93 protein-coding genes (1 of these 93 running past the window's edge) are annotated in these 115,343 nt (G+C 59.9%); 49 read left to right on the top strand and 44 right to left on the bottom strand.

Translation table 11 applies throughout. The features are described 5' to 3' along the window. Both DES53_RS18205 and DES53_RS18200 read left to right on the top strand, forming a co-directional pair. On the top strand, window positions 1-149 hold the end of the coding sequence (locus DES53_RS18205) for an RDD family protein (protein ID WP_113959714.1). Its footprint begins 616 nt before the window's first position; 149 of the gene's 765 nt are visible here — the last part of the coding sequence; its start codon lies beyond the left edge, outside the window; the stop codon is at window positions 147-149. 115 nt (window positions 150-264) lie between these two features. Further along, on the top strand, window positions 265-2,877 hold the full coding sequence (locus DES53_RS18200) for a DUF7133 domain-containing protein (protein WP_170157205.1): 2,613 nt from the start codon (window positions 265-267) through the stop codon (window positions 2,875-2,877). A gap of 147 nt (window positions 2,878-3,024) precedes the next feature. Here DES53_RS18200 and DES53_RS18195 read toward each other — a convergent pair whose 3' ends face one another. From DES53_RS18195 to DES53_RS18170, 6 genes are all read right to left on the bottom strand, one after another. Continuing rightward, window positions 3,025-5,073, bottom strand: coding sequence for a prolyl oligopeptidase family serine peptidase (locus DES53_RS18195; RefSeq protein ID WP_113959712.1), 2,049 nt, complete (start codon window positions 5,071-5,073; stop codon window positions 3,025-3,027). An 82-nt stretch (window positions 5,074-5,155) separates the two neighbouring features. After that, window positions 5,156-6,355, bottom strand: coding sequence for a tetratricopeptide repeat protein (locus DES53_RS18190; RefSeq protein ID WP_113959711.1), 1,200 nt, complete (start codon window positions 6,353-6,355; stop codon window positions 5,156-5,158). A 62-nt stretch (window positions 6,356-6,417) separates the two neighbouring features. Further along, window positions 6,418-7,212, bottom strand: coding sequence for a tetratricopeptide repeat protein (locus DES53_RS18185; protein ID WP_170157204.1), 795 nt, complete (start codon window positions 7,210-7,212; stop codon window positions 6,418-6,420). Window positions 7,213-7,294: 82 nt separating this feature from the next. Further along, window positions 7,295-7,927, bottom strand: coding sequence for a tetratricopeptide repeat protein (locus DES53_RS18180; RefSeq protein WP_113959709.1), 633 nt, complete (start codon window positions 7,925-7,927; stop codon window positions 7,295-7,297). Window positions 7,928-7,931: 4 nt separating this feature from the next. Continuing rightward, window positions 7,932-8,663 carry a 3-keto-disaccharide hydrolase gene (locus DES53_RS18175; protein WP_113959708.1) on the bottom strand — a complete coding sequence of 244 codons (732 nt, stop codon included), beginning with the start codon at window positions 8,661-8,663 and terminating at the stop codon, window positions 7,932-7,934. A 52-nt stretch (window positions 8,664-8,715) separates the two neighbouring features. After that, complete coding sequence (locus tag DES53_RS18170) at window positions 8,716-9,216, bottom strand: dihydrofolate reductase (RefSeq protein WP_113959707.1); 501 nt, start codon at window positions 9,214-9,216, stop codon at window positions 8,716-8,718. 153 nt (window positions 9,217-9,369) lie between these two features. On the opposite strand from DES53_RS18170, the gene DES53_RS18165 reads away from it, so the two are divergent. Continuing rightward, window positions 9,370-10,698: an SGNH/GDSL hydrolase family protein gene (locus DES53_RS18165; RefSeq protein ID WP_113959706.1), complete on the top strand. Its 1,329-nt coding sequence runs from the start codon at window positions 9,370-9,372 to the stop codon at window positions 10,696-10,698. Between the two features lie 20 nt (window positions 10,699-10,718). Here the strand turns inward: DES53_RS18165 and DES53_RS18160 are convergent, their stop codons facing one another. Then, window positions 10,719-11,621, bottom strand: a complete 903-nt coding sequence (locus DES53_RS18160; protein ID WP_113959705.1) for an N-acetylglucosamine-6-phosphate deacetylase — start codon at window positions 11,619-11,621, stop codon at window positions 10,719-10,721. A 173-nt stretch (window positions 11,622-11,794) separates the two neighbouring features. Between DES53_RS18160 and DES53_RS18155 the strand changes: the two genes are divergently transcribed. Continuing rightward, complete coding sequence (locus tag DES53_RS18155; RefSeq protein WP_170157203.1) at window positions 11,795-12,316, top strand: protein-tyrosine phosphatase family protein; 522 nt, start codon at window positions 11,795-11,797, stop codon at window positions 12,314-12,316. Here DES53_RS18155 and DES53_RS18150 read toward each other — a convergent pair. Genes DES53_RS18150 through DES53_RS18135 form a run of 4 tightly spaced genes read right to left on the bottom strand, consistent with a single transcriptional unit; the run spans window position 12,313 to window position 18,734 of the window. Next, window positions 12,313-13,713 (bottom strand): DUF1501 domain-containing protein, encoded by a 1,401-nt coding sequence (locus DES53_RS18150; protein ID WP_245958201.1) that lies wholly within the window; start codon window positions 13,711-13,713, stop codon window positions 12,313-12,315. The genes DES53_RS18155 and DES53_RS18150 overlap by 4 nt on opposite strands. A 26-nt stretch (window positions 13,714-13,739) precedes the next feature. Continuing rightward, window positions 13,740-16,505, bottom strand: coding sequence for a PSD1 and planctomycete cytochrome C domain-containing protein (locus tag DES53_RS18145; protein ID WP_113959703.1), 2,766 nt, complete (start codon window positions 16,503-16,505; stop codon window positions 13,740-13,742). Window positions 16,506-16,548: 43 nt separating this feature from the next. Next, the gene (locus DES53_RS18140) at window positions 16,549-18,189 is read right to left on the bottom strand and encodes a LamG-like jellyroll fold domain-containing protein (protein WP_113959702.1); all 1,641 of its coding nucleotides are present in this window, start codon (window positions 18,187-18,189) and stop codon (window positions 16,549-16,551) included. Between the two features lie 2 nt (window positions 18,190-18,191). Then, window positions 18,192-18,734: a sigma-70 family RNA polymerase sigma factor gene (locus DES53_RS18135; protein WP_113959701.1), complete on the bottom strand. Its 543-nt coding sequence runs from the start codon at window positions 18,732-18,734 to the stop codon at window positions 18,192-18,194. A 159-nt stretch (window positions 18,735-18,893) separates the two neighbouring features. On the opposite strand from DES53_RS18135, the gene DES53_RS18130 reads away from it, so the two are divergent. Genes DES53_RS18130 through DES53_RS18120 form a run of 3 tightly spaced genes read left to right on the top strand, consistent with a single transcriptional unit; the run spans window position 18,894 to window position 22,254 of the window. Then, a complete protein-coding gene (locus DES53_RS18130) occupies window positions 18,894-20,117 on the top strand; it encodes an MFS transporter (protein WP_113959700.1) in 1,224 nt (407 codons plus the stop codon). Window positions 20,118-20,123: 6 nt separating this feature from the next. Beyond that, on the top strand, window positions 20,124-21,269 hold the full coding sequence (locus DES53_RS18125) for a M20 family metallopeptidase (protein ID WP_113959699.1): 1,146 nt from the start codon (window positions 20,124-20,126) through the stop codon (window positions 21,267-21,269). A gap of 43 nt (window positions 21,270-21,312) precedes the next feature. Next, window positions 21,313-22,254 (top strand): amidohydrolase family protein, encoded by a 942-nt coding sequence (locus DES53_RS18120; RefSeq protein WP_113959698.1) that lies wholly within the window; start codon window positions 21,313-21,315, stop codon window positions 22,252-22,254. Window positions 22,255-22,279: 25 nt separating this feature from the next. On the opposite strand, the gene DES53_RS18115 is transcribed toward DES53_RS18120, so the two are convergent. The 8 genes from DES53_RS18115 to DES53_RS18080 form a co-directional block, all read right to left on the bottom strand. Beyond that, the gene (locus DES53_RS18115) at window positions 22,280-22,696 is read right to left on the bottom strand and encodes a hypothetical protein (protein WP_113959697.1); all 417 of its coding nucleotides are present in this window, start codon (window positions 22,694-22,696) and stop codon (window positions 22,280-22,282) included. Window positions 22,697-22,716: 20 nt separating this feature from the next. Then, window positions 22,717-23,532: a hypothetical protein gene (locus DES53_RS18110; protein WP_113959696.1), complete on the bottom strand. Its 816-nt coding sequence runs from the start codon at window positions 23,530-23,532 to the stop codon at window positions 22,717-22,719. Window positions 23,533-23,551: 19 nt separating this feature from the next. Then, window positions 23,552-25,681 (bottom strand): serine/threonine-protein kinase, encoded by a 2,130-nt coding sequence (locus tag DES53_RS18105; protein WP_113959695.1) that lies wholly within the window; start codon window positions 25,679-25,681, stop codon window positions 23,552-23,554. A 147-nt stretch (window positions 25,682-25,828) separates the two neighbouring features. Then, the gene (secD, locus tag DES53_RS18100; RefSeq protein WP_113959694.1) at window positions 25,829-28,210 is read right to left on the bottom strand and encodes a protein translocase subunit SecD; all 2,382 of its coding nucleotides are present in this window, start codon (window positions 28,208-28,210) and stop codon (window positions 25,829-25,831) included. 70 nt (window positions 28,211-28,280) lie between these two features. Continuing rightward, complete coding sequence (gene yajC, locus DES53_RS18095) at window positions 28,281-28,634, bottom strand: preprotein translocase subunit YajC (protein WP_211325597.1); 354 nt, start codon at window positions 28,632-28,634, stop codon at window positions 28,281-28,283. Further along, window positions 28,631-29,764, bottom strand: coding sequence for a tRNA guanosine(34) transglycosylase Tgt (tgt, locus tag DES53_RS18090; protein WP_113959693.1), 1,134 nt, complete (start codon window positions 29,762-29,764; stop codon window positions 28,631-28,633). Before tgt ends, yajC begins: the two co-directional genes overlap by 4 nt. A 66-nt stretch (window positions 29,765-29,830) precedes the next feature. Next, window positions 29,831-30,304 carry a hypothetical protein gene (locus tag DES53_RS18085; protein WP_147263465.1) on the bottom strand — a complete coding sequence of 158 codons (474 nt, stop codon included), beginning with the start codon at window positions 30,302-30,304 and terminating at the stop codon, window positions 29,831-29,833. Window positions 30,305-30,347: 43 nt separating this feature from the next. Then, a complete protein-coding gene (locus DES53_RS18080) occupies window positions 30,348-31,949 on the bottom strand; it encodes a hypothetical protein (protein ID WP_113959691.1) in 1,602 nt (533 codons plus the stop codon). Between the two features lie 146 nt (window positions 31,950-32,095). Between DES53_RS18080 and DES53_RS18075 the strand changes: the two genes are divergently transcribed. Further along, complete coding sequence (locus DES53_RS18075) at window positions 32,096-33,259, top strand: lactonase family protein (protein WP_113959690.1); 1,164 nt, start codon at window positions 32,096-32,098, stop codon at window positions 33,257-33,259. A gap of 161 nt (window positions 33,260-33,420) precedes the next feature. On the opposite strand, the gene clpX is transcribed toward DES53_RS18075, so the two are convergent. Further along, window positions 33,421-34,701, bottom strand: coding sequence for an ATP-dependent Clp protease ATP-binding subunit ClpX (gene clpX, locus DES53_RS18070; RefSeq protein ID WP_113959689.1), 1,281 nt, complete (start codon window positions 34,699-34,701; stop codon window positions 33,421-33,423). Window positions 34,702-34,853: 152 nt separating this feature from the next. Between clpX and DES53_RS18065 the strand changes: the two genes are divergently transcribed. The 8 genes from DES53_RS18065 (at window position 34,854) to DES53_RS18030 (ending at window position 41,883) form a co-directional block, all read left to right on the top strand. Next, window positions 34,854-36,053 (top strand): hypothetical protein, encoded by a 1,200-nt coding sequence (locus DES53_RS18065; RefSeq protein WP_147263464.1) that lies wholly within the window; start codon window positions 34,854-34,856, stop codon window positions 36,051-36,053. A gap of 56 nt (window positions 36,054-36,109) precedes the next feature. Next, window positions 36,110-36,403 (top strand): hypothetical protein, encoded by a 294-nt coding sequence (locus DES53_RS18060; protein ID WP_113959687.1) that lies wholly within the window; start codon window positions 36,110-36,112, stop codon window positions 36,401-36,403. Window positions 36,404-36,432: 29 nt separating this feature from the next. Next, complete coding sequence (locus DES53_RS18055) at window positions 36,433-38,133, top strand: right-handed parallel beta-helix repeat-containing protein (protein WP_170157201.1); 1,701 nt, start codon at window positions 36,433-36,435, stop codon at window positions 38,131-38,133. A 64-nt stretch (window positions 38,134-38,197) separates the two neighbouring features. Beyond that, the gene (locus DES53_RS18050; protein ID WP_113959685.1) at window positions 38,198-39,583 is read left to right on the top strand and encodes a Gfo/Idh/MocA family protein; all 1,386 of its coding nucleotides are present in this window, start codon (window positions 38,198-38,200) and stop codon (window positions 39,581-39,583) included. Between the two features lie 150 nt (window positions 39,584-39,733). Next, window positions 39,734-39,973 (top strand): hypothetical protein, encoded by a 240-nt coding sequence (locus DES53_RS18045; protein WP_170157200.1) that lies wholly within the window; start codon window positions 39,734-39,736, stop codon window positions 39,971-39,973. 102 nt (window positions 39,974-40,075) lie between these two features. Next, window positions 40,076-40,864 (top strand): SDR family NAD(P)-dependent oxidoreductase, encoded by a 789-nt coding sequence (locus DES53_RS18040; RefSeq protein ID WP_113959683.1) that lies wholly within the window; start codon window positions 40,076-40,078, stop codon window positions 40,862-40,864. Window positions 40,865-40,878: 14 nt separating this feature from the next. Next, window positions 40,879-41,214 (top strand): DUF2314 domain-containing protein, encoded by a 336-nt coding sequence (locus tag DES53_RS18035; RefSeq protein ID WP_113959682.1) that lies wholly within the window; start codon window positions 40,879-40,881, stop codon window positions 41,212-41,214. 30 nt (window positions 41,215-41,244) lie between these two features. Continuing rightward, on the top strand, window positions 41,245-41,883 hold the full coding sequence (locus DES53_RS18030; RefSeq protein ID WP_113959681.1) for a 3-keto-disaccharide hydrolase: 639 nt from the start codon (window positions 41,245-41,247) through the stop codon (window positions 41,881-41,883). A 56-nt stretch (window positions 41,884-41,939) separates the two neighbouring features. On the opposite strand, the gene DES53_RS18025 is transcribed toward DES53_RS18030, so the two are convergent. From DES53_RS18025 to DES53_RS17980, 10 genes are all read right to left on the bottom strand, one after another. Then, window positions 41,940-42,344 (bottom strand): hypothetical protein, encoded by a 405-nt coding sequence (locus tag DES53_RS18025; protein WP_113959680.1) that lies wholly within the window; start codon window positions 42,342-42,344, stop codon window positions 41,940-41,942. Window positions 42,345-42,380: 36 nt separating this feature from the next. Next, on the bottom strand, window positions 42,381-42,728 hold the full coding sequence (locus DES53_RS18020) for a hypothetical protein (RefSeq protein WP_147263462.1): 348 nt from the start codon (window positions 42,726-42,728) through the stop codon (window positions 42,381-42,383). A 114-nt stretch (window positions 42,729-42,842) separates the two neighbouring features. Continuing rightward, on the bottom strand, window positions 42,843-44,243 hold the full coding sequence (locus DES53_RS18015; RefSeq protein ID WP_113959820.1) for a DUF1501 domain-containing protein: 1,401 nt from the start codon (window positions 44,241-44,243) through the stop codon (window positions 42,843-42,845). Window positions 44,244-44,288: 45 nt separating this feature from the next. After that, window positions 44,289-47,081 (bottom strand): PSD1 and planctomycete cytochrome C domain-containing protein, encoded by a 2,793-nt coding sequence (locus DES53_RS18010; RefSeq protein ID WP_113959678.1) that lies wholly within the window; start codon window positions 47,079-47,081, stop codon window positions 44,289-44,291. Between the two features lie 12 nt (window positions 47,082-47,093). After that, window positions 47,094-47,765 (bottom strand): GntR family transcriptional regulator, encoded by a 672-nt coding sequence (locus tag DES53_RS18005; protein ID WP_113959677.1) that lies wholly within the window; start codon window positions 47,763-47,765, stop codon window positions 47,094-47,096. Window positions 47,766-47,826: 61 nt separating this feature from the next. Continuing rightward, a complete protein-coding gene (locus DES53_RS18000) occupies window positions 47,827-48,930 on the bottom strand; it encodes a sialidase family protein (protein ID WP_211325596.1) in 1,104 nt (367 codons plus the stop codon). Window positions 48,931-48,974: 44 nt separating this feature from the next. Next, window positions 48,975-50,453 carry a DUF1501 domain-containing protein gene (locus DES53_RS17995; protein ID WP_113959675.1) on the bottom strand — a complete coding sequence of 493 codons (1,479 nt, stop codon included), beginning with the start codon at window positions 50,451-50,453 and terminating at the stop codon, window positions 48,975-48,977. An 8-nt stretch (window positions 50,454-50,461) separates the two neighbouring features. Then, window positions 50,462-53,491: a DUF1553 domain-containing protein gene (locus DES53_RS17990; protein WP_113959674.1), complete on the bottom strand. Its 3,030-nt coding sequence runs from the start codon at window positions 53,489-53,491 to the stop codon at window positions 50,462-50,464. Window positions 53,492-53,563: 72 nt separating this feature from the next. Further along, window positions 53,564-54,217, bottom strand: coding sequence for a response regulator transcription factor (locus DES53_RS17985; RefSeq protein WP_113959673.1), 654 nt, complete (start codon window positions 54,215-54,217; stop codon window positions 53,564-53,566). Between the two features lies 1 nt (window position 54,218). Further along, a complete protein-coding gene (locus DES53_RS17980) occupies window positions 54,219-56,198 on the bottom strand; it encodes a discoidin domain-containing protein (protein ID WP_113959672.1) in 1,980 nt (659 codons plus the stop codon). A 161-nt stretch (window positions 56,199-56,359) separates the two neighbouring features. Between DES53_RS17980 and DES53_RS17975 the strand changes: the two genes are divergently transcribed. From DES53_RS17975 to DES53_RS17940, 8 genes are all read left to right on the top strand, one after another. After that, complete coding sequence (locus DES53_RS17975) at window positions 56,360-56,773, top strand: BlaI/MecI/CopY family transcriptional regulator (protein WP_113959671.1); 414 nt, start codon at window positions 56,360-56,362, stop codon at window positions 56,771-56,773. Then, entirely contained in the window at window positions 56,770-58,521 is a 1,752-nt protein-coding gene (locus DES53_RS17970) for a M56 family metallopeptidase (protein ID WP_113959670.1), read from the top strand. The genes DES53_RS17975 and DES53_RS17970 overlap by 4 nt, the downstream gene beginning before the upstream one ends. Before the next feature lie 50 nt (window positions 58,522-58,571). Next, the gene (locus DES53_RS17965; protein WP_113959669.1) at window positions 58,572-60,119 is read left to right on the top strand and encodes a pectate lyase; all 1,548 of its coding nucleotides are present in this window, start codon (window positions 58,572-58,574) and stop codon (window positions 60,117-60,119) included. Window positions 60,120-60,124: 5 nt separating this feature from the next. Next, window positions 60,125-62,152, top strand: coding sequence for a DUF1549 and DUF1553 domain-containing protein (locus DES53_RS17960; protein WP_113959668.1), 2,028 nt, complete (start codon window positions 60,125-60,127; stop codon window positions 62,150-62,152). Window positions 62,153-62,194: 42 nt separating this feature from the next. Then, a complete protein-coding gene (locus DES53_RS17955; protein WP_113959667.1) occupies window positions 62,195-63,574 on the top strand; it encodes a DUF1501 domain-containing protein in 1,380 nt (459 codons plus the stop codon). A gap of 92 nt (window positions 63,575-63,666) precedes the next feature. Further along, on the top strand, window positions 63,667-64,575 hold the full coding sequence (xerA, locus tag DES53_RS17950; protein ID WP_113959666.1) for a site-specific tyrosine recombinase/integron integrase: 909 nt from the start codon (window positions 63,667-63,669) through the stop codon (window positions 64,573-64,575). A gap of 107 nt (window positions 64,576-64,682) precedes the next feature. Continuing rightward, complete coding sequence (locus tag DES53_RS17945; RefSeq protein ID WP_170157198.1) at window positions 64,683-65,849, top strand: efflux RND transporter periplasmic adaptor subunit; 1,167 nt, start codon at window positions 64,683-64,685, stop codon at window positions 65,847-65,849. Between the two features lie 15 nt (window positions 65,850-65,864). Then, window positions 65,865-69,023: an efflux RND transporter permease subunit gene (locus DES53_RS17940; RefSeq protein ID WP_113959664.1), complete on the top strand. Its 3,159-nt coding sequence runs from the start codon at window positions 65,865-65,867 to the stop codon at window positions 69,021-69,023. Between the two features lie 39 nt (window positions 69,024-69,062). Here DES53_RS17940 and DES53_RS17935 read toward each other — a convergent pair whose 3' ends face one another. Beyond that, window positions 69,063-69,659 carry a DUF4291 domain-containing protein gene (locus DES53_RS17935; RefSeq protein WP_113959663.1) on the bottom strand — a complete coding sequence of 199 codons (597 nt, stop codon included), beginning with the start codon at window positions 69,657-69,659 and terminating at the stop codon, window positions 69,063-69,065. A 129-nt stretch (window positions 69,660-69,788) separates the two neighbouring features. After that, window positions 69,789-70,802 (bottom strand): hypothetical protein, encoded by a 1,014-nt coding sequence (locus tag DES53_RS17930; RefSeq protein WP_113959662.1) that lies wholly within the window; start codon window positions 70,800-70,802, stop codon window positions 69,789-69,791. A gap of 178 nt (window positions 70,803-70,980) precedes the next feature. On the opposite strand from DES53_RS17930, the gene DES53_RS17925 reads away from it, so the two are divergent. After that, on the top strand, window positions 70,981-74,328 hold the full coding sequence (locus tag DES53_RS17925) for a PSD1 and planctomycete cytochrome C domain-containing protein (protein WP_113959661.1): 3,348 nt from the start codon (window positions 70,981-70,983) through the stop codon (window positions 74,326-74,328). A 13-nt stretch (window positions 74,329-74,341) separates the two neighbouring features. After that, window positions 74,342-75,802 carry a DUF1501 domain-containing protein gene (locus tag DES53_RS17920; protein WP_113959660.1) on the top strand — a complete coding sequence of 487 codons (1,461 nt, stop codon included), beginning with the start codon at window positions 74,342-74,344 and terminating at the stop codon, window positions 75,800-75,802. A 184-nt stretch (window positions 75,803-75,986) separates the two neighbouring features. Here the strand turns inward: DES53_RS17920 and DES53_RS17915 are convergent, their stop codons facing one another. Further along, complete coding sequence (locus tag DES53_RS17915) at window positions 75,987-76,580, bottom strand: pyridoxamine 5'-phosphate oxidase family protein (protein WP_245958199.1); 594 nt, start codon at window positions 76,578-76,580, stop codon at window positions 75,987-75,989. 118 nt (window positions 76,581-76,698) lie between these two features. On the opposite strand from DES53_RS17915, the gene DES53_RS17910 reads away from it, so the two are divergent. Beyond that, entirely contained in the window at window positions 76,699-77,586 is an 888-nt protein-coding gene (locus DES53_RS17910; protein WP_113959819.1) for a LysR family transcriptional regulator, read from the top strand. Window positions 77,587-77,627: 41 nt separating this feature from the next. On the opposite strand, the gene DES53_RS17905 is transcribed toward DES53_RS17910, so the two are convergent. After that, on the bottom strand, window positions 77,628-78,281 hold the full coding sequence (locus DES53_RS17905) for an SGNH/GDSL hydrolase family protein (RefSeq protein ID WP_113959658.1): 654 nt from the start codon (window positions 78,279-78,281) through the stop codon (window positions 77,628-77,630). Window positions 78,282-78,466: 185 nt separating this feature from the next. Here DES53_RS17905 and DES53_RS17900 point away from each other — a divergent pair, with 185 nt between their 5' ends. Further along, the gene (locus tag DES53_RS17900) at window positions 78,467-81,277 is read left to right on the top strand and encodes a DUF1549 and DUF1553 domain-containing protein (RefSeq protein ID WP_113959657.1); all 2,811 of its coding nucleotides are present in this window, start codon (window positions 78,467-78,469) and stop codon (window positions 81,275-81,277) included. Next, window positions 81,274-82,662 carry a DUF1501 domain-containing protein gene (locus DES53_RS17895; protein ID WP_113959656.1) on the top strand — a complete coding sequence of 463 codons (1,389 nt, stop codon included), beginning with the start codon at window positions 81,274-81,276 and terminating at the stop codon, window positions 82,660-82,662. Before DES53_RS17900 ends, DES53_RS17895 begins: the two co-directional genes overlap by 4 nt. Window positions 82,663-82,734: 72 nt before the next feature. Here DES53_RS17895 and DES53_RS17890 read toward each other — a convergent pair whose 3' ends face one another. Next, window positions 82,735-83,727, bottom strand: coding sequence for a hypothetical protein (locus tag DES53_RS17890; protein WP_147263461.1), 993 nt, complete (start codon window positions 83,725-83,727; stop codon window positions 82,735-82,737). A 143-nt stretch (window positions 83,728-83,870) separates the two neighbouring features. After that, entirely contained in the window at window positions 83,871-84,923 is a 1,053-nt protein-coding gene (locus tag DES53_RS17885; protein ID WP_211325595.1) for a BPSS1187 family protein, read from the bottom strand. 91 nt (window positions 84,924-85,014) lie between these two features. On the opposite strand from DES53_RS17885, the gene DES53_RS17880 reads away from it, so the two are divergent. The 6 genes from DES53_RS17880 to DES53_RS17855 all read left to right on the top strand — a co-directional run bounded on the left by DES53_RS17880 (window position 85,015) and on the right by DES53_RS17855 (window position 95,294). After that, a complete protein-coding gene (locus DES53_RS17880) occupies window positions 85,015-86,571 on the top strand; it encodes an outer membrane protein assembly factor BamB family protein (RefSeq protein WP_113959654.1) in 1,557 nt (518 codons plus the stop codon). Between the two features lie 176 nt (window positions 86,572-86,747). Next, window positions 86,748-87,152 (top strand): hypothetical protein, encoded by a 405-nt coding sequence (locus DES53_RS17875; protein ID WP_147263460.1) that lies wholly within the window; start codon window positions 86,748-86,750, stop codon window positions 87,150-87,152. 83 nt (window positions 87,153-87,235) lie between these two features. After that, complete coding sequence (locus DES53_RS17870) at window positions 87,236-87,490, top strand: hypothetical protein (protein WP_211325594.1); 255 nt, start codon at window positions 87,236-87,238, stop codon at window positions 87,488-87,490. A gap of 212 nt (window positions 87,491-87,702) precedes the next feature. Continuing rightward, window positions 87,703-89,880, top strand: a complete 2,178-nt coding sequence (locus tag DES53_RS17865; RefSeq protein ID WP_113959651.1) for a TonB-dependent siderophore receptor — start codon at window positions 87,703-87,705, stop codon at window positions 89,878-89,880. A 114-nt stretch (window positions 89,881-89,994) separates the two neighbouring features. Further along, window positions 89,995-92,208, top strand: a complete 2,214-nt coding sequence (locus DES53_RS17860; protein WP_113959650.1) for a TonB-dependent siderophore receptor — start codon at window positions 89,995-89,997, stop codon at window positions 92,206-92,208. Window positions 92,209-92,483: 275 nt separating this feature from the next. Next, window positions 92,484-95,294: a phosphoribosyltransferase-like protein gene (locus DES53_RS17855; RefSeq protein WP_113959649.1), complete on the top strand. Its 2,811-nt coding sequence runs from the start codon at window positions 92,484-92,486 to the stop codon at window positions 95,292-95,294. On the opposite strand, the gene DES53_RS17850 is transcribed toward DES53_RS17855, so the two are convergent. Beyond that, on the bottom strand, window positions 95,291-95,875 hold the full coding sequence (locus DES53_RS17850) for an endonuclease V (protein ID WP_113959648.1): 585 nt from the start codon (window positions 95,873-95,875) through the stop codon (window positions 95,291-95,293). The genes DES53_RS17855 and DES53_RS17850 overlap by 4 nt on opposite strands. Before the next feature lie 170 nt (window positions 95,876-96,045). On the opposite strand from DES53_RS17850, the gene DES53_RS17845 reads away from it, so the two are divergent. The 8 genes from DES53_RS17845 to rarD all read left to right on the top strand — a co-directional run bounded on the left by DES53_RS17845 (window position 96,046) and on the right by rarD (window position 103,869). Beyond that, window positions 96,046-96,483, top strand: a complete 438-nt coding sequence (locus tag DES53_RS17845; protein ID WP_113959647.1) for a Fur family transcriptional regulator — start codon at window positions 96,046-96,048, stop codon at window positions 96,481-96,483. Window positions 96,484-96,534: 51 nt separating this feature from the next. Further along, complete coding sequence (sufC, locus tag DES53_RS17840; RefSeq protein WP_113959646.1) at window positions 96,535-97,293, top strand: Fe-S cluster assembly ATPase SufC; 759 nt, start codon at window positions 96,535-96,537, stop codon at window positions 97,291-97,293. Between the two features lie 26 nt (window positions 97,294-97,319). Beyond that, window positions 97,320-98,735, top strand: a complete 1,416-nt coding sequence (sufB, locus tag DES53_RS17835) for a Fe-S cluster assembly protein SufB (protein WP_113959645.1) — start codon at window positions 97,320-97,322, stop codon at window positions 98,733-98,735. A 50-nt stretch (window positions 98,736-98,785) separates the two neighbouring features. Continuing rightward, window positions 98,786-100,063 (top strand): Fe-S cluster assembly protein SufD, encoded by a 1,278-nt coding sequence (gene sufD, locus DES53_RS17830; protein ID WP_113959644.1) that lies wholly within the window; start codon window positions 98,786-98,788, stop codon window positions 100,061-100,063. Window positions 100,064-100,149: 86 nt separating this feature from the next. Next, window positions 100,150-101,697 (top strand): 4-alpha-glucanotransferase, encoded by a 1,548-nt coding sequence (gene malQ, locus DES53_RS17825; protein ID WP_113959643.1) that lies wholly within the window; start codon window positions 100,150-100,152, stop codon window positions 101,695-101,697. A gap of 49 nt (window positions 101,698-101,746) precedes the next feature. Further along, the gene (locus tag DES53_RS17820) at window positions 101,747-102,169 is read left to right on the top strand and encodes a hypothetical protein (RefSeq protein WP_113959642.1); all 423 of its coding nucleotides are present in this window, start codon (window positions 101,747-101,749) and stop codon (window positions 102,167-102,169) included. Window positions 102,170-102,301: 132 nt separating this feature from the next. Continuing rightward, window positions 102,302-102,919, top strand: coding sequence for a peptide-methionine (S)-S-oxide reductase MsrA (gene msrA, locus DES53_RS17815; RefSeq protein WP_113959641.1), 618 nt, complete (start codon window positions 102,302-102,304; stop codon window positions 102,917-102,919). Between the two features lie 14 nt (window positions 102,920-102,933). Next, window positions 102,934-103,869, top strand: coding sequence for an EamA family transporter RarD (gene rarD / locus DES53_RS17810; RefSeq protein WP_113959640.1), 936 nt, complete (start codon window positions 102,934-102,936; stop codon window positions 103,867-103,869). A 185-nt stretch (window positions 103,870-104,054) separates the two neighbouring features. On the opposite strand, the gene DES53_RS17805 is transcribed toward rarD, so the two are convergent. Then, on the bottom strand, window positions 104,055-104,372 hold the full coding sequence (locus DES53_RS17805) for a Smr/MutS family protein (RefSeq protein WP_113959639.1): 318 nt from the start codon (window positions 104,370-104,372) through the stop codon (window positions 104,055-104,057). Window positions 104,373-104,472: 100 nt separating this feature from the next. Here DES53_RS17805 and DES53_RS17800 point away from each other — a divergent pair, with 100 nt between their 5' ends. Beyond that, the gene (locus DES53_RS17800) at window positions 104,473-105,300 is read left to right on the top strand and encodes a polysaccharide lyase (RefSeq protein ID WP_113959638.1); all 828 of its coding nucleotides are present in this window, start codon (window positions 104,473-104,475) and stop codon (window positions 105,298-105,300) included. A gap of 58 nt (window positions 105,301-105,358) precedes the next feature. Here DES53_RS17800 and acnA read toward each other — a convergent pair whose 3' ends face one another. The 3 genes from acnA to DES53_RS32530 form a co-directional block, all read right to left on the bottom strand. Beyond that, entirely contained in the window at window positions 105,359-108,058 is a 2,700-nt protein-coding gene (gene acnA / locus DES53_RS17795; protein WP_113959817.1) for an aconitate hydratase AcnA, read from the bottom strand. 420 nt (window positions 108,059-108,478) lie between these two features. Then, the gene (locus tag DES53_RS34060) at window positions 108,479-108,742 is read right to left on the bottom strand and encodes a PIN domain-containing protein (RefSeq protein WP_113959637.1); all 264 of its coding nucleotides are present in this window, start codon (window positions 108,740-108,742) and stop codon (window positions 108,479-108,481) included. After that, the gene (locus tag DES53_RS32530; RefSeq protein ID WP_147263459.1) at window positions 108,705-108,908 is read right to left on the bottom strand and encodes a PIN domain-containing protein; all 204 of its coding nucleotides are present in this window, start codon (window positions 108,906-108,908) and stop codon (window positions 108,705-108,707) included. The genes DES53_RS34060 and DES53_RS32530 overlap by 38 nt, the downstream gene beginning before the upstream one ends. Before the next feature lie 345 nt (window positions 108,909-109,253). On the opposite strand from DES53_RS32530, the gene DES53_RS17780 reads away from it, so the two are divergent. From DES53_RS17780 to DES53_RS17760, 5 genes are all read left to right on the top strand, one after another. Next, complete coding sequence (locus tag DES53_RS17780) at window positions 109,254-109,967, top strand: NAD-dependent deacylase (protein ID WP_113959816.1); 714 nt, start codon at window positions 109,254-109,256, stop codon at window positions 109,965-109,967. Window positions 109,968-110,036: 69 nt separating this feature from the next. Next, window positions 110,037-110,831 carry an MlaE family ABC transporter permease gene (locus tag DES53_RS17775; protein WP_113959635.1) on the top strand — a complete coding sequence of 265 codons (795 nt, stop codon included), beginning with the start codon at window positions 110,037-110,039 and terminating at the stop codon, window positions 110,829-110,831. Between the two features lie 13 nt (window positions 110,832-110,844). Then, the gene (locus DES53_RS17770; protein ID WP_113959634.1) at window positions 110,845-111,609 is read left to right on the top strand and encodes an ABC transporter ATP-binding protein; all 765 of its coding nucleotides are present in this window, start codon (window positions 110,845-110,847) and stop codon (window positions 111,607-111,609) included. 131 nt (window positions 111,610-111,740) lie between these two features. Beyond that, the gene (locus DES53_RS17765; RefSeq protein ID WP_113959633.1) at window positions 111,741-112,814 is read left to right on the top strand and encodes an MlaD family protein; all 1,074 of its coding nucleotides are present in this window, start codon (window positions 111,741-111,743) and stop codon (window positions 112,812-112,814) included. Window positions 112,815-112,897: 83 nt separating this feature from the next. After that, window positions 112,898-113,938 (top strand): PIN/TRAM domain-containing protein, encoded by a 1,041-nt coding sequence (locus DES53_RS17760; RefSeq protein WP_113959632.1) that lies wholly within the window; start codon window positions 112,898-112,900, stop codon window positions 113,936-113,938. Here the strand turns inward: DES53_RS17760 and DES53_RS17755 are convergent. From DES53_RS17755 to DES53_RS17745, 3 genes are read right to left on the bottom strand one after another with little or no spacing between them, the layout of a single operon-like run. Next, window positions 113,898-114,380 carry a hypothetical protein gene (locus tag DES53_RS17755; RefSeq protein ID WP_113959631.1) on the bottom strand — a complete coding sequence of 161 codons (483 nt, stop codon included), beginning with the start codon at window positions 114,378-114,380 and terminating at the stop codon, window positions 113,898-113,900. The genes DES53_RS17760 and DES53_RS17755 overlap by 41 nt on opposite strands. Further along, window positions 114,377-114,682, bottom strand: a complete 306-nt coding sequence (locus tag DES53_RS17750) for a hypothetical protein (protein ID WP_113959630.1) — start codon at window positions 114,680-114,682, stop codon at window positions 114,377-114,379. The genes DES53_RS17755 and DES53_RS17750 overlap by 4 nt, the downstream gene beginning before the upstream one ends. Next, complete coding sequence (locus DES53_RS17745) at window positions 114,679-115,296, bottom strand: RNA polymerase sigma factor (RefSeq protein WP_113959629.1); 618 nt, start codon at window positions 115,294-115,296, stop codon at window positions 114,679-114,681. Before DES53_RS17745 ends, DES53_RS17750 begins: the two co-directional genes overlap by 4 nt. Between the last annotated feature and the right edge of the window lie 47 nt (window positions 115,297-115,343).

The raw sequence follows: 115,343 nt of genomic DNA, 5'->3' as shown, positions 1-115,343 counted from the left end.
TGGATGAGGCCGCCCGGCACAAGCTCTACGAAGAGCTCGCGACGCATTTCCGGGAAAAGGTGAAGTTTCCGGACGATGTGGTCTTCGGCCTGAGCGACGAACAGTACATTCGCAACGTAGTGGAAACGGTTTTTCGCGGAAGAAAGTAAAGCGAAAGAGCAGGGGTTCTGGCAAGGCGGCGGTTTCCTCCGCGTTTGAATGAAGCCGTTGGCGCTTGGGCCGTCGCCTTCGGTCGCTCACCCCACAGGCCGCCCTGCTCCATCCATGCCAAATCAGTCCGTTCGATTCACGCGCGTCGCTGCCGCTGCCATTGCCACCACGCTTTGCCTCACGACGCAGTCTTCCCTGTTCTCACAAACACCGGCTCCTGCCCCGGCCCCCGCGCCGGCGAAGAAGTCCGACCGCACGAAGAACCGCGGTCCTGAGCAGGTGGAACTGAAGTTCAAGCTGCCCCCGCCGCCGGTGCGCACGCCTGAGGAGGCGCTCAAGACTTTCAAGGTGGAGAAGGGATTCAAGATCCAGCTTGTGGCCTCCGAGCCAATGATCGAGACGCCGGTAGCGATGAGCTGGGATCACAAGGGCCGCCTCTATGTGGTGGAGATGCGTGGCTACATGAATGATGTGGACGGCAAGGGCGAGGATCAGAAGATTGGCCGCATCAAGCGTCTGGAAGACGTGGATGGTGACGGCGTGATGGACCGCGCCACGATCTTCGTGGACAACCTTCTCATGCCGCGTGGCGTGATGGCGCTAGGTGATGGCGCCATTGTGGCGGAGCCTCCCACACTCAAGTGGTACCACGATACCAATGATGACGGTGTGGCGGACAAGAATGAGGAAATCGGTGGCGCCTATGGCAGCGCGGGAGGACAGCCCGAGCACATGGCGAACTCGCCCACCTGGTGTGTGGACAACTGGATCTGGAGCGCAGGTTACGGCACACGCTACAAATACTCGAAGGGTCAGTTCATCTCGGAGCCGACCCGCAGTGGCGGTCAGTGGGGTCTGACCCAGGACGATTGGGGTCGGCGCTACTTCAACTACAACAGCGACCTGCTGCGCACCGATTTGCTGCCGCCTGCCGTGTACGCGCGCAATCCGAATCTCGCGGATCGCACGGCGCTGAACTTCCGGGTGATGACGGATCAGAAGTGCTGGCCCAGTGTTCCCACGCCCGGTGTGAATCGTGGATACAATACAGGTCAACTTACTCCGGATGGAAAGCTCGCCACGGTCACCGGCACCTGCGGACCGTGCATCTATCGCGGTGACTTGTTTGGCAAAGCCTACGACGGCAATGCGTTCATTCCAGAGCCTTGCGGCAATCTGGTGAAGCGTCTCGTGCTCGCCGACAAAGAAGGCATCGTCAGTGCAAAGAACGCGTACACAGGTGTGGAGTTTCTCACCTCCACGGATGAGCGCTTCCGTCCTGTGAATGCCTACAATGGCCCTGACGGCGCGCTGTATGTGGTCGACATGTATCGCGGGATTGTGCAGCACAAGTACTTCCTCACGCACTACCTGATTGCGAATATCAAGGCACGGAACCTGGAGCAGCCAGTGAACATGGGGCGCATCTGGCGAATCGTTCCGGAGAAGGCGGAGACGAAGCGGACGCTGATTCCGGATGACACTGCTGGCATTGTGGCGCTGCTGGCCCACCCCAATGGTCATGTGCGTGATACCGCGCAGCGTGTGCTCGTGGAGCGCGGTGATGCCGCCGTGGCGCGTGACGTGGAGAAGATTGCCAGCACCGGTCCCACGCCACAGGTACGTGTGCAGGCGCTGTGGACGTTGGAAGGTCTCAAGGCCCTCACGCCGGAGTTCCTCACCACCATGCTCAAGGATGCGCATCCGAAGGTGCGTGCTACAGCGGTGAGCATGTCCAATCTAGCAGTCATGGGGGAACTGCTGAAGATGACTGGCGACGCCAGCGCGGAAGTGCGGGTGCAACTCGCCATCCAGCTCAGCGCGCTGCCGGGGCCAGATGCCCAAAAGGCGGTGCTGGGTCTGCTGAAAGCGGGCGGAAGTCCACTGCTGGTGGATGCCATTGCCAGTGGTGTACGTGGCCGTGAACTGGAGTATCTGGAAGCCCTGCTCGCCGAACCGGTGGGTGAAGGAGAGGACAAGCTGGTCACCAGTGGCCTGCTGCAGATGCTTTCCGCCTGCGTCATGAGCGAGCGTCGCGATGCCCGTGTGACGAAGCTTCTCGAAGTCACTGGCGCGCAGAAGGCGGATGGTCCCCGTCAGGTGGCCATGCTCAGCGGGATGGCCGCCATCCCGCTGGACAAGAAGGCCAAGCCTGTGCCGCGGAAGCTTCTCTACCTCGATGCGCAGCCCGCCGCGCTCACGAGCTTGAAGGACAAGGCGAAGCTGGGCTCTGTGAAGAAGCTGCTCACCACAGTGGATACTTCGCTCGCGTGGCCCGGCAAACCCGGCGTGCCGCCACCGCCTGTCGTCACGCCGCTGAATGCGGAACAGCAAGCACGCTATGAGAAGGGAAAGATGATCTACGCCGGGCTCTGCGCTGCGTGCCATCAACCGACCGGCCTTGGGCTGGAAGGTCTGGCTCCACCGCTCGTGGATTCAGAGTGGGTCACAGGTCCTTCGGATCGTCCCATCCGCATCATCCTTCACGGCATGAGCGGTCCCATCCAGGTGAGTGGTCGCACGTGGACCCTCGAGATGCCGCCTCTGCCACAGTTCACGGACGAAGACATCGCCAGTGTGCTCACCTACATCCGCCGTGAGTGGGAGCATACCGCTGGACCTGTCTCACCGAATGATGTGGCCAAGATCCGCCAGCAGTATCCCGGCCGCACCAAGGCTTGGACGGCGGCGGAGATGAACAAGAAGCCGGATACGAAAAAGAAGTAGTTGTTCCGGCCATCCGGCTCACGTGTGCATTCAATCACACGTGAGCCTTGGGAGCGCTGGCCTCTGGCCGGCGTATTTCATCCACAACGCAGCAGCCGGCCAGAGGCCAGCGCTCCCAGGGCTGCAATCGTGTAGCGATCCGTCGAGCTACTTCTTCACCTGCCACTGCTCGTCGAAGAAGTCCGCGGCCACCACGTTGCCAGGGTTCATGGCGTCAGGGGGCGTGCGCAGATCCACGATGGCCCAGTCGGGGAGCTTGGGTACCTGACGGGCGTTGTTGAGGTAGTCGTACTCGCGGTAGGTGAAGCTGCTGTTGATCACCACGTAGCGTTTCGGATTGAGAGGATTGGGGTAGATGAGGATGGGCACATGCTCGCCGGAGGCGAATTTCTTGCCGCCGACTTCGATGCCCTCCGCGGTCCACTTCACCGGCAGCTTGTCTGCGATCTTCTTGAGGATGGCATTGCTGCTCGGGTCACCCCAGAGAGCGAGATTCTTGTTCGCGATGTCCTCGTCCTTGATCTCTGTGTCCTTTTTCTGAGGAGCGTCGCCTCGGAACTGCTTCTGCCATTCACGCGTGGCGTGTTCCAGTTCGCTGGTCACCCACTTGCCAGTGGCTTCGTTCAGGGGGGCACCGGTAGGGGTGACAAACACAAACGCATCCAGGAAGGCATCGTCGATGGGCCCTTGCAGGCCGTGACGCTTGACGAGTCCTGCAGCGGCAGGAGCCTTGTCATCCACGAGTGTCCACTGGCCATCGCGCTTGGCGAAGCTGGAAGACCAGGAGAGATCCGTCTTGGGTTTGCCTGCGGTGATCTTGGCGCCATCGATGGTGACGGAGACTGGCTGGAAGAGATTCAGCGGTGCATGACCTGCATCGAAGTTCAGCGAGAGAGCGGTCACATTTTGAGTCTTCACTTCAAGCGAGGACGGGCCATTCACGGAGGCATCCACGCGTGCACGCTTCCAGTGTTCTCCCATGCCGTCGATGGTGACCCACTTCAGTTCATTGTACGCGAGGGTCCACGTGGTGAAATGCACCTCACGCGGAGCACGGTCGCGGCCCCTGGCAGTGATGGCGGCGAGACGTTTCTCGATTTCAACAAGGCTGTCCGGATGCAGCTTGTGTGCGGTCTGCGGCCCGATGATGTGCTCCAGCTCCAGGCCTTCCTTCTTCAGCTCGCGATCCATCACGTCGGCAGCCTGCTTTTGTTTGTCGATTTCACCGCTGTACGCAATGGTCGGCAGGTTGGCCAGATTCAGGGCGAAGTCCGTCGCGTTGTACATGTGCCACAGTGTCTTCTGCCACTCCGGGGCATTGCGCACGTCTTCGTTCTGGAAGGAGCCGAGGAACTCAGGCGTCTCGGCGAAACCTGCGCCCGGTGAGGCGGCACAGAAGAGGCCTGCATAGTGCGTGGCGAACTGCCACACAGCGGCGCCACCCATGCTGAAGCCGCGCACCACGAGACGATCGTCATCGATGGAGTAGAATTTCTTTGCATGAGCCAGCGCTTCGAAGAGATCCACTTCGCCGGCGAGCTTGTTCGCGCAGCAGTAGCGGCCGTAGAGATGCAGCACGAGCGTGTTGGGCGGATTGATCTGGCCGGTCTGATGCATGCGCTGATCCAGGAAGGACATTTCGCTCAGCGTCTCGCCGCGTCCATGGCACCAGAAGTCCAGGCGTGACGGTGCACCGCTGTAACTCTCCGGAATCACCATGCCATAGGGCTGTACGGAGCCGTCGATCTTGGAGCGATAGGCGCGCACCACGAGTCCCTTCTGCGTGAGCCAGGGTGTCTCGCCTTTCTTGAGCGCTTCAGCGCGCTTCTTGCCCTCCGCGATCTGTTCGTAGGCGGCTTTCGTATCGACAGGCTTTTTGTCGGCGGGCTTGTTGAAGTAATTGTAGCGCAGTGCCCAGTCCACGGACTTGTGGAAGATCTCCACGTCAGGAAGCAGATCCGCGAGGCGGGGATTCTTCGCCTGGGCCTTCTTTGCCTCCTCGATGAGTTGCTTCAGCTCTGCCGCACCCTTCGTGAGGGCATCGCGGTCCGTGGCGGGGATCTCCGCGCCGGGCGGCGGAATGGGGCGGACGTTTTGCGGGAGGTTGTCTTTGGGGCCGTCGGCGAGCGCAATGGCAAAGGGTGCCAGCAGCGCGGCCGCAGCCGGGAGCAGGGAGGCGGACTTGAATTTGATCATGAGAGCAACGTGGAACGCCCGGAAAGCATCCACTCTTGCCCGAACCTGCCGGGCACAGGAGTACGGGGACGCATCTTTGCGCTCACGGGGCCGCCGTGTCCAACACGTCCTTCAGCAGCTTTTCGTAGAGGGTGGTTTGTTGGTGCTTGGGCCCGAGGATCCGACGGGCATCCACCACCACATTACGCGCCAGTTTCGAGGCTTCCTCCTTCTTCCCCTGTTCGCGGAGGCTGATGACGAGCTGGTAACGGTAGATCAGGAAATCGGTATCATCCGGCTTCAGCACGGATGTTGCATCCCTCAGCAGCGCGCGCATCTCGGTCTCCGCCTCGGGATATTTTGCCTCCTCTTGGAGGATGCCTGCGAGGAGGTGGCGGGTTTCGCGGGCATCAGGAGCAGCACTGCTGCGATTGCGCGACTGCATCTGGAAGGTGGCGCGAGCCTCTGTCTCGGCCTCCGGATAACGCTTGAGCTGCATCAGCGACTTCGCGAGCAGGGACCGTATTTGAAGGGTGTCTGAGTCGGATTCGCCCTTCACCTTGGTGGAAAGGGCCAGCAGGACTCGGGCCTCCTTCTCCGCTTCCTCATAGCGCTTTGCCTGGAAGACGGCGGACAGGAGGTTCGCTCGTGTGGAGAGGGTGTCTGGATGCTCGGCCCCCAGTTGTTTTTCCTGCACCTTCAGGATGGCTTTGAATTCCACCTCCGCTTCCGCAGGTCTTTTCAGAAAGAGGAGGACTCCTGCGAGGTTGTTGCGGCTGTTCAGGGTGTCTGCATGCTCCGGGCCGGCGGTCTTTTCCCAAGCAGGCACCAGAGTCCGCAAGGCCTGTTCTGCATCAGCAAATCTTCCTTCGGCAATCATCACCAGCACCAAGGTGCCGCGTGTTGCCAGGGGATCCAGGCTGCCTGCGGGCAGGGTGCGCTTCTGCGCCTCCAGCACCGTGACCAGGAGCGCGCGCGCCTGGGAGTGGCGACCGGTGGCATTCAGCAAGTATCCGAGTTCCCGCTGCGCCTGCAGGGTGTACTGGTGCTCGATGCCCAAGTGGCGCGTGCTCTCCGTGACGAGACGCTTCAATTCTGTCTCCGCCTCTTCGGCCTTGCCCTCGTTCATCAGTTGCTCAGCACGGGCACGTCGATCTACCAGGGACTGCGTGATGGCCTTCACCCGGGCCTCAATCTCAGCATCTGTGGGTTTGGGTGCGTTTCCCTGGGCGAAGAGATGAAAATGTCCCATCGACAGGACACCTAACAGCACAAGAATGGAAAGGGATTTGTTCCAAGCCATGACGAGCCATCATCAGGTGACACGCGTCCCTCCGGCAAGCCAATTCGTGACGGTATAGAGTGCTAGATACCCTGCAGCTCCTTCCACAGGGAGTTGTACCGCTGGGTGAGTGGGTGCTGTGGTCCGAGTCCGGCTTCTGCGGATTCTGCCGCACGTCGGGCATAGATCCGGGCGTCAGAGTATTTTTTGCTGCTCTGCAGGCAGAGGGCGAGGTTGTAGCAGATATCCAGGGTCTGGGGATGATCGCTGCCGAGAGAGCGATCGGACTCGGCGAGGGCGGCGCGCAGTTCTTTCTCGGCGTCTTCGAAACGCTCTTGGCGGAAGAGACAAGTGGCGAGGTTGCTGCGGGTGCCCAGGGTGTCTGGATTGGCCGCACCCAGATTTTTCTCGCGAATGCGCAACACCAGACGCAGTTCCTGTTCAGCCTCCGTCGTGCGACCGAGGGCCATCAGCGTGTTGGCAATGTTGTGGCGTGTGCGGAGGATGTCCTCGTGCTCCGCGGGGAGGTTCTTGGTCTGCACCTTCAGCACGGTGCGCAGCACCTCTTCTGCTTCCTTGGGCCGGCCGGTCATGCTCAGCACATTGGCCACGCCGGTCCAATTCCTCAGTGTGAAGCTGTGCTCCGCACCCAAGGTCTTCTCCGAGTCGAGAATGATAGCGCAGAACTCCTGCTCGGCTTCTTTCAGCTTGCCCGACTGTGCCAGAGCCACCGCCTGCTCGCGACGCTGAAGCAGAGCCTCATCCGGTTTCTTTTCAGCCCCTGGTTTGGCTTGCTGTGCGGAAAGCGGACCCACCATGGACAGCAGCAGCAGGATGCTGCTGAGCAGGTTCAAGTGCGGATGCGTACGCCGGGCCATGGGGAGCCCATTCTGTAGCACGTGACGTCGCCCGCGCCAGTCCTGTTGCGCATGGCCTGAACGACTGAAGCTGGGGCTAAAGCTAGAGCTTGGCGTCGAGTTTCTCAAAGAGGACAGTGTAGTTGTGCGTCGGTCCCAAGGTTCGCTTTGCGATGGGCGTGATGACCCGGGTAATCGCGCGGGCATCATCCCGGCGGCGCAGTTGATACAGGCAGTTGGCCAGGTTGTATCCAGACACCAGCGTCTCGCGATTCTCCTTTCCGAGGGTGGTCTGCCGATCCACGTAGACCTCGCGATGCACCTTCTCCGCCTCCGCATATTTGCGCTGGGCAAAGAGGCACTCACCCAGGTTGTTTTTGCAAACCTGGATCGCGGTCTTGTCCGGCTTTGCCGCCTTCTCCAGCAGGACCAAGGTTGCGCGATGAGCGGCCTCTGCCTCTGAGATCTTTCCCTGAGATGAGAGAGCCACAGCCAGGTTGTTGCGGATGCGCATGTTGAGCGGACTCTCGGGAGGCAGATCCTTCTGCGCCTGTGGCAGCAGGACGCGGTAGGCTTTCTCCGCCTCGGCAAACTTCCTTTGCTGCAGCAGCGTGTCGGCCTCGGCAGTTTGGGCCGTCAGCGCTGCCTTGACATCCTGGGCCGGCATCATGGCGGCATGCCCGGCACTGAGCAGGGCAATCATGAGCACGCGGTGCAGACGGGAGAGATGAGTCATGGGATTAGAGCTCCTTGATTGAGATGTTGCGGAACTGAATGAGGCTGGATGCCGCGCTCATCTGGCCATCCTTGCCACGGCCGCCATGATGCTGGAGGGCAATCTTCCCTGAGGCGGGAATACCGGGGAGCTGGGCATTGTCGATGACCTTCTTGCCATTGAGCACCACCGTCAGGCGATCGCCCTTCATGGTGATTTCAAAGGTGTTCCATTCGCCTACAGGCTTGTCGGCATTCATTTTTGGAGTGACGCCCGCCCGCACTTCCGATGGCATCGACTTGTCCATGCGATAGCCATAGACCTCCCCGGAGCCGATGGGCCAGCACCAGATATTCACCTGGGCCTTGCCCACACCGCGAAGGTAGATGCCGGAATCTGCATTGGGCGTGGGATTGAGGATCTCCTTGCCATTCGCATCCAGCTTGTGAGTGCCATCCGGCAGTACCACGGGCATGGGATACAGGCCGGTGGTCTGCTTCAGCCGCCAGTCGAGGCGGAGGGTGAAGTCCTTGTATTCCTTCGCAGTCCAGAGGTTCTTGTCCTTGCCAGCCGCCTCACTCAGGGCGTCATAGTCCAGCACGCCATCGAGTGCCTTCCAGTGACCATTGTCCCCCTCAGGAGCTACCCAGCCGGTGAGATCTTTTCCATTGAAGAGCGAAACAAATCCATCTCCCGGTTCAGCGGCGGAGACTGAGGTGATGAACAGGGCGGTACATAGCAGGACGACGAGCTTCATGGATGAGGTGGGTGGCGTGTGAGCCGATAGCAACGCATCCAGCCCCCGCGACCTATCCCGCCTTCCTCACGTATCGTCGAAATTCAAATCCCTCGCCCTGGCCCAGCACTTCCTTCAGCTTGAACAGGTGCTCGAAGTCGGGGAAGTAGGCATCGCCTTCGTAGGGCTGCTCGATGTAGGTGAGAATGAGCTCGCTGCACTGCGGGAGAAGGGAGCCGTAGAGCTGCGCCCCACCGATGAGGTAAACGGGTGATTTCACCCCCGGCATGCTGGCAATGTCCGCCACATCACGAATGACGGTAACATCTTCACGCGGCTCCATGGTATGGCTGAGCACCAGATTCAGCCGGCCTGGCAGGGGCTTTCCCAGAGCCGTCAGGATGGATTCGAAAGTCCTGCGCCCCATCAGCACGGGGTGGCCCAAGGTGGTGCGTTTGAAGAACTTCAGATCCTCCGGCAGGTGCCAGGGCAGCTTCCCATCCCTGCCGATGACCCGGTTGGAGGCCATGGCCACGACGGCGATGAGTTCGGGCAGCGGGGGGGAGGGAGGCATCCATGCACGTTAGGCGGGATGGGCGGGACGGAAATGAGAAAGCCGATATGTCTGAAAAATCCGGACGTACCCCAGAGCCGTACGGTTTTTGTGGCGAACCGGGCCAACCATGGTTCCATGGCCGCGCCTGCTCCGGCACCCTCACCTCACCGAATGCGTCTTTCTGCATCACTGCTTTTCTGCTCCCTTGTCCTTCTGCTGATCCCCTCCTGCAATGAGCGGCAGCAGGCGCAAAAGCCCGAGATTCGGGTGGAGGTGGAGCGTGTGGCTGCTTCCAAGGCGAAGACTCCCGAAGATGTCAGACCCTACGACGAGGCACTGACCTGGCATGAGTACAAGGTGAAGCGAGTGCTCTCCGGTAAGCTGGAGGCCCCCGTCATCCGTGTGGCGCACTGGAGTGTGATCGCCGCCAAGTCTGTGCCAGTGAGTGACAAGCAAGGGGAAGAGGTCACGCTCCAGGTGGTGCCTTTCGACTCCGTGGAGGACATCAAAGACATTGCCGCCAGTGATGATCTGGAAATCACTGCGGAGGAACCGCCGCGGTTTCTCGACCTCTCCCAATCTCTCGCCCAGCAAAGCACGCCCAGTGTGGTGCGTCTGGACTACCGGGGGAATGTCTCTGACCAGATGCAGATCTACTGGAAAGTGCGGGGGCAACTCCAGGCGGTGGTGATGGGCAACTCCCATGCCACCAAAGGCGTGTGTCCCCGCGAATTCTTCGGCCAGGAGAACTGGAGCACACCCGTGATGCTGAACCTGGCGCCCGCCGGTGGGAACAACAAGCTGCAGTGCCTGATGATTCGCGAATACGTGGAGCCACTGCCGAAACTGAAGTGGGTCATGTGGGTGGTGAGCGCGCGCACCTTCAACAAGGAACGCACGGATGAGCGCAAGTACGAGGAATTCACTGCGAGTCCTGGATGGCAGTATGATCAAAAGCACAAGGCGACCCTCTGGCCGGTGCCTGCGTCGGACAAAGTCGTGTCGGCCACCGAACTGGAAGCACTGAACATCACGGGTTGTGACGAGTGGGGCTGGGAGGGGCGCAAGCAGACCAACCTCCCCAAGAGTCTGGAAGAGCAGCGCAAGCAGATCCTGCAGCTTTGCGACAGTGAACGTTTTGCATGGAGCGAGGATATCTTTGCCGAGTTCAAGGCAACCGCGCAACAGCTCGCCAAGAAGGGGGTGAAGGTGCTGCTCTTCACCACGCCTCTGCATCCCTACACCAAGGACGCGGCAGCCAGCGATCCGGATGGCACCACGCACGAGGGCTTTCGTGAAGTGGTGCAGCACATGCAGAAGCTCGATGCGGAGACACCCGGGCTGTGGTTCCAGGATTTCCACAAGGATGGGGTGCATGACTTCCCACCGGATGAGTTCTACGATGTGGATCACCTCAACCGCAAAGGCACCGCGAGATTGGCAGAAAAGATCCGGCCATGGATGGAGGAGTGCGAGAAGGAGGTTGCTGCTTCAAGGTAGAAGGCTTCTCCAGAAGCCTTCTACATTCCCAGAGCCTTCCGGGGGTTTGAAATCGAGACCTTGTTCAATTCTTCCTGCGTGAGCCCGATGTGCTTCTCGTTGTTCTCCTGAATGCGCGGCCACGTGACGGTGGAGCCCACGAAGTGTGAGCCATCCGGTGAGCGCGCGACCAGGTCTTCACCAATCACGATGTCCCATCCCGCGAGACTGAACTTGCCCGGCCCCAGGCGCGAGGCGCTGATGGCATCCGTCACGAAAATGCTGTGCTCCACCCCCGCACTGCGCAGGTAGTTCTGCAGCGCGAAGAATTCGATGTGCACTCCATCGGGAATAAAACAGAGCCAGAGGCGATCCTTCAGCGAGAGGGCTCGCTGGACGATGTTGTCATGGCGATGCATGAGCATGGGGCAGCCATTGCCCACATGGGTGAACATGCGCAGGCCATGATCGCAGGCGGCCGCAAGGACGTCGCGGGACGGATTGCAGTGTCCAGCGGAGACGCAGATGCCTTGTTCACTCAACCATTTCGTGGTGGCGTATCCGGCATCACATTCAGGCGCAAGCGTGACCAGCTTCGCCAGACCACCTGCTGCATCCACGAGTTGCTTCGCATGCTCCACGGTTCCGGGCTTCACGGCGTGAGGGGGGTGCGCGCCCACATAACCTTTCTCGCTGTTGATGAACGGTCCCTCGATATGGATGCCGGCGATCATTTCCTGGGCGAGAGGATCCTTCTCCCTCAATTCGGCAAGCGTCCGCATGCGACGGGACATCTTGTCCAGATCATCGGTGATGAACGTGGCGAGGATGGCCTGCACACCGTCCTCTTTCAAACACACACAGGCATGGTGGAGGGATTCCGCGGTGAGTCCCTCGCGGTTGAAGTCCGTGCCAGCGTAGCCATTGACCTGAAGATCGAACATGCATTGAGCAAAAAGGAATGCGCCCTTTTCTGCAAGCGGGCAGCATCTACGGAAAGGTGCCGGAAGTGATATTTTGCTCACGGTGCAAATGCATCATGGCTTGCGTGAGGCTGCGGGATCGTCGAGGTGCGGGGAACGGGCAGCCGTATCCCAGTGAGCCCGCAATTCTTCCCATGGATCCCTACAACGCCATCTTCCGTCAGGTACAGCTTCCGCCGACCTGCAAGGGTCGCCTGTTTCTGACTGGCATGCCCGGGAGGTACCATGACATCCAGGAGGCTCTGGAAGCCTGGAACGAACTGAAGGCGGAAGTGGGCAAGGAACGCATGCTCTTGTTGAGCCTCGTGGATGAAGCCGAAATCCGTCACAAGTCCCCGGAGTACGCCAAATCCATTCATGCCGGCCTCTGGGAGGGGGAGCGTATCTCCTGCCCCATTCCGGACTTTGGCACACCGGAGAATGAAAAGGCATTTCGTGAGCTCATCGTCGATGTGGCCACGGCACTGGGCAGTGGCGCCAACGTGGTGATTCACTGCGGCGCGGGCATTGGACGAACCGGCATGGCAGCGGTCTGCGTGCTGGCCGCCATGGGTGTGCCCATCAAGGATGCCACCCGCGTAGTGCGTGCGGCTGGCAGTGGACCCGAAACGCCCGAGCAGGCGGCGGTGGCGACACGCTTGTTTGGTCCGCGCTAGGCGAAGATCTCCTTCACCACGTGGCCGTGGACATCCGTGAGGCGGAAGTCGCGGCCGGCGTAGCGATGCGTGAGCTTCTCGTGATTCATGCCGAGCAGCGCGAGAATCGTGGCGTGCAGATCGTGGATGTGCACCTTGTTCTCCTGGGCGTAGTAGCCGTAGTCGTCGGTGCTGCCGTAGGCCAGGCCGCGCTTCACGCCGCCACCGGCCATCCACATGGTGAAGCCGTGGGGATTGTGATCGCGTCCGTCTTTTCCCTGCGCGGTCGGAGTGCGCCCGAATTCACCGCCCCACAAGACGAGCGTGTCCTCCAGCAGGCCGCGTGACTTCAGATCCTTGAGCAGGCCAGCGATGGGCTTGTCCACCTCGGCCGCATTTTTGGTATGGCCCTTGTAGAGGCTGCCGTGTTGGTCCCACTGCACCTCGCTGTCACTGTGTGTCACCTGGATGAAGCGCACTCCACGTTCCGCGAATCGCCGCGCCATGAGACACTGACGGCCGAAGTTCGCCGTTACCGGATTGTCCATGCCATAGAGCTTCTTCGTCGCTTCGCTCTCGCTGGAAACATCCTGCGCCTCGGGCATGGCCATCTGCATGCGGAAGGCAAGCTCGAAGGAATTGATGCGGCCCTCCAGCGCGAGATCAGGCCCGGACATCTGCAAGTGCTCGCGATTCATCTGCGCCAGCAGATCAAGCTGCTCGCGTTGCACGGCGGTGGTGAGGTGCGTGTTGCGAATGTGCTTCACCATTGCCTGGCTGGAAGGCACGGCGGCATTGCCAATCGGAGTGCCCTGACAGTACGCGGGAAGAAACGCAGCACCCCAGTTGTTCACGCCACCATGGGCAAGTGTGGGGCAGATGGTGATGAAGCCCGGTAGATTCTGATTCTCCGTGCCCAGTCCATAGATGACCCAGGAACCCATGCTGGGACGCACCTGCACATCGCTGCCCGTGTGCAGCTTCAGCAAGGCGCCGCCATGCGCGGGATTGGTGCCATGCATGGAGCGGATGATGCACAATTCATCCACACATTGTGCGACGTTGGGGAAGAGCTCGCTGACAGGCAGGCCACTCTGGCCATACTGCTTGAACTTCCACGGTGACTTCAGCAGTTTGCCGGTCTCGGCGAATTTGATGCGTGGCTCCTCATAGGGGTACTTCAGCCCGTCATCGCGCTGCAGTAGTGGCTTGGGATCGAAGGTGTCCACATGCGAAGGTCCACCCTTCATGAACAGGAAGATCACGCGGCGTGCGCGCGGCGTGAAGTGAGGATCCTTGGCGGCGAGCGCACTTGTTGCTGAAGGCGCAGCATTGGCCTGCTGTGCCAGCATGCCTGCGAGCGCGAGGTGGCCGAAGCCTGCCGCGCTGCGCTGCAGCATGGCACGACGGGAAAACATCTGGGGTGTGGTGTTCGTCGTCATCGTTATCGCAGGTACATGAATTCATTCGCGGCCATCAGCGTGTGGCAGAGCAGCGTCCAGGCGTCGCGTTCTCCAGACTTGCTCTTCACGAAGGCGAGCGCGCGTTGTTCTTCAGGTGGTGTGGCTGCGCGTGCGTACAGGATCTCATAAGCGCGCTGCACGCGTGCAGGGTCTGCCGATTCCTGGCCCAGCAACTTGGCCGCCAGCTTCTCAGCGGAGGTGGTGGCTAGTGGCGAATTCAACATGATGAGCGCCTGAGGCGCGACCACGGTGGAGTTACGGCTGCCGGTGGGCATGGTGGGATCCGGGAAGTCGAACTGCTCCAGCAAATCATAAAGGTTGTTCCGGATGATGGGCAGATAGAGCGCTCGTCGCGGCGACTCGTACGTGGTCGCGTCCTTGGAGGTGTGGTTGAAAACAAACTCGCGATTGCGCAGGGGTACCGTCTTGCCTCCGACTTTCAGTTCGAGTGAACCGCTTGCAGCCAGCAGGGCATCACGGATTTCCTCCGCTTCGAGGCGCTGAAGATTCGCACGCCACAGGAGTTTGTTCTCGGGATCCGCCAGCGCGGGATCTGGTGATGAGGAAGGCTGTCCCGCGGAAGGATGCAGTGAGGCCATCTGGTACACACTCGACTTCATCAGCAGGCGGTGCATGTCCTTCACACTCCAGCCGTTCTCCATGAAGTTGCGCGCGAGCCAGTCGAGCAGCGCAGGGTGGGAGGGTTTGTCTCCCAGGATCCCAAAGTTGTCCGTGGTGCCCACGATGCCGCGTCCGAAGTGCCAGCGCCAGATGCGGTTCGCCATCACGCGTGCAGTGAGGGGATGCTCCGTGCTCGCCATCCACCGGGCCAGTTCCAGGCGGCCGCTCTGTTTCACGGGAAACACCGGCTTGGTGAAGGAGACGCGCATCACGGTGGGAAACCCGCGCTCGATTTCCTTGCCGAGGGTGAGGTAGCTGCCGCGAATATGCACGGGTAGGGTGCGGCTGATGGTGCCGTCCGCCACGCCCATGAGTGCGGGCGGATCCGGTGTCTTGTCCTCCATTTCCATGAGCGCAGCCTGCATCTGCTCGACTTCGGCCAGCATGGTCTGGTCGAAGGCATCCGCGTCCTTGTCGGGCATCACGAGGAATCCACCGGCGTCATTGAGCGCATCATGCGCGGTAGCGAGTTCTGGTTCGACGGGCCTGGTGGCTTTCGGGTCCTTTTTCTTGGCGGCTACGAGACCTTCTGCGGCATCACCGAAAAGCCTGGCGTAGTGGTTTCTCACTCCCGCGACATCACCCGACTTCGCAAGCGTATGCCACTTGTCGAAGAATTCCTTCTCGGTCGCGCGGGCGAGGAACTGGCGGCAGGTAAGGAGATAGCGCGCGCGCAAGCCATGCTTGGCAGCGATGGCTTCCACTTCTTTGAAGTCAGGGTCATCGGGCAATTCCACCGAGGCTGCGAGGTAGTTGGCAGCGTTGCGTTGCAGATCCGCCTTCAATGAAGCGCGAGTGTCGGTGTTGTACTTGGTGATCTTTGCACGCTGAGCTTTGACATCCGCCTCGTACTTCTTCTTGGCTTCGAAGTCGGCCGGTGTGGCGAGGTTGTGTTCGTACCAGTACTTGATCGCGCCGGTGCGTTCGTCCGCCAGGCTCTTCGTGCTGCGGAAGATGGCGGCCATCGCATAGTAGTCTTCCTGCGAGAAGGGGTCGAACTTGTGGTCGTGGCACCGCGCGCAGCCGATGGTCATGCCCATGAAGGCCTTGCCCAGCGTGTCGAGCTGGTCGTCGATGATGTCCATCTCCAGCTTCCGCACATCGGGTTCCGCCAATACCTTGGCTCCGAGGGAAAGGAACGCGGTGGCCGTGAGTGCATCCAGCCGTGCGGTGGTATCTTGTGTGGGAAGAAGGTCGCCGGCGAGCTGCTCGATGAGGAACTGATCGTATGGCTTGTCTTCGTTGAAGGCGCGCACCACGTAGTCGCGATACCGCCACGCATGGCCCAGAGTCACGTTCTCGTCGAGACCATTGGAGTCGGCATAGCGCGCAACGTCCAACCAATGGCGGCCCCAGCGTTCGCCATACTGCGGTGAAGCAAGAAGGCGGTCGATGACGCGGTTGAAGGCTTCGGGTGAGTTGTCCGCGAGGAAGTCTGTGACCTCCTTCGGTGTGGGCGGTAGACCGGTGAGATCAAACGTGGCGCGGCGGATCAAGGTGCGCTTGTCCGCGGGAGGCGCAGGGCTCAGACCTGACTTTTCCAGTGAATCCAGGATGAACGCATCCACCGGGGTCTGCACCCACGCGGTGTTCTTCACGGTGGGAAGTGCAGGATTGCTTACTGGAGCGAAGGACCAGAATTTGCGACCTTCATCAAAGTTGATGCCCTGCTTCGCCGGGGCTGCAGCGCTTTTGGCTCCACGCGGATCCGGTGCACCCATGGACACCCATTTCTCCAAATCACGAATCTGCTCGGCGGTGAGCTGATTCTTCGGCGGCATCTGCAGGTCGCGATTCTTGTACCGGATGGCCTCGATGATCTTGCTCTTGTCCGGATCGCCAGGCACGAGGGAGGGGCCCGAATCACCGCCAATGAGCATGGCCTCCAGCGAGTCCATGATGAGGCCGCCCTTCACCTTCTTCCCTGCGCTGTGGCATTCGTAGCATTGCTCCACGAGCACGGGGCGGATGCGTTTCTCAAAGAAATCCACCTCCTCCGCGGAGGGCGCGGCAAGCATGCCGCAGGCGGGAATGACACAGGCAAGCGCTGTCAGACGGATCAACATGACGGGCAAGGCAGGCAGTGGTGGAGGTTGAGGTGAGGAAATCTCAGCGAGCGAGTTGGCGAATCTCGGCATCGCTCAGGGCACGTGAAATCAGGCTGAACTCATCCATGCATCCGTTGAAGTTGCGCACGGGCTGCTGGCGCTTATCCGGCGTGGGAGTCCAGTTGCCGAGCTCGACGAGACCCGGAGAAAGTTGCACCGGTTCCTTGATGGGATGCGTGGAGAAGCGTGCGCCATTCACATAGAAGCGGACTTCACGCGCCTCGAGGTCATATGCCATCGCCAGATGCACCCACTGGCCGAAGCGCTCGGGAGTGAAGAGCACGGGGCTGATGTAGTCCTGCCAGCGCACCGGTACTCCATGGCCGGGCCGCCCGGGGCCTTCACCCACACCGAGGCAGAGCGAGCCATCGTGCAGCACCTGCCAGTGCATGTAGCCAGCGCCGAGGCCCTGGGTCATGCAGATGGAGCTCTGGCGGATATTCAGGCCGTTCAGTTGCACACTCGTGATGGCGGTGAGCTGGCGGTACTGCCCGGGGATATTCAACCGCACGCGATCACTCAGGCTGCGGAATTGCAGGGCCTGCTTGCCTGTGCCCGGCCAGCGTCCTTGGGTCCAGGTGCAACCCACGATCGTGCCGGCAGCGATGTCGGGACCGTTCGGTGCGGCGTTCTTCAAGGAACGGGCGCCAGCTCCATCCTGGAAATCCAGACGCAGAAGCAGCGCAGGGTCACGCAGTTGCTGCGCTGAGGTCTGCTGCCATGCATCGAAGGACTGGCGTTGCGAAGCCTGCACACGCGAGTCCAGGTCCCTGCTGAACGCGAAGCCGGTGTCATCGGCGTTCATGGTGTCGGAGCCTTCCATGCGTGCGGCTTGTCCTGTGGTGAGGAGTTGCATGGCTGTTTTGGGGCGATGCAGTTCCACCTCGCCCTTGAAGACATGCAGCGCAGGTGTGTCGCTCGTCAGATCCAAGCCGAACTCGGTGCCGAGGTCGACCAGGTCTCCCTTGGGGGTGCCGATGCGGAAGCCTCGTGCATGGAAAGGCACATCCGCACTGAAGCGGCCGCTCTTACAATAGGCTTCACCGGCAGAGATGAGCTTGAGCTCCGCAGGCCCCTCGATGCACAGGCGGGCTCCCTGGAAGAACTCAATCTCCGCCACACCACTGCGCAGCTTCAGTTCACCGGGAGACAGAGGTTCATGGAGCGAAGGGGTTGCCCCATTGCCTTCCCACACGAGGTCCACGCCGCGGGTGAGCACGGCCACGGCGGAAGTGGTGGCTTCGTCTTTGATGACGACATTCGATCCGCTGGGGGAAACGGAAGGTGTGATGGCGCTGGGTTGTGGCCACAGAGTCCATGTGACGGCACCAATGACAATGCCAGCAGCCATGGAGGCGATGACGCGCCAGGTGACACCGCGTGGAGCTCGCGACTTTTGCGCATTTGCCGGAGTCGCTGGTGCCGCGGCAGATGCAGGCGCACTGCTCTGGATCACGCTCGCGCGTTGTGACCAGGCTTGCAGCGCATCTTCCGCATCTTGAAATGCAAACCATTCACGGCGGGTGTCAGGAGACTCGGTGAGGAGCAGGCAGAGTCTTTCGTGGTCTCCCGGCGAGATGGTGCCATCCGCCTTCATGGCGAAGAGCCGCAGGAGTTCGTGGTCAGTGGGGGAGGGGTTCATGGTCAGGCCTCCTGCGCCAGACGGCGCTTCATGCAATCGCCCAACAGCCGGCGCAGGGCGTTGAGCTTGTTGTAGACGGTTTGGGGAGCGCGGCCCTGCTGCTGTGCCAGCGTGGCGATGTCCGCGTTGTTCATGTAAAAATCACGCACGAGGTCGCGCGAGGGGGAGTCGAGCTCCTCGATGCAGCGATCCATGGCGGCCAGCCGGGCTTCGCGATGTTCCAGATCCGCAACGCGTTCCTCCGCGAGCCGGTTCATCAGGGCATCATCAAAGTGCAGCTTGGACCGGGCGGCGGTGCGTTGGAAGTTCTTCGCCTCGTAGAACGCGAAACTGCTCGCCCAGGAGAAGAAGTCCTGCGTTTGGTCAAACTCGCTGAACTTCCGCCACATGGTGATGCTGGCGCGTTGCAGCACGTCCTCTGCATCCGTGCCATTCCCCAGCATGACGCGCAGAAAGCCCAGCAGGCGTCCATGCACGGCATTGAGCCGCAGGATGAACTGCTCGCTGAGCTCGGACCGGTCCGGGGCTGGAGTGTCGTCTGGCATCTGCCGGGTATTGTCCGGTACTCCGCGAGTTTACCGATCTTATTTGCACTTTAAAAACTGGTGGCGGGCGGCGCTCCAGCAATAATCGCCGCCGGGCAGACAGGCCTTTCTGACTGGATTGTCCCATCCACTCCCGCGTCTCTACACCACCGCTGCTGCATGCGCTCCTCCAAGCCCGCCGTGATCCTTGTGCTGCTCGTTTTCGCGGTGACAATCAACTACATCGACCGGGGCAGCCTCTCCGTGGCAAAGACGAATGTGGGGGAGGAATTCAAGCTGGACGATGTGAAGATGGGCTGGCTCTTCTCGGCGTTTTCCGCCAGCTATGCCATCTGCCATCTCGCTGCCGGATGGCTGGTGGATCGGTACAGCGTGAAATGGGTCTACGCATTCGGGTTTCTCATCTGGTCCCTGGCGACCGTGGGTATGGGCCTGGCCAATGGCCTCGTCTCCCTCCTCATCCTGCGGGTGCTGCTGGGGGCAGGGGAGAGCGTGGCCTTCCCGGCGACATCACGAGTCATTGTGGACAACTTCAACGAGCAGCAACGCGGCCTGGCTAATGCGCTGATTGACGCAGGCACGAAGATAGGCCCGGCCCTCAGCACCTTGGTGGGAGGGCTCGTCCTGGCCCATTACGGGTGGCGCGCCTTGTTCATCGTTGTCGGTGTCGGCAGCTTGGTGTGGCTGGTTCCGTGGCTTCTCGCGGTACCTTCAGAGAAGCATGCTTCGCATCAGGCAAACGCAAAACGTGCGGATGCCACACCCATGAAGGACATTCTCAAGCGTCCGGAACTGTGGGGTACTTCCCTCGGATTTTTCTGCTTGGGCTATGCGTGGTACTTCGTGGTGTACTGGCTTCCCTCCTACCTGCGTGAGGGGCGTGGCTTTACCACGGAAGAAATGGCCGTGTATGGCTCGCTTCCTTTCTGGGCGATGGCGGCAACTTCGCTGACAGGTGGGTGGATGTCGGATCGCTGGATCTCGGCGGGTGCCACGCCCACAAAGGTACGCCGGACATTTCTTTTTGGCGGCCTGCTGCTCTGCGCGCTGTTCATGTGGTCCATCACCCTGGCAGCGGGGTCGGTGATGTGCATTGTACTCCTGATTGCTGCGTGTGCCTCACTGGGCCTGTACACTTCCAATGTTTGGGCCGTCACCCAGACGCTCGCCGGGCCCACCGCATCCGGCCAGTGGACGGGCGTGCAGAACTTTGTGGGGAACCTTGGAGGTGTGGTTTCGCCGCTGGTGACTGGATGGATCGTCAAGTCCACCGGTTCCTACACGAATGCATTCATCATTTCCTCGATCGTGCTGCTCGCAGGCGTGGGTGCTTATCTCACTCTTGTGCCCCGCGTGCAGCCCATCCAGTGGAGCAAATCCTGATCTCTCATGGCATCCCTTTCTCTTGTCGATACCCTCGCCTCTCTGGTGCGCATCAACAGCGTGAACTCGTCCTATGACGACGGACCGGGAGAGCGCGAAATCGCCACATGGGTGAGAACCTACTTCGAGCAGCGCGGCATCGAAGTGTGGGAACAGGAGGTGTTCCCAAATCGACCAAATGTCATCGCACGACTGCCGGGCAAGAATCCCCATCGACGCATCATTCTGGAAGCGCATACGGACACCGTCTCCGTGAAGGGCATGACCATCCCACCCTTCGAGCCTCGCATCGAAGATGGGAAAATGTATGGCCGTGGCTCGTGTGATACGAAGGCCGGGCTTGCGGGCATGATGCATGCGCTGGCGACGCTTCACGAAGAAGGCATCCAGCCACCATGCGAGGTCTGGCTGGCTGCAGCAGTGGATGAAGAATTCTCGTATCGTGGTGTGGTGAAGCTCTGCGAAGGGCTCGCGGGTCATGCAGCCCTGGTGGCAGAGCCCACCGGATTGCGTGCTGTGATTGCTACCAAGGGCGTGTTGAGATTTCGTATTTTGGTTCGTGGCAAGTCCGCACACAGCTCGAAACCGCATCTTGGTGTGAATGCCATCAACCACATGGCGCGCATCGTCCTCGCGCTGGAGCAGGACCATCTTCGATTGGCTGCCAACCCACACCCATTGTTGGGGCCGGCGACGTGCAACGTGGGCGTCATCCATGGGGGAGTGCAGATCAATTTTGTGCCCGACGCGTGTGCCATCGAGATCGATCGGCGGCTGCTTCCGGGAGAGCGCACGGGCGACGTGCTGGCGCACTACCAGGGGATACTGGATCAATTGAAGACGGAGCATCCTACCATGGAAGCCAGCATCGAAGAGCCACCGCTGCTCACGGATGAAGCCCTGGAGACACCGGCGGAATCCGCCGCCGCGCAGTGCGCCAGCGCCGTCCTGCGCGATATGGGCCTCAATGGGGAACTCTGCGGCGTGCCCTTCGGATGCGATGCCAGCAAGCTTTCACGGCAGGGCATTCCGAGTCTCGTCTTCGGTCCCGGCAGCATCGATCGTGCGCACGCGGCGGTGGAATATGTGGAGCTCGATCAGGTGCAGCAGGCTTTTGAGTTCTACCGGAATTTCATTCTTCGCTTCGAATGATTCATCCATCATCATTGCAGTTGTCGCCTCATCTACCATCATCATGAGCATCTCGCCCGCCCCCACCTCCCGCCGTTCGTTCCTGCGTTCCACCGCGCTTGCGGCTCTTGTTACACCTGCACTTCTGCCTGCTGCAGACGAGGATGTTTCCAAGAACTGCATTGATGCGCACGTGCACGTGTGGACACCGGATACGGAGCGTTATCCGTTGGGCGAGGGCGCGACCAAGAAAGGCATGGCTCCCTCGAGCTTCACTCCCGAGGAACTCTTTGCTCACACCAAGCCGAGCGGCGTGAGTCGCATCGTGCTCATCCAGATGAGCTTCTACCAATTCGACAACTCCTACATGCTCGATGCGATGAAACAGCATCCCGGCGTATTCGGCGGCGTCGCCATCGTAGATGAGTCCGAGCCCGATGTGGTGGATACCATGAAGCAACTGGCAAAGCAGGGTGTGCGAGGTTTCCGCATCTACACGGACAAGGAGAAGGCGGAAGCCTGGCAGAGCTCCGCCGGGATGAAGGCGATGTGGTCCCACGCCGCCGATGCCGGGCTTTCCATGTGCTTGCTGGCCAACCCAGATGCGCTGCCCGCAGTGCAGAAGATGTGTGCGCAATTTCCGAAGACACGCGTGGTGATTGATCACTTCGCACGCATCGGCATGAAGGGCGCGGTGGACCAGAAAGATCTCGATAGCCTCTGCCGTCTTGCGGAATCGGAGCACACCTTCGTGAAGACCTCCGCGTTCTATGCTCTGGGAGTGAAGAAAGCGCCGTACACCGACCTCGGTGCCATGGTGCGCCGCCTGCGCGATACTTACGGAGCTTCACGCCTCATGTGGGCCAGCGACTGTCCCTTCCAGGTGGAAGATGGCCACACGTACAAGGATTCCATCGCACTTATCCGTGAACGCCTCGACTTCCTCACGGCAGAGGACAAGGCATGGATGCTGCGCAAGACGGCGGAGAAGGTGTTCTTTTCCTGAGGAAGGACACGGGCCTTACAGCTGACTATTCATCATCGCCCACTGCAACACGCAGCGCCTCCTCGAAGGCGTCTGCTTCCGTGTAGATGCGCATACGCGATCCGAATTGCGTGAACTTCTGCACGAAGCTGGCGGTCAACTCGACGAACCGTGAACCACAGAGAATGCTCAGTCGCTGGATGTGTTCGCGATGAGTCGTCATCCAGCGTGCCCAGTCCGCGCTCACTTCGAGCGATGCTGCAGGAACGCCGCGGGCATCAATGAAAATTTCGAAGGGCGCTCCATGCTCGACATCAGAGTCCAGTTCACGAAAGGGCGCATCGCCGAATTCCCCAACATCATGACCTTCAATGATGGCGTGTACGACTCCGGTGGCGGGCCGCTGCAGAGTGAAGGTGCAGTGGGCGCCCTTGAAGATGCGTGGAGGAGCTTGTGTGCTCATGAGGCAGGGGAAATGATCAATCAGGATTCGGGCCTCGCTGTGCCCACGGTGAGATCATCAATCCACAGCGTCTGCGCATGAGGGAGCAGCCCGGGCCCGAAGTAGGGAGTGAGCAGATACTGATTGAACTTCATGTTGGGGAAGTCCGTGGATCGCAGAATCACATCATTCCGATCCACCACCAGCTTTCCGTCGAACCAGGCCCGCACGATGCCGTCCGCGTTCGGCTTGTCCGCTTTCATGTCGAGCGAGTTGAGTTGGAAGAGCGCCTCCACACAGTGCCATTGATCATCCTCGAAGAGCACCTCTTCGCTGTCGAACATCCTTCCATTGTAGCCACCTCGCAGCGGCCCTTGGGTAAGGCCGTGAGGTGCATCCTTGTTCTGGATGTCTTGCGCAGCGAGCCGCAGCTTGCCGTTCCACGGTTCGATGTACACGGTGAGATGGCTGGCTGCCGGACCGTGGAACTTTTGATTTTCCGTGGTCATGAAATGCATGAGATGCGGGTGATAGCCACGCTCCGTCCAGCCCCAGCCTTTGGAGAGCCGGACGTGTACTTTCAGATACACCGAGTCCGAGGGCGCAAACAGGCGTCGCATCCCTCCGGAGGTGGAGGGCACAGTGCCGCCCTGCTGCCAACCGTATTCAATGCAGGCACTTCCTGCCTTTGGCTGGCTCGACGAGAGCTGGATCTTGCTGAGATCATACCATCCGCGCTCCTGCAGCTTCGAGTTTTCAAAACCTTCGGTGAAGGGGAGGTGAGGAGGGCTGGCATTCTGTGCCGAAGCAACGCAACCGATGAAAGTGGCAGCCAGTATCAGGAGCAAGCTGCGCATCGGATGCGGATGTTGCTGCTTATTTGATGGCATCCGCGGCAGTTCTGGCCAGCTTCATCTTTTGCAGGACCACTGGTGCTGAACCCGCCTCGGTGGTCTTTGCGGTGAATGTCAGTGTGGTGGGTAGCTTGTAGCTTGTCAGATTCTTTTTGGTCTTGGGAGAATTTGTGACCGAGGTGCCTTGCTTGGGATTCACATAGACCTCCACCACCACATCAGCTGTGCTGTCCGCTTTCTTCGTGAAGGTCCATTTCAAGACAAGCTTGAGCGGTACTCCTGCGTTGGCCGGCAATTCCTCAGTTTCGCCCTTGATGGAAATCTTCAATCGATTCTCATGGGGAGTGACGATGATGGCACTGCCGGAGGGAGCGTTTGCCGTTCCGAGGAGGTCAAATTCCAAGGGTGAGGCTCCGGCACCAGGGTGCCAGAGGTCGAGTGACACGGCAACGCTGTTGTTGTGGAAGGTGCCCCCGGGATCGAGTTCGCGACTGATGGAGGAATCTGGTGTCGAGGCGAGCAATACACCCTGATATTTTCCATCTGCCGACTTGCCTTTGGTGGCCTGGCTCGCTTTCCACGGCGTCTTCCAGCCCGTGCCTCCATTCGCCCCTTCAAGAGTCATGCCGTCCGCGTAGTTGAAGGGTTCCACTGCGGAAATGAGCTTGGAGTTGTTTGGAGGCGGAGTCTGGGGCTTGGTCGGTTTGGAGCCTGACTTGGCGGAGAGCGATTTTGGCGGAGGCTTCTGTGCTGATGCGTTCGCTGTCACCGCGACTGCGGCACCCGATGATTTGGAGGGCGATTTGGTGGCAGTGGTGGAGGATTTCGTGTTCGCCTGATCGGCACTTTCAGAAGGTGCAGCCGCTGCTGCCAGGTCGGATTCCTTGGGGGATGCGGTGCGCAGCCGGCTCTTTAGAGATGCCACCATTTCCTTGCGCCAGTCAGGTCCCCATTCCTCCTCTGCCCACCAGACGAAAAGCACCCCTACGGCGGCCAGTACACAGCAGGTCAGCACTCCGGCCATCAGCTTGCTCGCCATGGAACCACGCTCTTGAGCGGAAACTGAATCTGCCCCGGACGGTCTCGTCAGAAGCGCAGTTGGCGCGGATGGCGAAGCTGCTGAAGGTGGGCCGGAGTCTCCGGGTGTTTGTCTGAGCTTCTCCGTCCTTGCTGCTGAAGGACGGGTTGCTATCGGCTTGGCAGGCAGCGTGGGCGCATTTGGATTCGCTGTCGATGTCGACGTCGGAGCAGGCGGAGCAGGAGCCGCCGCTGATGAGCCACTGCCAGAGGACGCCTTCGTTTCCGAGGCATCTACAAAGGCAATCACCTGATTCAGCACTTCCAGTGCCTTGGTCATCGTCGGTGGACGATCACGCGGCTGCCAGCGGAGCAGCCAACCCAGCCATTGGCTGAAATGCTTGTCCACCTCCGGCTGCAAGCCTGCCAGCGTACTGGGGTCAAAAGCGCCCCATTCCACCAACAGCTCCTCGCGCGTGTGCGATTCCACCGGCAGGCGGCCGGTGATGAGGAACCAGAGCGAGGCTCCGAGCGAGAACAGATCCCCCTGCACGGAAGTAGGGTGACCATGGTGCCTCTCCGGCGCCATGAATTGCATGGTCTCCGGTGGCTGTAGCGTGCGGCATGAAGAAAGACCCCAGTCCTGCAGCTGTACGGACAGACGACCGTCCGTGTCGGTGCCAATGACGATGTTGCTGGGCTTCACGTCGCCGTGGGGGAAGGCTGCCCGCTCGCCCACCAGCAGGGCTTCGCAGAGCTGTTTGGCGACTTGGCGTGCCTCGGCCGGTGTGAGCAGCCGTTCCTTGATGGGGAACTCGCTCCCAGCCATGCCTGGCATCATCGGGTATACCAGCACGGTGCCCTCAGGATCGTCATAGGCATCCATCAACTCGGCAATGCGAGGATGCCTGAGCCGCATGATGGCGGGAGCAACGGCCAGAACCTGTGCGCTGTTCAGCGGATGGGAGGCCTGCTCCATCAGCACCTTGAAGAGCACCTCGCGATGGGAGCTTCGTTGCACCGCCCGATACACGACCCCCGCGGTGCCAATCGACACGCGCTCCTTCACCGAGTATGCGTCAGGCGCATGCGAGGTGTCGGAAGATGGGGGGGTTGCAACCTGTTCCGTGGTCATGGACTGACTGCGCCAGAACCAAAGGGTACCGGTCCGCCCGAGCAAAGTCACGCCTGAATCTCTATTCGGGGTCTGGAAAAGCAAAATCGGCCATGCCCACCAGGGAGCATGGCCGATAAAGGGTTGCGAGTACGGTGACTGCGGAGCTTAGGACGCGACGACGGGTGGCTTGTTGGCCGCTTCGCGGGAGGCTTCCGTGTCCAGCACCTGGCGACGCAGGCTGGTGCCGGTCTTCTTCGCGTACCAGAGCACGATCGGGGAGGCGATGTAGATGGAGGAGTAGGTACCCACCAGCACACCGATGATGATCGGCAGTGAGAGGTCCTTCATGGCCTGGCCGCCAAAGAAGTAGAGCGCCGCCATCGGGCCGAGGGTTGTCACACCGGTGAGCAGTGTACGGCTCAGGGTCATGGAGATGGCCTCGTTCATGATGTCGCGAATGTCACCGGTACGCGCCTTGATGATTTCGCGGATACGGTCGAACACCACGATGGTGTCGTTGATGGAGTAGCCTGCCACCGTGAGCAGCGCGCCGATGTGAATCACCGAGAGCTGTTGCCCCAGAAGGACTGCCAGGCCGATGGTGATCACGCAGTCATGGAGAAGCGCGATGATGGCTCCCATGGCGAAGGACATCTCGTAGAAGATCACGAGGTACAGGAAGATACCCAACATCGCGCAGCCGAAGGCGATGATGCTCTTCACGGCGAGGTCCTTGCCGATGGAGGCACCCACGCGGTCGCTCTGGCCACCCGTAAGCTTGCCTGCAAACTTTTGTTCCAGCAGGTCCTTCACCTTCGGGCCGTCATCCATGTCACTACGCACACTGATTTGCTGGCCGGTACCGGTGCTGTTTTGCTGAACGTAGGTGCCGTCGATCTTGGCATCCAGGAGGGTCTTCTCCACAGTGTGGGCGTCGATGCCGGCATTGGGAGCGACCTGGAAGCGGGTGATGGCCCCGCCACGGAAGTCGATGCCGATGGCGTCTTCACCCTTGATGACAAAGGCGAGAGCGGAAATGGCGGCCAGCGAGAAGGAGCCGATGATGAACGGACGTGCCTTGCTCAGCATGTCAAAGATACCTTCCGGGATGATCTGGGTGACGGTGATCTTCTTCAAGATGCCGGCATCCGTGAACCAGTTGAACACCACGCGGGTTACCACCAGGCCGCCCAGCAGGGTGCCGATGATACCGACCGTGAGGGTGATGGCGAAGCCCTTGATGAGGCCGCTTCCCAGGGTGAAGAGAATGACGGCGGAAATCAGCGTCGTGAAGTTCGCGTCGAAAATCGCGGAGAAGGCCTTGTGGAAGGCGGCATCGAGCGCCGCTGCCAGGGTCTTGCCCGTCTTCATTTCCTCTCGCAAGCGTTCGTAGATGAGCACGTTCGCGTCCACCGCCATACCGACCGTGAGCACGATGCCGGCGATGCCGGGCATGGTCATGGTGAAGTTGAAGAGGGACATGGCTCCGAAGACCATCAGCATGTTCACCACCAGACCCACGAGGGCAATGAGGCCCGCTGTGCGGTAGTAGATGAGCAGGAAGGCGGCCGTCATGATGAGACCGGCAATACCCGTGTAGATGGCCTGCTTGATGGTTTCCTGACCGAACTGGGCGGACACCGTGTTGTCTGCCAGAATCTCCATGGGGTTCTTCAGCGGATTCTGCAGCGCGGTGGCCAGGTTGCGGGCTTCCTTCTCTTCAAAGTCGCCGGTGATGACGCAGTGACCACCCGTGATGGCAGTCTGGATGACCGGGGCAGAAAGCACTTCACCGTCCACGATGATGGCGAAACGCTGGCCCACGTTGGCCGTGGTGAGTTCTCCGAACAGCGTCGAGCCGGGGCCGTCGAAGTTCATCAGAATTTCAAGCCCTGTGGGCGGGTAGGCAACCCAGGCCTCGTTCACGTGCGTGCCGTCCATGTCCGGGCGGTTCTTCACGAGATAAGCTTCCGGAGCATCCGGCTTGTTCTTCCGCTCGCGCGAGGGCATGGCCACAAAACCAGGCTCGATGCCGCCTCCCTGTGCTTTGTGTGTCGCGAGGACCTGCTCACTCTGAGGATGCACGAGGCGGAACTCAAGGTGCGCCGTCTGCTGGATTTGCTGACGCACGGTGGCAATCTCAGAGGGCTCCACCCCAGGCATCTGGATGACGATCTGCTTGTCCCCTTGGGGAGTCATCGTCAGGCCCAGCGAACCGTTCGGGTCGAGACGCTTTTGCAGCGTGGCGATGGCCTGCTGCACGGAGTCGGGGTTCACCTGTTTTTCTTCACCCTTCTCGTTCAAGCCGGGTTTGAGCTGGACGATGAATTCGCTGCCACCAATGAGGTCCATCCCCATCTTGAGATTGAGCGGCTTGTTGGTGAAAACATTCCATCCGTCGACCGCCCAGATGCAGAACAGGCTGACCGCGACTGTGAGAATCGTACCGACTAGTTTTTTCTTCCGATGCTCCGTGGTGCCCATATAGAACATCAGGAGAAAAATCAGGGCAGCGCCCCAGAAAAAGGTCAGTGGCAGGGACTTCATACTAACGGTGAGGAGGGAAAAGGGGTAGGGGTGGCAAAGTGCGGATGCACCAAACGCGCGGGGGAGGAGATTATTTCTTAACCTCGGCGGGTGTGGCGTCCTTCGGAGTGATCTTGCGGGCGATCGCGCTGCGATCGAACTCGACCTTGCCTTCGATCATTCTCACCACAACGGTGTTTTCCTTCACGGTGGTGACGGTGCCGTGGGCTCCGCCAATGGTCACGACTTCATCTCCGGGTGCGATGGCCTTCTGCAGGTCTTCAGATTCCTTCTGCTTTTTGCGCTGGGGACGGATGAGGAGGAAATACATCATCACCATCATCAGGATCATCATGACCGCGAAATTGCCGCCGCCGCCACCGGGCGGAGGTGGTGCCCCTTGGGCGAGCAAAGCAGCGTGAGCTGTGATGACGGAATGGATCATGCTTCTGAGGTGTGGTTTTTATACTTGGAGGTGAATTCCCTGCGGAACTCGCTGAAGTAACCGCCTTCAATGGCAGTCCGGGCACGGGACAGGAGGGACAGGTAGAAATGCAGATTGTGAAGGGAAATCAACCGCAATCCCAGGATTTCACCCGCCTTGATGAGGTGGCGGATGTAGGCGCGCGTGAAGCCCTGACAAAGGGGATGCGTGTCCTCACTGATGGGGCGGAAGTCCCGTGCGAAGCAGTTGTTTTTCAGGTTCATCGACCCTTCATCCGTGAACGCGGTGCTGTGCCGTGCGAGGCGGGTGGGGAGCACGCAGTCGAACATGTCGATGCCGCGCGCCACCATTTCAATCATCTGCGGCGGAGTGCCCAAGCCCATGGCGTAGCGCGGCTTGTCCATGGGCAGGTGGGGGACGCTGTTTTCGACGCCAGCCATCATCTCAGGCTCCGGCTCACCTACACTGACGCCACCCACGGCGTAGCCGTCGAACCCCATCGCCACCAGCTCTCTGGCCGAGCGCGCACGCAGTTCCGCGTAGGATGATCCCTGGACAATGCCGAAGTGCAACTGCCTGCCACCGCCGGTCATCGGTTGGTTCTTATCTACCCATTCCCGACAGCGCCGGGCCCAGCGCAGGGTGAGGTCCAGGCTCTTGCTCGCGTAGGACGCCTCGCAGGGGTGGGGCGGGCATTCGTCGAAGAGCATGGCAATATCCGAGCCGAGACCAGCTTGGATTTCCATGGCAGTTTCAGGGCCGAGGAACATCGGTGAACCATCCACATGATTCTGGAAATGAACGCCTTCCTCCTTGATTTTGCGGAGCTTGCCCAAGGAAAACACCTGGAATCCCCCGGAGTCGGTCAGGATGGGTTTGGACCAGTTCGCAAAGGCATGCAGACCACCCGCTTCTTTGACGATGTCCACCCCCGGTCGCACGGCGAGGTGGTAGGTATTTCCCAGGATAATCTGCGCGCCGATAGCCTCAAGTTCAACGGGATGCACCGTTTTGACAGACCCCTGAGTGCCCACCGGCATGAACACGGGGGTTTCGATGGCGCCATGGGGTGTCACGAGGCGGCCGCGACGCGCGAGCGTCTGGGAGTCCGTGGCGAGGAGGGTGAACATGGGGCGCGCAGAGTGCCAAGTTTGCGCGTCTGTGCAAATGAGAACTCTGCGCCAGTCTCCCGCGGATTATGTTTGCGTCGGCAGCCAGTCCCCGATCTCGATGTGGATGTGCGGCGCCGCTGTTTGCAGAGCTTGGAAAAATGCCTTCTGATCTGGGATCAGCGCGGATGGAAGTTCCATCCTGATTCCCGATTTGAGGACAAGATACTCACTCGTGACCTCGGTCCCTCCCTCGACAACCGATGTGATGGAGGCGAGTGGGAATACCCACCTCCGCATGCCGAGTCCCTGCATGTCGTTCCAGACCAGCTCTGTTTCGCTGATCTCGATGAACGCCACCTTCGGGTGGGAAAGGTGCCAAAGGTACGCGGCCAGCGAGGCCACGCCACCCGCGCCAATCAAGGCACACAGCCCCTTCCCGAAAGGGTGATCAAAGATGGCCCAGCCGTAGATGGCCATGGCCACAATGGGAGTGACAAACAGCAGTCCCGCCAGACCCTGTCTTGAGGTTTTGCAAGCGTGGAAATAGTGCCGGATCACGGGATTGAGTCACCCGCACTAAGTGGGATGTTCACAGGAAAGGTCACTGCTTCGCGGTGCGGTTGTATCCCACGAACTCGATCTCTCCCGCCTTGTTCTTCACGAAGCGCAGCACTTCGTGGACCGTGGCATTCGCGTACTCCGAGTCCGCATGAAGGTAGAAGTTCACCAGACCGTCTTTCATTTCGAAGGTGGTGGACTTTTTGTCCGGCTTGAAGCTCTTCAACTCACCGAAGACACCATTGGACTTGGCAAGCTGGGCGGCAAACGCATCACGCGAAGTCCCCGTAAAAGCGCTGTCGTTCATCAGTGCCACCGCCTTGTCGGTGGCTCCACCCTTGAGATGGCCCATGAACTCCATCGCGATCTTGCCGCACTTGTCCATGTCCCCCTTGATGGCCTTTACGAGTTCGGGAGAAATCTCTTCGGACGATGATTTCGCGGGCGTAGCGGGAGCCGTGGGCGCGGCCACGGTGGCGCCGGCGCTCGCCGTCACCAAGTCGTAGGCCTGGCCTCCCAGCCTGGAGATCTCCTCCAACCACTGGTCGAAGTTCTTGTCCTGCTCCGCCTTGAACTTCTTCTGCGTTTCGTAGGGAGCCTTGTTGCGCAGCACGAATTGCGCGCTCGCAAGACCGTTCTCTGCCTTCTGATAACGCCAGAGATTCAACTCGGCGTCATTGCCCACCACCAGGATGAAAAAGATGGTGGCCGCCTCGGGCTGCATCACGATCTCTTTCACATAGCTGTTGGGGTGTTCCTTCTGCACCTGGGCCAGCACAGCCTTCGCCATGGTGGCAGCATCCGCTTTGGTCACATGGGTCCGCAGGCCGACCATCTTGCGATAGTCCTCGAAGGTTTCACCATCGCGCAGGTACTCGCGCAGTTCCGCCGTGGGTTGGCCGGGCGCGCTCTTTTTGTCCTTCAGGGTGTAGGTGTCCCCGCTGAAGGTGACTTTCGTGCCGTCTCCCACGGGTGCTGCGGAAGCACCGGTGGATCCTCCGGGGAGGCTCCAGACCTCCGTACCTGCGGCAGTGGCGCCGTTCACCGCCCAGCTGCCATCAATGATGTCCCCCTTGGGCACATAGCCTGCGACACCGAAGGAGCCATCCTTCGCGCCGCTAGCCGCGGCCAGGACATCACCCTTCCGCACACCCACGCCTTCGAAGCGTCCGCTCGTCAGCTGCCACACCACCTTGTACACATTCTCACCGGTCGCGGTGAAGGTGACCGTCCCCGGCGTGCCATCGGCAAAGCTCAGCGCGCCCTGGAAATCGGAACCCTTCAGTGCGTACGTGCTGCTTTCCTTCGGAGCGGCCGCCGTGGTCCAGACGGCCTCGATGGAGTTTCCTTTGATGCTATAAAGTGCCAGCGCGTAGAGATCCTTACCACCGTAGGCTGCGCCAATGGCCTTGTCCGTCTTGATGGCGATGCCTTCGGTGACTTCCTTGTTGGCGCCCGTGGTCCAGCGCGCCTTAGCCGTGGCGGAGCTCAGCTTGGTCAGTTCCACCTCACCCTTGTAGCTGCCTTTGCCTCCAGGGTTCGCTCCTTCCACCTGGAATTTCATTGCGTCCTGAGCAGGGGCGGCTGCTCCAAACATGGCCACACCGAGGGCCACCATCGCCACGCTAAGCAAATTCTTCAGCATGGAGTAGCATGGTGGAAGGACAAACTGGGGCGTCAACGCGAAAATCGGAAGTGCGGCAGAAACGTTTTGCTGGGGGTTGCCCGGACTTGCCACCGCAGAGGAGAATCGAAAGAATCGGCGCGCAAGTTCCTTTCCCCTTCTTCCTCATGAAACATCGATTCCTTTCCAGCATCCTCACGGCGGGCCTGATGGCGTCTTCTTCTCTTCTGGTCCAGGCCGCGAGCGATCAGTTCGTGTATGTCGGCACCTACACAAACAACAAGAATGCCCGTGTGGAGAGCAAGGGTATCTATGTCTTCGGCCTGGATTCAAAATCGGGCAAGCTGGAGCCCCTGGGACTGGCGGCAGAAGTGAAGAGCCCAAGTTTCCTTGCCATCTCGCCGGATAAAAAATTTGTGTATTCCGTATCCGAGCTTGCCGGCGCCTCTGGCGGAGCCATCAGCGCCTTCACCATTGATGCAGCCACGGGGAAACTTACCCAGCTCAACCAGCAGCCCACGGTGGGCGGCGGCCCGTGCCATGTGAGTGTGGACCCTTCCGGCAAGGCTGTGATGGCCGCGAACTACGGCGGCGGCAGTGTGGTGTCCTACCCAGTGAAAGCGGATGGTTCTCTTGGCGAACACGGTTCGTTCATCCAGCACACGGGCGCTTCCAACGCGAATCCCAAGCGCCAGAAGGATCCTCATGCTCACAGCATCAATGTGGATAAAACGGGCAAGTTCGCCTTCGCGGCTGACCTCGGCTGCGACAAGGTTTTCATCTACAAGCTGGATGCGGCCGCAGGCAAGCTCACGCCGAATGATCCTGCTTTCGCCGAAGTGCCGCCGGCCGGTGGTCCGAGGCACTTTGCCTTCCACCCGAGTGGGAAATACGGCTATGTCTGCAATGAGATGACCTGCACGGTCACCTCCTTCAGCTATGACGCGGACAAGGGCGCGTTGACCGCGCTGGAAACGATTTCCACGCTGCCTGCCGGTGTGGCGGTGGATCCGAAGTTCTCCACGGCGGAGACGGCGGTGCACCCCAGCGGAAAATTTGTCTATGTGTCCAACCGCGGCCATGACACCATCGCCATCTTCAAAGTGGATCCGGCGACCGGCAAGCTCACCTATGTGGAGAATGCTCCTGCCGGTGTGAACATCCCGCGCAACTTCGGCATCGACCCCACGGGCAAGTGGCTCATCACCGCCGGTCAGAACTCGAGCACCATCGCCGTGTTCAGCATCGACCAGGAAACCGGGAAGCTGAAGCCCACCGGCCAGACCTTCGATGTGGGCGCCCCGGTGTGCGTGCGCTTCCTGCAGAAGTGAGATCTCAAAATGGAAGGCTTCTCCAGAAGCCTTCCATTTTGTGGAGAGATTGAACTACAATTCGCGGAGGGAGGGGACGATGCGTTCCCTCTCTTTTTTTGAGGTCACGCGAAAACGCGTGGCAGCGTGTTCGTGAAAGGCTTCTGGAGAAGCCTTCTACGTTATGCCGCACTCTTTGCAGCGCTCTTCTTCACCAGCGGTGGGCGGTCGCCCTTTACCACGGCTTCCGTGATGGTCACGGCGCGCACGTCGCGGCGGCTGGGGATGTCATACATCACATCGAGCATGATGCGCTCGAGGATGCTGCGGAGACCACGGGCGCCTGTTCCGCGCTTCAGCGCTTCACGCGCCATGGCGCCGAGTGCATCGCGGTTCACCTGGAGATCCACGCCGTCCATGCCCAGCAGCTTGGCATACTGCTTGATGAGGGCGTTCTTCGGCTCGGTGAGCACGCGCACGAGTTCGTCCTCGGTGAGCTGCTCCATGGCGACGACCACGGGGAGACGACCGATGAACTCGGGGATGAGGCCGAAGCCGAGCAGATCCTCGGGTTCCACGTCCTTGCGGAGTGTTTCTTCCGTCATTTCACGGTTGAGCAGCTCGGCGCTGAAGCCAAGACCCTTGCCACCGCGGCGGCGCTTCATGATCTGCTCCAGCCCGACAAAGGCACCACCGCAGATGAAGAGGATGTTCTCCGTATTCACCTGGATGTACTCCTGTTGAGGATGCTTGCGGCCACCTTGCGGGGGCACGTTGCAGACGGTGCCTTCCAGAATCTTGAGCAGCGCCTGCTGCACGCCTTCACCACTCACGTCGCGGGTGATGCTGACGTTTTCCGTCTTGCGTCCGATCTTGTCGATCTCGTCCACGTAGATGATGCCGATCTCGGCGCGGGCCACATCGTAGTCTGCAGCCTGAAGGAGGCGCAGGATGATGTTCTCGACGTCTTCACCCACATAGCCGGCCTCGGTCAGCGTGGTGGCGTCCGCGATGCTGAAGGGCACGTTGAGTACTCGGGCAAGGGTCTTCGCGAGGAGGGTCTTGCCGCAACCGGTGGGGCCCACCAGCATCACGTTGCTCTTCTCAATTTCCACGCCTTCGAAGTCCGCCACAGCGGCGGGCTTGGCGCCAGCACTGGCGGCACCCGCCTGGGTGCTGAGGATGCGCTTGTAGTGATTGTGCACCGCCACGCTGAGCACCTTCTTCGCGTGGGCCTGGCCGATCACATGCTGATCCAGCGCAGCCATGATGTCCGAGGGACGCGGCACCACCAGCGGCGGATGGGTGTCCACCTCCTGTTGGGCTTCCTTGTCCAGGATCGACTTGCAGACGCCGATGCAGTTGTCGCAGATGTACACGCCGGGCCCGGCGATCAGCTTCTTTACTTCCGCGTGGCTTTTGCCGCAGAAGGAGCAGATGGTGAGATTGGAGGCACGGGCCATACTTGCTGGCTGGGATGAGGGTTGCGGAACTGTCGCATGGAGCGCGTATCAGGCGCAAGCGTTTTGTGGAGAACGAGGGAGGAGGTCTGGGAAGAATGAAATGGATGGTAAAACGCGTAGGAAGGGAGGCAGAATGGGCCCCACCACCGCGCATGAATTACGTCCGTCGAGCAGCCTCAGTCACCATTTGCATCGCAGCATTGAGTGTGCCCACGCTTCTTGAGGCCAAGAATTATCCCGCCGCCAAGGCGCTGGCGGCGCAGCTCAAGCCGCTGGGCCTGACCCCAAAGGCCGACCCCGGCGGCCTGGGCCGGGTGTCTGCGCAGATCCGCACCATCCTTGGGCACATGGAGAAATCCCAGGTCGAGGGAGGCCCGGGTGCGGAGGACCTGGTGGATACGGCCTATGATATGTTCCGGCCGGACGTGGGTCCGGTCCATCGGACCGCTGCCACCGGCGCCCTGGTGGAAATGTGGCGTACAGCCCGGGTTCTTGGGGCTTTCGATGGGGACCAGAAGTTCACCGGGAAAATCACCACCGGACCCGAACAAGGACAGCCGCTGGTCTTTGAATACATTGTTCCTGTGACCGAGGCGCCAGCCTTTTCCCGGGACGTGGCCAATGTGCGACTCGTGAGTCCCTCAAAGAAGCGCGTGGATGCCGCCGCCCTGACACCTCGGGAGCAGGCCTATCAAGCCACGCTCAAGGCCATCGACAGAGAAGTGTCGGGTATGAAAACGCTGGCAAAAATCGAAGATGGCGGGCCGCGAAACAGCGTGGGGCAGACCAAGGAGGAGGAAGCGAGGCTGTGGAAGGAGGCAATGGAGAAGAGTGGCGACGCGGCGAAGGAACTGCCCGACATCCACATCACCTGCCGCATGCTGGCCACGCCTTCGAACCGTACGGAAGACAAATGGAAGATCGGCGCGGAAATCACGAACCTCTCCCACCATCCGACTGAAGTGGAGGTGGAGTGTGTGATCATCGGCACCACGGACAAGTACCGGATCAACTATGTGATGGGGGAGAAGAAGGTGAAGCTCCAACTGCGTGGCGGCCAAGTGTCGGACATGGAGTTTCTCTCGACTCTGCGCGAAGGTGACTACAGGAATCGCACCGCTGACTTTGAGAAGCTGGACAAGAAGGAGCGTCCGAAGAATCGTGTGTTCTACCGGGGTACGATCTTCCGGGTACATCATGCCAAGGGTATCGCCGGGATGGCTGCTACGGATCCCTCGCTGCTCAGCCTCTTCGAAGAGGAAGGGGATCCCACGCTGGCGGACCTGCCCAAGCTCTACACTGACCCGAAGACCTGGCCGAAGCTCGCCATAGAGTCGGACTCGGCAAAATAGGTTGAGGTCTTGCGTGAAGGGGCGATCCGGCCGATGTGGTTGGACTCACCGCACACATGACCTTGGATTCACAACACCGCCTCTGCCGAGCTGGTATCATCATCGGTGTGCTCTTTTGCGTTGCAGCGGTGCTGGAGGTGGGGATTGGCGTGGTTGGGTACATTCGCAATCTCACTGATGCGACGGGAGAATTCCTGCAGGAGCCTGCTGATGTCGGTCGCTTCGCAGGCGAGTTCATCGTCACCACCATCACTCGGCTCTGGCCCCTGCCTTTCGCGGTTCTCTTCCTTGTACCTTCACTCATCTGGCGGCATCGACTGAATCGCAAAATGCGTGCTCTTCCCCGGTGAAAGTTACGATGGCTCTGTCTTCTCCATCAATGCTTCTGATGCTGTGCCTGACGTCTGTCCTCGCGGCATCGGCTCAGGAGGACTTCCGACCCCAGGTCAATGAGGCGCTGAAGCGCGGTGAGAAACGCATCGTCATCGCGCCTGGCACGTATCGTCTCGCGCCATTGACCGGTGGCGGCGGCGAGTTGTGGAATCTATCTGGTCTCAAGGATGTGGAGATCATTGCGGAGGGCGTAACGCTGGTGGGCACGAAGCTGATGCGAGCCATCAGCCTGCACCGGTGCTCTGGTGTGACACTGCAAGGTCTCACGGTGGACTACGATCCGCTGCCTTTCACACAAGGGGAGGTCATTGCAGCAGCGGAGGACGCGAGTTCCATCGACATCAAGATTCACGCGGGCTATCCACGAAGGCCATACTCACGCGTCGATGTGATTGATGCGAAGACACGTTATCGCAAGAAGGGCATGCCTTTCCTCTGGGGCACCAAGGCAGAAATGGTGGGTGAAGATGTGGTGCGCGTCCGTCTTGCAGGCATCGGAAAAGCAGCGCGCCCCGGGGATCTCGCCTCGCTGAGCACAGGTCAGGAAGCCGGAGCACCGCATGCCATTTCCGTGGACAGTTGCGAGCGCATCACCTTCCGCAATGTCACCGTGCACAGCGCCCCCGGCATGGGCATTCTGGAGGCAGACGGGGAAGGCGGGTCGTCATTCGTGCATTGCAAAATCGTGCCGGGTCCAAAGCCTCCGGGAGCAGCGGAGGAACGGCTGCTCAGCACTTCGTGGGATGCCTTCCAGAGCAAGACGATCCGCAAAGGACCACTCGTGGAGCATTGCGAAATCTTCCATGCCGGTGACGACTCCTGGAGTGTGCAATCATCCGACCATCTCGTGTTGAAGAACGAAGGCGGTGTGGTGGTGCTGGCCAGCCGGGATGAGTTCACCGAGGGTGTGCAGCTTGGCGACCGCCTGCGTACCAGCGTATCCTCACCGGAGTATCGCATCGCCTCGCGCAAGGTGGTGCCACGAAAAGAGGCTGCCCTGTCTGAAGAAGTGCTCGCGAAGCTCGCAGGTGCGGAAGCGTGGTCTGCGTGGAAGGTCAGTCCGAAGTGCATTGTGGTCACTTTGGATCGTGCCGCTGACCTCAAGAGCGGTGATAGCGTCTACTCGCCGGATCGCATGGGGAATGGATTCGTGTTTCGACATAATCATGTTCACAGCCCCGGACGCATTCTCTTGAAGGCAGGTGGTCTCATGGAGGGAAATGTGCTCGATACGCCGCATGCTCTCATCGCGTGTCCGGAACTGCCCGGCACGGCAGCCGTAGGTATTGAGGACATGGTGATTAAAGGGAACACCATTCGCAATGGAGGGTGGTTCTGCGCTGCTCCATGGTCGAGTCAGGCGGGCGTCATCTCCATCACGGCGACGCTTGATAACTCCAAGCTTCGCGCGGAACCTGTGTACAAGCACGTGTGTATCGAAGGCAATACCGTGGAAGGGGGCGCCGGTCCCTCGATCGTCATTTCATCCACGGATGGCGCAACGATCCGGAACAACCAGATAGTGTCACCCCAGCAGGACGCACCACCGGATACCGGTGCCAGCTACGGTATTCCCAAGGATGCCGTCATCTGGATTCACGAAAGTAAGGACGTGACGGTCGAGGGGAATGTCATCGAGAACGCCGGATCTTTTGCTGCCGGGCAGCAAGTGCAAATTCAGAAGTAGCCGCTTCAATGGCGGGCACCTACGCGGCGAAAGAGGGCAGCGCGTGCTCCCGTAGTTTCACGCCATGTCCTCTCCAGAGAACTCCTCCACGAATCCGCCGCTGACGAGCCGCCGCCGTTTCCTCTCTACTACGACAGCCACCGCGGCTGCGGCCTTCGGGTTCCAGATCGTACCCCGCCATGTGCTGGGCGGACCCGGGTACACCGCGCCGAGCGAGAAGCTCAATCTCGGCTGCATCGGCGTGGGTGGCCAGGGCGGTGGCGACATTGCGGATTTGTTCAGCACCGGGCTGGTGAACATCGCCGCGCTGTGCGATGTGGATCTGAAGCAGGGCGGCGGCACCATCAAGAAACATCCTGATGCCAAGCTGTACCGCGACTACCGCAAGCTCATTGAGGAGCAGAAGGACATCGATGCCGTGGTGGTGGCCACACCGGATCACGTACATGCGCCTGCCAGCATCCTGGCCCTGCGCGCCGGGAAGCATGTGTATGTGGAAAAACCTCTGGCGCACTCCATCGGGGAAGCCCGGCAGATGGCGAAGGTGGCAAAGGAAACTGGCCTGGTGACGCAGATGGGCAACCAGGGCCACGCTGGTGAAGGACTCCGCCTTACTCGTGAGTGGATTCAGGCAGGCGTGATTGGCAAGGTGACCGAAGTGCATGTGTGGTCCGACCGGCCCGGCAAGTTCTGGGACTCACAAGGCAAACCATTTCCGAAGGACACGCCCCCCGTGCCAGCGGATCTCGACTGGGACCTCTGGTTGGGGCCCGTAGCGACAAACAGGTCCTACCATTCTGAATATTGTCCGCGCAAGTGGCGTGGGTGGTGGGAGTTTGGTTGCGGCGCGCTGGGAGACATGGCGGTGCACAATGCAGACCCAGCCTTTTATGCACTCGATCTGGGTCAGCCGGACTGGGTGGAGAGCGAGCACGCGCCGAACAACAATGAATCCTTCCCCGAGTGGAGCATCATCACGTATCACTTCCCTGCGCGCGGCGAGCAGCCGGCAGTGAAGATGGTGTGGTACGATGGCGGCAAGCTTCCTCCCAAGCCACCTGGCATGGAGGCTGAGCGCAATCTTGGTGACAACGGCATCTACTTCGTGGGTGACAAGGGTGTCATCCTCGCCGGTGGATGGTCGGGGACACCTCGCCTGGTGCCAGAGGCTCGCATGAAGGAATTTGTCATGCCAGCGAAGACCATTGCGCGCTGCACCGTGGGACACCGCCGCGAGTGGGTTGAGGCGTGCAAAGCAGGCAAGCCCGAGGCCGCGCATTCAGGTTTCCACTATTCCGCACCCTTCACGGAAGCGCTCCTCGTGGGTCTGCTCGCGGTGCGCTTTGGAAAGCGTATCGAGTGGGATGCGGCCAATCTCAAGGCCACCAACTGCCCCGAGGCGGAATCAATTGTGCACAAGGTGTATCGCCAGGGATACGGAATCGCCTAATTCAGAGGTCTCCTTGCTGTGTTGTACGCCTTCCTGCTGATTGCCGTCTCAGTCGGGACGGTCATTGCGTATCTGACATTTCGTAGCTGCCTGAAGCCACATGGTTCGGCTGCACCCTTGTGGATGCAGCCGGCCGGCAATCAATTCTCCATGGTGGAAGTGACCACGCGCGCTTTCCTCACGGAGTTCGGCGTGTATGAAGATGCGGACGGGAAGCCGCTTTCCGTCAGCAAGGAACTGCGGATCCCGCCGGGAACCTACGCGCGATTTCTAGATGACCTTCGAGTCGACCATGGGTTCTCCATCTCGGGCTCTGATGCCGAGGACGTGGACAGCTTGCAGGATTTGATTGCGTTGCTTACCAAGCGCCACTTCCCACAAGGAGCTTGAAATGAGTGCGTGACGGCTTCCAGAGGCGAGCCCACCCAAGAAAGGGAACCGTCCTTCGCTGGCGACCGCGCGTACCCATCGGAACAACCCAACTTCCGATCCATGAATCTCGACCTCAGCAACTCCACCGCACTTGTCACCGCCTCTTCGGGAGGCATTGGCCTGGAAATCGCCCGCTCTCTTGCCCGCGAAGGTGCGACGGTGATTGTAAATGGGCGCTCCCAGTCTTCCGTGGATTCCGCGATCGCCGAGATCAAGGGAACGGTGCCTGATGCGAAGCTGAAGGGGCTGGTGGCGGACAATGCGACGGCGGAGGGTTGTGCCGAGACCATCCGGCAGTTCCCCAAGGTGGACATCCTGGTGAACAACCTGGGCATCTATGAAGCCGTGGGTTTTTTTGAGGAAACGGATGAGGCATGGTTGAAGCTCTTCGAGGTGAACATCATGAGCGGCGTGCGCTTGGCGCGGCATTACCTGAAGGAGATGCTCAACTCCAATCACGGCAGGGTCATCTTTATCTCCAGCGAGTCCGCCGTAAATCCGGCGCCTGAAATGGCCCACTACAGCGCGACGAAGACCATGCAGCTCTCCATCTCACGGAGCCTCGCGGAACTCACCAAGGGAACGAAGGTCACTGTGAATACCGTCATGCCCGGCTCCACGAAGACGGAGGGGGTGATCAAGTTTGTGCAGGATGTGTTTCCCGGGCTGCCGTATGAGGAGGCGGAGAGGAAATTCGTGTCGGAGAACCGTCCCACTTCCCTCATTCAGCGGCTCATCTCGCCGGAGGAGATTGCCGATTTTGTCACCTTCGTCTGTAGCTCGAAGGCTTCGGCCATCAATGGCGCGGCGTTGCGTGTGGATGGTGGCATTGTGCGGAGTGTGGTGTAGAGGTGGAGCACACGATGCGCCCCGAAGACTATCCCTTTCCCCTCTGGGACGAAGACGGGTTTGAGCTCCGACTTCTGGAGGAATCAGAGCCCGGTGTCGCCTCGGACGAGGAGCGGTTTGGTGCGGAGCCGGGGGACATGGTAAAGCTGATTTTTCGCTACAAGGACCCGGTGAGAAACTCCGGCAGCTTTAACGCGGAACGCATGTGGGTTGAGATCGTGTCTTTCGGCGAAGGCTGTCTCGTCGGCCGACTGGACAACAATCCGCAATACACGGACCTGCTGAAGTCCGATGACACCATCTCGTTTCACCCCAAACACATTTTATGTTTTTGGGACCCGTCAGCATGATGTTTCATCGGAGAGCGTTTTGTCTCTCCCATGAAATTCAAGACTACCCTCTGTGCTCTCCTCCTGTGCTCCTCTGTCGCAGTCGCTGAGGAGGGCTTTGTCGATCTTTTCAACGGCAAGAACCTCGATGGCTGGTTCGTCGAGCCTGCCAATCCTGCGGTGTGGACCGTGAAAAAGGGCGAGCTGGCCCGGTCACCGCAATCCAGCTATCTGTGGACGAAGGAGACGTATGGCGACTTCATTCTGGAGATGGAATTCAAGGTCACACCTGGCTGCAACAGCGGCCTCTTCTTCCGCACGGATCCCAAGAACCCGGTGCAGGGCGGCTTTGAAATCCAGATCATGGACTCCTTCGGCAAGGAAGCGGGCAAACATGATTGCGGCGCCCTGTATGATGCCAAAGCTCCGGCGGTGAATGCGGTGAAGAAGGCTGGCGAATGGAACACATTCCGACTGGAGCTGAAAGGCCCAAAGCTGGTGTGCCTCATCAATGGCCAGAAGGTGCAGGACCTGAGCCTCGAGGACTGGACCACTGCGGAGAAGAACCCCGATGGATCGCCGAACAAGTTCAAGACGGCACTGAAGGATCAGCCGCGTACAGGTCATCTTGGCTTCCAGGACCACGGTCACGACGTGTGGTATCGGAACATCAAGATCAAGAAGCAGTAGTCGTTGCCAGGGAACACCGTGAGCCGTCCATGGATCGAAGGGGTCCGGGGCGGCTCTTACTTTTTCCAGATCACGACCTCGTTGTCCGCAAGCTTCCCGAGTTTATCGGAGCGGCTGAGTTCCAGCCAAAATTCCTTGCCATCAAACTGGAAGATCGCCGGGCCGATGTCGCCTGTACCCGAGGACCACGAAACGGTCTTTGAGGCGCTGCTGCGTGACACCTCGAAATCGTGATACAGGAAGCCTCGTGGGTAGGTGGAGGATGATACTTTGCGTGTGCCGACGTATTTCAACTCGAAATCGGGGAAGGTGATGGGAGATCCTTTGCTGAACTTCACCTTCGTGCCGTAACTGGCACTCCCACCCTTGCCCGCGGCACATGCAGGCATCGCGAAGGTCGCCATGCCGAGGGTCAGGAAATGCCGCCGGGTGCAACCGAAGTGGGAGAGGAGAGTCTTCATGTGGAAAGAGTGCGGACTGCTTGCAAGGATCGCGGTTCACATCTTGACCACGATCAGTTCATCGGACTTCAGCTTACCGGCCGTGCCCCCGTGATACAGCATGAGCTGGAAGGTGTTTCCACGAAACTTGAACTGGCGTGGCACAATGAGCCCGGTGCCCGAGGTCCACGATACGGTGTCGGAACGTGCGCCTTGCGAAACTCGAAAGTCCTCAAAGGTGAAGCCAGGCTTGAATACCTCGGACGACTCCTTTCTCCTGCCGATATAGGTGAGATCAAAATCCGGGAAATGGAGAGTGGCCCCTTTGGAGTACTTAACCTTGGAACCATATGATTGGGCAGACGGTTTCACGGCGGCGTACGCAGGCATTCCGAGAGCAGCCATGCAAGCCTGAATCCAGACCCGGCGGGTCAAGATTCGGGATAGGGATGGCTGCTTGAAATGCATACCATCTTTATGTGCATGCAAAGCACGATGTGACGGAAGCCTCGAGAGAAGCTACGTCAGCAGCGCCTTCACCACCTCGCCGTGTACATCTGTCAGTCGGAAGTCACGGCCTGAATGCCGGTACACCAACCGGGTGTGATCGATTCCCAGCAAGTGCAGCACGGTCGCCTGGAGATCATGCACATGCACACGATCCTTCACCGCCTTGAATCCGAAGTCGTCCGTAGCGCCATACACCGTGCCGCCTTTCACGCCGCCACCTGCGAGCCACATGGTGAAGCCATGGTTGTTGTGGTCGCGTCCCGCCGTGGGTTTCACGGCGGCATCCTGGGTGAGTTCAACCGTGGGCGTGCGACCGAATTCGCCGCCCCAGATGATGAGCGTCTCGTCAAACAATCCGCGCTGCTTCAAATCCGTGAGGAGGGCCGTGATGCCCTGGCAGCTCTCCGCCGCGAGCTTGCGATGCTCCGTCTCGATGTTGTTGTGACTGTCCCAGGGTTGCAGCGTACCATGCCACACCTGGACGAAACGCACGCCACGCTCGATGAGCCGGCGCGCAATAAGCATCTGTTTTGCCTGTGGTGTATCACCATACATCTCCCGCACATGGGCGGGCTCCCGGTCGATGTCGAAGGCATCCGTGGCAGCCGTCTGCATGCGGAAGGCGGTCTCGAAGCTGTGGATGCGTGCCTCCAGCACCGGTTCATGCCGTGTGGAGAGGTGACGGCGATTGATGCGCTCCACGAAAGAGAGCTGCGCGCGTTGCTCGTCTGGATTGAGCACGGGGTTACGCAGGTTTTCGATGAGATCCTGCGGCTTGCGATCCTGGGTCTCGATGTAGGTTCCTTGGTAGGATCCGGGCAGGAAGGAGGATTGCCAGTTGTCCGCACCAGCTACCGGCATGCCTTTGGGCACGAGCACCACGAAACCGGGCAGGTTTTGGTTTTCCGTGCCGAGGCCGTAGGTGACCCAGGCGCCAATGCTCGGTCGCGCCATGATGCTGGCGCCACAATTCATGAGACGCAGTGAACTCTCGTGAATGGGCACGTCCGTATGCATGGAGCGAATGACACACAGGTCATCCGCATGCCGCTCCGCGAGGGGAGCGAAAAGTTCACTCACCTCCATGCCGCTTTGGCCGTAGCGTTGGAACTTGAAGGGCGAAGCCAGTGCGGCGCCAGTGGGTCGCTCGGTGGCAAAGTGAAGCGGCAGCCGCTGGCCATGGTACTTCGTCAGTTCCGGCTTCGGGTCGAAGGTATCCATCTGTCCCGGGCCGCCGTTTGCGAGGATCTGGATGACGTATTTCGCCTTTCCCGGGAAGTGGGGTTGCTTCGCCGCGAGTGGATGCGGTTCCGCCGTCCCAGCGAATGCGTTCTGCTGATGCAGCAGCGAGGCGAGCCCAAGCATGCCAAAGCCGGCTCCGCAGCGATGCAGCATCTCGCGGCGGGTCATCATGGAAGCTGGAGGGGGCGTGCTCATTTTGAAGGGAAGGGTGTATCAATCCACGAAAACGAACTCATTCGAGAGCAGCAGCCCTTGCGCGAAGCTCTCCCACTTCCGGCGGCCTGCAGGTTCGCTGAGCCGTGCGCCATTGAGGAACTGCATCGAAGCCTCCAGCTCCACGTTGTCGGGGTTCCTGCTCAGGATGATCTTGAAGACGGTGCGGATACGATCTGTATCCGTGGCTGCAGCCAATACATCTTTGCGTTTCACCAGTGCCACCGTGCGCTCACGTACAAAGGGGTTGTTCATCATGTACAGCGCCTGCAGCGGCACGAGTGTTTCGCTGCGTCGTGAGATGGAAGTGTCAGGATTGGCGACGTCGAAGTTTCTCAGCAACGCGGGAATGCGGAAGCGATCCGTGTATCCGTACAATGCACGGCGGAGGTTTCCGTTGTTGAGTGCCTGACTGCGCCCGCCGTGGCGTGTGTCGAGCTGGCCGGAAGCCTGTAGCAAGGCATCGCGCATGGGCTCGAATTCCAGCCTGCGCGGAGACACGCGCCACAGGAGACGGTTGGAGGGATCCTTGGCGAGTCCATCTGTATTTGCGATACTGCTCTGCTGCCAGGTTGCCGATGTGAGGATGTAGCGATGCAACGCCTTCATCGACCAGCCATGGGTGATGAACCATGAAGCGAGATGATCGAGAAGCTCCGGATGCACGGGCTTTTCACCCATGACGCCGAAGTCATCCGTGGATGCTACCAGGCCATTGCCGAAGTGGTGTTGCCAGACGCGGTTCACAATCACACGGGCCGTCAGCGGATTGCGGGGATTCGCTATGGCTTCGGCCAGTTGCAGGCGTCCGTCATCGGCATATGAGCGCGAGTCCACTTCAGAGAGCACACTGAGGAAGCGTCGGGGAACAGGAGTGCCGGGGCGCTTCATGTCGCCCCGCACCAGCACGCGTGGATCCATGGGTTTTACGGAAGCCCGCACCGACATGGCGCGCTCCACGGGTGCCGTGGCTTCGAGCGCGCTCAACTTCGTCAGAATGGCGGTGCCAGCTTCCGCTTCACGTCGATGTACGAGGCGCTTCTCGGTGAGGAAACGTGGAATATCCTCCGCGATTTCTTCACGATTGGCAGGCGGCACTGGAGAGTCCGGCCCATAGACCAGGTCGACAATAATTTTGGCCTCGGCTGTTTCTGACTTCAGCGCTTCTTGAATGAGCTGACCGTAAACATCCGCCACAGCCAGCATGTCTGTGGGTGTGGCACCTGAAAAGTAGCGCACAATCCATGGATGGTAGGCGGCGGGAGTACTCCGCATGTTTTCAAAGAGGCTTTGCACCTTCTCTGCAAATCCTTCGCGAGGCAGCGTCATGCACTGATGCCAGAGCTTGAAGAAAGGCTCGCCAGAAGCCTTGCTCTTTTCCAGCAGTGCTTCCCAGCGCGGAGGCGCCTGGTAGAAAAGCAGGCCGGAGGGGGTGTCGAGCGGGATGTAGCCCTCCGTGGTGCGGTGATTCGAAGAAGAACGCACGATGTACCGGAGGTACTCCGTGGCCATGGTGCGGAAATGTGCCTTGGAGTTGGCGAAGCACTGGTCGACATGCGCTTCCCAGTCGCGAAGAAGCTGCTGCCGCTTTTCCAGATAGGGCTTCATCGCTTCGTCGCTGACGTTACCATGTCCAACCTGTGGCAGATCGATGGGTTGCTCCACACTGCCGAGGATGCCCGCGAGGGAATAGTAGTCCGCCGTGGGCACCGGATCGAATTTGTGATCATGGCATCGGGCGCAGGCCAGGGTCATGCCCATGAATCCACGACCCACGACATCGATGCGATCGTCGATCACCAGCATGGGACCATCAGCATTGGAGCGGAATTGCCGGCCCACGGTGAGAAAACCCAGGGCGCGCAAGTCCCCATTGGGAATGCGGTCCGCCGCAAGCTGCTCCAGAATCATGCGATCGAATGGGACATCCGCGTTGAGTGCATCCACCACGTAGTCACGGTAGGTGTGGGCAAAGGGAATGCGGCGCTCGCCGTCGACGGACTGCTCGATGGTGTCCGCGTAGCGCGTGACATCGAGCCAGTGCCTCCCCCAGCGCTGGCCATATTCTGGACGGGCGAGCAATTCATCTACCAGTCGCGTGTATGACTGGGGATCTTGATTTGCGGCAAAGGTTTCTACTTCTTCGAAGGAGGGAGGGACGCCCAGGAGGTCGAAGTACAAACGACGAATCAAGACGCGTGCATCAGCACGAGATGAGGCGCCCAGCCCTTCCTTCTGCAGCCGGGCATGGATGAACGCGTCGATGCTGTTGGAGGCCGCAGAGGCGTTTGCCATGGCAGGAACGGCCGGTGTCTGCATGGGTTGGTAGGCCCAGTGCTTGCGTCCTGCTTCCACGTCGATGCCCTTCTTCGCATGAGTGCTGACGACGCTGCTCACACGGGGATCCGGCGCTCCCATGGACACCCATTTCTCCAGTACAGCGATATCTGCCGCGGGGAGCTTCTCGCGAGGTGGCATCTTCAGGGCATCATCCACGTGGCGCACCGCGCGAATGAGCATGCTTTTCTCAAGGCTTCCCGGCACCAAGGCAGGCCCGCCTTCACCACCCGTTTGCCATCCACTTCTGGAGTCGAGCACCAGACCGCCCTTTGCCTTGCCACCGGTGTGCGAGTGACATTCAAAGCACCGGCGTTCCAGCACGGGCCGCACCTCCTTTTCGAAGAAGGCATCGCCGGAGGCTTGCTCATCTGCCGCGGCAGCCAGAGGTGCGAGGCATGCTCCCACGCCTGCACTCACGCTCCACAACAGCCAGTGATGGATGGTCCTGCGCATGATGCTGCGAAATTATGCCGACGGCAGCTCTCCCGGTGAGGGCAGCCATTCCCTCCAGCCAACGATGTGCTGTCGCGTAATCTTTTCTGCCGCGGCGGGTGTTTCTCCGCGGAAACATTCCAGCATGCGAGTGTGTGCCTCGACCGTCGTCTGGCGCGTGGCATGGGTCTGCGTCTGGTGATTGCGGTGCAGTCGGGAGAGCCAGAGCTCCAACTCAGGCCGCAGCGACTTCCACAGACGCACCAGCCGGGGCTGGAGCGAGGCTTCAAGAATGATCTGGTGAAAGTCGAGGTCCAGCGAGGTCACATCCCGAAGAGTCTTCGCGTGGGATGTTTCCCGGATGTTCTGCTCCAGCAAGCTTGCGTCTCCCTTCAGCTGGGCGGCGGCGAACCTGGCAGAGAGCGGTTCCAGGGCGAGGCGCAGGAGAAAAAGCTCCTCAAAGTCCTGCGGCGTGAGGTCCTTTACATAGGCGCGGCCCGTGGTGCTGAACCCAATGAGCCCTTCACGCTCCAGCATGACCAACGCCTCACGCACTGGCACCCGGCTCACCCCGAGTTGCTTCGCCACCGCCGCCTCTGCGAGTCGTGTGCCGGCAGGCGTGATGCCGTGGATGATGTCCTGCCGCAGGCGCTGGGCAGTTTCATCGGTGAGGGTGCGTGGGGACGTGGGGACGTCGTGAAACATGGGCCGGAGAGGATGGTTGAAACGGTATACCGTTTGGATTGCCCCTCTCTTTCACAACCCGCTATTTTTTCTCCGCAGGGGGCGCCCAGATGGCCACGCCCATGTGGTAACCATCGTGTTCTGGCGCTTTGCGCGAGTAGTAGGCAGTCACGATCTTTCCATCAGCACGCTGCACGCTGGCAGGGTAGCCACAGTCGCCTTCGTCACTGCGCATCACACGAATGGGGGCGCTCCAGGTCTTGCCTTCATCGCTGCTGAACTTGGCGCGTACCCCACGCTGTCCTTGCACACGGACGCCGTAGCTCAGTACGAGACGGCCATCCTTGAGCCGCATGAGGTGGCCATTGATCTCATTGCGAGCGGTCACGCGTTGCGGCGAGCTCCAGGTAACGCCATTGTCCTCGGAGATGAACAGCTCCATGGCATCGATGCGCGCGGCTGCCATCCAGCGCTTGCCGCCGAGTGGGAAGATGTCGGTCTCGTTGTGCTTCGGTCCGATGATGGATACCGCTTTCCAGGTGCGACAGTCGTCCTCACTGCGAAAGTACCAGGACTCGTAGCTGGCGATCTTGAAACTCTTCTCCGGGCTCGCGAGCTTGCCCCGATAGCATGAGGTGTGCAGTGCGCCGTCTTCGCCGACCCAGATATCGCCAAAGGGAATATGGTGGGACCAGCCTGCATCTGTCCCGGGGAATGCGACGCTCTTCGTCCATGTCCTGCCGCCGTCACTGGAGCGCATCACCCAGTTGCTGAGCACGGCGTCGCGAAACGGATCCTGCTTAGGGCGCTCGGGTTGCTTCACATTCGTCCAGCCCGAGCACAGCACGATCAGATCTCCATTCTTGGCGAGACCTGCCGCGTGATTCATGCGGATGGTGTCTGGTTCGTGCTGGGTGATCACGCTGCGTTTCTCCCACCCGGTGCCGTCCTTGCTGGCCCAGCATTCCACATCACCCTCCATCTGTCCGTGGGAGGGTTTGTTGTGCAGCACTGCCACGATGCTTCCGTCCTTCATCAACGTGAGGTTGGGCCAGGCGCATACATCCTTCACTGCGACCACGCGCTGGATGTCAGAGGGCTCTTGCTCCGCGGGCACCGAAGTTTCTTGGGCCATGGACCACACTGAGATATCGAGGCACGACAGGAGGAGGAGGCAGCGCTTCATGTGGGCAATACGCCGCCGGACCTCCATGTTTTCCCGCAAAGATTTCAGGCGAGCAGCTCACGAATCACATGCCCGTGTACATCCGTGAGACGTCGGTCGATGCCATTGTGTCGCACGGTGAGTTTCTCGTGGTCGATGCCCAGGAGATGCAACATCGTCGCATGGATGTCATAGACCAGCGTGGGGTTGGCGCGATCGAGCGGCTTGTAGCCCCACGGATCGCTCTCACCATGGGTGATCCCGCCCTTGATGCCGCCACCGCAAAGCCAGTTCGTGAAGACGTAGGGATTGTGGTCGCGTCCTCTGCCACCTTGAGTGCTGGGCATGCGGCCGAATTCGGTGGTCCAAAGAATGAGGGTGTCCTCCAGCAGGCCGCGTTGCTTCAGGTCGCGGATGAGTGCGCTTACCGCCTTGGCCATGCCCCAGGCGAGAGGTCCGTGATCGCGCTCAATGTCTTCATGCGAGTCCCAGTTGCGCCGGGGGAAGCCATTGTCATTGCCACTCCAGATCTGCACAAAGCGCACCCCGCGCTCGACCAATCTCCGCGCCGCGAGACACTTGCGTCCCATGATGTCCGCCTCTTCCTCGGGATTGATCTCGGATGGCCACGCACTTCCGCCATCGCGAATGCCATACATTTCGCGGATGTACGCGGGCTCGCGGGAGATATCGAGCGCCTCGGGAGCGGCGAGCTGCATCTTGGCAGCCAGTTCATAACTGCGGATGCGCGATTCCAGGCGGGCATCGTCTTCGCGGAGCACGGCGTGCTTCTTGTTCAGCTTCGCGAGCAGGGACAACCCCTCCGCATCGGAGCTCGGGGTGATGTAGCGGCCAGACTTGTGTGGAAAGAGGTCCGAGATGGGAGTCTCCGCGCCGGGGTAGATCACCGTGCCTGCGTGCTGTGAGGGGAGGAAGGCAGCGTCCCAGTTCTTCGGGCCATTGGAAGCAAAGCCGCGATGATCCGGAAGCACGACAAAGGCAGGCAGATTTTCGCTCAGCGACCCAAGGCCATAGCTTACCCACGCGCCCATGCCGGGGAAGCCGGGGAGATTGAATCCCGTGGCCTGGAGTAGGGTGCCTTGCGAATGCACCCCGGTCTTGCCCACCAGATTGTGCACAAAGGCGATGTCATCGATGCAGTCTCCCAGCGGCGCCACAGCATCGCTGATCATCTTTCCGCTGCGTCCATAAGGGCGGAAGTCCCACACTGGTTTCTTCCACGGACCAAGCCCGTTTTGAAATGCCTCGACTTGCTCCCCAAAATCCGACGCTTCTCCGTGGCGCTTCACCAGTTCGGGCTTGTAATCAAAGAGATCGATGTGGCTCGCGGCGCCGGCCATGAAGAGCTGGATGACACGACGCGCCTTGGGCGGGCGAGTGGCTGCGGCTCGAGGTGACGCGGCGAAGAGTCCTTCACTGCCCATCAAGGACGCGAGGGCGATGCCACCGAATCCCTGGGCACAGGTCGAAAGAAGCTCACGGCGTGTGAGGTGTCGTCTGGGATGGGATTGGGGGGCAGTCATGGTGTGAGTCAGTCCACGAAGTTGAACTCATTCAGATTCATGAGAAGGCGGCAGAGGTTGGCAAACCCGTGCTGCCGGACATAGGCAGAGAGTGCCTGCATTTCCTCAGAAGTGGCAGGCCGTCCCAGCGCCAGGGAAACGGCTCGCCGAATCTGTGCTTCAAGAGTGGTCGCTTCGTGCTGGACCCGATTCGCAAAGTGGTCCGCCATGGCCACGGTGAGACCGTTGTTCAGAAGGGCCAGCGCTTGCAGGGGACTGATGGACTCATTGCGCTTGTCCACTCGCATGGAAGGATCCGCACAATCCAGCGTGGTCATGAAGGGCTGCTGCTGGGAGCGCACGATGAAGCGGTAGATGCTTCGCCGATGCGACTTGGGATCGTTGGGGTCGTGCAGGTTGTATTCGTAGTGTGGCGAGTGTTGCGGCTTCTCGATAACAAAGTCCTGGAAACTGGGGCCACCCATGGTGAGGTCGAGCTCTCCAGAGATGGAGAGCACCGTGTCTCTTACACACTCCGCATCCAGCTTGCGCCGGTTCTGTCTCCAGAGGAGTTGATTGTCGCCGTCACGAGACGCCATGATGTGCGAAAAGGGGGACTCCGAAGCCTGGCGATACGTGTGGCTCATGACGATGAGCTTGTGCAGTTGCTTGAGCGAGCCCTGCATATCATCGCGAAAGGAAACGGCCAGCCAGTCCAGAAGCTCCGGGTGGGTCGGCTTCGCTCCCATGCGCCCGAAGTCATTCGGTGTATCCACCAACGCGCGCCCGAAGTGATGCTGCCAGACACGATTCACGATGCTGCGCCAGGTGAGGGGATTGTCGCGAGCGGTGATCCAGTCTGCCAGCGCAGCACGACGTGCGCCTTCAGTGGAGGCATCCGGAAATTGAAAGCGGGCTGCGAGGTGAAATTGGTTCGAGATGGCCGTGATGGATCCTGGCCCCACTTCCTGGGCAGGCGTTTTTACATCTCCACGTTTTAGAAGATAAATGGGTCGCGGCTTGCCACCGCTGGAGCCCGTGCCTGCAAAGGCGCCGGTGCCGTGATGGATGGTCCCTGCGTACACCACATCTGGCTTGGGGAATGTTGCGAGTGCCTTGGTCGTTTCAGTGCGCTTTTGCTTTGTCTCTGCCAGTTCTTCGTGAAGCGCCGTGTCACCAAGTGTCGCCAGCAGTTCCTCTCTTTCTTTTTGAAGGATGGCCAATGCACCGGAGTCATCCACCACTGGCGAAATGGCATCGACCAGATTGGCTTTTCTCCATCGTGGTGGCGCTTCGATGGAATCCAGTGCAGTGACCGAAGCACCTTCCGCCACGTTCTTGCCCGCGGTGTCATGTGCTTGCACCTCTGCGAGCGCGAAGATGTAGTCGTCCTTGCGCGGTGCGAGCTTTGTGGCGGTGACGCGCACATAGCGAGCGGTCGTTCCATTGGCTGGAATGGTGATGGGAGTGGTGCCAGGTGAGGCTGCGTCCTTGTCCTCGTACGAGGCGAGCCGGATCACACTCTTCTGAAAGGCCGGATCATCGGAGGCTTCGACGCGGTAACGCAGCGGAAAACCGAAGCCGGCTCCAATACCATTGAAGTCATCGTAGCAGGGTCGCATTGCAATCCTATCCAGCACGGCACTGTGGCCCAGATCCACCTGCACCCATTTCGTCGCCTCTTGAGCGGATGAGATGGCACTGTGATAGCCGAACTCGGTGCGCAGGTTCCCTTTCCCGAGTTGCCTCGAGGCTTCCATGCGTCTGTCAAGGTTGACCAGTGCCTCCCCTCCCAGACTCTTCAGCTTGTCCTCCAGCCGCTTTTGTTTCTCCGCCAGGGTTTGCTGAGCTGCTTCGAGGTCATTGAACTGCTTTGTCAGCCGATCATCCGCGAAGTATTTCCGGTCCGCGCGATCCAGGGCCGAAAAGACTGCCTGCAGTGCATAGTAGTCTTCCTGGGTGATGGGGTCGAACTTGTGATGGTGGCACTGGGCACACCCGACCGTGAGCGAGGTGAAGGCGCCCATCGCATTCTGCACCATGTCATCGCGGTCGAGGTGACGGGCAATCTTGCCATCGATTTTCGACTCCGGGACCTCGGCGTGACCAATGAGATCCCACGGACCCGCCGCGATGAAACCCAGCGCCACGATGCCATCAACCGTGCCGGGATACAGCACGTCCCCTGCAATCTGTTCCTGCACGAATCGTGCATAGGCGCGGTCTTCATTGAAGGCGCGGATCACATAGTCGCGATAGGGCCACGCGTTAAGGCGGAGCTTGTCCTTGTCATACCCGTGTGTCTCTCCGTAGTGTGCCAGATCCAGCCAGTGTCGTGCCCAGCGTTCACCATAACGCGGGGATGCCAGGAGGCGATCCACGAGTGCTAGGTAGCTTCTTTCCCGCTCGGCAGGGTCTGCGGAAGATTGCTCCCGTGTGAATGCAGCCACTTCCTCAGGCGTGGGCGGCAGGCCGATGAGATCGTAGTTCAAGCGGCGAATCAAGGTGTGCGCGTTCGCTTCGGGCGCAGGCGTGGCGTCGTATTCACGAAGCCTCGTCTGGATGAAGGCATCGATTGCGTTCCTGCTTATGCCGGGTGCGCCCGCTGTGCTCTGCTTTGGCACATCTGGTAGTGTCAGCGGTTTGAACGCCCACCAATCCATCCGGTCCTCCACCTTGGCGGTATCGATACCATCCGGCCACACAGCACCTTCATCCAGCCATCGCTTGATGGTGGCAACCTCCGCCTGGCTCAGTGCGTTTCCCTTCCCCTTGGGAGGCATTTGGACCTTGTCATCCATGCCGCTGATGAAGCGGTAAAGCGGGCTCTCCGTGCTCTTGCCCGTCAGCAGGTTGGGCGCGTGGCCATCGCCACTGGTGAAGGCCTCCTGCCTCACATCCAGCCGGAAGCCGCTCTTCTGTTTGTCTGCGCCGTGACACTCGTAGCAGTGCTTCTCGAAGATAGGCCGCACGTCCCGCACGAATTCCACCGGTGTCGCCGGGAGACTGGTGGACAGGAGTACGAGCAGGCTCGGAATGGCAGGGACGGCACGAAGCATCACCGTCCATTAACGGACTTTCTGCTGCGTTTTCATGCCACGCGTCCGCGTGACAGGTTGCTACCCCCTCCCTTAAACCAACCCTTCCTTCAGCGCCTTCGCGACGGCGCCGGTGCGGGTGTTCACCTCCAGCTTCTCGTAGATGCGGCGCAAGTAGGTATCCACCGTGTGCACGCTGAGTTGCAGGCGATCGGCGATTTCCTTCTTGATGAGACCTTTCACCATGTGCTGGAGGATTTCCTTTTCGCGCTCGCTCAGACCATAGTCCGCCTTCTTGGGCGCCAGCCGCGAAAACATCTCAAGCACGCGCCGCGCGATGCGTGGATTCATCGGAGAACCTCCAGCCAGCGCATCATGGATGGCCTGCACGATGGCATCCGCACCGGCAGTTTTCAGAAGATATCCGGACGCTCCCGCGCAGATGGCTTGGAAGATTTTCTCGTCGTCCTCGAAGACGGTGAGAATAATCACCAGCGTATGCGGACTGCGTTCGCGGAACAGGCGAATGCCCTCCAGCCCGCTCATGCCTGGCAGTCCTACATCCAGCAGGATGACATCGGGCTGTTCCGCTTTGGAATCTGCCAGAGCTTCGAGCGCCCGCTCGCAAGAGTCAAACGCTGCGGAGCAATGCAGCGCAGCCTCCGCATTGAGCACCTTTGCCAACGTTCGCCGGAAGGGAACGTGATCTTCCACAACCCAGATGTGCTTCGTTTCCGTGGACTCCATGTCAGGCAAGCTGTGCGTTGAGGGTGATGGTGGTGCCGCTTCCAGGCACGGTGGCAAGTTCCATGCGTCCGTGCAATGCCTCCGCGCGATGTTTCATGTTCGCCAGTCCGCTGCCATCAGACTTGCGTGCTGCATCAAAGCCGTGGCCGTTGTCGTGAATGCTCAAGTCAAAGGCATGGTCATGCCATGCCACGTTCACGCGCACTTCCGTGGCGTGCGCGTGACGCGCAATGTTGTGCATGGCCTCCTTGAAGAAGAGGAACACATGCCGGTGAAACTCCAGAGGTGCTGCTCGATCCAGGGCGGGCTCTTTCACCTGCACGTCCCAGTCGATGCCGTGAAGTTGGGCGGTGGCACTCTCTCGCAGGGCCTGCATAAGCCGCAGCAGGGAGGGCTCACCCTCCTCTCGCACAAGCCACAAGATGCCACGCATGGACTCCGCTGCCTGCTTCGCGGCGCGTTGCATCTCGTCCAGTGCAGCACGCGTGTCTTCATCGAGATCCTTCTGACGTAGCGCCAGTTCACCGGCGAGGGAGATGCTCCCGAGGTGGCTGCCCACTTCATCATGCAGGTCGCGCGCGATGCGCTCGCGCAAGGCTTCCAGTTCGCGACGCCTTGCCTGACGTCCGCGTTGCATCAGTGCCAGTCCCGTGACCGCGGCAGACATCACCAACGTACCTCCGACCCACAAGGCGCGTTCGTGGGCCAGGGCCAGAGCGGCCGTGCGCCCGGAGTCCAGCTTGATGAGTTCTTCTTCAAGCTTCACCCGCCCGGCGAGTTCCCGGTACCATGAGAGTGGATCCACCAGGCCTCCTTGCGCCACTTCACCATCGACCAGCCGGGTGCGATTCCATGAGCCGGTACTGGTCTCATCGAGGAATGTGACGGGCGCGCCCATCGCGACATTCCTTCCCGAAGACATCACTTCCAATTCCGCCAGGGCGAAGACGAAGTCCTCGTTGCGCTGCCAAAGTTGAGTGGCGGTGAGTCGCACATACCGCCCTTTCAGTTGACTCGTGCGGAAGGTGACCACGTTATCCGCAGGGTTGGCAAAATCCGCGTCCGTGTGATCCGCGATCACCTGCGCGTTGGTGAAGGTGGCATCGTTCGAGGACTCCAGTCGAAAGCGACGCGGAAACCCAAACCCCGGCCGATCTGGAAAATCAGGCGGATGCGCCGGATACAGGCGCACCTCTTCAATCGGTGTGCTGCTGCCCAGATCCACCTGCACCCATTTGGCTGTGTCCGCCAGGGGCGAGATGCCGCTGTGCCAGCCATTACCTGGGGGTCGACTCGGATTGAGTATCGCCGGAATGCCAAGCGCCGTCCAACCATCCACGAGGTGAGTGGCCGACCATGTCGGTGGAGTGTCGAGGGATCTTGTGGAGGTCACGGCCGCGTGCAGCGCGACGTTCACACCTTGAGAGAAGACCATCAGCTCTCCGAGGCAGAACATGTAGCGGTTCTGGCTGCGAAGCTGGCGCGCGAGCCGGTTGGCACTGAAACGCACGTATCTCGCGGTGATGCCTTTGCCATCCGCGACGCATGGCGCCACGCGTGAAGGCTGCTCCTGTCCCGTGCCATCGAAGAGAGTCACGGATTCGGTGAACTCGGCATCCCGCGAAGCATCGATGCGGAAACGTGCAGGCCATCCGTACGGGCCGGCGCCCTCGCTGGTCGCGCCGAAGTATGCCGGAATCACTACCACCTGATCCACGGGCACCTCTTTGCCAAGGTCCACTTGCACCCAGCGGACCGCATCTTCCGTGGAGGAAAAGCTGCTGTGAAATCCCGCATGCTCATGCGCCTGCGGCGGGGGCAGGGGAGGCAATGATGCCAGGCGAGCGTGTGTGAGGCTGCGCCAGTGATCGATGGAGGCGAGGTGCTTGTTGAGCAGGGTCCACACCTCAGCGACCGCTGATGAGGGGGACATCAACAGGAAGAGAATCAGCCAGGGAAACGTGGTGCGGAGGCTCGCCATCTGCAGAGTCACAATACAACCTGCCGGAGAAAGTCTTGCCAAGCGGCCACGTACCACCCGCCGTGCCTCTTTTTGTCGAAAGTGCAAAAAAGCCCTTGCCCACCGATTACACTTGTGATTTCATCCCTAATATTACGAGCGTAATCAAAACGTCCTCACGCATGCCCTCGCCCCGTTCCAAGTCTGCCACGACGAAATCCGCCCCCACCATTCCTTCCATCTCCGATGCAGAGTGGGTGGTCATGACGGAATTCTGGCGCCTCGCTGAAGCTACTGCGAAGCAGATCGTCGCGGCCCTGGAGGGGAAGCAGCACTGGAAGCCGCGCACGGTGCAGTCGCTGATCAATCGCTTGGTGCAGAAGCAGGCGCTCGGCTTCCGGCAGGAGGGACGTGAGTACATCTACCGGCCACTCGTGGGGGAAGCACAGTGCGTGCATGAGGCGAGCAAGACTTTTGTAGACCGTGTATTTGGAGGCCGGCTCGCCCCGTTGCTGGCCTGCTTCCTCGAGCGTGAGGAGGTCACGCCGAAGGAAATCGAGGAGATGCGTCGCTTGTTGAAAGGAGATCAGAAATGAACCTGCCAGACTCGCTCACCTCAGGCCTTGTGACCGCAGCCACCTGGGCGTGGAATACCTCGCTCATCATCCTGCTGCCTGCTCTGGTTGTTTTGCTTCTTGGACGTTGGCAGAGTTTTCCGGCGCGCTGGCGCAGTTGGCTCGCTGCCATTGTGGTGGTGCGTTTGCTGTTGCCGTGGGTGCCGGAGGTTTCGTGGAGACCCTCGTTGGAAGTGCCGCTGCAGCATGCGCAGGTGGCCCCATTGACGCAGCGTAGTGAGGTGTCGCTGCCGGTGGAGATGGTCCCCATTCACCAGGGATTGCCTGACGAGGGAGTCGCGGCTGAGCGCGGACATGCGTTAAGTGAAACAACTGCGGTTCATGAAAGGGCCTTCGCCATGCCTTCACTGTGGTCGATGGCGGTGTGGCTCTGGCTCGCAGGCTTGGTGAGCGTCGCTGCATGGATCGTGTATTCGCATGTAGTCTTGCACCATTTGATTTCCCGTCATCGCACACGCACGGACACAGGTCTTTTTCGTGAACTGGAGTGGTGCCAGCAACGCATGGGCGTGGCAAAGGGCTGCGGTCTCTGGACGGTGCGCGGCCTGCCTACCATGGCTGTGCATGGGTGGCTGCGCCCGGTCATTCTGGTGCCGGAGGGCTTGAGCGAGCGATTCAGCGCCGAGGAGATTCGCGGGATGTTCCTGCATGAGCTTGCCCATGTACGCCGTGGCGACCTGATCTGGGGCCGTGTGCTGCTGGCGGTGTGCGCACTGCATTGGTTCAATCCACTTGTGTGGTTGCTGGCCCGCCGCATGCGGGCAGATGCGGAGCTGGAGTGCGACCGCATCGCGCTGGAGAAGCTCAGCCACACGCAGCGTTCGCATTATGGCGAGGCGCTGTTGAAGACTTTGGAAAACAGCCTCGCAAGCGTGCCTGTGCCTGCGGTGCCGTTCTTCCGTCACACCAAGGAAATCCAAACTCGCATCCAAATGATCGCACTGCCCCGCTCCTCTGCTGTGGCCCGCTATGCGGCCCTCTTGATTGTGCCTGCACTGGCCTGCCTCACTTTCACCACTGCCAGCGCAGATCCTGATGGCCAGCCAAGGAGCACGGAAGAAAAGTCCAAGGGTGATGGCGAGCAGGCAAAAACCGGACCTCGTGATGGCGAGGCGAAAAAGGATGGACCTCGGGATGGCGAGGCAAAGTCGACCGGCCCCCGGGATGGCGAGGTCAAAAAAACGGGCCCACGAGACGGTGAAGAGAAAAAATCCGGACCTCGCGATGGGGAGGAAAGGAAGACCGGCGCCCGCGACGGCGAAGGCAAGCGAGAAGGTGTGCGCGACGGGGAAGCCAAGAAGACCGGCCTTCGCGACGGAGAAGGGCAAAAGAAAGGACCCCGCGATGGTGAGGGAAGGAAGGAGGGCATGCGCGACGGGGAAGGCTCCACCAAGCGTGGCGCCCGAGATGGAGAAGCTGCCAAAAGTGGTCGCGATGGGGCTGAAGGTCAGGCCGTGGTGCTGCTCGTGACTGACAAGGGTGAACAGGTGAAGATTGGCAATGAAACCATTCCGGTGGGCAGGCTGCGTGGTTATCTCAGTGAGCATGGCGCCGGGATGACGCTCCAGGTGCAGGCTGATGCGGACGTGCCTGACAAGGCAGTGGCTGAGGTGATTGATGCGGCGCGTGACAACAAGGTGAAGGTGGTGTCGTCCAGAGACGGCAGGGAAGGTCGCGGCACGAAGAGTGCGAGCTCCGAAGAGCGTTAAGGGAGCTGACGCTGCGGCAATGCCGACCGATTTCTTCTCCTCGCACTTCCATGCGCCAAGGATCACCAGCGTTTGCATTGCCGCTGCTTCTTGCAGCGCTTTTCTATGGGAGCGCCGCAGCTTGCGCGGCGCCTCCCACGCGCGACAGCGTCACGCAGGCGCTGAAACGCGCGGTGGCTTTCTATCACCAGAAGGCGGCATCGCACGGTGGTTATGTGTACCGGTATAGTGCGGACTTCACGCTGCGTGAGGCGGAGGGCATTCCTGCTCCGGACACCATCTGGATTCAGCCTCCGGGCACACCGGCGGTGGGAGACGCGTTCCTTGAAGTGTACTTGGCGACGGGCGATGCCACCTGCCTCAAGGCGGCGACGGATGCCGCGCATGCGCTGACACGCACACAGCTTGCCTCCGGAGGCTGGGATTACTCCGGGCACTTTGCCGAAGGCACCCGTACCAAGGTGCTCTACCGCCGTGATGCGAGTGGAAAACTGCTGGACCGTGGCAATTCGCCGAGCGGTGAGTCTGGCTGGCACATCTGGCGTGAGCGCAAGTACAAGGACACGAACTACTCCACACTGGATGATGATGTGACGCAGAGCGCCGTGCGTCTGCTGGTGCGCGTGGATCAGGCGCTCGAGTTCAAGGATGCGGAAATTCACGAGGCCGCCCTCTATGCCCTGGATGCATTGGTGAAGGCGCAGTATCCATGCGGTGCGTGGTCGGCGAGTTTTGACGTCTATCCGGCCACATCTCCAGACGCCACACGCTATCCCGTGAAGCAGGCGTCCTATCCAGCCACGTGGTCGCGCACCTGGACGAAGGACTTCACCGGTTGCTATGTCACGAATGACAACATGCATGCCACGTTGATCCGCACCCTGCTGCTTGCGGGACAGACGTACAAAGAGCAGCGCTACCTCGAGGCGGCGAAGCGTGCCGGTGATTTCCTGCTGCTGGCTCGCATGCCCGAGCCACAGCCGGCCTGGGCGCAGCAGTATGATGCAAATATGCAGCCCGTGTGGAGCCGTGCCTTTGAGCCGCCGGCCATCAGTGGACGCGAGTCTCAAGCCGTGATGTGGTCACTGCTCACGCTGACGGCGGCCACAGGAGAAAAGAAGTATCTGGAGCCCCTGCCCGCCGCCATCAGCTACTTGGGCAAGTCGAAGTTACCGGAGGGCAAGCTGGCACGCTTCTACGAACTTCAGACGAACAAACCGCTGTACTTCAAACGTGGCCCTGGAGGCAAGGGGCACGAGCTCACCTACGACGATGATCGCACCGCCTCGAACTATGGCTGGAAGTGGGAGCCGGAACTCGACGCGATTCAGCGTACCATGCAGCGGCTGCAGGCTGGCGGCGTGGCGCCGGGGTTGTATCAGCTTCCACCGCTCACCACGCCCACGGATGCGGAGGCCGGCGAAATTCTTGCGAGCATGAATGCCGAAGGCGCCTGGGCAGAGGCGAAGGATGATCGGGGCATCATGAGAAATGCAGAAGGGAAGAAGACCAGCCCTCCCGGTGGCGTGCTGCATAGCGAGACTTTTGTGAAGAATGTCCAGCAGCTCTGCCTCTGGCTGAAATCCAAACCACGCTGATATCCATGCATGCGTCCTTGTTTCTGAAGGTGACCAGAGTGGTGACCGTGATCCTTCTGCTGGCGTCATCGTCCACCGTGGCTCGTGATAAAGAAGCGGTGTCGTGGGCCTTCCGCCCGTTGTATCGTCCGGCGACGCCGACGGTGGAGCATGAAACCTGGGTGCGTGATGACTTGGATCGCTTCATCCTCGCGAAGCTCACGGAGAAGAAGATTTTGCCGAATCTGGATGCGGACCGCACGGTCCTGCTGCGGCGTGCCACGTTTGATCTCACGGGTTTGCCACCCACGGAGAAAGAGCTGGAAGATTTCCTGCGGGATCCGGCCAACGATGATCAAGCTTTCGCGAAAGCGGTGGATCGCCTGCTGCAATCGCCGCGTTTTGGCGAGCGCTGGGGCCGCCACTGGCTGGATGTGGTGCGCTATGCGGACAGCGTGGGTCGCACCATGAATGCCGCATTTCCCTTCGCGCGACGGTACCGCGACTATGTGATCGACGCTTTCAACAAGGATAAGCCATACAATCGTTTCATTGCGGAGCAGATTGCAGGAGACCTGCTGCCTGCAGCCACACCGCAGGAGAAGTCGGAGAACACCATCGCCACCGGCATGCTCACCATGGCCTCGCTGGATCTCTCGGATGGCGGCGAGCTCTTCCGCATGGATCAGGTGGACGATCAGATTGATGTCACCACGCGAGCGTTCTTCGGTCTCACCGTGGCTTGCGCACGTTGCCACGATCACAAGACGGATGCCATCACCCAGCACGACTACTACGCGCTCGCGGGCATCTTCTACAGCAGCGAGACCTGGCAGGGTCAACGGCCCAAAGGCGACCTCGGTGCGAATGGCTATGTAGATGTGGATGCCCTGGTGCGCGTGCCCGCAGCGGGACCGATGGTGGCATCAAATAGCAGCAAGGGAAGCGTCGCATCGTCATCCAGTGGTGGCAGCTCTGCGGGAGGTGCTGACGACAGCGGCATGATGGACATGCAGATGAACAACGGGCGGTACCCCGTGTTCTTCCGCTATGATGCCACGCGTGCCATGGGGCTGGCCGAGGGTGAGCCGACGGATTGCCCCATCGCCATCAAAGGTGATGCCTATGATCGGGGGGAAGCGCCCAAGCGAGGTGACTTGCAGATTCCCATGCTGCCAGCGCTGCCGGTCATTTCAGGGAAAGCCAGCGGACGACTGGAACTCGCGAAATGGATTGCCACACCCAATCATCCGCTGACCTCACGCGTCATGGTGAATCGCATCTGGCAGCATCTCTTTGGCCGGGGCATCGTGCGCAGTGTGGATGACTTTGGACGCACCGGGGAGGAGCCCACGCATCCGGAACTGCTGGATCATCTCGCGGTGCGCTTCGTGGAGAATGGCTGGTCCGTGAAGCAGATGATCCGCAGCATCATGCTCAGTCGCACCTATCGCCTCAGCAGCAAGGGTGATGCTGCCAGGGAAGAGCTCGATGGCGCCAACGACTACTTCTGGCGGATGAACCTGAGGCGGCTGGAGATGGAAGCCATTCGTGATTCCATGTTCTTCATGGCAGGTGAACTGAACCTGGAGAGACCGGAGGGAACGCAAGTAGCTGGCTACGGAGGAAAGGGGAAAGAGGCGCGGTTGCGCAGTCTCACCCCGGATGATGAACCCTGCCGCGCCGTGTATCTGCCGGTTTTGCGGTCACTGCTCACTCCGATGCATGAGACATTTGATTTCCCGGATCCCAGCCAGATCAAGGGATTGCGTGAGGTCACTACCGTGGCACCGCAGGCCTTGTTCTTCCTGAATGGGGAACTCTCCGCCTCACTGGCGCGGGCTGCGGCGGAGCGTCTGCTGGAAGAAGAGCACAAGGACGATGCCGCACGTGTGCAAGCCGCCTACGTCCGCATTCTTGGACGCAAGCCGGATGCCTCGGAGATCACAGCGGCCCGCGATATGATGAAGGCACTTGATGCCACAGGCACCGCCCGGTGGAGCATCTTCATCCAGGCGCTCATGAGCAGCGCCGAGTTCCGCTATCTCCTGTAGCACGCTCTGAAATTTCAAATCTCAAATTTGAAATCCACGCCCATGAACACCTGCTCAAACATCTCCCTGGCGACCACGCGTCGTGGCTTCCTGCAGAGCACCAGTGCCGGATTTGGCTGGCTGGCATTTTCTGCGCTCAATGGCTGGCAGCTTCAGGCAGCGGAGCAGAAGGCCGGTTATGTCAATCCCCTCGCACCGAAGAAGCCACATCATGCTCCCAAGGCGAAACGTGTGATCTTCCTCTACATGCAGGGAGGCCCCAGCCATCTCGACACCTTCGACTGGAAGCCGGAGATCGCGGATCGTGAAGGCGGGCCCAGTGGTGCGATTCTGGGCTCTCGCTTCAAGTTCGAGCCCCGCGGCAAGAGTGGCCTCATGATCTCCGAGGCGTTCCCGGAACTCTCGAAGCATGCCGATGAGCTGTGCTTGTTGAATGGTTGCACCACCCGCACGCCTTCGCACCAGCAGGCCACCGTCGCGCTGCATACTGGGAATGAGATGTTCGTGCGTCCTTCGCTGGGCGCGTGGTCGGTCTATGGCCTCGGTACAGAGGCACAGGATCTGCCGGGCTTCATCACCATTGACCCTCCGCATGATCAAGGTGGCGCCATGAACTATGGTTCCGCCTTCCTTCCAGCCACCTACCAGGGCACACGCATCAGCGGAGGCCAGCGCGGCCTGCCCAATCTGGACCCGCTGCTCACCTATGAAAATCAGCGCACTCAGGTGGACTTCATGCAGAAGCTGAATCGTCGCCTGCTCACTCAGCACGATCCTTCCAACCCGGAATTGGAAGGCGTGATCCAATCCATGGAGATGGCCTGCCAGATGCAGACTTCCGTACCGGGCGTGCTCGACCTCTCCAAGGAACCGGATTCCATGAGTGCTCTGTACGGTCTCGACAATGCAGCCACCGAACGCTTTGGCACACAGTGCCTGACGGCGCGACGTCTTGCCGAGAAAGGCGTACGCTTCATTCAGATCACCCACACCGGGTGGGATCATCACAACAACCTGCGGCAGAACCTTGGTAGCCGGGCCGAGTCCATCGACAAGCCCATCTCCGGCCTCATCGCGGATCTGAAGCAGCGGGATATGCTAAAGGACACCCTCATCCTGTGGGGTGGCGAGTTCGGCCGTACGCCCAACGATGACAAGGGTGATGGCAACGGTCGCGGTCACAACGCCACCGGCTTCACCATGTGGATGGCCGGCGGCGGTGTAAAAGGCGGCATGCGCCATGGTGCCACGGATGAGACTGGAAAGGCAGCCGTGGAAGGCAAGATGGACACCCACGATGTCCACGCCACCATCCTGCACCTCCTGGGGCTTGATCACGAAATCCTCACTTACAAGTACGCGGGCCGCGACTTCCGCCTCACGGATGTGCACGGGCGTGTGGCCATGGAGATTGTTTCCTAGAACATGCCGTACCACGCGAAGTCTCCATTCTCTTTGCTGCTTCGCTGCTTTGCGTTAATCCTTCCCGTGGCATTCACGCGAGTGCCACGCGCATGCCCCTCGAGCCCGACTCCCTTACGGAACGCTTCCTCACTTTCATGGAGGTGGAGCGGAATGCGTCACCGCGCACACTGGAGAACTACCGGCACGCGCTGGATACCTTCCGCAAGGATCATCGCGGATTCACCTCATGGGAGGCCCTCGCCGCAGATGATTTCCGGCGCTACCTGTTCGAGCAGATGAAGGCTGAACTGGGCCGCGCCACCATCCGGCTGCACTTCGCGGCCCTTCGTTCCTTCTTCAAGTTTCTCTCACGCCGTTGCGGGCTGGCCAAGAATCCGTTGCTGGAGGTGCAGCTTCCCAAGCAGGAGAAGAAGCTGCCGGTCACGCTCACGGTGAACCAGGTGACCTCCATGCTCGATCTGCCCATGGTCACTCCGAAGGAAAAGCAGGCTCCTGCATGGGCACCCGAGCGCGATGCGGCCATTCTTGAGATGTTCTACAGCACCGGCGTCCGCATCAGTGAACTCGCCGGTATGAACGTGGAGGACGTGGATGTGTACACCGAGACGGTGAAGGTGCTGGGAAAGGGGAGGAAGCAACGTTTCTGTCCCATGGGTGCGCCTGCAGTGACCGCAGTGCAGCGTTACCGCAGCAAGGCGGGGGTGCACGACGGTGCACTCTTCCGCAGCAAGGTGGGGAAACGCATGACGACCCAGGCCATCACCGACATCGTTAAAAAATACTGCCGTCTCGCCGGCGTGCCGGTGAAGGTGACGCCTCACAAGTTTCGTCACAGTTTTGCCACGCACCTGCTAGATAATGGCGCCGACCTCCGGAGTGTTCAGGAACTCCTGGGACATGCCAGCCTGAGCACTACGCAAATCTACACTCATGTGACCACGGAGCGCATGAAGAAGGTCTATGAAGGGGCGCATCCCCGAGCTAACAAAATTTCCTAGGTACAGCTAGGGGTCCCATTTTGGCTGCGTAGCGCATCCAATGGACCGGACGCTGCAACCTTGCACAGGGTATGTGCGTACGTTTTGGTCCCCCCAACCCCTTCCTGATGACACGATTCCCCAAACTCCTCGCGCTCGCAGGGGTGGCCGGTTTGCTCGCCTCTTGCGAGAAGCCAGCCCCTCCGGCATCCGCCCAGACAATTCCCAATGTCACCGTGGCTGTGCCGGTGCAGAAAAGACTCAAGGAATGGGATGAATATGTGGGACGCCTCGCTTCACCCCAGACGGTGCAGCTGCGCGCGCGCGTCTCCGGCTATCTGGACAAAGTCCACGCCAAGGACGGCGCCCAAGTGAAGGCAGGCGATGTCCTCTACACCATCGATCCCCGTTCCTACCGTGCCACCGTGGAGCGTGCCGAGGCGGAACTGGAGAGGGCCCGTACGCGGCAGGAGCTGGCTGCCAGTGAGGCGAGACGCGCTGAGGGGCTCGTGGCTGCAAAGGCAATCTCTGCGGAAGACTTCGAGCAGCGCGTGAACACCCGCCGGGGCGCCGATGCTGAGGTGCGTGCTGCGGCTGCGGCTGTGGAGCTGGCGAAGATTGATCTGGCTCACACCGAAGTACGTGCGCCCATCGCCGGTCGCATCAGTGATGCCCGTGTGCGTGAGGGGAACCTCGTCATAGGTGACGACTCGAACAACTCGACCCTGCTCACCACCATCGTGGCCGTGGACCCCATCTACTGTTACATTGAGGTGGATGAGCGTTCCTCGCTGAAATACCGTGAGCTCTACAAGCAGGGCAAGCGGGCCAGCGCGCTCTTCGGCGAAGTGGAGGCGGAGATGGCGCTCGCGAATGAAGAAGGCTTCCCGCACCGGGGGGTGGTTGACTTCGTGGACAACGAAATCTCCCCGGACACGGGCACCATCCGGTCTCGCTGCGTGTTTCCGAACAAGGACTCACTGATGTCCCCAGGGTACTTCGCTCGTGTGCGTGTACCTGGCAGTGGGGAATACGATGCTTTGCTGGTACGCGACAGCTCCATCGGGAGCGATCAGGGAAGGCCTTTCGTGTTTGTGGTGGATGCGGAGAATGTGGCGCACTACCGCACCATCGAAACCGGCGCGCTGGAGGATGGTCTGCGGATTGTCCGGAACGGTTTGAAGCCCGGGGAGAAAATCGTGATCAACGGCCTCATGGCCGTGCGCAACAGTGGCAAGGTGAATCCCCAGGAGTCGCCCATGCCATGGCCCTTGGAAGGAACTGCCGCGAAGTAACGGACTGCGCCGATCATGAATCTCCCCCGCTTCTTTGTCGACCGTCCCATCTTCGCCGCGGTACTGAGCATCATCATCACCCTGTTGGGTGGTCTTGCGTACTTCGCGTTGCCGGTATCGCAGTATCCAGAGGTGGCTCCGCCCACCGTGGTGGTGGCCGCCACCTATCCCGGCGCCAATGCGCAGACCCTGGCTGAGACTGTGGCTGCCCCACTTGAGCAGGAAATCAACGGGGTGGAGAACATGCTCTACCTCTCCTCCTCCAGCACGAGTGACGGCAGGCTGCAGATCACCATCACCTTCAAACTGGGCACGAACCTGGATCAGGCCCAGGTGCTGGTGCAGAACCGGGTGAATGCGGCCCTGCCACGTCTGCCTGAGGATGTGCGCCGGCTCGGCGTGACCGCGCAGAAGCGCTCGCCGGATCTCACCATGTCCGTGCAGTTCTACTCGCCGGATGAATCGCGCGACACCTTCTACCTGGCGAACTACGTCGCGTTGCAAGTGCAGAACCGTATCGCGAGGCTCCCCGGTGTGGCGGAGGCTTCGACGCTCGGTGGCCTGGACTTCAACATGCGTCTGTGGCTGGACCCGGCCAAGCTCGCCGCGCGCAATCTCACCGCAGGCGACCTCGTGCGTGCGGTACGTGAGCAGAACGTGCAGGTGGCGGCGGGCCAGCTCGGCCAGCAGCCCGCGCCTGCCGGCACGGAGTTCCAGTACACGCTGACGACACGTGGCCGCTTGCTCACTGCAGATGAGTTCGGCGACATCGTGCTGCGCACCGGAGACAATGGTGACGTGATTCGCGTGAGGGACGTGGCACGGGTGGAACTGGGCGCACGTGACTACTCGGTGAAAAGTTATATGGACGGGAAGAACGCCATCTCCCTCCGTGTGTTCCAGCTTCCAGGTAGCAATGCATTGTCCACGGCAGATGCGGTGTATGCCGAGATGAAGAAGATCAAGGAGCGCTTCCCGCCGGGTGTGGACTACCGCATCAACTATGACCCGACGAAGTTCGTGCGGGACTCCATGAAGTCCGTGCTGCACACGCTCCTGGAGGCGGTGCTGCTGGTGGTGCTGGTGGTGATTGTGTTCCTGCAGAACTGGCGCGCCAGTATCATTCCGCTGCTTGCGGTCCCGGTGTCACTCATCGGCACACTGGCCGTGATGCTGGTCTTCGGCTTCTCGCTGAACAACCTCTCGCTCTTCGGACTGGTGCTGGCCATCGGCATCGTGGTGGATGACGCCATCGTGGTGGTGGAGAATGTGGAGCGCTATCTGGCCAAGGGATTCCATGCCCGTGAGGCCACCCTGCGGGCCATGAAGGAAGTGACCGGCCCGGTCGTTGCTGTGGCGCTGGTACTCTGTGCGGTGTTCGTGCCCACGGCATTCCTTGGTGGCATCACCGGCCAGTTCTACCAGCAGTTCGCGCTGACCATTGCCGTATCCACGGTGATCTCCGCGCTGAATTCGCTCACCCTTTCTCCCGCGCTCTGTGCGCTGCTCCTGAAGCATGAGGAGCTCGATGCAAATGGAAAGCCACCGCGGAAAAACTGGTTTTTCCGCGGCTTCAACTATGTCTTCGACAAGCTTTCCGTCTTCTACGGCGGCGCCGTGGCACGGATCATCCGCATGGCGTTCATCATGCTGTTCCTCTACGGGGGACTGATCTACTCCGCGGGATGGCTCTTCAAAAAAGTGCCCACGGGGTTCATTCCCGTGCAGGACATGGGCTACTTCCTCGTGGTTATCCAGCTTCCCGATGGAGCTTCCTTTGACCGCACCGATGCGGTGACGAAACGAATCGACGCCATCGCACGGGAAATTCCCGGTGTAGACCATACCTTCGCCATTGTGGGCTACTCCTCTGTGCTCCAGGCCAACCAGTCGAACGTGGGTGCGGCCTTCATCATTCCCAAGCCCTTCGCCGAGCGAGACGCATCCCAGCACGTGAATGCCCTGATGGCGGAGCTGAAGAAGCGCACCGCAGGCATCCAGGAGGCGCGCGTGCTGATTCTGCCGCCACCACCGCTGCGTGGTCTGGGGAATGCCGGGGGCTTCAAGCTGCAAGTGCAGGACCTCGACAATGCCGGTTTCACGGCTCTCCAGGGCGCGACTCAGAAGCTGGTGGATGCCATCAGCAAGGAGCCGGGCTTCACCTCCATCATCACCGGCTTCCGCTCGAATGCACCCCAGTACTATGTGGACATCGATCGCCAGGCGGCGAAGAACATGGGGGTCTCTCTCAATGATCTGAATGAGACGTTGCAGGTCTACTTGGGGTCCATGTATGTGAATGACTTCAACCTCTTCGGCCGCACGTGGCAGGTTACCGCCCAGGCGGAGCCGCAATACCGTGTGAAGCCCGAAGATGTCACAGCCCTGAAGACGAGAAACCGTGATGGAAACCTCGTGCCTCTAGGAGCGATGGTGAAGGTGACCAAGATTGGCGGCGTCGACCGCGTGCAGCGCTACAACATGTTCACCAGTTCCGACATCAACGGGAACACCGGGCTAGAGGTGAGTTCCGGTGAGATGATTGAGACGGTGAGCCGCCTTGCCAAAGAAAACCTGCCATCCGGATTCGACTTCGAATGGACGGACCTGACGTACCAGCAGATCCTCGCGGGGAACACGATCGTATTCGTCTTCCCGCTGTGCGTGCTCTTCGTCTTCCTGGTGCTCTCTGCCCAGTATGAGAGCTGGCTGCTGCCGCTTGCAGTGATCCTCATCGTGCCCATGTGTCTGCTCAGTGCCATCGGCGGCGTATGGCTGCGCGGGCAGGACAACAACCTCTTCACCCAGATCGGTCTGGTGGTGTTGATTGGTCTGGCGGCGAAGAATGCGATCCTCATCGTGGAGTTTGCGCGACAGAGACAGGATGCCGGCGAGGATCGGTTCAAGGCAGCGGTGGAAGCCTGCCGTCTGCGTTTGCGTCCGATTCTGATGACCAGCTTCGCCTTCATCCTCGGCGTGCTCCCGCTTGTGCTGGCACGTGGTGCCGGTGCGGAGATGCGCCAGGCGCTCGGTACCGCGGTATTCTACGGGATGATCGGGGTGACGTTCTTCGGCCTGATCTTCACACCGGTGTTCTACGTGATCATCGCGAAGTTCATGAAGCGCCGCAATGCGCACGCGGACGCGCATGAGATTGCCGGGGAGATTTCGTGAGCTGGCGACGGGCTTCACCAGTCCGTCAGGCTCTTCTGATCACGAGTGGATCAGCAGCCGTCTTGCGATGGCTGCTGGTGGCGTATAGACTCGCTCGACTGGCAGATGGCGCTTTGCTTCATCTGCCTTTCCGCTGCGCAGCAAGGTGTGAATCTTCGCGACACGTGGGGTGAAGTCCTCGATTTTTTGAATCCAGTCGTCGACGAACTCCCGAATGACATGACGGCTGATGCCCACCTGGATGCTGTACCAGTTGAGTGAAGCCCCACGAAGGTTGCGCTCCGGATCCCACTGCACGTGAACTTCGGAGTTTTGGAATCGCTCATCCCAGTCGGTCTTGGACTTGAACACAGAAGGCTCGTACACGGTGAGGACGGCCTTGCTCAGAGCCTCTTCCCACCCGCTGCGAGATATCGTGACTGCAAGGGTCCGCTCCTGACCGTTTTTACTCCCCCAGTTGCTACGGTGCATGAGCCAGAGAAATGATGGTTTGATCCAGGTCATCCGCTCCATGGAGAATGGCGGTACGAATGTCTGAGCTTTCAATGCCGCATCCGCGATGGCCGGGGAATAGGCCTGGTACATCACGATGTTGTCGCGATCATACGTGGCACGGATTTCATGGGGTGCTGGCATGGTGGTGCGGAATAAGGTCCGTTCTCTGGAGAATGGACTGACTGCCCCAATCGTCACTCTGAAGGGGGAAAGCAAAAGAGCAAGAGTCCGACGGCCTTGCGGATGTAGGTCGCAGGCTGGGCTCGATTGTCAGTGATCGACACGCGGGCTCCTGACGACCTGCCGCTTCTTGTCGAGGTCGGTGCCAGTGAAGGAAGTCAGGCCCCCGTCAAAGACGAGGGTTGCCGTGAGGTCCCGAAACTTGGGGCTGATGACGGTCACCGTGACTTCCCTTGGGCCGGTCGCCTGCCACACGGCGGAAATGCCTTGCTGGTTCCAGTCGCCCAGCTCGAAGTGTCCGTCCTTGCGCAGTTTCATCACGCGGTCCTTTTTTCCGTGCCAGAGCCACCGGGTGCCGCCCAAGTTCTGGGCCAGCAAGGCTCCGTCATCCACGCGTGGGCTCACGGCGATGATGCGATTCTTGTCGAGATCCGTGCCTGTGAAGAGGCTGAGATTCTCGGTGAAAATGAGCGTGGCCGTCAGGTTCTTGAATTTCGCGCTGGTGACCGTGACGGTGACCTCGCGTTCCCCGGAGGCTTGCCAGACGGCACTGATCCCCTGTTGAGCCCAGTCTGCGAGTTGGAAGTTCCCATCCTTGCGGAATTCGAGCACCCTGTCCTTTTTCCCGTGCCAGTACCATTGGGTGCCGCCAAGCAATTTGGTGAGTGCGGGGTGTCCGCCTCCCGGTCCCGGACTGACAGCTATGCGAGGGCTGGGTGCGATGGCTCGCTTCTGGTCCAAATCCTTGCCGGTGAACGAGTTCAGGGAGGTGTCGAAGTCGAGGGTGGCGGTCAGGTTCCTGAACTTTTGACTGACCACGGTCACCGTCACCTGCTTTGGTCCGGTGGCTTTCCAGATGGCGGAGATGCCCTGCTGCTTCCAGTCCTCGAGGTCAAAAGTGCCGTCCTTGCGGAGTTCCAGAACGCGGTCCTCCCGCCCGTGCCAGAACCACCTGGTCCCGCCCAAATCCCTCGCGAGGATTTCGGTGTCATTTCCGGTGCCCGTGGCGGCCGCTACCTGATGCAAGAAGCCTGTGGCGAGTGTGAAACCCGTCACGAGACTGAGGCCTGCCCAAAGTCGTACACAAGTAGGGGGCGCACGCATGAGACCATAATTCACAATCGAAGAAAAACTGCAAGTCTGGGATGTGGGGCCTTCCGGCTCAAATCACTGGGCAAATTGGTTTCGGGCGAACGACTCACCGTTGAAAAATCAGGCCCATAAAGCACGTTTATTGCTTCCGTGGTGTTGATTGAAAACCCAGCCGCGGACGACTTCAAAAATGGCCTTCTCCTTGACCTTCCGGTTGATGCTGACAGGCGGCGTCACGGCCGCCTGCACTGCGTCTTTGTACTCAGCATCCACGAAGCCTGAAGCCGAACCGGTCTTCACAGCGGAGCAGATCACCTTCTTCGAGAAGAACGTGCGCCCGGTGCTGGCGGAGAATTGCTACTCCTGCCACGAAGGACACAAGGCCAAGAGCGGCCTCATGCTCAACTCACGCGCGGGGGTCATGCGCGGCACAGACTACAAGAAGGTCATCATCCCCGGCGACCCTGAGAACAGCGTGCTCATCAAGGCCATCCGCCACGCGGCGGGTGCGGAGCCCATGCCCGCGAAGAAGCCCCAACTCGCGGCGAATCAGATCGAAGCACTCGTGCAGTGGGTGAAGATGGGAGCTCCCTGGCCGAAGGAAGCGGCGGGTGATCATCAGCATGCCTCTTGGGAGGACCACTGGGCCTTCCAGAAGGTCGCGAAGCCGGCCGTCCCGGTGGTCGCCAATCCCAAGCTGAAACCCGCCAACCCGCTGGATGCGTTTGTGGCTGCGAAGCTGGAGAAGGCTGGTCTTGATTTTGCTCCTCAGACCGATCGTGCCATCCTCGGTCGTCGCCTCTACGTGACGCTTACTGGTCTGCCGCCTTCGTTTGAAGAACTGCAGGCATTTGTGAAAGATCCGTCGCCCGATGCGCCGGCGAAGCTCATTGATGACCTTCTCAACTCGCCGCACTATGGCGAGCGCTGGGGCCGCTACTGGCTGGACGTGGCGCGCTACTCCGACACGGAAGGTTATCAGGTCGGTGGCAAGGACTACCGCTTCCCCTACGCCTTCACCTATCGTGACTGGGTGGTGGATTCCTTGAATGCGGACATGCCGTATGATGAGTTCCTGAAGCACCAGATTGCTGCGGATCGCATCGCCGGAGCGGACGCGGGTTCCAAGAATCTCGCTGCCCTCGGGTTCCTGACGGTAGGTGACACTTTCATCTCCAACAAGGACCTGCAGACAGACGACCGCATCGACGTGCTCACGCGTGGCACGCTTGGCCTTACTGTCACGTGCGCGCGTTGCCACGATCACAAGTTCGACCCGATTCCCACGAAGGATTACTATGCGATCTACGGTGTCTTCTCCAGCAGCGAGATCCCGGAGGAATTCCCTGTGATCGGCAAGGCTTCCAGTGAAGTGGAATATGCCGCCTATCGTGGTGAGGTATCGAAGGTGGAGGAGAAGATGACCGTCTTCCGCAAGGAGGTTTTCGATGACATGCGCAAGGCAGATCGCATGCGTGAGTATCTGGCCTTTGCCCAGCAGGCGGTGAAGGAGGACATCAATGGTGAGGCATTCCGCGGCAAGGCAGGTCAGCTCAAGCTGCGTGACCGCGTGGCCTCGCGCTGGCGTGAATTTGTGAAGCGTCACACAGCAACCTCCAAGCCGCACCCGGTGATGATGGCGTGGAAGGAGTTCTCGACGCTGCCGAAGGAAGGCTTTGAGCAGGCTTCCGCAGGGGTGAAGGACAAGCTTACCAAGGAAGGCAGCGCCACGAATGCGGTGATTCGCAACGAACTTGCCAAGCGGCCGGCGCCGAAGTCGATGGACGAGGTGCTGGGCTTGTATGCCGATGTGTTTGTGACCTGCCTTACGGGCAAGGAACCGGACAATGCGGACTGGCAGGCGGTACGCAGCGTGTTGCTGGAGCCGCAGTCCCCCATGGCTGTGCCGGTGGATCAGGTGGATCAGTTCTTCACCCGGAAGGACACGGAGACGATGACCCGCTTCCGCAATGAGATTAAGAAGATCGAGCTGAGTTCCCCCGGAGCGCCTCCTCGCGCGATGGTGATGAATGACAAGGAGAAGCCCAATGACGTGCGCATCTTCATCCGTGGCAACCAGGGTCGCCCCGGAGAGGTGGCGCCGCGTGGGTTCCTGACCTTCCTTGGAGGACAGAAGTTCAGCAAGGGGAGTGGCCGTGAAGAACTGGCGAATGCCATTGCCAGCCGCGACAATCCGCTGACGGCCCGCGTCATGGTGAATCGCGTGTGGTTGCAGCATTTTGGCTCGCCGCTTGTGAGCCAGACCAGCGACTTCGGCGTGCAGACGCCTGCGCCGGTGCAGCTGGATCTGTTGAACTGGCTTTCCGCCAGTTTCATGGAGCAGGGCTGGAGTCTGAAGAACCTGCACCGCGTGATTCTGAACTCGCGCACCTGGCAGCAGAGCGCTGTTTCCACTCCTGACAAGGACCTGAAGGATGCGGATAACACGCTTCTAAGCCGCCAGAGCCGCCAGCGCCTGGACTACGAATCCATGCGAGACGCGATGATCGATGTCACTGGAACGCTCAATCCGGCGAAGATGGGTGGACGTCCCGTGGCACTGAATGCTGCCGATGTGAACTCCCGTCGCAGCCTGTACCTCATCGTGGACCGCTACAATCAGGCGACGGTGCCGGCGATGTTCGACTTCGCGAATCCGGACACGCACAGCCCACAGCGCTACAACACGACCGTGCCGCAGCAGGCGCTCTTCCTCATGAACTCGCCCTTCATGCGGGATCAGTCTGGCAAGCTCGCCGCGAAGCTGCCGCAGGAGGGTAGCACCATCGACTCGCAAACCATCACCGCACTGTATCGCAAGGTCCTCCAGCGTGAGCCGAAGCTGGAGGAGGTGGAGCTGGCCCAGCGCTTCGTGAACGATGCGATGGATCTGCAGGACAAGCCACCCTTCCTCTGGAAGTATGGTGCCGGCAAACCGCAGCGCGATGCCAGCGGGAAGATCACCGGCTACGAGTTCATTCCCTTTGCCACGTACAACGGCACCAAGAGCCGGAAGTGGTGGAGCATGAGCAAGGACATGCCGGATAAGCAGTGGAGCTACACGCAATGGGCGGAAGGCGGCGGCCACCCCGGTAGCCAGCACGCGACCGTGCTCCGCTGGACCTCGCCTTTCGATGGCACCATCCGCATCTCTGGCAGACTGGATCGCGACAACCCGAACGGCAATGGCATCCGTGGCCTCATCATTTCCAACAAGCAGGGCATCCTGGTCAATGATCTGATCGCTCCCAAGTCAGAAAAGAACATGGAAGTTGCCAGCCTTGCAGTGACCCGCGGCGAGGTCATCGACTTCGTGGTCGACTCTGAAAACGGCGACACGAACAGCGACAGCTTCGACTGGCGCCCGGCGATCTACGGCGTGGATGAGGTGAATGGAAAGACCACGTTGCTCACCAAGTCTGACGAAGACTTCAACGATGCCAGCCATTGGCCCATCAAGCGTCCGCGCCCGCAGAACCCTCTTTCCCAGCTCGTCCAAGTTTTGCTGATGAGCAATGAGTTCCAGTTCGTAGACTAAGATAGAATCCCCCATGTCCCATCACGCCCCCAATCTTGAACATCATTTCCTGACCCGCCGCGGATTGCTCTCACGCATCGGCATGGGGTTTGGATCCATGGCGCTGGGCAAGCTCATGCATGAGACTGGTGCCCAGGCCGCGCCGTCCACGGTACAAGATCCGTTTGGTGTGCGTGTTCCGCATTTCGCACCGAAAGCGAAGCGCGTGGTGCATCTCTTCATGAATGGTGGTCCCTCCCATGTGGACACCTTCGACCCGAAGCCGATGCTCACAAAGATGGACGGCAAGACGCTGCCGAACACTCTCAAGACGGAGCGTCCCACGGGAGCAGGTTTCAAGTCACCCTTCACCTTCCAGAAGTATGGGAAGTGCGGTCTTGAGGTCAGCGAGCTCTTTGCAAACACCGCGCAGCATGCTGATGACATGTGCGTCATCCGCTCCATGCACGCGGATGTGCCCAATCACGAGCCGTCGCTCGGCCTGCTGAACTGCGGCGAAAGCCGCCTCAACCGCCCGAGCATGGGCTCGTGGATCACCTACGGCCTGGGTTCAGAAAATCAGAACCTGCCAGGCTACATTGTGATGTGCCCTAATGGCATGCCAGTGCGCCGCTCAAAGAACTGGCAGGCTGCGTTCCTTCCCAGCGTGTATCAAGGCACGTATGTGGACTCGGAAAATCTCGAGGTGGATAAACTCGTGGAGTTCGTGCGCAACACGTCGCTCGACCTGAAGCAGCAGCGTCGCCAGCTCGACCTGCTTCTTGAGTTGAACCAGCGTCACATGATCGAGCGCCAGCGCGACGGTCAACTGGATGCCCGCATCCAGAGCTACGAGCTTGGCTATCGCATGCAGATGGAGGCCAGCGACGCCTTCGACATCATGAAGGAGCCGGAGTCGGTGCGCCAGATGTACGGCATCTTTGGCAAGGGCCGCGAAGCCTTCGCGCGCCAGTGTCTCATCACGCGCCGTCTGCTGGAGCGTGGGGTGCGTTTCCTCCAGCTCTGGACGGGTGAAGGCCAGCCGTGGGATAACCACGATGAGATCCTCGATCACAAGCGCCTTGCGGAACAGACAGACCGCCCGATTGCAGCACTGATGACCGACCTCAAGCAGCGTGGTCTTTTCGATGAAACTCTGATCATCTGGGGTGGAGAATTCGGCCGTACGCCATCCGTTGAGCTGCCGACTCCGGGATCCAATGCCGGCAAGCAGCGTGGTCGCGACCACAACCACTGGGGCTTCACCACCTGGATGGCCGGTGGCGGCGTGAAGGGCGGCACCATCTATGGCGCCACGGATGAGTTCGGCTTCCAGGCCGTCGAGAAGCCGATGCATGTTCGCGACCTGCACGCCACGATTCTGCATCTGCTTGGGTTCGACCATGAGCGCTTCACCTACCGCTACGCGGGCCTCGACTACCGTCTCACAGGCGTGGAAGACGGTCCGAAGGTGATCAAGGACCTGATCGCGTAAGGCGTGTGATGCCTTCGTGGCGTCTAGAGTTATTTGAGTTGGGTGCTGCGAGTAGCAGCACTCAACCGCGACCAACGGTCGCAGCCACAGCCTGAGTCCTGCGTCACGGGAGCAACGCCCTGGCAGCCACTGTGGCTGCGACCGTTGGTCGCGGTGTGGCACATCTTCCCTCAGCCACGCGGGTTCATGATGAAGTGCGTTGCTTGAGCTGTACTTCCAACTCGGCGATGCGCGCTTTGAGTGGCGCCACTGTCTTTGCCACTTCATCAGCGGTGTAGCGCGGCGTGATGAATTTGGGACAATTCCAGTCGTAGGATAGCACCTTGATGACAAAGATCCGCTCCACCTTGGAGGCATGACCACCGGGCGGTTTGATCTTCTCTACCAAGTCCGGATGCTCCCTCGCGTCCAGCGCCTTGGCATGTCCAAGGATCTTCAACCGTGAGCGTGACGGGTAGTCCATCAGGAACAGATTCACGCGGTCATTCACGGCGAGGCTTCCCACGCTGATCATCTGCCGGTTGCCTCCGTGGTCCGCGAACATGAGTTCGTTGGGACCGGTGACGCGTAGGAATCCCTTGGTCCCGCCGCGATGTTGGAGGTAGGGCCAGCCATTCTCGGTGATGGTAGCCATGTAGAAGGAGTCCCGGCTCTGGATGAAATCCACTTCAGCTTCAGTGAAGGCATCACTCTCCGGCTCGGTATCAAACGTGGGGTAGGTGCGTCCGTAGTAGTGGCGCTCCGCCTCCAGGACAGCGGGCGTGAGCACGGTATGCATGAAACGGTCGGCCATATTTACTTTGGGGTTGTATGTGCCCAAAGTGCATCCGGCAGAGAGGGATGGGTAATGCCGGTTCGTCGTTGCCGGTATGCTGAAAATGCATAACCATGGGGACATGATCGACCGTATCCGCGCGCTGCTCATGGTGATTGAGGAAGGCAGCGTGAACCGCGCTGCATTACGGCTGCGCATCACCCAGCCTGCCCTGAGCCGCCAGATGAAGGCGCTGGAAAACGAGGTGGGCGGGAGGTTGCTGGAGCGGGAGGCGAGCGGTGTGTCTCCCACGGCACTTGGCCACGCCGTGGTGAAGTCCATGCGTCCCGTGGTGAAGGCATATGATGCGGCGCTGGCAAACCTGCGCCGGGAGGCGCGGGGGGAGCGATCGGAGCTGCGGGTGGGTTACCTCATTTCTGCGGCGCAATCCGTGCTCACGCCCGCGCTGTCACGGCTGCGCAAAACACACCCTGACCTGAAGCTGAAATTGCATGACACTTCTCCACGTGAGCAGATCGATGGTCTGCGAGCGGGCGAGCTTGATGTCGCGCTCATCGGCCAGGAGGGGGCGGTCGCGGCAGGGGACTTTCATCATGCCAGGCTTCGCTCCTTCGGTGTCTGCGTCGCCATGGCCGACAGGGATCCTCTCGCGCAGCGGAAGGCTGTATCGCTCAGAGAGTTGAAGGGCCGTGACTTCATAGGCGTGGACGAGGAGCAGATGCCGGGGCGGAATCGCTGGATGTCGGAGGTGTGCAAGGCCGCAGGTTTCAAAGCCCGCTTTCTCGTTACCGTGGATGGCATCACCAACGTGCTCTCGCAGGTGGCTTCAGAATCCGCCGTGACCCTCCTGCCGGATTACTTCCTCAAGTCCCAGCATCCGGGCGTGACCTTCGTACCCGTCACGGATGAGCGGGCGCGGTGGGACTTCATCGTTCTCTGGCAGCGCGGTCGTGCCCCCGCTTCGACACGGGCGCTGGTGGACGCTCTTAACGAGGTGACGGCTGGCTGAAGGTCCACTGGTCGCCCAGCGACATTGACAGTACCGCCCTTTCAGCCCAGGACACGTCTCACGGCCGACGCCATCGCGAGCCCAATGCTCGTGTGCTGATCCGCTTCGAAGTGAAGTCCATCCCAATCGCTGGCCTTCGCGTGTGGCTGGATGTTCAGAAACGCACAACCATGCTGCTGGGCGATGGCTTCGTACAGCACGGGGAATCGCCGGGTCTTCTCCATGGCGTCGACAAACTTCTCGGCGATATCCGGCACGCGTGAAAAGTCGCCAACGAGTGCTGGGCTGACGAGCAGAATGCGTGGCGCGCCTGCCTTCGGTCCGCTTTCGCTCTGCTTGATCAGCTTCACGAGTTGTCCGGCTCCCGCGGCGATTTCGCTTGGGGGGAGGTTGTACATCACCTTGAGATCGTTGGTCCCGAGCATGAGCACCACAAGGTCGATGGGTTTGTGAGATTCCAGGCAGGCGGGTAGATAGGCGCGTCCGTTGCGATGCTGGATGACCGGATCATCGAGTACGGTCGTGCGGCCATTCATGCCCTCCTCAATGACGCGATGCCCCTCCCCTAGTTCACGGGCGAGCACCCCGGTCCACCGCACATCGTGGGGATGGCGGATGGCGTAGGGAGTGCCGGCAGAGGCAACGGGATCATAGCCCCACGTGTTTGAGTCGCCGTAGCAAAGAATCGTCTTCATCAATCAGTCGCGTCAGCACTACGCAAGGCAGGGGCCGAAGCAATGTGAATCTTTGCGGGAGGGACCCGGGACTGCTGGGCCAGGAACACTGAGGCCGGATAGAATGCCCCCTTTCAGACGGTTATTCCTCCCTCAGAGTGCACGGCTCACGTACATCTCTAATCCTTCTTGCTTGCAGCGTCGCGGTGCCGACGCTGCTGGCGGAGGCTCCGTCTTTTCACCAGCCGCCCTTTCCTCCGGAAAATGGAGCAGGGCGGACATGGGCGGAAAAGTATGCGGAACGGAAGGAGCAGTGGTGCTTTCAACCCGTCACGGATCCGGCGCCTCCTGCGGTGAAGGATGCCATGTGGCCCGTGAATGCTCTGGATCGCTTCATCGTTGCACGGCTGGAGTCGGAGGGACTGAAGCCTTCGGCGCAGGCAGCGCCTGAGGTCCTGGCGCGTCGACTCAGCTTCGCGCTCACCGGGCTGCCTCCTGAGGAGTCTCTGCATGGGCTGCCATTTGAAGTGCAAGTGGAGCGCCTGCTGGCTTCACCGGCGTTCGGGGAGCACTGGGCACGGCATTGGATGGATGTAGCGCGTTATGCGGAGACCTTTGGCTCTGAGCATGACTACTTGAATCCCTACGCGTGGCGTTATCGCGACTACCTCGTGCGCGCATTCAATGAGGATCTGCCGTACGACCGGTTCGTCCGTGAGCAGGTTGCCGGGGATCTGTTGGATACCCCACGCATGAATGCGGCGTTGGGCATCAATGAATCTCTCCTGGGCACCGCCTACCAGCGCATGTCCGAGTTTTACGCCACACCGGTGGATGTGATGCGTGAGCAAGCCTCAGTCATCGACTGGCAGATCGAGAATCTCAGCCGCGCTTTCATGGGCCTCACAATCTCCTGTGCGCGCTGCCACGACCACAAGTTTGACCCTATTTCGACGGCGGATTTCTACGCGCTCTATGGTGTCTTTGCCGGCGCGCGTCCGGTGCTGAATATCATTGATGAACCCACATCTTTGACACGGCATGACGACAAGCTCGCAATGCTGAAGAATGCCATCCGCGATGAACTGTGTGCGCAGTGGTTGAAGGACGGGATTGATGGTGATGCCCTGCGTGCCGTGCTCATGAAAGCAGCGGGGAACTCCGATCTTGCAGAACTGAATGGCATGCGTGGGAGGCTGACGGCTGCGGTGGTGCCATCACGTGACTTGGCGCCGGAAAAGTGGCGCCACTCCGGGCCCGGTTTGCCGGAAGGCCCCGCAACTGCTGGAACGCTTTCACTGCATGCGACAGGCCCCGCACTGGTGCGAGCGGTCCAACCTGCTGGATACTATTCTGATGCGGTGTCCGAGCGTCATGGCGGTTCGCTGCGCTCACCGGAGTTTGTTCTCGCGAAGCAGAATGTGAGCGTGCTCGCATCTGGCACGGGCAAGGCGAGGCTCCGTCTGGTGGTGGAGGGTTGCCAGGGCGACATCGTCCTCTTCGCTCCAGCAAACAAGGATCTCAACGATGCTGTGCCACGATGGTACACCATGCGGTTGAAGCAGCAGTGGTTGGGCCGTCGTGCTCATGTGGAGGTGATGACGCGTGATGATCTGCCGACTGTTGGCAATGTGAAAGACGCAGTGAAGTGGGCAGCATCCTCCAATGGCAGATCTTCATTTGGCGTCCTGGATGTTGCTTTGCACGAGGATGGCCAGCCGCTCGCATGGCGCGGAGCATTGCCTGTGGCTCTGATGCAAAAGGTCGATGAGCCCTGGGACGCGTATGTGAGGCGCTTTGAAGGTGCGGTGCATGATGCCATGACCTGTTGGAAGAGCGGCAATCTCGACGATGCCCAGGCACGATTGCTCCAGGGGTTGCTGGATGAGAAATTGCTTCAGAACTCCTTCCAGCAGGGGAGTGTGCTGGAGGGGCTGGTGCGAGAGTATCGCGAGCTGGAGAATGCCATTCCCAACGCCCTGCGTGCGCCGGGTGTGCAGGATGATGGCAGCGGTAACGATACACCCATCTTTGTCCGGGGCGATCCTCTGACGCCGGGCGAAATGGTGCCGCGCCGCATGCCCGAGGTGCTGGGAGGACGCATGCTGACGGACGCGCGAGGTGATCGCCATGCGCTGGCTGTGGAGCTCACCCGGCGTGACAATCCACTCACGGCGCGAGTCATGGTGAACCGTATCTGGCATCATCTCTTCGGACGCGGGCTGGTGGGCAGCACGGACAATTTCGGGCGCATGGGTGACAAGCCGACGCATCCGGAGTTGCTGGATCATCTGGCCACAAAGTTCATGGAGGAAGGTTGGTCCGTGAAGAAACTGGTGCGCTACATTGTCGCCAGCAGCACCTGGCAGACCAGCAGTGAGCCGTCTCCCGATGCCCTTATGAAGGATCCGGGGAATCTGCTGCTCTCACACGCGCATGTGCGCCGGCTGCCAGCGGAATCCATTCGCGATGCCATGCTGCATACGGCTGGGAATCTCAGCCTGCACCAGGGCGGTCCGAGTGAGCACTTCCACTACCGCACTGCGGTGGATCCGGACAAGCAGCCGCCTTCTGGACCGCTGGATGGGCGTGGCCGACGCAGTCTCTACCTCGAGGTGCGAAGGAATTTCCTGAGTGACTTTCTGACCGTCTTCGATTTTCCCCGTCCAAACAATCCCACAGGCAATCGCAGCGTTACGAATGTTCCAGCACAGAGCATCACGTTGATGAACGACCCCTTTGTGCTGCATCAGGCACAGGTATGGGCGCGTCGCGTGGAGGCTTTGCCCGTCGGCAACGAACAACGTGTGGTCCTGATGTATCAGGAAGCATTCGGCCGTGCTCCCACTGGCGGGGAGCTGGGTCGTGCCATGAACTTTTTGGCAGTGCGTGCCGTGCAGCCTGTAGCCAAGGCAGATGAGAGTGTCGGCAAGAGAAATGCGGAGGGCGGTGATGTGGCGTGGAGGGACCTCGCTCACGCGCTTTTCAACATGAAGGAGTTCATCTTCATTCCATGAATCCTTACATCAATCGCAGGCAGCTTCTCCAGCATGGCGCGCATGGATTTGGCTGGCTGGCATTGAATGCCATGCTGGCCGGGACCGCCCAGGCGCAGAAGCCGCACTTCAAGCCGCGTGCAAAGCATGCCATCCTGCTGTTCATGGATGGAGGCGTGTCGCATGTAGACAGCTTCGATCCCAAGCCGCTGCTGAAGAAAGAGAACGGCCTGCCCTTCAAAATGAAGATCGAGGCCACGCAGTTCGATGCCAATGGCCATGTGCTTGCCAGTCCCTGGAGTTTCAAACCATATGGGAAATCCGGTATTCCGGTGAGCGATTTGTTTCCGTGTACCGGTTCGGTCATCGATGACATCTGTGTCATTCGCTCCATGAAGGTGGACTTCCCGGAGCACGCGCAGGCCACCCTCATGCTGCACTGCGGGCATCCGCTACAGGGGCGACCGAGCATGGGTTCGTGGTTGAGTTATGGGTTGGGCACGGAGAATCAGAACCTGCCCGCGTATGCCGTGGTCAGTGGTGGCATGGTGCCGCTTGGCGGAGTGGAGAATTTTGGGAGTGGCTTCCTGCCTGCCACACATCAGGCCTCCACGTTTGATGCCTTCAGTGGCGGCGAAGCGATTCCCAACATCACGCCACGTGAAGCTGTCACGCGTCAGATCGGCAAGCTGGATTTCGTGGCCACATCCGATCAGGCGTTTCTCAAATCCCTGGGGCATGCAGATCCCGCCGTGGATGCCGCGATACGAAACTACGAGACCGCCTTCGCCATGCAGTCGGCTGTGCCGGAGCTCACGGATCTGCGTGGTGAAACAGAAATCACCAGAAAGCTCTACGGCCTGGATTCAGCGGACAAGTTGAAGTCCCAATATGGACGCCAGCTCCTGCTCGCACGTCGCATGGTGGAGAGAGGCGTCCGCTGCGTGGAGGTGGGGTATGTGCGCGGCATCCGTAATGTCGCGCCATGGGACCAGCATGGTTCCCTGATGCAGCACCATGCGCAGAATGCTTACATTGTGGACCAGGCCATCGCTGCATTGCTGACAGATCTAAAGTCACGCGGACTGCTGGACAGCACGCTGGTGATTTGGGCGGGTGAATTTGGGCGGACGCCCTTCGCGCAGGGCGCGGATGGACGTGATCACAATCCGCAGGGCTTTACCATCTGGATGGCCGGTGGTGGAGTGAAGGGGGGCATGACCTACGGCGCCACGGACGAGTATGGCTACAGGGCGGTGGAGGACGTTGTCACCATGCCTGATCTGCATGCCACGATCCTGCATCTCATGGGCATCAATCACAAGAAGCTCACCTTTGAGCATGGTGGCCGGGACTATCGCCTCACGGATGTGCATGGTGAGGTGTTGCAAAAGATTGTGGCTTGAGCACGCCCTCCCCTCTGGCGTTGTGGGATGCGAGCAGTGCTGGCGCTCAATCCTTCAACAGCAGAATCGGGCTCACGTACTTTTCCGTGCGGATGGCAAAGGATTCGCCCGCCTTGCATTCCCGGGAGAAGAAGACCCATCCATGGTCTCCGCCATTGCCCCGGGCTGTTGCGCTTTCACGGACTTCCAGCCATCCGACTTCATCTTGGATTGGGTGATGACTTCATTTTTCCATGGGCCATCGTTCCCACCTCCACCCCAGCGATCAGAGCAGCCTAGATAGACGGTGCCATCTGAGGTCACCTTGAAGCGCAGGACACCGACATAGCGGGTCTTGTCTCTCGAAAACTGATACCCGGCAAAGCGCTCCGGAACATCTTCCCATGTGAACTTGTCCGTATCGCCGTGTATGGGCTCGCCTTTCCTGAAGGGCGCCATCTGCACATTCTCGATCTCGACCTTTGCCTGGCGGGATTCTGCTGGCTTGGGCGCATCAGCCGGTTGTTTCTGGGCTACTTCCTTGAGGCGTTCTTGCACGCTCGATGCTCCATCCAGGTCGCCCTTCTTGGTCAGGTCCTTCAGGTAATTGGACAGCACCGTCGCGTACATGGCGTAGTACGGCTGGCTCTTCTTGTCCTTGTCAGACTCCAGCCTGGCGAGTGCTCCTTCGTATTTTTCCCGCAACTGGGCCAGGGTTGGTGGCGGAGGTTCAGTGGAGGCAGGTTTTGCCGCAGGGTCGGCATTGATGCGTTTGATCTCATCGCGCAGGGCGAGGGAGTCGCCCAGATTGGCAGCCTTGGTGGAAGCGGCCAGTGCCTGTTCCAGCGCCGTGATGTAGCTGGCGCGCAATTTGGCGGCTGCGGCCGCATGAGCGGTCAGTACTTCGCGGTCCAGCGTCTCAGTAAACTGGGTATGCAGTTCACCCAGGCGCTGGGCTGGCGTCGGATCATTGGCCCGGGTCAAACATGTTGGGGCCAGGGTCAGCGCCGCAATCGCGACGAGGGTCCGGCATCCTATCGTGAAAGGCGCGGACTTCCACACGGTGGAGCGATGGGTAGCACACATGGCAGTGTTGTTTTGGACGACGTCAGAAGTACAGACGCGAGCCCGGGGGAGTGCTCACTCAACAGTGGGAAATTGCATCACGCAGGTCGTGACCCGTCAAGGCTGCTTTTTCACAACGCCTTGCAGAATCTGCGCACGGCGGCCTACTTCCGCTGATCCTTCACGCAGTCGGCATCCGCTGCTACCGCGCTGCCGGTTTCTTCCACGGGGTGGAGGAACAGGTAACGCCACACGTCTTCGTGGATGAACTTGCCATCGGCACCCTTCACGGCGCTGCCTCCGGGCACCACGCAGCCGTGGGCCTTCTTGGCATCATTCTTCACATCGGCATCCGTGATGAGCCGGCGGGTGCTGCCGTAGGGCGCCTTTTCCTTGTCCACGTTCACAATGGGGCCGAACTGATGCAGGCCCAGCAGCTCCCAGGAGCGGCAGTAGTGGTCGCCCGTCCAGCCGCCATCGAGCACATGGCTGAAGCCGAAGAAGCGATTCTTCGGTGTGGCGGAGGGCAGGGCCTGCCAGGTTTCAAGCTGGTCGCGCGGTCCGCAGAACATCACCACGCGGTCCACCTTTTGATGAAGTGCGAAGCGGGCTGAAGTGGTGGCGCCATGGGACGCTCCGGAGATGATCACCTTGTCCCAGCGCAGGCCCTTGCCGTCCTCCGTGAGGAACTGTTCCCATTTCCCCTGGGGGTTCTTTTGTGACAGCCACTTCACAAACTGATAGGCGCGCTCCATCATGCCGTCAGCCTTGGGAATGGTGACTGCTGGGGTGAAGTCTTCTCCGGTGGAGGCTTCGAGCCGGATTTTGCCCAGGTACTTGTCATCATCACCAGCGAGTTTGGAGAGCTTGCCGAACCAGCCGTTGGCGTAGTGCACCTGGATGGCGTGCATGCCGTAGCTGGAGACACGGTCAAACAGCTGTCCGTTGTAGCCCATGAGCCAGATGACCAGCTTTCCTTTCGGCGCCACTCGCGTGTCCACCACGGCCTTCTCGGTGTCACTGGGTTTGCCGTTCTTGGTGAAAACGAAATCGATTTCCGGATGCTCCTTCGCGTTCGAATCAATCTCGCTGGCCCGGGCGGTCAGCTCGTAGCGCTGGGGATTGGGGTCGTTGTAGGGAGTTGCTGCAGAAGTGGCAGGCAGGATTGCCGCACAGGCGAAAAGCGAAAGGAGACGGGCGGGAACGAGAGAATGCATGAGATTGGGTGAATAGAGACAGGCGGGAGGGGAGCTGCCTTTCAAGGAATTCACCTCCACATGCCGCCTGGCTGGCGTACACTGCTCTGAAATGAACTCCGCCCCGCTCCGATTTTTGTTGAGTTTCCCTGTCATTGCGGCGCTCATCCTTGGAGGCGTCATCGCCTGGACCTGGATGGATGGGCATGTGGCCCGCTCGGCAGCTCTCATCTTGCTGCCGGTTCTGTGGTTGGCGCTCACTGCTACGTGGTGGGTGTTGCGAGGAAAAGGCAGGCGTCTGGCGAGGCTGGGTGTGGTGGTGCTGGCAGGGGTATTGCTGGCTGCCGCAATTGCCTTCACCGTGCGTCGTGAAGGCTCCGCGGATGGCACGGCGTTTCCGAAATTCACCTGGCGCTGGACGAAGCCGGGTGTGGTCGATCTGCCTGCCCTTGCGGAAACTCAGGCTGCGAAAGGCGATATCGGTCCCGTGCCGGCGGGCGTGGCAGACTTCACGCGGTTCATGGGAGTGAATGGTGATGGCGTCATTCCTGATGCCGGCATCCAGACAGATTGGAAGACGCATGCGCCGCGTGAACTGTGGAGAATCCCCATCGGCCTTGGGTGGCCGGGATTTGCCGTGGCGGGGCGGCGTGCCATCACCCAGGAGCAGCGCGGCGAGGAAGAGTATGTGAGCTGCTACGACATCACCAACGGCTCGTTGTTATGGTCACACAAGGATCAAGCGAGGTTTTCCGAAGGCATGGGTGGTGATGGACCTCGGGCCACCCCGACCCTCGATCTGGAGAAGAAACTGGTCTACTCCCTCGGGGCGACGGGAATCCTCAACTGTCTGGAACTCGACACCGGCAAGCTGGTGTGGAGCCGGAACATTCTCAGCGAATCCGGTACGGAGAATCTCGTCTGGGCCAAGAGCATTGCGCCGCTGCTCGTGGGTGATCTGGTGGTGGTGAGTGGGGGTACGGGTGCGCCGACACTGCTCGCAATGAGGAGGGACAGCGGTGAAATCGTTTGGAAGGCTGGTGTGGATGGCGCGAGCTACAGCTCGCCGGTGGTGCGTACTCTGGGAGGCAAAGAACAGATCGTCAGTGTCAACGCCAGCTCCGTGACTGGTCATGACATTGCAACGGGCGAGGTGCTTTGGAACTTTGACTGGCCGCCCAATGCGTATGCGAAGGTTGGCCAGCCCATTCTCGTGGGAACGGATCGACTGCTCGTGACCGCGAGCTACGGCATGAAGAGCCACCTGCTGCAGATCACGAGGAATGATGGTGGCAAGTTCGCCTGCGCAGTGGTGTGGACGAGCACGACGCCGCGCACGAAGTTCAGCAGCGCCGCGGTGATTGGGAATCACGCCTATGCCCTGGATGAGGGTACCCTGGCCTGTGTGAATCTCGCGGATGGGGAGCGTGTGTGGCGTGAAGGCAGGTATGGATTTGGCCAGCACCTTGTCGTGGGAGATCATCTTCTAGTTCAAACGGAGCCGGGCGATGTTGTTTTGGTGAAGGCCAATCCGGAGAAGCTGGAAGAAGTCGGCAGGATCAAGGCGCTGAGCTCAAAGACCTGGAATCCACCCACACTCGCGGGGCGCTACCTGCTGGTGCGCAATGATCGCGAGGCGGTGTGCTACGAGATTCCATCAAAGTTGTGAAGAGAGGCGACGAGTAGCAAGGGGCGGCGACTGCAGTCGCCGTTGAGGGTGGTTTGCCCGTACAGGTTTCCTTCGGCGGCTAAAGCCGAAGTTCCCAGGAGATGCACCGCCATGGCGAAAAGATTTCGTCAGTTGCGTCACAATCACTGGCCACTTCAAATGAAGTGAGTCCAGATATGAAACATTCCTTCCTCAAAACCCTCGCCATTCTCATCCTTGCTGGAACCAGTATCAGCAGTGCTGCTGCTGAGGGCCCGCTGCCCTTCGAAGTGAAGGTCGGTGACCAGACTGCCACGCACAAAGCCGGCGAACCCTTCGCCCAGATCGAGAAGCCCGTCGCTGCGGATGCCGCCATCTCCATTGGCAACAAAGCCGAGATGACCATCATCAACGCACACAAGACCGCTGCGGACGGCACCACGCCCGACCCGAGCTCCCAGCCCGCCATCATCATTCTTCAGGGAACGAATGCCGGAAAGCTTGACCAGACCATGGACAAACAGAAACTGTCCCCGGGCAAGTACCTCCTGAGCATCACCTCCGGCGAGAACACTGCCACCATCAAATTTGAAGTGAAGTAACTCTCATTTCACCATCCCAAGAAACAAATCACATCCACATCAAGTCCAATCAGCCAATGAAAACTCTTACCATCCTTGCCCTCATGACCACCCTTGCCGCCTCCGCCGTTGCTGCTGACAAGATCGGCTTCACCCCATCCGACACTCCCGCCACGGTCCTGAAGCGCAACGAAGGCCAGAAGGCGGAGATCCGCCTGAAGTCCGGCGAGAAGATTTCCGGCAAGGTCACCGCCGTCGGCGAAAAGGCGGTGCATATCTCCGAACTGACCGGCCAGGAATTCTATGACGCGGTCATCAGCCTGGATGACGTGAGCGCCGTCATCATCCGCGTGAAGTAACTTCCTCCGGTTCCATCACCGGTATCTTGCAGCGGCAGCCCCAAAAGGCTGCCGCTTTTTGCTGTGCAGCAATTGCGGGTTAGTCTCAATCTCATTTATATATTGCACGTGAGACCCAGTCGCAGTAATGCCAGCGGCCTCGTGGTACTCCCACCACGCCTCCCTCTCGGGGCAGCCACCAGGCTGGCAACCAACCAACAACACACCCACCAATGACCCTCAGACGTCGAAGCTGCGCTGCTGCGTCCCTGCTTGTGCTCGGGACCACCGCCTTCTCCCAAACTCCCGCGCCTCCTGCACCTGCTCCCACGGGTGGTGGCGTGACCCTCGCTCCCGTGACCGTGACTGCAGAGGCCGTCACCCCTTACTCAGCCCCTGTTTCCAACACCGGCGGTTTGAAAATGGATGTGCCGCTCCTCGAAACGCCCCAGGCCATTTCGGTGATTTCTGAGGCCGCCATCAAAGACCAGGGCGTCCCCAAGCTGGAAAAGATCCTGCGCAATGTGGCTGGCGTGACTCCCGGCGGCTACTACCAGGACTGGGACTACTACCGCCTGCGTGGCTTTGACGCTTCCTTCGAGACCTACCGCGACGGCCTGAAGGGCGACTATGGTCTGAACTCCGAGCTCTACGGAGTGGAGCGCGTGGAAGTGGTGAAAGGCCCGGCCTCCACCCTGTACGGACAAGGTCCTCTGGGCGGTCTGATCAACCTCGTGAGCAAGAAGCCCTCCCGTGAGCGCGGCTTCTCCGGTGAAGTTGGCGTGGCCGGCGGCATGTGGGATCACTACGAGGGTTTCTTCGATGTGAACATCCCCATCGTCACCCCGGTGGCTCCTGTGGCTGCCTCGGGCAAAGATGCGAAGAATGTGGTGGCCGGCAGCCCCGGCACAGACACGGGTGTGTATGCGCGCCTGGTGGGTCTGTATCGTAATCAGGGTTCCTTCGTGGACTACGCGGATGCTGAGCGCATCTACGTGGCTCCCTCGCTCACATGGGACATCGGTCCGGATACTTCCATCACGTTCCTGGCGGACTACACTCATGACACCAATACCGTGGGCATGCCCCTGCCGGCCTCCGGCACGGTGAGGCCGAATCCCAATGGCAACATCGACATCCGCCGCTTCATCGGCTACCCCGGCAAGTCGAACGACATCGAGCAGGACATCTACCGCATCGGCTACCAGTTCCGTCACAATTTCAGTGACTCACTGAGCCTGCGTCAGAACCTGAGCTACACCTACATCGACCAGAAGTGGAACTCGATCGTCTACCCAAGCTCGCTGAGCGCGGATGGCCGCGTCCTCTCCGCCTATCCCTACATCTACGATGACCAGAACAACCGTTTTGGCGTGGATACCGCGATCGATGTGAAGTTTGCGACGGGCTCTATCGATCACACGCTGACGGTGGGTGTGGATTACTTCCGTGAGGCCTATGAGAACATGGCCAAGCAGATCAACTATGATGACCCCGGACAGTACGTGTTGATCGACCTGTACCGCCCCTCGTACCACAATATCGTGAAGCCCTCGCTCACCTCGTACGACGAGGATGACACGGACTCCCTGGGCTTCTACTTCCAGGATCACGCGAAGCTCACCGACCAGTTCACCGTTACCTTCGGTGGGCGCTATGATCTGCATTGGGCAGTGGACGATCGCCAGGAAGCCTTCACTCCGAAGGTCGGTCTGACCTACGAGTTCGTACCCGGCGTGGCCGCTTATGCGAACTACAGCCGTTCCTTCCAGCCGCAGTCCTTCAACACGGATGCCTCAGGCAAGCCGGTGGATCCGGAAGAGGGTGAGAACTGGGAAGCTGGTGTGAAGTACAATCTGGCGGATGGCCGGATCACCGGGATGGTTTCCGTGTTCCAACTCACGCGTGAGAACGTCGCCACCTCGAACCTGTCCACGCCGGATCCGTTCGACTCCTCGGTGGCTGGTGAACAACGCTCCCGTGGTGTGGAGTTCGAAATCGGCGCTGAACTCGCCCCTGGCCTCAACTTCGTTGCCGCATACACCTACCTCGACACCGAGGTGACGGAAGACAACGACATTCCCGTGGGCACCCGCCTGCAGGGTGTGCCGGAACATGCCGCCAGCGCCTGGCTGAAGTACACCGTGCAGGATGGTCCGCTCAAGGGCTTCGGCATCGGTGTGGGTGGCACCTATGTGGGCGACAAGTCGGGTGACATCAATGACACCTTCACGATTCCCTCCTATGCGCTCCTCGACGCGGCTCTGTACTATGAGCGCGAAGACTTCCGCATTCAGGTGAACTTCAACAACATCACGGACAAGCGGCACTTCACCGGCTCCTATGACGAGGTCTACGTCCTCCCGGGCGAGCCCTTCAACGTGAGCGCCAGCGTGACCTGGAAGTTTTGATGCTCTCACTCATGCAGTGCATCAATTGGTAGGTGAGCACGTGGCAGGCGGAGTACGCCTGCCACGTGTTTTTCTTTGCGCACACAAATCTTTTTCCAATCTCCCACAACATCCATGAAACTGAAACCACTTGGTTGCGCTGCCCTTCTCGTCATGGGAAGTGCTGCGCACGCCCAGACCACGACCGCACCGGCCCCCGCCGCTGAGCAGACTCTCGCTCCCATCACCGTCACGGCAGATGCGGAAAACACGACGTACAATGCGCCCACCAGCACGGTAAGCGGATTGAAGACAGACACTCCGCTTTTGGAAACACCCCAGGCCATTTCGGTAGTGCCCCAAGCGGTGATCAAGGATCAGGCCGCACGCGACCTCGGTGATGTGATCAAGAACGTCGCGGGTGTGACCCCGGGCGGCTACTACTCCGAGTGGGACTACTACCGCATCCGCGGCTTTGATGCGGCCTTCACCACCTATCAGGATGGCCTGCGTGGTGACTATGATGGCATTGGCGCGGAAACGTTCGGCCTCGAGCGTGTGGAAGTGATCAAGGGACCTGCCTCCACCCTGTACGGTCAGGCGCCTCTCGGTGGCATCGTGAACCTCGTGAGCAAGCGTCCGCGTCGTGAGTTCGGCGGCGAGATCGGCTTCACCGGTGGTACGTGGGACTTCTATGAGGGCACCATCGATATCAATGTTCCTCTGCTCACGCCTGGCGCTCCCGTGACTCCGGCTCCTTTGGGCAAAGGTGCGAAGGCGGTGCAACCCATCGCCGTCTCCACCAGTGATGACCTCGGCATCTACTTCCGTCTCGCCGCGCTGTATCGTGACAAGGGTTCCTTCGTGGACTACTACGACTACGAGCGCATCTACATCGCTCCGTCGCTGACGTTTGAATGGGGTGACGACACCTCACTCACCTTCCTCACGAGCTATTTGAGAGATGATGGCCTGTTCTCCATGCCGCTTCCCGCGCGTGGCACCGTGCTGCCGAATCCGAATGGAGAGATCCCTGTGAGCCGTTTCATCGGCGTCCCCGGCAAGTCAGGTCTGCTCAACCTTGATACCCTCCGTCTCGGGTATGAGTTCAAGCATCGCTTCAATGACTCCCTCTCGATTCGCCAGAACCTTGCTTACTATCGTGTGGAGCAGCATTGGAATGACATCCTGTACAACTCCGTTCTCGATGACGACCTTCGCACGCTGTATGCGAATCCCTACGACTACAATCGTGGCCTCTACCAGCGCTTCATGGTGGACACCGCGGTCGATTTCCTCTTCGACACGGGCTCGATCAAGCACTCGCTGACTCTTGGCACGGACTACTACTATTCCAATCAGAAGGCCCGGTACACCGAGATCAACTATGACGACTTCCCCGGTTCGTACGTCGCCATCGATCTCTTCAAGCCGAACTACAACGTCTCCATCCCGCAGCCGACCATCGCCGGTTCATTCCTGAAGAAGGAGCACAATGTGGGCATCTACCTGCAGGACCACATGAAGCTCACGGACAAGCTGACCTTCACCGTCGGCGGTCGTTACGAGTACCTCTGGCTGGATGACTCCGGCTCCTACGGCAGCATCCCCGCGGATGCCACGGACGATGCCTTCACGCCGAAGGCGGGCATCACGTATGAGTTCGTCCCCGGCGTCGCCGCCTATGCGAACTACAGCCGCTCTTACGCTCCCCAGTGGGGCTCCCGCGATGAAACCGGCGCACCCATCGCTCCAGAAGAAGGCGAGAACTGGGAAGGCGGCGTGAAGTACGACCTCCTTGATGGCCGTCTCACCGGCATGATCTCCGTGTTCCAACTGACGCGTGAGAACGTCGCCACCAGCAACCTTGCCACCCCGGATCCGTCGGATGCCACCGTGAGTGGTGAACAGCGCAGCCGTGGTTTCGAATTCGAAACCGCCGCCGAGCTTCTGCCCGGTCTGCAACTGATCGCCGCCTACACGTATCTCGATGCCGAAGTGACGGAAGATAACGACATCCCCGTGGGCACTCCGCTGCTCGGCGTGCCGGATCACACCGTCACCGCATGGCTGAAGTACACCGTGCAGGATGGTCCGCTGAAGGGCTTCGGCGTGGGCGTGGGTGGCCGCTACTACAGCAGCCAGTCCGGCGACACCTACCACACCTTCGACCTGCCCAGCTACGGATTGGTGGACACCGCCCTCTTCTATGAGCGCGAGAACTACCGCATCCAGGTGAACTTCAACAACGTGTTCGACAAGCGCCACTTCGTCGGTTCCTACGACGAACTCTACGTGCTCCCCGGCGAGCCTTTCAACGTGAGCGCCAGCGTCACCTGGAAGTTCTAGAGCGAGACAGTTTCAGTGCCAGTGTATCCCGGTTGGTGACCTGGGGCAGGTGGAGACACCTGCCCCAGGTCCTTGTAGCTTACGGACTTGATGAGCGGCTTGCTTAGAATTGCGGCGTTGCACATGCTTAAGCCGGTGTTCGGCGGGAGCAGTTGGTGATGTTCAAAAAATCAGATCCTTCAGCTGTTTGCCGGTAGGCCATCCCGCTAAATCAACGTGTTTGTCAGGCCCCACTTGACTTTCACCCGGGATGGAAAAACTTTTTGTCCACAAAAATGGAACAAATTGAACTGCTCTCTGAGTTGCAAACTTCGCGACCGTTAGCGCAGTTCTGGCAAGGTGTGTCGAAGTTTGTCGCATACCATCTGGAGCCTGTGGCGGGACTCTCTGAGGAGGCATTTGATTCCTATGGAGGCAAGTCCATCTCAGATCCTATTGTAGGGTACAGTCACCTTCTTCCTTGGGAAGTTGCGATCGTGGACACACGGTTGTTCCAGCGACTTAGAGGCATTACCCAGCTTGGATTGGCCAAACTGGTGTATCCTGCTCTAGCATACAGCAGGTTCGAGCATACCCTCGGGGTGCTCGCGAGGTCGATGGAAATGGTCAATCGATTAAAGTACATCGATTCAGTGGCCAAATACCCTAAGATGCCGGTGGGTGCGACTATTGATGACTTTCTGACACCAGTCCGCCTCGCAGCATTGTTCCATGACATAGGACATTGTCTTTTCAGTCACGTATCCGAGCGGATCTTATGGAATCTTCAAGGCTCGGACCGTTACCCTTCTTCACAGCAAATATTGAAAGAATTTCAGACATTCTTTCGCAGGCCGAAAATGCTTGCCCCTGCAGAGGTCTTGTCCATCGCAATTCTGACCTGCGAGCCCATGCGGTCTTTTCTGCGAAAACTGGATATTAAAGAAGGAGGGAGAGACAATATTATCGCTCGGTGGGTGTGCGACGCAGCTCACTTTATCGCAGGAATGCCAGTCCCTGGACGACCAAACACAGTCTTTTTAGCACAGGTAATAAGTGGTGGGCTCGACGCGGACAAACTGGACTATATGCCTCGAGAGGCGCACTATGCAAACTTACCTCTATCCGTAGACTTGGGGCGGATCATCGATAAGATCAATGTCTTTGAGTGCAAGGGTGAAAGTTTGCCTGAGGGACTTAGACACCTGAAGGAATGCTTCGATGATCAAGGTCTGCTTGTGTTCGGCATGTCGAAGGGAGGACAATTTGCCTTCGAGGAATTCTGTCTCGCTCGAGTGTCGTTGTATGACAAGATCTACCTTCACCAGAAGGTTAGAGCGGCTGAAGCTCAGTTGGGGTCTTATTTGGCGCGAATCCCTTCGAAAGTGCGCGAGTATGATCAACTGCACAGTTGGCTATGGTTAAGCGAATCGGGAGTGGCTCAGCCGGATTCTCTTTTGCCACGTGAAGTGAAGGTTGAAAGTTATAAAGAAATGGAGATTAAGTACTCCGATTTCGGGGTCACCAAACTGCGCGATCGTGCGCTAGTTCGACGAGCTTTTGCATTCGGACCTAGCAATAGTCTCTCGGACCCGCTGCCCAGCACTGATCAGCATACGGCACCAACTCGCTCAATGAGTTTGTTTCAAGTTATGAAGAATGGAGCGGATGGCTACACGCTGTTGATTCTCGCTGAGTTGCGCAAAATTGTGGCAGCCTTGGACGCCTCGACTCCGATTCACGAGGACGATCTCAGGGATATTCTACTGGATGTCCCAGAGTATGAGCGTGTGCAACAAGGGCAAAACTCGCTGTACATAGAACACCCAGCGAGCTTGCCCATTCGGTGGACACTGCCAATCGACCAAGTAGTTCACTACTACCTTCAGAATCGGGCTCTCGGTTATTTGTTTGCGCCTTCGCAACTTTGTGCGCTCGTGCTGCTGGCAGCGGAACGCGTGATCTGGGATGAATTCGCTCTTCAATACGCGCAAGAAGGCTATGTTGCGTCATCTGTGATTTCCAATGCGGAACGCATCAGGCAACAGTTGGACAAAAATAACTACTATGTCGGTGCAAGGCGCCTCAAGCCGCTGTCGCCCTTTTTAAAGTTGATGGCTACAAACGAGAAAATTGCCTCCATTACAGCTAAATTGAGAGCCTTCTGCCCCCCTGGAAAGTTACCGGTAACGGTAGCTGATGTGACTGCCTTCGTGGGGCAGTTTCCTCAGGAATTGCAACCGTCTGCATTGATGCTCTGCGATAGATTTGAAATTGTGTACCCTATTCAGGTGGGAAAGCTGGTTTCCGAGGTCTTTCACGATGCAAGTGACCAGTTGTCTGGAAAGGTGGCAATTGTTCCTTTGGGAAATCTCGCCGACAGCGCCAATCACTTGATCTACTCGTGGAAGAACAACGCCGATGAAAAAATCAGAACTGTAGGCAATAAAGTTACTATGTTAGCTGATAGCGTTGTCAGAACTTCGGAAACGATAATCCTTTTTGACGACAATATCAACTCTGGATATCAAGCGCTAAACATTCTGGCTGAATGGCTCGAGGTCGATCTTCCGGAGAATGTGAAACTGGCTGAGCACCACGTTGACCCTCTTGGTAAAGTCGCACAGAAACGCCTGAAGCAAATTAACCTGATATTTGTATTTGGAGTGGGTCGTGAACAGAGTGAACAAGAATTTCGGGCCGCATTGCATCTGGTGGGTGTGGACTCCGATCGGGTAAAAGTGACAATGGGTCGGTGCCTCAGAAGTGAGGAGCGCATTCTTTCTGGATCCGGATCCATCTTGGAAGAGGCAAAACGGCTGCAGTTGAAGAGCTATCTATCAAAGGTCGGTGCCCAAATACTTTTGCCCGACGTCTATGAAGCTGCTGCTCCAGGTGAGAAGGAGTTGATGAGAAATGCGGCCAAACGAAGAGCCCTCGGAGACCACGAGACCGAAGGAACAATCCTGTTTCCTTACAATACTCCATCAATGACGATTGCCGCCTTCTGGTGCACGGGAATGTTCGAGGGACAGAAGTGGATTCCCTTGTTTGAAAGGCGGCGAAACATTCGTCTGGACGGAGCAGTTGTAGGCGAAAGTAGTTAGTTTGATGTGCGGGCACCAAGGCCTGGAATGTGGAGGCAGTGAACTGCTATGGCTTGCTTGACGGTGGTGAGTTGCCTTTGTTGCTTCTCCCCGCATCTGCGGCAGAGTTGATCCGCTCGTGTCACCAGCGTGGGTGTGCGATGAGGACCATGCAGGTGCCTCACCAGTTCCGCGACGACCACAGGATCCATGCCTGCTGCCGTGACATACAACGGCCGCTGACTCGTCCCTCGCAACACCGCGTGGGCATCGGTCGAGCCGCGGTAGGCTGTCTTGGCGATGCCGATGACGGGCACTTTCCGCAGCAACGTTTCATACAGATGAGCACCCAAGCCCATGTTGCCCTGATCGAGCCACACGTTTCCGTCGATGACCAGATGGTCCACGGGTGGGCAGGCCTGCAGCACCGCCAGCAGGCAGGGAAGTTCACGCTTGAAGAAGTTTCCTGGCTCGTAGGCCGCGATGTGGTAAACTCGGACCACTTTCTCCAAGGTGGGGCTTGAGGCCGTCAAGTCGTCGCAGACTACCGCAGCCGCATAAGCGATATCACCTTGATAGTGAACATCCAGAAAGGCGATCATGGATGGATGCGGGGAGTGGATGGTCTGGTGGGGAATCGTTCAATCCCTACTGCGGATCTCTCAGCATCAACCCCTAGCTCCATTTTGCGAACGAAATTAGAATGATTCTTGATCTCATTCCAATCGAGCGTACCCTGTTTCCCCAACCACCTTGCTCACCCTGGTTGCCCATGAAAGCTCCTCTGCCCGACCACGAAGAACCTACCATGCCAACGGACCTGCGCATGACGCCGCAGCGTAGCATTGTGCATGAGGTATTGCGTGCCTCCCACGACCACCCCACGGCCACGGATGTCTTCATCCGCGCGAAGGACCGGATGCCCGGTATCTCACTGGCGACGGTGTACAACTGCCTGGATACGTTGGTAGAGCACAAGCTGGTGCGTCAGGTGAATCTGGAGCGTAGCTCCACCCGGTTCTGTGCGAATCTGAACGATCACGTGCATTTCCACTGTGAGCAGTGCGGGGCTGTCGCAGACGCGCAGCCGCTCGACATGATCGAGGCGCCCAAGCTCTGGAGACTGCCCAAGGGCAGTCGCGTGACCAAGCTCGACGTCGCCATCCGCGGTCTCTGCCCCGAGTGCGCCAAGAAAAAGCCCACGCCCTGACCGCCGCCGTACCCAATCTCAAATTTCAAATCTGTAATCTCGAATCACTAGATGAGCCTGAACATCCAAGACCTCCACGCCAGCATCCCTGACCGCCAGATCCTCAAAGGTTTCTCCCTCGAAGTGAAGCCCGGTGAAGTCCATGCGATCATGGGACCCAACGGCTCTGGCAAGAGCACGTTGAGCAAGGTGCTGTGCGGCCATGAGGAATATGCCGTGGACAGCGGCACGGTGACCTTGGACGGGCAGGATGTGCTCTCCATGGCGGTCGATGAGCGCGCGCGCGCCGGCCTGTTCCTGGCCTTCCAGTATCCCTTTGAGATTCCCGGCGTGAGCAACGCCAACTTCATCCGCGCCGCCCTGCAGGCCCGCCTGCCGAAGGGTGAGGAACTCGACGCAGTGGCCTTCTACAAGAGGCTCTACTCCCGCATGGACCAGCTCGAGATGAGCCGCACCTTCACCTCCCGCAGTGTGAATGAAGGCTTCTCCGGCGGTGAGAAGAAGCGCAATGAAATCCTGCAGCTCATGATGCTGGAGCCGAAGTACGCCGTACTCGATGAGACGGACAGCGGCCTGGACATTGATGCGCTCAAGATCGTCTCCCGTGGCGTGAATGCCATGCGCTCCGCGGACCGTGGCTTCCTCGTCATCACGCACTACCAGCGCCTGCTGGACTACATCAAGCCCGACATCGTCCACGTGATGATCGACGGGCGTATCGCCCACAGCGGCGGCCCCGAACTTGCTCTCCAGCTTGAGGAGAAGGGTTACGACTGGGCCAAGGAAGAACTCGCTGCTGCGGCTGCCTGAACGAACCCCCGAACTTTCTGCATTCCATGAGTACCGAGACTGAGGAAATCGCCGACATCAAGGTCGACACGATTGGGGACTTCTACTTTCCCGAGAACCACGTCTATGACGCGGGCTTTGGTCTGTCTGAGAAGACCATCGACTACATCTGCGACGTGAAGAACGACCCCGAGTGGGTACGTGAATTCCGCAAGAAGGCGCTACAGGTCTTCAATGAAAAGCCCATGCCTACGCACTGGGCCACGAAGGACCTGGAGAACATTCACTTCGATGAGTTCCGCTACTACCTCGCGGGCGATCGCAAGCCGAAGCGCTCCTGGGATGAAGTGCCGGAGGAAATCAAGCGCACGTTCGACCGTCTGGGCATTCCCGAGCAGGAACGCAAGTACCTCGCTGGCGTGGAGGCCCAATATGACTCCGAGGCTGCCTACTCGAACATCAAGGCTGCCGTGGAAGAGCAGGGCGTGATCTTCGTGAACAGCACGGAAGGTCTGCAGAAGCACCCCGAAATCTTCCGCAAGTGGTTCGGCAAGGTCATCCCGACCGGTGACAACAAGTTCAGCGCGCTGAACAGCGCCGTCTTCAGCGGCGGCTCCTTCATCTACATCCCGCCGGGCGTGAAGGTGAAGCATCCCCTACAGGCGTACTTCCGCATCAACAGCGAACAGTTCGGCCAATTCGAGCGCACGCTCATCATCGCGGATGAAGGCGCCGAGGTCATGTACATGGAAGGCTGTACCGCGCCGAAGTTTGAAACGGCCACGCTGCACAGCGCCGTAGTGGAACTCGTGGCCATGAAGGACGCGAAGATCCAGTACGTGACGGTGCAGAACTGGAGCAGCAACGTCTTCAACCTTGTGACCAAGCGCGGCCTTGCGCATGAGAACGCGGAGATCCGCTGGATCGACTGCAACATCGGCAGCCGTCTCACCATGAAGTATCCCGGCGTGGTGATGAAGGGTCGCAAGGCACGTGGCGAGGTGATCAGCATCGCCCTCGCGAACACCGGCCAGCATCAGGACACCGGCGCGAAGATGATTCACGCCGCGGATGAGACCACCAGCAATGTGATCTCCAAGTCCATCTCCATCGGCCAGGGGCGCTCGACCTACCGTGGTCTGGTGCACATCCCGAAGCATCTCAAGGGCTGCAAGAACAACACCGAGTGCGATGCGCTGCTGATCAACAGCCGCAGCCGCACGGACACGTATCCCGCCATCAGCGTGCGCGGCAACCAGCATGCCACCCAGCATGAGGCCAGCGTGAGCCAGGTGAGCGCGGAGCAGCTCTTCTACATGCAGCAGCGCGGTCTCTCCGAGGCGGAGGCGATGAGCCTTTCCGTGAACGGCTTCATCAATGACCTCGTGCGTGAGTTCCCCATGGAATACAGCGTCGAGCTGAAGCGCCTCATCGACCTGGAAATGGAAGGCAGCGTGGGCTGACCACGCAGGACCCGCAACCTCACTCGCGATACTCGATACGACTTTTTTCAATGTCCACCGCTCTCATGTCCGCCCCTGCCACTGTTGCCACCTGGTTCAGCAAACTCCAATACCAGGCGGGCGAACGGTTCGCTGCCATGCCTTCGCCCATCCGTACCGATGAGCACTGGCGCTATGGCTCCGTCAAGCAGGCGGAAGCCATGCTCGCCATCGAGTCGGTCGCTGCCCTCAGTGATGCGGACAAGGGCCGTGCGCTCAGCGAGTCCACCTCCACGCTGGAGGCCGCGGTACGGCTCATCTTTGCCAATGATGAACTGCTGAATCCCGAGGCTCTGGGCTCACTGCCGGAAGGCGTGACCCTGGTGCCGCTGCTCGAGGCGGCCTCGCGCATGCCGGAGCTGATGCAGGAGCATTTCATGGCCCGCGAGACGTCGCTGGGCGGCATCAAGTTCTCCCAGATGCACCAGGCCCGCACCCGTGCCGGCATCGTGCTGCATGTGGCGAAGGGTGTGCAGATGGAGAAACCCATTGAGGTTTTCCACTGGATTGGCGGACGCGGCTCCGTGTTCCCGCACACGCTCATCGTGAGCGAGCCGAATTCGCAAATCACCGTGCTGGAGCACCAGCGCTCGCTCGATGACGAGGAACAGGGCGTGGTGGCCGTGACGGACCTCCATGCGCGCGATGGCGCGAAAATCATCTACGGAGTGGTGCAGGATCTGAATCTGAAGAGCCGCGCCGTGCACCTCACCAGCGCCAGCGTGCACAAGGCCGCCACCGCGACCGCTTTGCTCATGAACCTGGGCGCGGCCTGGGTGCGCAATGAGAGCGTCTCCCGCATGGAAGGCGCCGGTGCTGAGAGCTACATGCTCGGCGTCTCCTCCCCGCATGACACGCAAGAGGTCGACCAGCGCACCTTTCAGCATCACGCGGCTCCGCGTGCGAAATCCGACCTGCTGTACAAGAACGTGCTGGATGACCAGGCTCGCACCGTCTTCTCGGGCCTCATCTTCGTGGATGAGGGCGCGCACTACACAGACGCCTACCAGACCTGCCGCAACCTGCTCAACAGCGACACCTGCGAGGCGAACTCCATGCCCGGTCTGGAAATCAATGCCGACCAGGTGAAGTGCAGCCACGGATCCACCAGTTCCCCGGTGGACAAGGACGAGCTTTTCTACCTCATGGCGCGTGGGATTCCTGACCAGGCTTCCCGCACGCTGATCACACTTGGCTTCCTGGAGGACGTGTTCACCCGCCTGAATCACGAGGCGCTCCAGACGGCTGTGTGCCAGCGACTTGAAGAAAAATTCGCCGTACCGTTCTGAGGCGCGATTAAGCGTATGAAGAAATCCGTGTGCTGGTGGGAAACTGCCAGCTTGCACGGCACGCGCCTTGCGCTCCTTTTGAGGCCATGCTTTCCATCCCGCGCTGTTCCGGCATTCTCCTCCATCCCACGTCCTTGCCGGGGCGCTTCGGCATCGGGGAGATCGGTCGGGGCGCGGAACTGTGGCTGGAGGCCCTGCATCGCATGGGTCAGCGTGCCTGGCAGGTGCTGCCGCTCGGACCCACGGGCTACGGGAACTCGCCGTACCAGTCGTTGTCCAGCTACGCGGGGAATCCGCTGCTCATCAGCCTGGATTCGCTGGTGAAGGACGGCGTGGTTCGACCTTCAGACCTCGCGGTGTTGCCTGAGTTTCCAGATGATCACGTGGACTTCGGCGCCGTGCTGGAGATTCGCACGGCCTTCCTGAAGAATGCCGCGCACAAGTTCATCAAGCAGTGCAGCGCCAGCCCGCTGCTGCAGCGCGCCTTTGAGACCTTCTGCCAGCGTGAATCGGAGTGGTTGGATGACTGGTCCATGTTCATCGCCCTGAAGGGAGAATACGATCTCCGTCCCTGGACCGAATGGCCCAAGGGCATCGCCCTGCGCGACGAGGTGGCCATGGCCGAGGTGATGGCCGGGCTGGAGGAGGAGATCGAGGCGGCGAAGGTGCTACAGTTCTTCTTCCACCGTCAGTGGAACAAGCTCCGCCTGCGTGCGAAGGAACTCGACATCAGCATCATCGGGGACATCCCCATCTTCGCCGCGCATGACAGCGCGGATGTGTGGGCGAATCGCGGTCTCTTCCACCTGGATGAGCATGGCAATCCCACCGTGGTGGCCGGCGTGCCGCCGGACTACTTTGCCGCGACCGGCCAGCGCTGGGGCAATCCGCTCTACGATTGGGAGAAGCACCAGAAGACCAACTTCGCCTGGTGGAAGTCCCGCCTGCGCAAGACGCTCTCACTGGTGGACATCGTTCGCATTGACCACTTCCGCGGGTTCGCCGCCTACTGGGAGATTCCCGCCTCGGAAGCCACGGCAGTGAATGGCCAGTGGGTGGAAGCGCCAGGGGATGCACTCTTCGAGGCCTTCAAGGAAGACCTCGGCGAGGTGCCCATCATTGCGGAAGACCTCGGCCTCATCACGCCCGACGTGGTGGCCCTGCGCGACCGTCATGAGCTGCCCGGCATGCGGGTGATGCAGTTCGCCTTTGGCGCGGATGCCCTCGCGGAGGACTACATCCCGGAGAACTATCCGGACAACAGCGTCGCCTACACTGGCACCCACGACAACGATACCATGGTGGGGTACTTCAACAGCGGTGAGGACGAGCATACCACCCGCACCGCCGAGATGGTGGAGAAGGAGCGTGCGAACATCCTCGGATACACGAAGACGGACGGTACGCAGATCCACTGGGACTTCATTGAACACGTCTGGGCGAGCAAGGCGCGGTTGGCCATCTGCCCACTACAGGATGTTCTCGGCCTCGGCAGCGAGGCCCGCATGAACATCCCTGGCAAAAGCGGCGAGTTCTGGACCTGGCGCTTTGAGTGGAAGGACCTCACGACGGACCTGGAGTGGCGCCTGAAGCGCGTGACGCTGCGGCATGGCCGGGCAGCGAATGTGGGGTGAATGAATCGGCTGTTATAGCAGGGCACTCCAATTTCAACTCACCTCGGGAATGGTGACGGATTCACAAACCCTTCGAAATCGTCTTGGTCGGCTGGATCCCGACGATGACGAGTTTGAACTTCAAGCCGATGAGCTTGTAATGGCGCTAGGGCCGGAGCTTGGTGGCTCGGTGTGTCAGCCGTTCCTGGAATTTTTTGAGGCGCATCCGCTGTCGTATGCTGGGGCTCCGGGCACCTTTGTTCATCACATCGAGACCTTCTATCCGTCATACATTCCGGCATTGGTTCAGTCAGTCACGCGGCGTCCATCATTAAATGGCATTTTGCTCATGAACCGCGTGCTGAACTCCCCGGACTGTGGCAAACAGACGAGGGAAGAGTTCCTCCGTCTGCTTCAGGCCGTTGCTGCAAGCGAGACCTACGAGAAAGAGTTGGTTGAGCTCGCGGCCCGCTACCTGAGCCGACATACCTGAGGGGGGCATGGAAACCGGAGCGCGTTTTTCAGCATCCACCGCCCGCTTTCAGTCGCATCTTTTCATGACCCATCCCAAGAAAGGGCGGTGGCGAACGTTTCTTCCTGACAAGCTGTCTCCCGTTTTCCCACCATGAAACTCAAGGTACTTCTCGCACTCTTTATGTCCGCCATCGTTTCTGCAACGGCTGTCGCTGCCGACGAAAAATCTGCTCCTGCCAAGACAGAGGAGGCCATCCTCGGGGGTGGCTGCTTCTGGTGCACGGAAGGCTGCTACCTGCCCATCAAGGGCGTGGTGAAGGTGATCAGCGGCTACTCCGGTGGCCATGTGGAAAACCCCACCTATGAACAGGTCTGCACCAAGACCACCGGTCATGCCGAGGTGATCAAGGTCGTCTTCGACCCCACGGTGGTGAGCTACAAGGATCTCGTGGATCTCTTCTGGTACGCCCATGATCCCACCACGCTCAACCGCCAGGGCAATGACTCCGGCCCGCAGTATCGCTCCGTGATCTACTACACGAATGACGCGCAGAAGAAGATCGCCGAGGCGTCAGTGAAGGAGCACCAGAAGGAGTTCAAGGACCCCATCGTCACCGAGATCGCACCGCTGAAGAACTTCTACGCCGCGGAAGATTATCACCAGGATTTCGCGAACAAGAATCCGAACCAGGGTTATGTCTGCGCCGTCGTGAAGCCCAAGGTGGAGAAGTTTACCAAAAAGCTGAAGGAGCTTTCCAAGGGCAAATAAGCCCGGCCTGAGGCATGGCTGAATCAGAGGGCGGGCAACCCAACCAAACATCCGGGCAAACACCGGACCCGCCCTCAGCCGTGCTGAGCGCCATCGTGGCGTTCGGCATGTGGGGCACGCTTCCCATCTATTGGAAGCTGGTCCAGCGTTTCGGCTCGGACGTCGTGGTGCTCCAGCGTCTGGTGTGGACGGTGGTGTGGGTACTGCCCCTGCTTGCCATCACGAAAAATTGGCGTGCCTGGGTGGAGGCGATGAAGACGCCAGCCCTGCTGCGCGCGCATGGTCTCTCCGCCGCGTTGCTCACCGTGAACTGGTCGCTCTTCATTTGGGCGAACCAGCACGGGCACATTGTTGAGGCGAGCCTTGGTTACTTTCTTAATCCCCTGCTCAATGTGGCTATTGGCCGCGTGCTGCTGGGGGAGAATATTTCTCGCTGGCGCATCGTGAGCATCGTACTCGCGGCAGCCGGAGTGCTGCTGCAGGTGATTCTGGTGGGGCGTCTGCCGTGGATTGCCCTCGCGCTGGCTCTCACGTTTGCGGCCTATGGATTGGCGAGGCGGAAGTCGCCTCTGGGCTCGCTGACAGGTCTGGCGATGGAGTCCGTGATCGTGCTGCCCTTGGCACTCGGCGGGTTGGTGTGGATTGCTTCAGAAAGCCGGCCACTGGCGGCCACCGGAAGCGCGGGGGACTGGTTCCTCATGTTCCTCGCCGGCGCGTGCACCGCTGCACCTCTGTTGACTTTTGCCCATGCGGCGCGGCATCTGCGTTTCAGTACGCTGGGTCTGCTGCAATTCATCGCACCCACGGGCCAGTTCTTGATTGGCGCTCTGATGTACAAGGAGCCTGTGACGCTCGGCGTGATGGTCTCCTTTGCCTGCATCTGGGCGGGTGTGGCGGTGTTTTGTGTGGAGGCGGCGCTGGGGAGGAAGAAGGAAGGTGCAAAAACTTGAGTCAGCGGCAAACGAAGTGGTTCGCAGGGAGCGGCACTAGCCTAGTGCCGTCATATGTGGCGTGGTAGTGACGAATCGCGAAGAAGCCTCTCTCGAGCATCCAAAGAGAGGCTCCGCACCCCCATTTGCCTACCACCGGCACTAAGGCTAGTGCCGCTCCCTGCGAAACAGCCCCTCCGTTCGCCTCACGCCGCATCCGGCCTGAGGTACACCCACGTTGCGCCCCAGCCACCGCTTTGTTCACCTGCAGGCCACTGCCATGACTCGACTTCGGGCAGCTTGTTCAGCAGGTGATGCACTCCTGTACGCAAGGTTCCCGTGCCTTTCCCATGCACCACGCGCACGGCGAGGATGCCGTGGCGGATGCACTCCGCAAAATAGTCCGGCAGCAGGTCGCCGATTTCATTCGGGCGGAAGGTGTGCAGATCCAGCGTGTCCGTGATCGGAATCTTCACCGGTTCATCCGGATTGGGATCTAGCGGATCTTGATCGGCGAGGTGCATGGCCGGTCAGGCAGGGATGTCTTGCGTGCGATGCTCCTATTGTCTGAAACGTGTCACAAAGTGCAACCATAAAGGTATTGCCTGAGGACTTCTGCTCGGAATGATGAAGCTGTTGAAGACGTTCGCCTCACACTTGCTGTGTATCGCCCTGGCACTCTGTCACTTCGAAATGACACCCGCCGATGCTGCTGAGCCCACTTTAAAAGCGGTGATTCTTCAGGGTGCTTCCGGCATCTACACCATTCCCCAATGGAAGAAGGACTGGCCAGGCTGCGCCTTTGAAGGTGGAATCAAGGATGGCCGCGTTTCTGTTGTGGAGCGTGATGGTGCGAAGAGCCTGCGTATCGCGTACGCCCCCGGCCAGATCGGTCCCGAGAATGGTGGCGCGGGTTGGCGCTGGCCCATCGGCACGCATCAGAGCGCCGAGCTGCGCTACACGGTGCGCTTCAGCAAGGACTTCGACTGGGTGAAGGGCGGCAAACTCCCTGGCCTGTGTGGTGGTCCTGACAATGTCAGCGGCGGACGTCCTGCCACCGGCACCAACGGCTTCTCCGCCCGCCTCATGTGGCGTCGTGATGGTCGTGGTGAAGCCTACATCTATCACAAGAACCAGCCTGAAAACTACGGCCACAGCTTTCCCTTCCCTGAAGACTTCCGCTTTCCCACGGACACGCCCATTCATGTGCGGCTTGCCGTAACCATGAACACCATCGGCAAGCGCGACGGTACTCTCCGTGTGTGGATCGCCCTAAGTGACCAAACAGAAAAGCTCATGGTCGAGCGCACCGACATGGAATGGCGCACCGTGGACACCTTCGGCGTGGACTCCCTCTACTTCGAAACCTTCCACGGTGGAGGCGATGCCACATGGGCGCCGAAGAAGGCGTGCTGGGCGGATTTCACCGGTATCAAAGTCGAGTCGAAATGAAAACGCCCGGCCATTTCTGACCGGGCGTCTCGTGATTCATTGAACGCGTTTGTATCGCTTACGCATTCGCCCGCAGAATCTGCGCGAGCACGTAGGGCAGGATGCCGCCGGCGCGGTAGTAGTCGATTTCCACGGGGGTATCCAAGCGGACGACTACGGGGATGTCGAGGGTGGTGCCGTCGGCTTTGTGGACGCGGAGGGTGGCTTCGCTCTGGGGCTTGATGCTGTTGCTCACGCCGAGGAGGTCGAAGGTGGCGTCGGAGAGGTCCTTCACCTTTTCGTAATCCTCCTTGTTCACGAAGTTGCAGGGGAGCACGCCCATGCCCACGAGGTTGGAACGGTGGATGCGCTCGAAGGACTTCGTGATCACGGCCTTCACACCGAGGAGGCGGGTGCCCTTGGCGGCCCAGTCGCGGCTGGAGCCCATGCCGTAGTCTTCGGCACCGATGACGATGGTCGGCGTGCCGGCGGCCTTGTACTTCTCTGCCGCGTCGAAGATGGACATCTCCGTGCCTTCGGGCTGCAGGATGGTATCGCCGCCTTCCTTGCCGCCGAGCATCAGGTTCTTGATGCGGACGTTGGCGAAGGTGCCGCGGGTCATGATGCGGTCATTGCCGCGGCGTGAACCGTAGCTGTTGAAGTCGGACTGCTCCACGCCGTGCTCCAGGAGGAAGCGGCCGGCAGGGCTGTTCTTCTTGATGGCGCCAGCGGGGCTGATGTGGTCCGTGGTGACGGAGTCGCCGAAGATGCCGAGAGGACGAGCGCCCTTGATTTCCACGATGTCGCTGGGCTCCATCGAGAAGTCCTCGAAGAAGGGCGGGTGCTGGATGTAGGTGCTGTCCGCATCCCAGCCGTAGACGAGGCCGGTAGTGCCGGCGATTTCGTTCCACTTGGGATTCTGGCTGGCGAAGTCGGTGTAGAGCTTGCGGAAGACGTCCGGGGAAAGCGCGGACTGCATGGCGTCGCGGATCTCCGCGAGGGAAGGCCAGATGTCCTTGAGGAACACATCCTTGCCGTCTGAGCTCTTGCCGAGGGCGTCCTTGCTCAGGTCGATGTCCACCGTGCCGGCGATGGCATAAGCCACGACGAGGGGAGGGGACATGAGGAAGTTCGCCTTGATGCTCTGGTGCACGCGGGCTTCGAAGTTGCGGTTGCCGCTCAGCACGCTGGCCGCGACCACGTCTTCGGCCTTCACCACGTCTTCGATACCGGCATCAAGAGGGCCGGAGTTGCCGATGCAGGTGGTGCAGCCGTAGCCCACGGTCTGGAAGCCGAGCTTGTCGAGCTCCACCTGCAGGCCAGTCTTGGTGAGATAATCCGTCACCACGCGGGAGCCTGGTCCGAGGGAGGTCTTCACACTGGGCTTGATGGTCAGGCCGAGCGCGTTGGCCTTCTTCGCGAGGAGACCCGCGCCGAGCATGACGCTCGGGTTGCTGGTGTTCGTGCAGCTCGTGATGGCGGCGATGAGCACGGAACCATCCTGGATGGTGTCCTTGATGCCGTCCTTGCTGTCGACGACGACTTCGGCCTCCTTGAAGGCGTTGCCGTTCTTGCCGTAGCCGCCGGCCTTCACGTCGCTCTTGAGGAGGTCGCGGAACTTTGACTTCACGTTCGGCAGCTCGATGCGGTCCTGCGGACGCTTCGGTCCGGCCACGCTGGGCTGCACGGTGCTGAGGTCGAGTTCGAGTTCGCTGGTGAAGTCCACCTGGCCCTTGTCCGGAATGCCGAACATGCCCTGGGCGGTGTAGTAGTTCTTGAAGGTGGTGCAGAGTTCCTCGCTGCGGCCGGTGCCACGGAGGTAGTTCACGCACTCTTCGTCGACGGGGAAGAAGCCCATGGTTGCGCCGTACTCGGGGGCCATGTTGGCAATCGTTGCGCGGTCAGGCAGCGGCAGGCTCACGGCGCCGGGGCCGTAGAACTCGACGAACTTGCCCACCACGCCGTGCTTGCGCAGCATTTGCGTGCAGTGCAGGGCCAGGTCGGTGGCGGTCACGCCTTCGCGCAGGGCGCCGGTGAGGTACACGCCCACCACTTCAGGCACGAGGAAGGTCACGGGCTGGCCGAGCATGCCGGCTTCCGCTTCAATGCCACCCACGCCCCAGGCCACGACGCCGAGGCCGTTAATCATGGTCGTGTGGGAGTCGGTGCCCACGAGGGTATCCGGATAATACACCCCATCCTTTTCCAGTACACCCTTGGCGAGGTACTCAAGGTTCACCTGGTGCACGATGCCGATGCCGGGAGGCACCACCTTGAACGTGTCGAAGGCCTGCTCACCCCACTTGAGGAACTGATAACGCTCACGGTTGCGCTCGAACTCAAGAGCCAGGTTGCGATCCAGCGCAGCCTGCGTGCCCGCGAAGTCCACCTGCACGGAGTGGTCCACCACGAGATCCACCGGCACGAGCGGTTCGATCATCTTGGGGTTCTTCTTCATGCCGTCCACGGCGGAGCGCATGGCGGCGAGGTCCACGAGAAGAGGTACCCCGGTGAAGTCCTGCAGCACGATGCGCGCGACGGTGAAGGGGATTTCGTAATCGCCAGGAGCCTTGGCATTCCAGTTGGCGAGGTTCTGCACATCCTTCTCCATCACCTTCTTGCCATCCAGATTGCGCACCAGAGACTCGAGCACGATTCGGATGCTGACGGGCAGGCGGGAAATCTTGCCGATGCCTTGTGCCTCCAGTTCGGGGAGAGAAAAATATTTGCCGTCCGTGCCGGACCCGGTCTTGAAAGTACGCTGAACGTTGAGAGCCATGGAAATGAAGCAGGTGAGGGTCAGCACTGTAAGCAGAAGCCGGGCCGAGGCAAGGGCGGGCGCGGAACATTGCAACGCCAGCTCCCCGGCCGGGCCGCCTGTGGTGAATGGGCAGACCTATAAAGGCTACGATTGCCGGGCTCGGGGAGGGGCGCTCGATTGTAGGCACCAGACAAGAGCCCGTCCGGAGCCCTTACGGCGCACCAGTCCAATCTCTTCCTCCAGCCTGCGAGTCCATTCGGGGCAAGGACGGTCATAGGGCAGCGCCAGAGAATCCCGTAGCTCCACCCAGGTGGCTCCATGGCGGCTCAGTTTCAGGCGCTGGTGGATGGCTCCTTTGAACTCGTCGTAGCTCATGATTGCGGCCTGGTGGTTTGTAGCGGGTAGCGCATTGCCACAGAAGGGCGACGTTTTGAGATGCTACAGGGTCACACCTAGCAGGCCGAAGGCAGGTGCCGCAGCAAGCATGTGACGGTCGCTGGTGTGAATGGCGAGAAAGCCTTTCTCTGCAGCGCATGTCAAATGGAGAGCGTCTGCGGACCGTAGAAATAGGTTGGACGAAAGGGTGCGCATGCGCTTCGCGGCGGTGGTTAGCAGGGCTTCATCCACCGGCTGCCATTGCCAGAGACCCTGGGCAGAATCGAGCTCAAAACTGATCGCACAACAAGGCAAATCCCTTCGCATCCACTACATTCTCTCGATACTTGCGGTGAAACACCGCAAGCACTTCTGCTTTGCCCAACAGCAGGCATGCGATATTTGGATGTTGCCGGGCAAAGCTGATCACCTTTGGGCTATCAGGTTCTGCCAGATAGAATTTGGCGATGTAGCAAGAATCGAAGTAGATCATCGCTCATCGCGCATTTCCGAAACTGCTTTGCTGCTGTCGGTGCCTCCCGAAAGGCTGGCCTGTAGGTCAGCAAATCCGGGTAAAACCTTTCTTGTTAGGAAAGGGTTCGAGGTATTCGGCTCGGGGGGGATGGGTACAATTTTGGCGACCGCGTGGCCATTGTCCGTGATCAAGACATCCTCACGGGCGGCTGCTTTCCGGACCCAAAGGTCCGTGTGCTCGTGAAGCTCGTGGATGGAAATTGCCACCATTACGAGGCACTATGCCACACGGCCTGAAGAGAAGCAATGTCACAGACCTCGCCATTGCCTACCCCCGGCAATGCCCGTACAGAACCAGTTTTCCATGTCCACTGCTCCCCACATCGTCATCCTCACTGGAGCCGGCATTTCTGCGGAATCCGGGGTGCCGACTTTCCGTGATGCCAACGGTCTGTGGGAGAATCACCGCATCGAGGAGGTCGCCACGCTGGAGGCCTTTGGGCGCAACCGGGCACTTGTGCATCGCTTTTACAACCTCCGCCGTGCAGCCTTGGCCACAGTGGAGCCGAACCCGGCCCATGTCGCGCTGGCCAAGCTTCAGAGGGAGTATCCCGGGCGAGTCACCCTGATTACCCAGAATGTGGATGACCTCCATGAGCGCGGTGGCAGCCGGGAGGTGATTCACATGCACGGTGAACTTCTCAAGGCCCGCTGCGCACATTGCGATGACGTGATTTCTTGGGGCCTGGATCTGAATGAGACTCTGCAGTGCGGCGCTTGCCGTCGCACCGGGTGGATGCGTCCACACATTGTGTGGTTTGGAGAGGTGCCGATGCGCATGGAGGAGATTCAGTCCGTGCTGAATGAGGTGGATATCTTCATAGCCGTCGGCACATCGGGTCACGTCTACCCGGCGGCGGGCTTCGTGCAGGTCGCCAAATTCGCGGGAGCGCGTACCATAGAAGTGAACATGGACGTGACGGCGATGTCCGATGCGTTCCAAGAACACCTTGTCGGCAAGGCGGGGAAAAAAGTTCCTGCACTCGTGGAGGAACTCCTGGGAAATGCCCGAGGTTGAGGCGTCCCTGCATTTGCTTTGCCCGCCGTCCGATGCATGATGCCAAACGTAAAGAGTAGCCCGATCCCGATGGAAGCCCTTCGATTGCCAGGCCGCGCCTTCTTGAATTTCCTGACCTACATGGGTCAACTGATGGCTCTGCTGATGGACCTTGGCGGCGCCGTGCGCACGGGTGTGTGGCGGATGAAACTGGTGGCGCAGCAGATTGTGTCCATTGGCTTCGGTTCTCAGGTGGTGGTGGTGGTGACCGGAGCGTTCACGGGGGCAGTCTTCACGGCTCAGACATACTTCAAATTCAAGGACTTCGGAGTGGAGTCCGGGGTGGGCGGCATTGTTTCCATCGCGATGTGCCGCGAACTGGGGCCTGTGCTGGCGGGACTCATGGTGACCGGGCGCGTGGGAGCCGCGATGGCGGCGGAGATCGGAACGATGAAGGTGACTGAGCAAATCGACGCGCTGCGCGCCATGGCGGTGCATCCGGTGGACTATCTCGTGCTGCCGCGATTTATTGCCATGATGGTCTCCATGCCGCTGCTCATCGCGGAGTGCATCGTGTTCGGCCTGGTCGCTTCCTATCTGGTCACGGTCATGGGCTTTGCGGTGCCGCATGCGTGGTTCATCACCCACATCACGGAGCACACGAATATGGAGGATGTGAGCTGCGGCATGATCAAGGGCTTCATCTTTGGGATTCTCATCACCATCATTTCCTGTCACCAAGGGCTGATGGCGGAGAATGGCGCGGTGGGAGTGGGCAAGGGAACGACGAGCGCTGTGGTGTTCTCTTCCCTGGCGCTTCTCATCGTGAATTTTTTCATGAGCATCCTGCTGAACTATTTCTTCCCGCTCGGCACGCCGATGTAGCTGGTCTGTCTCCATGGCACTTTCCCCCGATTCCAAGCCCTTCATCGAAGTCCGAGGCCTTAAGAAAAAAATAGGCAAGCAGGAGATTCTTCGTGGCGTGAACCTCGATGTCTATCGCGGGGAGACGCTGGTGCTCATCGGTCCCAGCGGCGAGGGCAAGAGCGTGCTGTTGAAGCACCTCATCGGCCTCATGAAGCCGGACGAGGGTACCATCAAGATCGATGGTACCAGCCTCACCGGCCTGCGCGAACGCCAACTCGCTCCGTTGCGCAAGCAGATTGGCATCCTCTTTCAGAACGCGGCTCTCTTCGACAGCCTCACGCTGGAGCAGAATGTGGCTTTCCCCCTGCATGAGGCGGGTGTGAAGGACCAGAAGGAAATCACAGACCGCGTGCACGAGGCGCTTGATGTGGTCGAGCTGGCCAACCACAAGCAGAAGATGCCGGTCAATCTCTCCGGGGGCATGCGCAAGCGCGCCGGCATTGCACGGGCCATCATCTCGCGCCCGGCGTGCGTGCTTTATGATGAGCCCACTTCAGGCCTGGACCCAATCGTCTCGGATGTGATCGACCAGATGATCATGCGCCTGCAGAAGCGCTATCACATGACGGCCATTGTCGTGACGCACGACATGAAGAGTGTTTTCAAGATCTCCAACCGGGTGGCGATGCTGAAGGGCGGGGTGATTCACTTCCTGGGGACGCCGGACGAACTCCGACACTGCCCGGCGCAGGACGTGCAGGATTTCATCGAGGGAAAATCGGACATCGAGGGATGAACTGGGGTACATTACAGAATTCGGTTTTGCCGATTCAGCAGAAGCTCTTGCCCGTTGTCTCCCCCTCGGGCACGCTTCCTCCACGCTGTCCTCATCGCCTGCCCGGCATTTAGCAATTCAGGACCAACAACATGGAAGAACGCGACAAGAAAACCGAGCTGCTGGTGGGGCTGTTCCTCACCATCGGCCTGCTGCTGATTGCACTGTTGGTGCTCCAGTTCGGCAGTGTCCGGGAGCTTTTCAAGACCTCTTATGAAATCGTGGTGCCATTCCCGGATGGGACAGGCATTCGCGACGGTACGCCTGTGCGCTTGGGCGGTTCCAAAGTGGGCAAGGTGCCCCGTCAGCCCGTGTTGGATGCGGATTTCAAGGGGGTGCTCATCACGCTGGAGATCTATGACTCGGTGAAAATTCCCAAGGACGCCAAGTTCGGCATCGGTACGGCGGGCCTTCTGGGAGATTCCTTCATTGAAATCCGGACGACGGGATCCAAGGAGCAGACCTACATCGAACCCGGCACCGAGCTTCCCAAGGAGAACGTGGTGGGCGCCACCGGCCTTGGTGCGTTGCAGGATTCTGCCAAGGACCTGGGCAAGCAGGCGGAAGACGTGCTCGCTGAAATCAAACTCGCGGTGAAGGACCTCCGGGTGTCGCTCGACAAGATCAACGGCAAGGCACTGGGAGATGACAACATGAAGGAACTGAAGGAATCCTTTGCCCACCTCAACAGTGTCCTGAAGCGTCTGGACGAAAAGACGCTGGGCGAGGAGACCAGCAAGGACGTGAAGGAAGCCGTGGCCTCGTTCAAGGAGGCTGCCAAGTCCATGCAGCTGGCAGCCCAGAAGTTTGATCCGATCGTCACCAAGCTTGGCAACGCCTCAGGCAAAATCGAATCTGCAGCTGGCAAGGCGGACACGGTGATGGGAAATGCGGACAAGGCGATCAAGTCCATCGATGAGGCTGCGGTATCCCTGGGCAAGGTGGGCACGGATCTGCGCAAGGGGGAGGGGTTGTTGCCTGCCCTTATTCATGACCGTTCCTTGAAGAACGAGTTCTCGATGCTCATCAGCAATCTCCGGCAGAAGGGCATTCTCTGGTACAAGGACAAGGCGGGGGAACAGCAGGTGAAGCCGTCCCAGACCCAGCCACAACAGCAGCCCCAACCCCAGAAGCCTGAGAAGCGCTCGGGGCTTTTCCGCCGGTGAAGTAGTGGACCCGCGGCGAGATTTGAATCTTGTTTCCCCATCTCATTACTTGAAACTTGCGGGTGACCCCGTCACATTCGCGCGTGCAAGTACCCTGGTCCATCAAGCTCGCGCGGGCGCTCTTTCTGACGCTCGCGGTTGTCCTTGGCGGTGCTATCGCCGCAGGCTTTCATGCAGAGATATGGGTTGGCACGTTGATTGGCCTGGTGGTGGGCGGATTCTTCGTGCTGGTGGACTCGCTCCTGGCTCAGTTCACCTTCCGTGAATTCTCCTTTGGCACGTTTGGCCTCCTGGTGGGTCTCTTTTGTGCGTGGCTTGTCACCAAGATCGGCATCATGGATCTGCCGTGGTTCCGCAGCTTGGAGGATCCGGAATCCATCCGCAGTGTGGTGGAGATCTGCCTGTACCTGATCTTCGGTTTCCTCGGAATCACCCTCGCGCTGCGTAGTGATCGTGACCAGTTTTCCTTCATCATCCCTTACGTGCGCTTTCGCAGGGATGCCTCCGAAGGCGAGCCCATGCTGCTGGACACGAATGTAATCATCGATGGGCGTGTGCCGCAGGTGTACGAAACGGGATTCCTCTCGGGCAACCTGGTCGTGCCACGCTTTGTACTCGATGAGTTGCAGCGTATGGCCGACTCCCGCGATCCGATGAAGAGCTCGCGAGGAAAGAGGGGCTTGGATTCAGTGCAGAAGCTGCGCGATACCAAGGGGATCGAGCTCACCATCCACGAGTCTCCACCGGGCACGGTTGAAGCTGGCCCGGTGGATGCCCTGCTGGTGACACTGGCCCATGAACTGAATGCCCGCCTGCTCACCAATGATGTGAATCTCGGGAAAGTCGCCCGTGTGCGCAATGTGACGGTGTTGAATCTCAATGACCTCGCCAGAGCTCTCCAGCCAGAAGTGGGCGCCGGTGATGAACTGGACATCAGCCTGGTGAAGTCAGGCAAGGAGAAGCACCAGGCCGTGGGCTATCTGCCGGATGGCGCGATGATTGTGGTGAACTATGCGTCCCAGTTCATCGGGGACACGGTGGCCATTGTGGTGAGCGGTGTCACGCACACCTCCGCCGGCCGTCTTATCTTTGCCGACTTGAAACAGGCTCGGGTCGTCCAGTAGGTTTGGACTTGGGGGTCGGTGGTACGCCTGCCTTGTGGGAGCGCACGGTGATTTCGCGCTGGGTCAGATCTCGCAGGATGGAGATCACGTGAGGGCGCAGGCGGTCGAATTCCTCGCGCTGCTCCGGGGTGAGTTCCCGGGCGATGTCCTCCGAGGTCTTCTGCGCGACATTCACGAGGCGCTCATAGGATTCTCCGCCAATGTCGCGGATGCGCATGTCCGCACTTTCTACGATGGGACGGAGGCGCTGCTTCTGCTCAGGGGTGATCTTGAGGCGCCGCTCCATGTCCGCGAGCCGGGCATTCACCCACATGTCCTGAGGCTGGGGACGGGTGAAGATGCGGTGGAGGGCCACCACCGTGCCGATGCATCCGGTGCCCACGCCGGCACCGAAGATGGCCATGAGGCCCAGGATCATTTTCCAGTGGCGGAAGAGTCTCATAGGGTCAGCAACGAATCAAACCAACCGCCTGCCAAGGCTGTCTCCCCGGTGAAGATGCCGAGCAGCGTGTCGTAGCTGAGGGCCGCGCTGCCCAGCAGGATGAGTACCGCCACGGCGAGCCCGCGCATCGTGAGCCATTCCAGCAAGGCGACTGATGCCTCGCGTGGAAGGGTCTTCCACTGCGCCACCACGCGTGTGGCGAAGCCGAGGGGAGCTTCCGCATCGGGCTCTGGAGCCTGCGAGGCCTTGTAGACCAGGCTCACCCAGGGCCGATCGGGGTCATGATCGCGGAGATGTTTCATGAGGCGGGAGAGGGAGAAGGAGTAAACGCGGACTCGAGTGCGGCGAAGGCTTTTCTCAGTTTACGCCGGGCACGGAAGGCGCGCACCTTCACAAGAGTGGCGCTCCATCCGGTCGCAGATTGCACATCTGCCACGGAACGACCTTCCATGTCCATCATCGTCAGGACGAGGCGGTCCGCCGGCTTCAGGGTTTCCAGGAGCTTGTGGGCGAGTTCACGTGCGCCCACGGTATCACCAGCTCCAGTATCGGCCTCATCATGCAGGACGTGGTCCAGCATTTCCGCCTCGGTTTCGCTGAGGTCGGACCAGCGCAGCTCGGGTCGGCGTTTCTGGTGGCGCAGGGCGTCCAGGCAGGTGGTGACGGCCACGCGCGAGACCCAGTGCTCAAAGGGCATCTGGGCCCGCCATTGCTCGATGCGGGCAAACATTTTCATGAACACCTCCTGGGCGAGATCCTCTTCACTGCTGCGGCGCGGGAGGTGGGCTCTGACGATGCGAAGGACCAGCGGGTAGAGGCGCTCCACCAGGGTCTTTGCCGAGCGTTCGCACCGCTCGTCACGTACCCTTGCCACCAGGTCGGAAAGATCGGGGCTGGAGGGGGGAGGGGCTGACATGGACGCGGCAAGGGCACATGATCAACGACGCCCCGCCTGTGTCCGCG

Source organism: Roseimicrobium gellanilyticum, from assembly GCF_003315205.1.
GTDB lineage: Bacteria > Verrucomicrobiota > Verrucomicrobiia > Verrucomicrobiales > Verrucomicrobiaceae > Roseimicrobium > Roseimicrobium gellanilyticum.
The sequence above is the reverse complement of the archived record's forward strand: the minus strand, read 5'-3'. Positions and strand labels throughout refer to the sequence as shown.

Excerpts from the sequence above, each read along its gene's own strand:
- DES53_RS18120 (WP_113959698.1), top strand. The coding sequence starts at position 21,313 with ATGAGCATCTCGCCCGCCCCCACCTCCCGCCGTTCGTTCCTGCGTTCC.
- DES53_RS18200 (WP_170157205.1), top strand. The coding sequence starts at position 265 with ATGCCAAATCAGTCCGTTCGATTCACGCGCGTCGCTGCCGCTGCCATT.
- DES53_RS17865 (WP_113959651.1), top strand. The coding sequence starts at position 87,703 with ATGACCCTCAGACGTCGAAGCTGCGCTGCTGCGTCCCTGCTTGTGCTC.
- DES53_RS18115 (WP_113959697.1), bottom strand. The coding sequence starts at position 22,696 with ATGAGCACACAAGCTCCTCCACGCATCTTCAAGGGCGCCCACTGCACC.
- DES53_RS17875 (WP_147263460.1), top strand. The coding sequence starts at position 86,748 with ATGAAACATTCCTTCCTCAAAACCCTCGCCATTCTCATCCTTGCTGGA.
- DES53_RS17820 (WP_113959642.1), top strand. The coding sequence starts at position 101,747 with ATGGTGACGGATTCACAAACCCTTCGAAATCGTCTTGGTCGGCTGGAT.
- DES53_RS17960 (WP_113959668.1), top strand. The coding sequence starts at position 60,125 with ATGCATGCGTCCTTGTTTCTGAAGGTGACCAGAGTGGTGACCGTGATC.
- DES53_RS18150 (WP_245958201.1), bottom strand. The coding sequence starts at position 13,713 with ATGTTTTCCCGTCGTGCCATGCTGCAGCGCAGCGCGGCAGGCTTCGGC.
- DES53_RS18060 (WP_113959687.1), top strand. The coding sequence starts at position 36,110 with ATGACCTTGGATTCACAACACCGCCTCTGCCGAGCTGGTATCATCATC.
- secD (WP_113959694.1), bottom strand. The coding sequence starts at position 28,210 with ATGAAGTCCCTGCCACTGACCTTTTTCTGGGGCGCTGCCCTGATTTTT.
- DES53_RS17915 (WP_245958199.1), bottom strand. The coding sequence starts at position 76,580 with ATGCATACCGTGCTCACGCCCGCTGTCCTGGAGGCGGAGCGCCACTAC.
- DES53_RS34060 (WP_113959637.1), bottom strand. The coding sequence starts at position 108,742 with ATGCGAAGGGATTTGCCTTGTTGTGCGATCAGTTTTGAGCTCGATTCT.
- DES53_RS18170 (WP_113959707.1), bottom strand. The coding sequence starts at position 9,216 with ATGCCTCCCTCCCCCCCGCTGCCCGAACTCATCGCCGTCGTGGCCATG.
- DES53_RS18185 (WP_170157204.1), bottom strand. The coding sequence starts at position 7,212 with ATGGCCCGGCGTACGCATCCGCACTTGAACCTGCTCAGCAGCATCCTG.
- DES53_RS17860 (WP_113959650.1), top strand. The coding sequence starts at position 89,995 with ATGAAACTGAAACCACTTGGTTGCGCTGCCCTTCTCGTCATGGGAAGT.
- DES53_RS17945 (WP_170157198.1), top strand. The coding sequence starts at position 64,683 with ATGACACGATTCCCCAAACTCCTCGCGCTCGCAGGGGTGGCCGGTTTG.
- msrA (WP_113959641.1), top strand. The coding sequence starts at position 102,302 with ATGAAACTCAAGGTACTTCTCGCACTCTTTATGTCCGCCATCGTTTCT.
- DES53_RS18010 (WP_113959678.1), bottom strand. The coding sequence starts at position 47,081 with ATGCGCAGGACCATCCATCACTGGCTGTTGTGGAGCGTGAGTGCAGGC.
- sufC (WP_113959646.1), top strand. The coding sequence starts at position 96,535 with ATGAGCCTGAACATCCAAGACCTCCACGCCAGCATCCCTGACCGCCAG.
- DES53_RS18000 (WP_211325596.1), bottom strand. The coding sequence starts at position 48,930 with ATGAAGCGCTGCCTCCTCCTCCTGTCGTGCCTCGATATCTCAGTGTGG.
- DES53_RS17925 (WP_113959661.1), top strand. The coding sequence starts at position 70,981 with ATGGCCTTCTCCTTGACCTTCCGGTTGATGCTGACAGGCGGCGTCACG.
- DES53_RS17855 (WP_113959649.1), top strand. The coding sequence starts at position 92,484 with ATGGAACAAATTGAACTGCTCTCTGAGTTGCAAACTTCGCGACCGTTA.
- xerA (WP_113959666.1), top strand. The coding sequence starts at position 63,667 with ATGCCCCTCGAGCCCGACTCCCTTACGGAACGCTTCCTCACTTTCATG.
- DES53_RS17905 (WP_113959658.1), bottom strand. The coding sequence starts at position 78,281 with ATGAAGACGATTCTTTGCTACGGCGACTCAAACACGTGGGGCTATGAT.
- DES53_RS18040 (WP_113959683.1), top strand. The coding sequence starts at position 40,076 with ATGAATCTCGACCTCAGCAACTCCACCGCACTTGTCACCGCCTCTTCG.
- clpX (WP_113959689.1), bottom strand. The coding sequence starts at position 34,701 with ATGGCCCGTGCCTCCAATCTCACCATCTGCTCCTTCTGCGGCAAAAGC.
- DES53_RS17880 (WP_113959654.1), top strand. The coding sequence starts at position 85,015 with ATGAACTCCGCCCCGCTCCGATTTTTGTTGAGTTTCCCTGTCATTGCG.
- DES53_RS18005 (WP_113959677.1), bottom strand. The coding sequence starts at position 47,765 with ATGTTTCACGACGTCCCCACGTCCCCACGCACCCTCACCGATGAAACT.
- DES53_RS17980 (WP_113959672.1), bottom strand. The coding sequence starts at position 56,198 with ATGGCGAGCCTCCGCACCACGTTTCCCTGGCTGATTCTCTTCCTGTTG.
- sufB (WP_113959645.1), top strand. The coding sequence starts at position 97,320 with ATGAGTACCGAGACTGAGGAAATCGCCGACATCAAGGTCGACACGATT.
- DES53_RS18035 (WP_113959682.1), top strand. The coding sequence starts at position 40,879 with ATGCGCCCCGAAGACTATCCCTTTCCCCTCTGGGACGAAGACGGGTTT.
- DES53_RS18110 (WP_113959696.1), bottom strand. The coding sequence starts at position 23,532 with ATGCGCAGCTTGCTCCTGATACTGGCTGCCACTTTCATCGGTTGCGTT.
- DES53_RS18055 (WP_170157201.1), top strand. The coding sequence starts at position 36,433 with ATGCTTCTGATGCTGTGCCTGACGTCTGTCCTCGCGGCATCGGCTCAG.
- DES53_RS17975 (WP_113959671.1), top strand. The coding sequence starts at position 56,360 with ATGCCCTCGCCCCGTTCCAAGTCTGCCACGACGAAATCCGCCCCCACC.
- DES53_RS18175 (WP_113959708.1), bottom strand. The coding sequence starts at position 8,663 with ATGAAGCTCGTCGTCCTGCTATGTACCGCCCTGTTCATCACCTCAGTC.
- DES53_RS17895 (WP_113959656.1), top strand. The coding sequence starts at position 81,274 with ATGAATCCTTACATCAATCGCAGGCAGCTTCTCCAGCATGGCGCGCAT.
- DES53_RS18065 (WP_147263464.1), top strand. The coding sequence starts at position 34,854 with ATGAATTACGTCCGTCGAGCAGCCTCAGTCACCATTTGCATCGCAGCA.
- DES53_RS18195 (WP_113959712.1), bottom strand. The coding sequence starts at position 5,073 with ATGATCAAATTCAAGTCCGCCTCCCTGCTCCCGGCTGCGGCCGCGCTG.
- DES53_RS18105 (WP_113959695.1), bottom strand. The coding sequence starts at position 25,681 with ATGACCACGGAACAGGTTGCAACCCCCCCATCTTCCGACACCTCGCAT.
- DES53_RS18020 (WP_147263462.1), bottom strand. The coding sequence starts at position 42,728 with ATGGCTGCTCTCGGAATGCCTGCGTACGCCGCCGTGAAACCGTCTGCC.
- yajC (WP_211325597.1), bottom strand. The coding sequence starts at position 28,634 with ATGATCCATTCCGTCATCACAGCTCACGCTGCTTTGCTCGCCCAAGGG.
- DES53_RS18145 (WP_113959703.1), bottom strand. The coding sequence starts at position 16,505 with ATGTTGATCCGTCTGACAGCGCTTGCCTGTGTCATTCCCGCCTGCGGC.
- DES53_RS18180 (WP_113959709.1), bottom strand. The coding sequence starts at position 7,927 with ATGACTCATCTCTCCCGTCTGCACCGCGTGCTCATGATTGCCCTGCTC.
- DES53_RS17965 (WP_113959669.1), top strand. The coding sequence starts at position 58,572 with ATGCGCCAAGGATCACCAGCGTTTGCATTGCCGCTGCTTCTTGCAGCG.
- DES53_RS18165 (WP_113959706.1), top strand. The coding sequence starts at position 9,370 with ATGCGTCTTTCTGCATCACTGCTTTTCTGCTCCCTTGTCCTTCTGCTG.
- DES53_RS18190 (WP_113959711.1), bottom strand. The coding sequence starts at position 6,355 with ATGGCTTGGAACAAATCCCTTTCCATTCTTGTGCTGTTAGGTGTCCTG.
- DES53_RS18130 (WP_113959700.1), top strand. The coding sequence starts at position 18,894 with ATGCGCTCCTCCAAGCCCGCCGTGATCCTTGTGCTGCTCGTTTTCGCG.
- DES53_RS17935 (WP_113959663.1), bottom strand. The coding sequence starts at position 69,659 with ATGCCAGCACCCCATGAAATCCGTGCCACGTATGATCGCGACAACATC.
- DES53_RS17850 (WP_113959648.1), bottom strand. The coding sequence starts at position 95,875 with ATGATCGCCTTTCTGGATGTTCACTATCAAGGTGATATCGCTTATGCG.
- DES53_RS18015 (WP_113959820.1), bottom strand. The coding sequence starts at position 44,243 with ATGACCCGCCGCGAGATGCTGCATCGCTGCGGAGCCGGCTTTGGCATG.
- DES53_RS17775 (WP_113959635.1), top strand. The coding sequence starts at position 110,037 with ATGGAAGCCCTTCGATTGCCAGGCCGCGCCTTCTTGAATTTCCTGACC.
- acnA (WP_113959817.1), bottom strand. The coding sequence starts at position 108,058 with ATGGCTCTCAACGTTCAGCGTACTTTCAAGACCGGGTCCGGCACGGAC.
- DES53_RS18075 (WP_113959690.1), top strand. The coding sequence starts at position 32,096 with ATGAAACATCGATTCCTTTCCAGCATCCTCACGGCGGGCCTGATGGCG.
- DES53_RS18125 (WP_113959699.1), top strand. The coding sequence starts at position 20,124 with ATGGCATCCCTTTCTCTTGTCGATACCCTCGCCTCTCTGGTGCGCATC.
- DES53_RS17985 (WP_113959673.1), bottom strand. The coding sequence starts at position 54,217 with ATGGAGTCCACGGAAACGAAGCACATCTGGGTTGTGGAAGATCACGTT.
- DES53_RS18160 (WP_113959705.1), bottom strand. The coding sequence starts at position 11,621 with ATGTTCGATCTTCAGGTCAATGGCTACGCTGGCACGGACTTCAACCGC.
- DES53_RS17750 (WP_113959630.1), bottom strand. The coding sequence starts at position 114,682 with ATGAAACATCTCCGCGATCATGACCCCGATCGGCCCTGGGTGAGCCTG.
- DES53_RS17780 (WP_113959816.1), top strand. The coding sequence starts at position 109,254 with ATGTCCACTGCTCCCCACATCGTCATCCTCACTGGAGCCGGCATTTCT.
- DES53_RS17890 (WP_147263461.1), bottom strand. The coding sequence starts at position 83,727 with ATGTGTGCTACCCATCGCTCCACCGTGTGGAAGTCCGCGCCTTTCACG.
- DES53_RS18025 (WP_113959680.1), bottom strand. The coding sequence starts at position 42,344 with ATGAAGACTCTCCTCTCCCACTTCGGTTGCACCCGGCGGCATTTCCTG.
- DES53_RS18135 (WP_113959701.1), bottom strand. The coding sequence starts at position 18,734 with ATGCCAGACGACACTCCAGCCCCGGACCGGTCCGAGCTCAGCGAGCAG.
- DES53_RS17970 (WP_113959670.1), top strand. The coding sequence starts at position 56,770 with ATGAACCTGCCAGACTCGCTCACCTCAGGCCTTGTGACCGCAGCCACC.
- DES53_RS17745 (WP_113959629.1), bottom strand. The coding sequence starts at position 115,296 with ATGTCAGCCCCTCCCCCCTCCAGCCCCGATCTTTCCGACCTGGTGGCA.
- DES53_RS18140 (WP_113959702.1), bottom strand. The coding sequence starts at position 18,189 with ATGAACCCCTCCCCCACTGACCACGAACTCCTGCGGCTCTTCGCCATG.
- DES53_RS17755 (WP_113959631.1), bottom strand. The coding sequence starts at position 114,380 with ATGAGACTCTTCCGCCACTGGAAAATGATCCTGGGCCTCATGGCCATC.
- DES53_RS18080 (WP_113959691.1), bottom strand. The coding sequence starts at position 31,949 with ATGCTGAAGAATTTGCTTAGCGTGGCGATGGTGGCCCTCGGTGTGGCC.
- DES53_RS17845 (WP_113959647.1), top strand. The coding sequence starts at position 96,046 with ATGAAAGCTCCTCTGCCCGACCACGAAGAACCTACCATGCCAACGGAC.
- DES53_RS17920 (WP_113959660.1), top strand. The coding sequence starts at position 74,342 with ATGTCCCATCACGCCCCCAATCTTGAACATCATTTCCTGACCCGCCGC.
- DES53_RS17885 (WP_211325595.1), bottom strand. The coding sequence starts at position 84,923 with ATGCATTCTCTCGTTCCCGCCCGTCTCCTTTCGCTTTTCGCCTGTGCG.
- DES53_RS17800 (WP_113959638.1), top strand. The coding sequence starts at position 104,473 with ATGATGAAGCTGTTGAAGACGTTCGCCTCACACTTGCTGTGTATCGCC.
- DES53_RS18050 (WP_113959685.1), top strand. The coding sequence starts at position 38,198 with ATGTCCTCTCCAGAGAACTCCTCCACGAATCCGCCGCTGACGAGCCGC.
- DES53_RS17930 (WP_113959662.1), bottom strand. The coding sequence starts at position 70,802 with ATGCGTGCGCCCCCTACTTGTGTACGACTTTGGGCAGGCCTCAGTCTC.
- tgt (WP_113959693.1), bottom strand. The coding sequence starts at position 29,764 with ATGTTCACCCTCCTCGCCACGGACTCCCAGACGCTCGCGCGTCGCGGC.
- DES53_RS18030 (WP_113959681.1), top strand. The coding sequence starts at position 41,245 with ATGAAATTCAAGACTACCCTCTGTGCTCTCCTCCTGTGCTCCTCTGTC.
- DES53_RS17995 (WP_113959675.1), bottom strand. The coding sequence starts at position 50,453 with ATGACTGCCCCCCAATCCCATCCCAGACGACACCTCACACGCCGTGAG.
- DES53_RS17770 (WP_113959634.1), top strand. The coding sequence starts at position 110,845 with ATGGCACTTTCCCCCGATTCCAAGCCCTTCATCGAAGTCCGAGGCCTT.
- DES53_RS18045 (WP_170157200.1), top strand. The coding sequence starts at position 39,734 with ATGGTGGAAGTGACCACGCGCGCTTTCCTCACGGAGTTCGGCGTGTAT.
- sufD (WP_113959644.1), top strand. The coding sequence starts at position 98,786 with ATGTCCACCGCTCTCATGTCCGCCCCTGCCACTGTTGCCACCTGGTTC.
- DES53_RS18155 (WP_170157203.1), top strand. The coding sequence starts at position 11,795 with ATGGATCCCTACAACGCCATCTTCCGTCAGGTACAGCTTCCGCCGACC.
- DES53_RS17870 (WP_211325594.1), top strand. The coding sequence starts at position 87,236 with ATGACCACCCTTGCCGCCTCCGCCGTTGCTGCTGACAAGATCGGCTTC.
- DES53_RS17765 (WP_113959633.1), top strand. The coding sequence starts at position 111,741 with ATGGAAGAACGCGACAAGAAAACCGAGCTGCTGGTGGGGCTGTTCCTC.
- DES53_RS32530 (WP_147263459.1), bottom strand. The coding sequence starts at position 108,908 with ATGATCTACTTCGATTCTTGCTACATCGCCAAATTCTATCTGGCAGAA.
- DES53_RS17990 (WP_113959674.1), bottom strand. The coding sequence starts at position 53,491 with ATGCTTCGTGCCGTCCCTGCCATTCCGAGCCTGCTCGTACTCCTGTCC.
- malQ (WP_113959643.1), top strand. The coding sequence starts at position 100,150 with ATGCTTTCCATCCCGCGCTGTTCCGGCATTCTCCTCCATCCCACGTCC.
- DES53_RS17955 (WP_113959667.1), top strand. The coding sequence starts at position 62,195 with ATGAACACCTGCTCAAACATCTCCCTGGCGACCACGCGTCGTGGCTTC.
- DES53_RS17805 (WP_113959639.1), bottom strand. The coding sequence starts at position 104,372 with ATGCACCTCGCCGATCAAGATCCGCTAGATCCCAATCCGGATGAACCG.
- rarD (WP_113959640.1), top strand. The coding sequence starts at position 102,934 with ATGGCTGAATCAGAGGGCGGGCAACCCAACCAAACATCCGGGCAAACA.
- DES53_RS17910 (WP_113959819.1), top strand. The coding sequence starts at position 76,699 with ATGATCGACCGTATCCGCGCGCTGCTCATGGTGATTGAGGAAGGCAGC.
- DES53_RS17940 (WP_113959664.1), top strand. The coding sequence starts at position 65,865 with ATGAATCTCCCCCGCTTCTTTGTCGACCGTCCCATCTTCGCCGCGGTA.